The organism is Neoroseomonas terrae (assembly GCF_018129025.1).
Lineage (GTDB): Bacteria > Pseudomonadota > Alphaproteobacteria > Acetobacterales > Acetobacteraceae > Neoroseomonas > Neoroseomonas terrae.
Genome location: NZ_JAAEDI010000004.1, coordinates 57,672 through 170,110, shown reverse-complemented (window position 1 = coordinate 170,110; position 112,439 = coordinate 57,672). Strand labels below are relative to the sequence as shown.

107 protein-coding genes (2 of these 107 cut by a window edge) are annotated in these 112,439 nt (G+C 69.7%); 59 read left to right on the top strand and 48 right to left on the bottom strand.

The features are described 5' to 3' along the window. On the bottom strand, positions 1 to 703 hold the 5' portion of the coding sequence (locus GXW78_RS04700; protein WP_211866477.1) for a dihydroorotase. 689 nt of this gene lie to the left of the window's left edge; 703 of the gene's 1,392 nt are visible here — the first part of the coding sequence; its start codon is at positions 701 to 703; its stop codon lies off the left edge, out of view. A 117-nt stretch (positions 704 to 820) separates the two neighbouring features. On the opposite strand from GXW78_RS04700, the gene GXW78_RS04695 reads away from it, so the two are divergent. Continuing rightward, positions 821 to 1,687 carry a phosphonopyruvate hydrolase gene (locus tag GXW78_RS04695; protein ID WP_246521870.1) on the top strand — a complete coding sequence of 289 codons (867 nt, stop codon included), beginning with the start codon at positions 821 to 823 and terminating at the stop codon, positions 1,685 to 1,687. A 30-nt stretch (positions 1,688 to 1,717) separates the two neighbouring features. On the opposite strand, the gene GXW78_RS04690 is transcribed toward GXW78_RS04695, so the two are convergent. Continuing rightward, positions 1,718 to 2,623: a LysR family transcriptional regulator gene (locus GXW78_RS04690; RefSeq protein ID WP_211866475.1), complete on the bottom strand. Its 906-nt coding sequence runs from the start codon at positions 2,621 to 2,623 to the stop codon at positions 1,718 to 1,720. Between the two features lie 106 nt (positions 2,624 to 2,729). On the opposite strand from GXW78_RS04690, the gene GXW78_RS04685 reads away from it, so the two are divergent. The 5 genes from GXW78_RS04685 to GXW78_RS04665 all read left to right on the top strand — a co-directional run bounded on the left by GXW78_RS04685 (position 2,730) and on the right by GXW78_RS04665 (position 9,240). After that, positions 2,730 to 4,256 carry an MmgE/PrpD family protein gene (locus GXW78_RS04685; protein WP_211866473.1) on the top strand — a complete coding sequence of 509 codons (1,527 nt, stop codon included), beginning with the start codon at positions 2,730 to 2,732 and terminating at the stop codon, positions 4,254 to 4,256. 61 nt (positions 4,257 to 4,317) lie between these two features. Continuing rightward, positions 4,318 to 5,451, top strand: a complete 1,134-nt coding sequence (locus GXW78_RS04680) for a bifunctional 2-methylcitrate synthase/citrate synthase (RefSeq protein ID WP_211866471.1) — start codon at positions 4,318 to 4,320, stop codon at positions 5,449 to 5,451. A gap of 693 nt (positions 5,452 to 6,144) precedes the next feature. Beyond that, positions 6,145 to 6,720: a histone H1-like repetitive region-containing protein gene (locus tag GXW78_RS04675; RefSeq protein WP_211866469.1), complete on the top strand. Its 576-nt coding sequence runs from the start codon at positions 6,145 to 6,147 to the stop codon at positions 6,718 to 6,720. Positions 6,721 to 6,793: 73 nt separating this feature from the next. Then, positions 6,794 to 7,252, top strand: a complete 459-nt coding sequence (locus tag GXW78_RS04670) for a GNAT family N-acetyltransferase (protein ID WP_211866467.1) — start codon at positions 6,794 to 6,796, stop codon at positions 7,250 to 7,252. Between the two features lie 275 nt (positions 7,253 to 7,527). Next, the gene (locus GXW78_RS04665) at positions 7,528 to 9,240 is read left to right on the top strand and encodes a DEAD/DEAH box helicase (RefSeq protein WP_408904166.1); all 1,713 of its coding nucleotides are present in this window, start codon (positions 7,528 to 7,530) and stop codon (positions 9,238 to 9,240) included. A gap of 234 nt (positions 9,241 to 9,474) precedes the next feature. On the opposite strand, the gene GXW78_RS04660 is transcribed toward GXW78_RS04665, so the two are convergent. The 4 genes from GXW78_RS04660 to GXW78_RS04645 all read right to left on the bottom strand — a co-directional run bounded on the left by GXW78_RS04660 (position 9,475) and on the right by GXW78_RS04645 (position 13,969). Beyond that, on the bottom strand, positions 9,475 to 10,353 hold the full coding sequence (locus GXW78_RS04660) for an MBL fold metallo-hydrolase (RefSeq protein ID WP_211866465.1): 879 nt from the start codon (positions 10,351 to 10,353) through the stop codon (positions 9,475 to 9,477). A gap of 161 nt (positions 10,354 to 10,514) precedes the next feature. Next, positions 10,515 to 11,423 (bottom strand): DMT family transporter, encoded by a 909-nt coding sequence (locus tag GXW78_RS04655; protein ID WP_211866463.1) that lies wholly within the window; start codon positions 11,421 to 11,423, stop codon positions 10,515 to 10,517. Then, positions 11,423 to 12,352: a DMT family transporter gene (locus GXW78_RS04650; protein WP_211866461.1), complete on the bottom strand. Its 930-nt coding sequence runs from the start codon at positions 12,350 to 12,352 to the stop codon at positions 11,423 to 11,425. The genes GXW78_RS04655 and GXW78_RS04650 overlap by 1 nt, the downstream gene beginning before the upstream one ends. Before the next feature lie 12 nt (positions 12,353 to 12,364). Then, complete coding sequence (locus GXW78_RS04645) at positions 12,365 to 13,969, bottom strand: hypothetical protein (protein WP_211866459.1); 1,605 nt, start codon at positions 13,967 to 13,969, stop codon at positions 12,365 to 12,367. Between the two features lie 113 nt (positions 13,970 to 14,082). Here GXW78_RS04645 and GXW78_RS04640 point away from each other — a divergent pair, with 113 nt between their 5' ends. Genes GXW78_RS04640 through GXW78_RS04625 form a run of 4 tightly spaced genes read left to right on the top strand, consistent with a single transcriptional unit; the run spans position 14,083 to position 16,545 of the window. Continuing rightward, positions 14,083 to 14,811 (top strand): class I SAM-dependent methyltransferase, encoded by a 729-nt coding sequence (locus tag GXW78_RS04640; RefSeq protein ID WP_211866457.1) that lies wholly within the window; start codon positions 14,083 to 14,085, stop codon positions 14,809 to 14,811. A 17-nt stretch (positions 14,812 to 14,828) separates the two neighbouring features. Then, on the top strand, positions 14,829 to 15,794 hold the full coding sequence (locus tag GXW78_RS04635) for a glycosyltransferase family 2 protein (protein WP_246521869.1): 966 nt from the start codon (positions 14,829 to 14,831) through the stop codon (positions 15,792 to 15,794). Beyond that, positions 15,791 to 16,141, top strand: a complete 351-nt coding sequence (locus tag GXW78_RS04630; RefSeq protein WP_211866453.1) for a DMT family transporter — start codon at positions 15,791 to 15,793, stop codon at positions 16,139 to 16,141. The genes GXW78_RS04635 and GXW78_RS04630 overlap by 4 nt, the downstream gene beginning before the upstream one ends. Further along, the gene (locus GXW78_RS04625) at positions 16,138 to 16,545 is read left to right on the top strand and encodes a DUF3574 domain-containing protein (protein ID WP_211866451.1); all 408 of its coding nucleotides are present in this window, start codon (positions 16,138 to 16,140) and stop codon (positions 16,543 to 16,545) included. Before GXW78_RS04630 ends, GXW78_RS04625 begins: the two co-directional genes overlap by 4 nt. A 10-nt stretch (positions 16,546 to 16,555) precedes the next feature. On the opposite strand, the gene GXW78_RS04620 is transcribed toward GXW78_RS04625, so the two are convergent. Beyond that, the gene (locus tag GXW78_RS04620) at positions 16,556 to 19,333 is read right to left on the bottom strand and encodes a phosphoenolpyruvate carboxylase (RefSeq protein ID WP_211866449.1); all 2,778 of its coding nucleotides are present in this window, start codon (positions 19,331 to 19,333) and stop codon (positions 16,556 to 16,558) included. Positions 19,334 to 19,447: 114 nt separating this feature from the next. Between GXW78_RS04620 and GXW78_RS04615 the strand changes: the two genes are divergently transcribed. Both GXW78_RS04615 and GXW78_RS04610 read left to right on the top strand, forming a co-directional pair. Beyond that, positions 19,448 to 20,425, top strand: coding sequence for a Bug family tripartite tricarboxylate transporter substrate binding protein (locus GXW78_RS04615; protein WP_211866447.1), 978 nt, complete (start codon positions 19,448 to 19,450; stop codon positions 20,423 to 20,425). 4 nt (positions 20,426 to 20,429) lie between these two features. Next, positions 20,430 to 21,407 carry a glycoside hydrolase family protein gene (locus GXW78_RS04610; protein ID WP_211866445.1) on the top strand — a complete coding sequence of 326 codons (978 nt, stop codon included), beginning with the start codon at positions 20,430 to 20,432 and terminating at the stop codon, positions 21,405 to 21,407. 336 nt (positions 21,408 to 21,743) lie between these two features. Here GXW78_RS04610 and GXW78_RS04605 read toward each other — a convergent pair whose 3' ends face one another. Next, the gene (locus GXW78_RS04605) at positions 21,744 to 23,471 is read right to left on the bottom strand and encodes a carbamoyltransferase C-terminal domain-containing protein (RefSeq protein WP_211866444.1); all 1,728 of its coding nucleotides are present in this window, start codon (positions 23,469 to 23,471) and stop codon (positions 21,744 to 21,746) included. A 248-nt stretch (positions 23,472 to 23,719) separates the two neighbouring features. Between GXW78_RS04605 and GXW78_RS04600 the strand changes: the two genes are divergently transcribed. The 3 genes from GXW78_RS04600 to GXW78_RS04590 all read left to right on the top strand — a co-directional run bounded on the left by GXW78_RS04600 (position 23,720) and on the right by GXW78_RS04590 (position 26,757). Continuing rightward, positions 23,720 to 24,688 carry a serine hydrolase gene (locus GXW78_RS04600; RefSeq protein WP_211866443.1) on the top strand — a complete coding sequence of 323 codons (969 nt, stop codon included), beginning with the start codon at positions 23,720 to 23,722 and terminating at the stop codon, positions 24,686 to 24,688. 73 nt (positions 24,689 to 24,761) lie between these two features. Beyond that, positions 24,762 to 25,760 (top strand): NAD(P)H-dependent flavin oxidoreductase, encoded by a 999-nt coding sequence (locus GXW78_RS04595; protein ID WP_211866442.1) that lies wholly within the window; start codon positions 24,762 to 24,764, stop codon positions 25,758 to 25,760. A gap of 295 nt (positions 25,761 to 26,055) precedes the next feature. Continuing rightward, positions 26,056 to 26,757 carry a hypothetical protein gene (locus tag GXW78_RS04590; RefSeq protein ID WP_211866441.1) on the top strand — a complete coding sequence of 234 codons (702 nt, stop codon included), beginning with the start codon at positions 26,056 to 26,058 and terminating at the stop codon, positions 26,755 to 26,757. Between the two features lie 16 nt (positions 26,758 to 26,773). Here GXW78_RS04590 and GXW78_RS04585 read toward each other — a convergent pair whose 3' ends face one another. The 5 genes from GXW78_RS04585 to GXW78_RS04565 form a co-directional block, all read right to left on the bottom strand. Beyond that, complete coding sequence (locus GXW78_RS04585; RefSeq protein ID WP_211866440.1) at positions 26,774 to 27,661, bottom strand: GNAT family N-acetyltransferase; 888 nt, start codon at positions 27,659 to 27,661, stop codon at positions 26,774 to 26,776. Between the two features lie 118 nt (positions 27,662 to 27,779). Continuing rightward, entirely contained in the window at positions 27,780 to 28,919 is a 1,140-nt protein-coding gene (locus GXW78_RS04580; RefSeq protein ID WP_211866439.1) for a DegT/DnrJ/EryC1/StrS family aminotransferase, read from the bottom strand. Between the two features lie 13 nt (positions 28,920 to 28,932). Then, a complete protein-coding gene (locus tag GXW78_RS04575) occupies positions 28,933 to 29,925 on the bottom strand; it encodes an NAD-dependent epimerase/dehydratase family protein (protein ID WP_211866437.1) in 993 nt (330 codons plus the stop codon). Beyond that, the gene (locus GXW78_RS04570; protein WP_211866435.1) at positions 29,922 to 30,242 is read right to left on the bottom strand and encodes a hypothetical protein; all 321 of its coding nucleotides are present in this window, start codon (positions 30,240 to 30,242) and stop codon (positions 29,922 to 29,924) included. Before GXW78_RS04570 ends, GXW78_RS04575 begins: the two co-directional genes overlap by 4 nt. Positions 30,243 to 30,300: 58 nt before the next feature. Beyond that, positions 30,301 to 30,654, bottom strand: coding sequence for a RidA family protein (locus GXW78_RS04565; protein WP_211866433.1), 354 nt, complete (start codon positions 30,652 to 30,654; stop codon positions 30,301 to 30,303). Positions 30,655 to 30,970: 316 nt separating this feature from the next. Here GXW78_RS04565 and GXW78_RS04560 point away from each other — a divergent pair, with 316 nt between their 5' ends. Beyond that, the gene (locus GXW78_RS04560) at positions 30,971 to 31,615 is read left to right on the top strand and encodes a hypothetical protein (RefSeq protein WP_338147686.1); all 645 of its coding nucleotides are present in this window, start codon (positions 30,971 to 30,973) and stop codon (positions 31,613 to 31,615) included. Here the strand turns inward: GXW78_RS04560 and GXW78_RS04555 are convergent. Then, a complete protein-coding gene (locus tag GXW78_RS04555; protein WP_211866431.1) occupies positions 31,599 to 31,979 on the bottom strand; it encodes a SpoIIAA family protein in 381 nt (126 codons plus the stop codon). The genes GXW78_RS04560 and GXW78_RS04555 overlap by 17 nt on opposite strands. Before the next feature lie 179 nt (positions 31,980 to 32,158). Between GXW78_RS04555 and GXW78_RS04550 the strand changes: the two genes are divergently transcribed. From GXW78_RS04550 to GXW78_RS04510, 9 genes are all read left to right on the top strand, one after another. After that, entirely contained in the window at positions 32,159 to 33,181 is a 1,023-nt protein-coding gene (locus GXW78_RS04550) for an ABC transporter substrate-binding protein (protein ID WP_211866429.1), read from the top strand. A gap of 289 nt (positions 33,182 to 33,470) precedes the next feature. Continuing rightward, positions 33,471 to 34,277, top strand: coding sequence for an ABC transporter ATP-binding protein (locus GXW78_RS04545; RefSeq protein ID WP_211866427.1), 807 nt, complete (start codon positions 33,471 to 33,473; stop codon positions 34,275 to 34,277). After that, on the top strand, positions 34,267 to 35,100 hold the full coding sequence (locus GXW78_RS04540) for an ABC transporter permease (RefSeq protein WP_211866425.1): 834 nt from the start codon (positions 34,267 to 34,269) through the stop codon (positions 35,098 to 35,100). The genes GXW78_RS04545 and GXW78_RS04540 overlap by 11 nt, the downstream gene beginning before the upstream one ends. Further along, positions 35,100 to 35,816, top strand: a complete 717-nt coding sequence (locus GXW78_RS04535; protein ID WP_211866423.1) for a maleate cis-trans isomerase family protein — start codon at positions 35,100 to 35,102, stop codon at positions 35,814 to 35,816. Before GXW78_RS04540 ends, GXW78_RS04535 begins: the two co-directional genes overlap by 1 nt. Positions 35,817 to 35,958: 142 nt before the next feature. Then, positions 35,959 to 36,837: a 2-dehydro-3-deoxygalactonokinase gene (locus GXW78_RS04530; RefSeq protein ID WP_211866421.1), complete on the top strand. Its 879-nt coding sequence runs from the start codon at positions 35,959 to 35,961 to the stop codon at positions 36,835 to 36,837. After that, on the top strand, positions 36,834 to 37,454 hold the full coding sequence (locus tag GXW78_RS04525; protein WP_211866419.1) for a 2-dehydro-3-deoxy-6-phosphogalactonate aldolase: 621 nt from the start codon (positions 36,834 to 36,836) through the stop codon (positions 37,452 to 37,454). The genes GXW78_RS04530 and GXW78_RS04525 overlap by 4 nt, the downstream gene beginning before the upstream one ends. A gap of 74 nt (positions 37,455 to 37,528) precedes the next feature. After that, the gene (locus GXW78_RS04520) at positions 37,529 to 38,578 is read left to right on the top strand and encodes a TRAP transporter substrate-binding protein (RefSeq protein WP_211866417.1); all 1,050 of its coding nucleotides are present in this window, start codon (positions 37,529 to 37,531) and stop codon (positions 38,576 to 38,578) included. Positions 38,579 to 38,622: 44 nt separating this feature from the next. Then, positions 38,623 to 39,060, top strand: a complete 438-nt coding sequence (locus tag GXW78_RS04515) for a TRAP transporter small permease (protein WP_338147685.1) — start codon at positions 38,623 to 38,625, stop codon at positions 39,058 to 39,060. A 1-nt stretch (position 39,061) separates the two neighbouring features. Next, entirely contained in the window at positions 39,062 to 40,384 is a 1,323-nt protein-coding gene (locus tag GXW78_RS04510; protein ID WP_211866415.1) for a TRAP transporter large permease, read from the top strand. Positions 40,385 to 40,387: 3 nt separating this feature from the next. On the opposite strand, the gene GXW78_RS04505 is transcribed toward GXW78_RS04510, so the two are convergent. Beyond that, the gene (locus tag GXW78_RS04505; RefSeq protein WP_246521868.1) at positions 40,388 to 40,867 is read right to left on the bottom strand and encodes a cupin domain-containing protein; all 480 of its coding nucleotides are present in this window, start codon (positions 40,865 to 40,867) and stop codon (positions 40,388 to 40,390) included. A 149-nt stretch (positions 40,868 to 41,016) separates the two neighbouring features. On the opposite strand from GXW78_RS04505, the gene GXW78_RS04500 reads away from it, so the two are divergent. Both GXW78_RS04500 and pcaB read left to right on the top strand, forming a co-directional pair. Then, positions 41,017 to 42,129 carry an S-(hydroxymethyl)glutathione dehydrogenase/class III alcohol dehydrogenase gene (locus tag GXW78_RS04500; protein WP_211866413.1) on the top strand — a complete coding sequence of 371 codons (1,113 nt, stop codon included), beginning with the start codon at positions 41,017 to 41,019 and terminating at the stop codon, positions 42,127 to 42,129. A 65-nt stretch (positions 42,130 to 42,194) separates the two neighbouring features. Then, positions 42,195 to 43,580 (top strand): 3-carboxy-cis,cis-muconate cycloisomerase, encoded by a 1,386-nt coding sequence (gene pcaB / locus GXW78_RS04495; RefSeq protein WP_246521867.1) that lies wholly within the window; start codon positions 42,195 to 42,197, stop codon positions 43,578 to 43,580. 332 nt (positions 43,581 to 43,912) lie between these two features. On the opposite strand, the gene GXW78_RS04490 is transcribed toward pcaB, so the two are convergent. Next, positions 43,913 to 44,563 (bottom strand): transglycosylase SLT domain-containing protein, encoded by a 651-nt coding sequence (locus GXW78_RS04490; RefSeq protein WP_246521866.1) that lies wholly within the window; start codon positions 44,561 to 44,563, stop codon positions 43,913 to 43,915. 323 nt (positions 44,564 to 44,886) lie between these two features. Then, complete coding sequence (locus GXW78_RS04485) at positions 44,887 to 46,515, bottom strand: thiamine pyrophosphate-binding protein (RefSeq protein ID WP_211866411.1); 1,629 nt, start codon at positions 46,513 to 46,515, stop codon at positions 44,887 to 44,889. Positions 46,516 to 46,606: 91 nt separating this feature from the next. On the opposite strand from GXW78_RS04485, the gene GXW78_RS04480 reads away from it, so the two are divergent. The 12 genes from GXW78_RS04480 to GXW78_RS04430 all read left to right on the top strand — a co-directional run bounded on the left by GXW78_RS04480 (position 46,607) and on the right by GXW78_RS04430 (position 56,566). Further along, entirely contained in the window at positions 46,607 to 47,344 is a 738-nt protein-coding gene (locus GXW78_RS04480; RefSeq protein ID WP_211866409.1) for a succinate dehydrogenase/fumarate reductase iron-sulfur subunit, read from the top strand. Then, positions 47,341 to 47,709: a succinate dehydrogenase gene (locus GXW78_RS04475; RefSeq protein WP_211866407.1), complete on the top strand. Its 369-nt coding sequence runs from the start codon at positions 47,341 to 47,343 to the stop codon at positions 47,707 to 47,709. Before GXW78_RS04480 ends, GXW78_RS04475 begins: the two co-directional genes overlap by 4 nt. Beyond that, positions 47,709 to 48,050: a succinate dehydrogenase, cytochrome b556 subunit gene (sdhC, locus tag GXW78_RS04470; RefSeq protein ID WP_211866405.1), complete on the top strand. Its 342-nt coding sequence runs from the start codon at positions 47,709 to 47,711 to the stop codon at positions 48,048 to 48,050. Before GXW78_RS04475 ends, sdhC begins: the two co-directional genes overlap by 1 nt. Positions 48,051 to 48,060: 10 nt before the next feature. Continuing rightward, the gene (locus tag GXW78_RS04465) at positions 48,061 to 48,771 is read left to right on the top strand and encodes a sulfite exporter TauE/SafE family protein (protein WP_211866404.1); all 711 of its coding nucleotides are present in this window, start codon (positions 48,061 to 48,063) and stop codon (positions 48,769 to 48,771) included. 21 nt (positions 48,772 to 48,792) lie between these two features. Then, on the top strand, positions 48,793 to 49,701 hold the full coding sequence (locus tag GXW78_RS04460; protein ID WP_246521865.1) for a fumarate hydratase: 909 nt from the start codon (positions 48,793 to 48,795) through the stop codon (positions 49,699 to 49,701). Beyond that, positions 49,701 to 50,210 carry a GNAT family N-acetyltransferase gene (locus tag GXW78_RS04455; RefSeq protein WP_211866402.1) on the top strand — a complete coding sequence of 170 codons (510 nt, stop codon included), beginning with the start codon at positions 49,701 to 49,703 and terminating at the stop codon, positions 50,208 to 50,210. Before GXW78_RS04460 ends, GXW78_RS04455 begins: the two co-directional genes overlap by 1 nt. Next, complete coding sequence (locus GXW78_RS04450; RefSeq protein ID WP_211866400.1) at positions 50,207 to 50,815, top strand: fumarate hydratase C-terminal domain-containing protein; 609 nt, start codon at positions 50,207 to 50,209, stop codon at positions 50,813 to 50,815. Before GXW78_RS04455 ends, GXW78_RS04450 begins: the two co-directional genes overlap by 4 nt. Continuing rightward, positions 50,812 to 50,976 (top strand): hypothetical protein, encoded by a 165-nt coding sequence (locus GXW78_RS27810; protein WP_246521864.1) that lies wholly within the window; start codon positions 50,812 to 50,814, stop codon positions 50,974 to 50,976. Before GXW78_RS04450 ends, GXW78_RS27810 begins: the two co-directional genes overlap by 4 nt. Beyond that, entirely contained in the window at positions 50,973 to 52,700 is a 1,728-nt protein-coding gene (locus GXW78_RS04445; RefSeq protein WP_338147684.1) for an L-aspartate oxidase, read from the top strand. Before GXW78_RS27810 ends, GXW78_RS04445 begins: the two co-directional genes overlap by 4 nt. Before the next feature lie 101 nt (positions 52,701 to 52,801). After that, a complete protein-coding gene (locus GXW78_RS04440) occupies positions 52,802 to 53,614 on the top strand; it encodes a chromate resistance protein ChrB domain-containing protein (RefSeq protein WP_246521863.1) in 813 nt (270 codons plus the stop codon). After that, positions 53,611 to 54,936: a chromate efflux transporter gene (gene chrA, locus GXW78_RS04435; RefSeq protein WP_211866396.1), complete on the top strand. Its 1,326-nt coding sequence runs from the start codon at positions 53,611 to 53,613 to the stop codon at positions 54,934 to 54,936. The genes GXW78_RS04440 and chrA overlap by 4 nt, the downstream gene beginning before the upstream one ends. Before the next feature lie 64 nt (positions 54,937 to 55,000). Beyond that, the gene (locus GXW78_RS04430) at positions 55,001 to 56,566 is read left to right on the top strand and encodes an ABC transporter substrate-binding protein (protein WP_211866394.1); all 1,566 of its coding nucleotides are present in this window, start codon (positions 55,001 to 55,003) and stop codon (positions 56,564 to 56,566) included. Between the two features lie 146 nt (positions 56,567 to 56,712). Here GXW78_RS04430 and GXW78_RS04425 read toward each other — a convergent pair whose 3' ends face one another. The 5 genes from GXW78_RS04425 to GXW78_RS04405 form a co-directional block, all read right to left on the bottom strand. Then, positions 56,713 to 58,119: an NAD(P)(+) transhydrogenase (Re/Si-specific) subunit beta gene (locus GXW78_RS04425; protein WP_211866392.1), complete on the bottom strand. Its 1,407-nt coding sequence runs from the start codon at positions 58,117 to 58,119 to the stop codon at positions 56,713 to 56,715. Positions 58,120 to 58,123: 4 nt separating this feature from the next. Further along, a complete protein-coding gene (locus tag GXW78_RS04420; RefSeq protein WP_211866390.1) occupies positions 58,124 to 58,519 on the bottom strand; it encodes an NAD(P) transhydrogenase subunit alpha in 396 nt (131 codons plus the stop codon). 13 nt (positions 58,520 to 58,532) lie between these two features. After that, the gene (locus tag GXW78_RS04415) at positions 58,533 to 59,678 is read right to left on the bottom strand and encodes a Re/Si-specific NAD(P)(+) transhydrogenase subunit alpha (protein WP_211866388.1); all 1,146 of its coding nucleotides are present in this window, start codon (positions 59,676 to 59,678) and stop codon (positions 58,533 to 58,535) included. A gap of 115 nt (positions 59,679 to 59,793) precedes the next feature. After that, positions 59,794 to 61,155 (bottom strand): ABC1 kinase family protein, encoded by a 1,362-nt coding sequence (locus GXW78_RS04410; RefSeq protein WP_211866386.1) that lies wholly within the window; start codon positions 61,153 to 61,155, stop codon positions 59,794 to 59,796. Then, positions 61,148 to 62,971: a M3 family oligoendopeptidase gene (locus tag GXW78_RS04405; RefSeq protein WP_211866661.1), complete on the bottom strand. Its 1,824-nt coding sequence runs from the start codon at positions 62,969 to 62,971 to the stop codon at positions 61,148 to 61,150. The genes GXW78_RS04410 and GXW78_RS04405 overlap by 8 nt, the downstream gene beginning before the upstream one ends. A 467-nt stretch (positions 62,972 to 63,438) precedes the next feature. Here GXW78_RS04405 and GXW78_RS04400 point away from each other — a divergent pair, with 467 nt between their 5' ends. Further along, positions 63,439 to 65,163, top strand: coding sequence for an AMP-dependent synthetase/ligase (locus tag GXW78_RS04400; RefSeq protein ID WP_211866384.1), 1,725 nt, complete (start codon positions 63,439 to 63,441; stop codon positions 65,161 to 65,163). A gap of 113 nt (positions 65,164 to 65,276) precedes the next feature. Beyond that, a complete protein-coding gene (locus GXW78_RS04395) occupies positions 65,277 to 66,662 on the top strand; it encodes a CoA transferase (protein ID WP_211866382.1) in 1,386 nt (461 codons plus the stop codon). A 76-nt stretch (positions 66,663 to 66,738) separates the two neighbouring features. On the opposite strand, the gene GXW78_RS04390 is transcribed toward GXW78_RS04395, so the two are convergent. The 4 genes from GXW78_RS04390 to hutI form a co-directional block, all read right to left on the bottom strand. Then, entirely contained in the window at positions 66,739 to 67,092 is a 354-nt protein-coding gene (locus GXW78_RS04390; protein ID WP_211866380.1) for a DOPA 4,5-dioxygenase family protein, read from the bottom strand. Positions 67,093 to 67,095: 3 nt separating this feature from the next. Continuing rightward, a complete protein-coding gene (gene hutU / locus GXW78_RS04385; RefSeq protein ID WP_211866378.1) occupies positions 67,096 to 68,772 on the bottom strand; it encodes a urocanate hydratase in 1,677 nt (558 codons plus the stop codon). 414 nt (positions 68,773 to 69,186) lie between these two features. Further along, entirely contained in the window at positions 69,187 to 70,692 is a 1,506-nt protein-coding gene (gene hutH / locus GXW78_RS04380; protein WP_211866376.1) for a histidine ammonia-lyase, read from the bottom strand. Beyond that, a complete protein-coding gene (gene hutI, locus GXW78_RS04375; protein WP_408904165.1) occupies positions 70,689 to 71,900 on the bottom strand; it encodes an imidazolonepropionase in 1,212 nt (403 codons plus the stop codon). The genes hutH and hutI overlap by 4 nt, the downstream gene beginning before the upstream one ends. 85 nt (positions 71,901 to 71,985) lie before the next feature. Here hutI and GXW78_RS04370 point away from each other — a divergent pair, with 85 nt between their 5' ends. The 3 genes from GXW78_RS04370 to clcA are packed head-to-tail and all read left to right on the top strand — an operon-like array spanning position 71,986 to position 75,471. After that, positions 71,986 to 73,335, top strand: a complete 1,350-nt coding sequence (locus GXW78_RS04370) for a formimidoylglutamate deiminase (RefSeq protein ID WP_211866373.1) — start codon at positions 71,986 to 71,988, stop codon at positions 73,333 to 73,335. Beyond that, a complete protein-coding gene (locus tag GXW78_RS04365; RefSeq protein WP_211866372.1) occupies positions 73,332 to 74,066 on the top strand; it encodes a UTRA domain-containing protein in 735 nt (244 codons plus the stop codon). Before GXW78_RS04370 ends, GXW78_RS04365 begins: the two co-directional genes overlap by 4 nt. Before the next feature lie 55 nt (positions 74,067 to 74,121). Beyond that, positions 74,122 to 75,471, top strand: coding sequence for a H(+)/Cl(-) exchange transporter ClcA (gene clcA, locus GXW78_RS04360; RefSeq protein ID WP_211866371.1), 1,350 nt, complete (start codon positions 74,122 to 74,124; stop codon positions 75,469 to 75,471). 8 nt (positions 75,472 to 75,479) lie between these two features. Here the strand turns inward: clcA and GXW78_RS04355 are convergent, their stop codons facing one another. The 9 genes from GXW78_RS04355 to GXW78_RS04315 form a co-directional block, all read right to left on the bottom strand. Beyond that, positions 75,480 to 76,892 (bottom strand): FAD/NAD(P)-binding protein, encoded by a 1,413-nt coding sequence (locus GXW78_RS04355; protein WP_211866370.1) that lies wholly within the window; start codon positions 76,890 to 76,892, stop codon positions 75,480 to 75,482. Between the two features lie 105 nt (positions 76,893 to 76,997). Continuing rightward, positions 76,998 to 77,798, bottom strand: a complete 801-nt coding sequence (locus GXW78_RS04350) for a MetQ/NlpA family ABC transporter substrate-binding protein (protein WP_211866369.1) — start codon at positions 77,796 to 77,798, stop codon at positions 76,998 to 77,000. Between the two features lie 13 nt (positions 77,799 to 77,811). After that, the gene (locus GXW78_RS04345) at positions 77,812 to 78,609 is read right to left on the bottom strand and encodes a MetQ/NlpA family ABC transporter substrate-binding protein (RefSeq protein ID WP_211866368.1); all 798 of its coding nucleotides are present in this window, start codon (positions 78,607 to 78,609) and stop codon (positions 77,812 to 77,814) included. 14 nt (positions 78,610 to 78,623) lie between these two features. Further along, the gene (locus GXW78_RS04340) at positions 78,624 to 79,286 is read right to left on the bottom strand and encodes a methionine ABC transporter permease (RefSeq protein WP_211866366.1); all 663 of its coding nucleotides are present in this window, start codon (positions 79,284 to 79,286) and stop codon (positions 78,624 to 78,626) included. After that, positions 79,283 to 80,329, bottom strand: coding sequence for a methionine ABC transporter ATP-binding protein (locus tag GXW78_RS04335; RefSeq protein WP_211866364.1), 1,047 nt, complete (start codon positions 80,327 to 80,329; stop codon positions 79,283 to 79,285). The genes GXW78_RS04340 and GXW78_RS04335 overlap by 4 nt, the downstream gene beginning before the upstream one ends. Positions 80,330 to 80,408: 79 nt before the next feature. Then, positions 80,409 to 81,509 carry an LLM class flavin-dependent oxidoreductase gene (locus GXW78_RS04330; protein WP_211866363.1) on the bottom strand — a complete coding sequence of 367 codons (1,101 nt, stop codon included), beginning with the start codon at positions 81,507 to 81,509 and terminating at the stop codon, positions 80,409 to 80,411. A 12-nt stretch (positions 81,510 to 81,521) separates the two neighbouring features. Then, positions 81,522 to 82,481: a Bug family tripartite tricarboxylate transporter substrate binding protein gene (locus GXW78_RS04325; RefSeq protein ID WP_211866362.1), complete on the bottom strand. Its 960-nt coding sequence runs from the start codon at positions 82,479 to 82,481 to the stop codon at positions 81,522 to 81,524. Continuing rightward, positions 82,478 to 83,605, bottom strand: a complete 1,128-nt coding sequence (locus tag GXW78_RS04320) for an acyl-CoA dehydrogenase family protein (RefSeq protein WP_338147683.1) — start codon at positions 83,603 to 83,605, stop codon at positions 82,478 to 82,480. The genes GXW78_RS04325 and GXW78_RS04320 overlap by 4 nt, the downstream gene beginning before the upstream one ends. A 561-nt stretch (positions 83,606 to 84,166) precedes the next feature. Beyond that, positions 84,167 to 84,616 (bottom strand): RrF2 family transcriptional regulator, encoded by a 450-nt coding sequence (locus tag GXW78_RS04315; protein WP_211866360.1) that lies wholly within the window; start codon positions 84,614 to 84,616, stop codon positions 84,167 to 84,169. 214 nt (positions 84,617 to 84,830) lie between these two features. On the opposite strand from GXW78_RS04315, the gene cysK reads away from it, so the two are divergent. Further along, a complete protein-coding gene (gene cysK / locus GXW78_RS04310; RefSeq protein ID WP_211866359.1) occupies positions 84,831 to 85,796 on the top strand; it encodes a cysteine synthase A in 966 nt (321 codons plus the stop codon). A 37-nt stretch (positions 85,797 to 85,833) separates the two neighbouring features. On the opposite strand, the gene GXW78_RS04305 is transcribed toward cysK, so the two are convergent. The 3 genes from GXW78_RS04305 to GXW78_RS04295 are packed head-to-tail and all read right to left on the bottom strand — an operon-like array spanning position 85,834 to position 89,898. Then, entirely contained in the window at positions 85,834 to 87,000 is a 1,167-nt protein-coding gene (locus tag GXW78_RS04305) for an acyl-CoA dehydrogenase family protein (RefSeq protein WP_211866358.1), read from the bottom strand. A gap of 20 nt (positions 87,001 to 87,020) precedes the next feature. Further along, positions 87,021 to 89,111 (bottom strand): acetate--CoA ligase family protein, encoded by a 2,091-nt coding sequence (locus GXW78_RS04300; protein ID WP_211866356.1) that lies wholly within the window; start codon positions 89,109 to 89,111, stop codon positions 87,021 to 87,023. 4 nt (positions 89,112 to 89,115) lie between these two features. Next, a complete protein-coding gene (locus GXW78_RS04295; RefSeq protein WP_211866354.1) occupies positions 89,116 to 89,898 on the bottom strand; it encodes an enoyl-CoA hydratase/isomerase family protein in 783 nt (260 codons plus the stop codon). A gap of 116 nt (positions 89,899 to 90,014) precedes the next feature. Between GXW78_RS04295 and GXW78_RS04290 the strand changes: the two genes are divergently transcribed. Beyond that, a complete protein-coding gene (locus tag GXW78_RS04290; RefSeq protein WP_211866352.1) occupies positions 90,015 to 91,433 on the top strand; it encodes an MmgE/PrpD family protein in 1,419 nt (472 codons plus the stop codon). A gap of 133 nt (positions 91,434 to 91,566) precedes the next feature. On the opposite strand, the gene GXW78_RS04285 is transcribed toward GXW78_RS04290, so the two are convergent. Then, positions 91,567 to 92,325: a GntR family transcriptional regulator gene (locus GXW78_RS04285; protein WP_211866350.1), complete on the bottom strand. Its 759-nt coding sequence runs from the start codon at positions 92,323 to 92,325 to the stop codon at positions 91,567 to 91,569. Between the two features lie 155 nt (positions 92,326 to 92,480). Between GXW78_RS04285 and GXW78_RS04280 the strand changes: the two genes are divergently transcribed. After that, positions 92,481 to 93,461: a Bug family tripartite tricarboxylate transporter substrate binding protein gene (locus GXW78_RS04280; protein ID WP_211866348.1), complete on the top strand. Its 981-nt coding sequence runs from the start codon at positions 92,481 to 92,483 to the stop codon at positions 93,459 to 93,461. A 101-nt stretch (positions 93,462 to 93,562) separates the two neighbouring features. Here GXW78_RS04280 and GXW78_RS04275 read toward each other — a convergent pair whose 3' ends face one another. Further along, positions 93,563 to 93,829 carry a DUF2312 domain-containing protein gene (locus GXW78_RS04275; RefSeq protein ID WP_211866659.1) on the bottom strand — a complete coding sequence of 89 codons (267 nt, stop codon included), beginning with the start codon at positions 93,827 to 93,829 and terminating at the stop codon, positions 93,563 to 93,565. Positions 93,830 to 93,895: 66 nt separating this feature from the next. Then, positions 93,896 to 94,207 carry a DUF1244 domain-containing protein gene (locus GXW78_RS04270; protein WP_246521860.1) on the bottom strand — a complete coding sequence of 104 codons (312 nt, stop codon included), beginning with the start codon at positions 94,205 to 94,207 and terminating at the stop codon, positions 93,896 to 93,898. Positions 94,208 to 94,356: 149 nt separating this feature from the next. Between GXW78_RS04270 and GXW78_RS04265 the strand changes: the two genes are divergently transcribed. The 3 genes from GXW78_RS04265 (at position 94,357) to pyk (ending at position 97,831) form a co-directional block, all read left to right on the top strand. Beyond that, positions 94,357 to 94,743 (top strand): nuclear transport factor 2 family protein, encoded by a 387-nt coding sequence (locus tag GXW78_RS04265; protein WP_246521859.1) that lies wholly within the window; start codon positions 94,357 to 94,359, stop codon positions 94,741 to 94,743. 83 nt (positions 94,744 to 94,826) lie between these two features. Further along, entirely contained in the window at positions 94,827 to 96,107 is a 1,281-nt protein-coding gene (locus GXW78_RS04260; protein WP_211866346.1) for a glycerate kinase type-2 family protein, read from the top strand. 290 nt (positions 96,108 to 96,397) lie between these two features. Next, positions 96,398 to 97,831, top strand: coding sequence for a pyruvate kinase (gene pyk, locus GXW78_RS04255; RefSeq protein ID WP_211866653.1), 1,434 nt, complete (start codon positions 96,398 to 96,400; stop codon positions 97,829 to 97,831). 125 nt (positions 97,832 to 97,956) lie between these two features. On the opposite strand, the gene GXW78_RS04250 is transcribed toward pyk, so the two are convergent. Continuing rightward, a complete protein-coding gene (locus GXW78_RS04250) occupies positions 97,957 to 98,430 on the bottom strand; it encodes a VOC family protein (RefSeq protein WP_211866344.1) in 474 nt (157 codons plus the stop codon). Positions 98,431 to 98,766: 336 nt separating this feature from the next. Here GXW78_RS04250 and GXW78_RS04245 point away from each other — a divergent pair, with 336 nt between their 5' ends. From GXW78_RS04245 to GXW78_RS04215, 7 genes are all read left to right on the top strand, one after another. Beyond that, on the top strand, positions 98,767 to 100,374 hold the full coding sequence (locus GXW78_RS04245) for a nucleotidyltransferase domain-containing protein (RefSeq protein WP_211866342.1): 1,608 nt from the start codon (positions 98,767 to 98,769) through the stop codon (positions 100,372 to 100,374). A gap of 128 nt (positions 100,375 to 100,502) precedes the next feature. After that, a complete protein-coding gene (locus GXW78_RS04240; protein WP_211866340.1) occupies positions 100,503 to 100,877 on the top strand; it encodes a transposase in 375 nt (124 codons plus the stop codon). 490 nt (positions 100,878 to 101,367) lie between these two features. After that, entirely contained in the window at positions 101,368 to 101,874 is a 507-nt protein-coding gene (locus GXW78_RS04235; RefSeq protein ID WP_211866338.1) for a YciE/YciF ferroxidase family protein, read from the top strand. A gap of 106 nt (positions 101,875 to 101,980) precedes the next feature. Further along, entirely contained in the window at positions 101,981 to 102,475 is a 495-nt protein-coding gene (locus GXW78_RS04230; protein WP_211866336.1) for a CinA family protein, read from the top strand. A gap of 165 nt (positions 102,476 to 102,640) precedes the next feature. Continuing rightward, positions 102,641 to 103,090, top strand: coding sequence for an MgtC/SapB family protein (locus GXW78_RS04225; RefSeq protein WP_211866334.1), 450 nt, complete (start codon positions 102,641 to 102,643; stop codon positions 103,088 to 103,090). Between the two features lie 16 nt (positions 103,091 to 103,106). Further along, a complete protein-coding gene (locus GXW78_RS04220; protein WP_211866332.1) occupies positions 103,107 to 103,970 on the top strand; it encodes a diacylglycerol/lipid kinase family protein in 864 nt (287 codons plus the stop codon). Next, positions 103,967 to 104,797: an inositol monophosphatase family protein gene (locus GXW78_RS04215; RefSeq protein WP_211866651.1), complete on the top strand. Its 831-nt coding sequence runs from the start codon at positions 103,967 to 103,969 to the stop codon at positions 104,795 to 104,797. Before GXW78_RS04220 ends, GXW78_RS04215 begins: the two co-directional genes overlap by 4 nt. A gap of 149 nt (positions 104,798 to 104,946) precedes the next feature. Here GXW78_RS04215 and ada read toward each other — a convergent pair whose 3' ends face one another. The 3 genes from ada to glcF form a co-directional block, all read right to left on the bottom strand. Beyond that, positions 104,947 to 106,023 (bottom strand): bifunctional DNA-binding transcriptional regulator/O6-methylguanine-DNA methyltransferase Ada, encoded by a 1,077-nt coding sequence (gene ada, locus GXW78_RS04210; RefSeq protein ID WP_211866330.1) that lies wholly within the window; start codon positions 106,021 to 106,023, stop codon positions 104,947 to 104,949. A 77-nt stretch (positions 106,024 to 106,100) separates the two neighbouring features. Next, entirely contained in the window at positions 106,101 to 106,676 is a 576-nt protein-coding gene (locus GXW78_RS04205; RefSeq protein WP_211866328.1) for a tetratricopeptide repeat protein, read from the bottom strand. After that, positions 106,673 to 108,013: a glycolate oxidase subunit GlcF gene (glcF, locus tag GXW78_RS04200; RefSeq protein WP_456307075.1), complete on the bottom strand. Its 1,341-nt coding sequence runs from the start codon at positions 108,011 to 108,013 to the stop codon at positions 106,673 to 106,675. The genes GXW78_RS04205 and glcF overlap by 4 nt, the downstream gene beginning before the upstream one ends. 80 nt (positions 108,014 to 108,093) lie before the next feature. On the opposite strand from glcF, the gene GXW78_RS04195 reads away from it, so the two are divergent. Next, positions 108,094 to 108,912, top strand: a complete 819-nt coding sequence (locus tag GXW78_RS04195; RefSeq protein ID WP_211866327.1) for a bestrophin-like domain — start codon at positions 108,094 to 108,096, stop codon at positions 108,910 to 108,912. Between the two features lie 64 nt (positions 108,913 to 108,976). Further along, positions 108,977 to 110,626, top strand: a complete 1,650-nt coding sequence (locus GXW78_RS04190) for an ABC transporter permease (protein ID WP_246521857.1) — start codon at positions 108,977 to 108,979, stop codon at positions 110,624 to 110,626. Between the two features lie 44 nt (positions 110,627 to 110,670). On the opposite strand, the gene bfr is transcribed toward GXW78_RS04190, so the two are convergent. From bfr to GXW78_RS04175, 3 genes are all read right to left on the bottom strand, one after another. Beyond that, entirely contained in the window at positions 110,671 to 111,159 is a 489-nt protein-coding gene (bfr, locus tag GXW78_RS04185) for a bacterioferritin (protein ID WP_211866323.1), read from the bottom strand. Between the two features lie 119 nt (positions 111,160 to 111,278). Further along, on the bottom strand, positions 111,279 to 111,458 hold the full coding sequence (locus tag GXW78_RS04180; protein ID WP_211866321.1) for a (2Fe-2S)-binding protein: 180 nt from the start codon (positions 111,456 to 111,458) through the stop codon (positions 111,279 to 111,281). A gap of 21 nt (positions 111,459 to 111,479) precedes the next feature. Further along, positions 111,480 to 112,439 carry the 3' portion of an extracellular solute-binding protein gene (locus GXW78_RS04175; RefSeq protein WP_211866319.1) on the bottom strand. Its footprint extends 60 nt past the window's final position, so only the last 960 of its 1,020 coding nucleotides appear in the window; its start codon lies beyond the right edge, outside the window; it ends in the stop codon at positions 111,480 to 111,482.

The window sequence follows — 112,439 nt, the reverse complement described above, 5'->3', positions numbered from 1 at the left end:
CGGTCTCGAGCCCGATCTCGAAGATCTCCAAATCGGCCATGCTCTCGCACAGCGGCGGGCGGGTGCGGCAGTGCCAGATCGGCGAGGTGTTGCCGGCGGCCTTCGCTTCCTCCGTCATGCGGACCACGATCTCCTGGTCCTCATTGTGGATGGCCACCATCAGGTTGGTCTTCGCGATCTCCCGGAAGGCGGCGACCATGGTCGGGTGGTCGATGCGCGGGAAACGGACCGGATCGTATTCGTAGGTCGAGAGCTTGAAGGAACAGACGCCCGCTTCCGCGAGGCCGGCGATGGCATCGATACCGCCGGTCTTCGTGATGGTGCCGTACAGCGCCATGTCGACATGGGAGGTCGCGTTCACCACCTCGATCTTCTCGGCGAGGATCGAGGCATCCGTTACCGGCCGCGGCACGTCATAGGGCATGTCGACGCAGGTGGTGACGCCACCCGCCGCTGCCGACTTCGACGCTCCGTCGATGCCGGGCCAGCCGCGGGAGGAGGAGGTGTGCATGTGCCCATCCACCAGCCCGGGCATCACGTACTTGCCGCCGTAGTCCACGATCTCCCTGGCGAGGGGGCTGATCCCTTCTCCGATCGCCGCGATCGTCCCGCCGCGGATGGCGACGTAGCCGTCGCGCAGGATGCGATCGGAGAGGACGATGTCGCCGCGGATCACGCGGTCGAAGGGGGTCGTGTCGGACATGCGGGCTCGCCTCCTGGTCACTCGCGCGGCGGAGGCTACCGCCGACGGCGCGCAATGCCCACCCCGGGCCGGGTTGTCCGTCTTGCTGCCGCTGCCAACGCGATGGAGCATCGCGGCATGGAAACGCCCAGCAGCCGGCTCCGCGCCCGCCTCGATACCGCCCGCCCCGCCATCGCCATGTCGGCGCACAACGCGCTGTCCGCCAAGCTTGCCGCCGAGGCCGGCTTCGACGCCGTCTGGGGCAGCGGCTTCGAACTTTCCGCCGCGCATGCGGTGCCTGACGCCTCGATCCTGTCCTGGGACACGCATCTCGCCGCGATGCGCGCGATGGTGGAGGTGCAGGACGCGCCGGTCGTCGCCGACATCGATACCGGCAGCGGCAATGCGGTGTCGGTCGCCTACCTGGTCCCGCGCTACGCCGCGGCCGGCGTCGCGGCGGTGGTGATGGAGGACAAGACCTTCCCGAAGGATTCCTCGCTGCGTGTCGGCGGCCGGCAGGAACTCGTCCCCGTCGAGGAGTTCCAGGGCAAGATCGAAGCCGCCCGCATCGACGGCGGCCCGCTGGTCATCGCGCGCACCGAGGCACTGATCGCAGGGTTGGGCCAGGAGGAGGCGCTGAAGCGCGGCGCGGCCTATGCCGAGGCCGGCGCCGATGCCGTGCTGATCCATTCGAAGCAGAAGACGCCTGACGAGATCGTCGCCTTCTGCCGCGCCTGGCCGGGCCGCGTGCCGCTGGTGCTGGTGCCGACCTCCTACCCTCAGCTCTCCTTCGCGGATGTCGCGGCGCTCAACAAGGTCGGTCTGATCATCTGCGGCAACCACGCGATCCGCGCGGCGGTGGGTGCGATGCGGGACACCTTCGCGCGCATCCTGGCCGAGGGCGGCATCGCCGGCGTCGAGGACGGCATCGCCTCGGTGCAGGACATCTTCGCCCTGCAGGGCGACGATGCGATGCGGGAGATCGAGAAGCGCTTCCTGCGCTGACAACGCGCACGCATATATATAGAGTGCGGTTCAGGCGCCGCCGCGGGGGAAGACGTCCTCCGCGATGCGCAGCGCCAGGCGCACCGCCTCGCTCTCCCGCTCCGCATTCCACGCCAGCGCGACACCGACGCCGCGGACCGGCCCGGCGAGCACGCGGAACTCGACGCCGGGCGGGTTCAGCGTCGCCATGCCCTCCGACACCAGCGCCACGCCGAACCCGGCCGCGACGAAGCCGAGCTGCGCCATTGCCGATCCCACTTCCCGCACCGCGACGGGCGCGAAGCCCGCCGCACGGCACGCCGCCGTCATCGCATCCGAATAGGCCGGGCTGATCGCGCGCGGCAGCACCAGCATCGGCGCCTCGGCCAGCAGCGCCAGCGGCAACGGATCGGGGCCATCCAGCATCGCGTGCCCGACGGGCAGCGCGGCCATCAGCCGATCCTCGCCGAGCGGGCGCAGACGGATCGGCGCGATCTCATGATCCGCGCGAAGCAGCGCCAGGTCAGCCTCGCCACGCCGCAGCGCCTCCATCGCAGGCGCGGTGTCCATCTCGCGCACGCTGACCGCGGCTTCCGGCCGCGCGGCCTGCATGACGCGTACCAGCGGCGGCAGGTAGTCGAACAACGCCGAGGTGACGCAGGCGATCGCGACCGGCGCCGACCGCCCCGCGCGCAATTCGCGTGCGAGCGCCTCCAGCTCCGCGGCATCGCCCGCGACACGGCGCGCGAGCGGTAGCAGCGCCTCGCCTTCCCGCGTCGGCCGCGCGCCCTTGCCCGTGCGTTCCAGCAGCCGCACGCCGAGCTCGCGTTCCAGCGCCTGGATCTGCGCGGTGAGCGGCGGCTGGGAAATCCCCAGCCGCGCGGCGGCGCGTCCGAAATGCCCTTCCTCCGCCACCGCGAGGAAGGCCCCGAGCCGGCGCACCAGACGAAAATCCATCGCGATACGGAAATGCTATCGCGCGCTCAGGTCAATCGGAATGGACGATCATGCAATCCCGGCGCACAACACGGGCCATCCTGTTCGTCGCTTAGGGAGAACGCCCGTGAAGCTCCACCCCGTGAAGGTCCACCCGTCCAAGTCGCTGCTGAAGCGCGAGGACCAACTCGCCTGGAAGATGGCCGGCGTCGCGACCGACAAGGTCGCGGTCGAGAAGGACGTCCAGGAGATGATCATCAACCGGGTCATCGACAACGCCTCGGTCGCCATCGCCGCCATCAACCGCCGCCCCGTCGTCTCGGCGCGCGGCATGGCGCTCGGCCATGCGAAGAAGGCCGGCGGCGCGCAGGTGTTCGGCGTGAAGTCTGGCACGACGGTCTCGCCGGAATGGGCGGCCTGGGCGAACGGCACCGCGGTGCGCGAGCTCGACATGCACGACACCTTCCTCGCCGCCGACTACTCCCACCCCGGCGACAACATCCCGCCCGTGCTCGCCGTCGCGCAGGCGATGGAGAAGTCCGGCCGCGACCTGATCCGCGGCCTCGCCACCGGGTATGAGCTGCAGATCGACCTGGTGCGCGCCATCTGCCTGCATGAACACAAGGTCGACCACATCGCCCATCTCGGGCCCTCGGCCGCCGCCGGCATCGGCACCCTGCTGAACCTGAAGCAGGAAGTGGTGTTCCAGGCGATCCAGCAGGCGCTGCACACCACCATCTCCTTCCGCCAGTCGCGCAAGGGTGAGATCTCCTCCTGGAAGGCCTATGCCCCGGCGCATGCCGGCAAGCTGGCGATCGAGGCGGTGGACCGCTGCATGCGCGGCGAGGGCGCGCCCTCCCCCATCTATGAGGGCGAGGATTCCGTCATCGCCTGGGTGCTGTCCGGCCGGTCGAACCGCCAGGACGTTTATGGGCCGGTCTACTACCACGTGCCGCTGCCCGAGGCCGGCGAAGCCAAGCGCGCCATCCTGTCGAGCTACACCAAGGAGCACTCGGCGGAGTACCAGTCGCAGGCACTGATCGACCTCGCCTTCCGGATGCGGGAGCAGATCAGCGACTTCGACGCGATCGAGAAGATCGTCATTCACACCTCCCACCACACCCACTACGTGATCGGGACCGGCGCCAACGACCCGCAGAAGATGGACCCGAAGGCGAGCCGTGAGACGCTCGACCACTCCATCATGTACATCTTCGCGATCGCCCTGCAGGACGGGCGCTGGCACCATGTGGACAGCTACGCGCCGAAGCGCGCCGGCCGCGCCGACACCGTCCGCCTGTGGCAGAAGGTCACGACGGTCGAGGACCCGGAATGGACCCGCAAGTACCATTCGAAGGACCCCGACGAGCTCGCCTTCGGCGGTCGCGTCGAGATCCTGTTCAAGGATGGCTCGACGCTGGTGGATGAGCTGGGCGTGGCGAATGCCCACCCGAACGGCGCGCGCCCCTTCGCCCGCGCGCAGTACATCAACAAGTTCCGCACGCTGACGGACGGCATCCTGTCCGCCCGCGAGGCCAACCGCTTCATCGAGGTGGTGCAGGACCTGCCCCGGCTGAAGGCCGGCGAGCTCGGCGCGCTGAACGTCGCCCTGCCGAAGGACGGCCTGGCCGATAGCAAGCCCGGCATCTTCTGAGCATGCGCCGGCGGGCGGCGACGCCCGCCGGCACGATCCCCACCAGCGACCGAGGAAACCCATGAACGACGCGCCTGACATCAAGAAGGGCCTGGTCGGCGTCCTGGCCGACGTCTCCTCCATCTCGAAGGTGATGCCGGAGACCAACTCCCTCACCTATCGCGGCTACGCCGTGCAGGACCTCTGCGAGCTCGCCTCCTTCGACGAGACCGCCTTCCTGCTGTGGAACGGGGAGCTGCCGACAAAGGCCGAGCTCGCCGCCTTCCAGGCCGAGGAGAAGGCGAACCGCGCCCTCACCCCCGCGCTGCTGCGGGTGATCGCCGAGTTCCCCAAGGACGCGCATCCGATGGATGCGATCCGCTCCGCCGTCTCCTTCATGGGCATGGAAGATGCGGAATCGGAGGACATCTCGGATGCCGCCCAGCGGCGCAAGGCGATGCGGCTGCTCGCCAAGATCCCGACCGCGGTTGCTGCCGCGCACCGGGCCTCGAAGGGGCAGGCGCCGATCGCGCCCGACCCCTCACTGTCCTTCTGCGAGAACTTCTTCCACATGGTGTTCGGGAAGGTGCCGCAGCCCGAGGTCATCCGCGCCTTCGACGTGTCGATGATCCTGTACGCCGAGCACACCTTCAACGCCTCGACCTTCACGGCGCGGACCATCTGCTCGACCATGGCGGACATGCATGGCGCCATCACCGGGGCGATCGCCGCGCTGAAGGGCCCGCTGCATGGCGGCGCCAACGAGGCGGTGATGCACATGCTGAAGGAGATCCCCTCCCCCGAGGCCGCCGCCGGCTGGCTGGAAGGCAAGTTCGACCACAAGGCGCTGGTGATGGGCTTCGGCCACCGCGTCTACAAGACCGGCGACAGCCGTGTGCCGACCATGAAGAAGTACGCCGAGATCATGGCCGAGGTGGTGGGCGACAAGCGCTGGATGAACACCTCCAACGTGCTCGCGAAGATCATGCTGGAGCGGAAGAACATCCACCCGAACCTCGATTTCCCGGCAGGGCCCGCCTACTACCTGATGGGCTTCGACATCCCGCTGTTCACGCCGATCTTCGTCTGCTCCCGCATCACCGGCTGGGCGGCGCATGTGCTGGAACAGGCCGCCGACAATCGCCTCATCCGCCCGCTGTCGGTCTACACCGGCGTCGAGCAGCGCCCTGTCGTGCCGCTGCCGCAGCGCGGCTGAACGACGCTTCCTCCCGCCGCGCGACGGCAACTCGGCGGGAGGAGAACGTGGCGCGCGACGATGCGTTGCGCGCCACCTTCGCGCCGCAGGCGCGACACCCACGCAACACAATCCGCATCGCGACGACGACGACGTGCGATTTGCGCGCGCGTACGCACGGATTCTGTTGACACGCAATATGCGCGTGCAGATAGCGTGATGTGCGCGCGAATCATCTTGCGCGATTCGTCGGACTCGCTCTCTCGCACATCGCTCCGCACGACAGGATCGGATCGCGGTGCACCGGGGACCAACGACGCATCGCAAGGGTGACCGCCGCAGCAGGGAAGGACGGTCGATGGACCGCAGACTCATGGGACGGACGGCGCGCTTCGCTTTCCAACCCGCATCGGCAGGACGCGCGACGCCGTCGCGCCGACCAGCCGGGAGAGAAGCCGGATGCGAGATGCGGCGGGGATATGCCGCCATCGCACCGCGCTGCGCCGCCCAGGACCCGACGATCGCCAAGCAGCCGACGGAGCGCGCAACGGGATCCGCGCGCCGAACGCCGGCTGGTTTCCACCTGCTGTCGCCTAAGGCGCCGCCGCACTTGGATGCGTCGCGCCTCATTCACCGGAACGCACGGAGACACCAGACGTCATGACGGACATCATCGAGACCACCGAGACCGAGGAAGGCCTGCGCGCGCAGCCCATGGCCATGGCCTCGGCGCGGAAGAAGGCACCGGCCAAGAAGGCGGCCGCCAAGAAGCCGGCCGCGAAGAAGGCCACTGCCAAGAAGGCCGCGCCCAAGAAGGCAGCCGCCAAGAAGCCGGCCGCGAAGAAGACCGCAGCCAAGAAGGCCGCACCCAAGAAGGCCGCGCCCAAGAAGGCAGCCGCGAAGAAGGGTGCGCCGAAGCGCGCTGCCGCGAAGAAGGCCGCTCCGAAGCGCGCCGCCGCGAAGAAGCCGACTGCCAGGAAGGCGGTCGCGAAGAAGCCCGCCGCGAAGAAGGCCACGGCCCGCAAGCCGGCAGCCCGGAAGGCGGCTGCGCCAAAGAAGGCGACCGCCCGCAAGCCCGTCGCGAAGAAGGCGACCGCTCGCAAGCCCGCCGCCAAGGCCGCGAAGACCACCAGGAAGGCCGCCGCGCCGAAGAAGGCCGTCGTGAAGTCCGCCGCCCGTGTCGAGGCGGCGCGCAAGGCTGCCGCCACCCGCGCGGCGAACAAGGCTGCGAAGGCCGCCGCCGCCGCCGCGGCGTCCGAGCCCTCGATGCCGGAAACCCCGGTCAGCTAAGGCTATCGCCGATCCCGGCGACGGGGCGCCGTCCGCATCGCGGGCGGCGCCCTTTTCGCGTGAGGAGTTCCGCTTGATCGCGCCACTGCCGCCTGCCGAGCGCCATCGCCTCGCTCCCCTTCTAGAATCCTACGCCGCCGAGATGCGCGACACGCTCACCGGTAGCCGCCCCGCGTCGGGTGCGGATGCCGCAGCGATGCTCGCCGCCGATCTGCGCACCGAGATCCTCGTCGCATCGGAAGGCGAGGAACTGCTCGCCTTCGCGATCTTCTTCGACCTGCCCGAAGCGGTCTTCGCCCGACGCTGCGGCGCGCTGGACGACCTGTTCGTGCGGCCCGACCGGCGCGGCCAGGGCCTCGCCCGCGCGCTGGTCGACGCGCTGTGCGCCATCGGGCGCGAACGCCGCTGGTCGCATCTGCGCTGGATCGTGCCTGAGGCGGATCGTGGCGCCATCGCGCTCTATGAACGCATCGCCGAGCAGGCGGATTGGCGATCCTATGTGATCCGACTGGATCGGGACGCATCGCTCTGACGGAGGGGCGCCGCCCCTCCGAACCACCCCGCCAGGGGGTTGGACCCCCTGGACCGCAATCTGTCAGTGCCGTGCATGACGGCGTTGTTATCCCCTCCAAATACGTTTCGCGCGCAAGAGCGCCCCTCGGCACCCTTCCCGCCCGTGTTGCGCGGCGCCAAACGGAGGTTTGCAAAGGCCTTTCGGCCTTTGCTGGGGTGGTCCGGAGGGGCAAGGCCCCTCCGTCAGCAACAGCGCAATCACCAAAGCCGCCGGGCATCCCAACCCGTCGCAACTTGACTGCACCGGCCACCCGGCCCACCAACCGCGCCGTCTATCGGAAGTACCCCCCTATGTCCTTCGCCGACCTTCCCGCACCGCTGCGCGATGCGCTTGCCGCCCGTGGCTATGCCGAACCCACCGCCGTGCAGTCCGCCGTCCTGACCCCCGATGCGGCAGGGCGCGACCTGCTCGTTTCCGCGCAGACGGGGTCGGGCAAGACCGTCGCCTATGGCCTGGCCCTCGCGCCCGAACTGATCGGCGACGCGCCGCGGCTCCCGCCCGCGGGCGCGCCTCTCGCGCTCGTCGTTGCACCCACGCGCGAGCTGGCGCTGCAGGTGAAGGCGGAACTCACCTGGCTCTACGCGCCGGCTGGCGGGCGCATCGTCTCCTGCGTCGGCGGCATGGACCCGGTCGCGGAACGCCGCCAGCTCGCCCAGGGTGCGCACATCGTCGTCGGCACACCGGGCCGGCTGCGCGACCACCTCGAACGCGGCAACCTGGCGCCGGCGTCACTGCGCGCCGTCGTGCTCGACGAAGCGGACGAGATGCTCGACCTCGGCTTCAAGGAGGAGCTGGAGGCGATCCTCGAGGAGACGCCGGCCGAACGCCGCACGCTGCTGTTCTCCGCGACCGTGCCGCGTGGCATCGCGGCGCTGGCGAAGGGCTACCAGCGCGACGCCCTGCGCATCGAGGCGACCAGCCAGGCCGAGCCGCATGGCGACATCGAGTATCGCGCCGCCCTCGTCGCGCCGCATGAGATCGAGCGCGCGGTCGTGAACGTGCTGCGGCTCGAGGATGCGCGCATCGCCATGGTGTTCTGCGCGACGCGAGCCACCGTAGCCCGGCTGCACGGCAATCTGGCGGAGCGCGGCTTCTCCACCGTCGCGCTGTCGGGTGAATTGTCCCAGGCGGAACGCAACCGCGCGCTGCAGAACCTGCGCGACGGCAGGGCGCGCGTCTGCGTCGCGACCGATGTGGCGGCGCGCGGAATCGACCTGCCGGATCTCGGCCTCGTCATCCATGCCGAGCTGCCGCGGGACCCGGAAACGCTGCTGCACCGTTCAGGCCGCACTGGGCGCGCGGGGCGCAAGGGCGTGTCCGTGCTGCTGGTGCCGCATACCCGCCGGCGGCTGGGCGAACGGCTGATCGCCGCGGCGCGCGTGAAAGCCGGATGGGCGCCAGCGCCATCGGTCGAGCTGGTGCGCGGCCGCGACGACCAGCGCCTCGGCGAACAGGCGCGCAGCCTGATGACGGAGGAGGGCAGCGAGGACGACCTCGCCCTCGCCCGGCAGTTGCTGGCCGAGGCCGCCCCGGCGCCGGAAGCCGCGGTCGCGGCGCTGCTGCGCGTGCTGCGCGCGCCGCTGCCTGCACCGGAGGAACTGACCGAGATCACCGACCGCGCGCCGGCGCGCGACGCTGCGCCGCGCCGCGAGGCGGCACCGGCAGGTGGCCAGGAGGGCGTGTGGTTCCGCATGGATGTCGGCCGCGACGGCCGCGCCGACCCGAAATGGCTGCTGCCCTTCCTGTGCCGTCGCGGCCATGTCACGCGGCAGGAGATCGGGCGCATCCGCATCCTGGCGCGCGAGACGCAGTTCGAGGTCGCACCCTACGCCGCCACGCGCTTCGCATCGGCGGTGCGGCGGTCGGGCAGCGAGGATGAGCATATCCACATCGTGCCGATGCAGCCGGTGAAGGGTCCGCCCCGCAAGCCGCGCGCGCGGCAGTGACGGTGTGCGTTGGAGAGGGGCGTCGCCCCTCTCCAAACCTCACCCCACCAGGATGCTGGGCATCCTGGACCGCAATCGTCTGGCGCCGGGCACGGCAGCCGGCCTGCACCCGCCCAGCGCGCACCGGCGCGTTTCGGCACCCATTCGGGCAGCCGCGCACCGCACCAGGTTGAGGTTTGCAAAGGCCCTTCGGCCTTTGCTGGGGTGGCTTGGAGGGGCAAAGCCCCTCCAATACTACCGCGGTGCCCAGGCCTCGCCGTCGCGAGCCGCCGCGCCTTCCGCCTGCAGCTTGATCAGATGCGCGAGCAGGCTGCGTGCCGCCGCCGGCAGCAGCCGTGCGTCGAGCGCTGGGCCATAGACCGGCGGCACCAGTTCCTGCGCCGTGGCGCGGCCGGCAACGCGCAGCGCTGACAGGACCATCTCCTCCCGTTCGCGCCGATGGGCGGCGAGCGCCGCGACGAAGGGCGCGGGCTCAGGCAGCGGCGGGCCGTGGCCGGGCAGGTACAGCCGGTCGTCGCGTGCGGCCAGCCGCGCGAGGGACCGCATATAGGCCGCCATGTCGCCGTCCGGCGGGCTGACGACGGTGGTGGACCACGACATGACATGGTCGGCACTGAACAGGATGCCGGTGCCTTCGAGCGCGAAGCAAAGATGGTTGGCGCAGTGCCCCGGCGTGTGCAGCGCCGTCAGCCGCCAGCCATCGCCCTCGACCGTGCCGCCGTCGGGCAGCGTCACATCCGGCCGGAAGCCGTGGTCGCCGCCTTCTCCGCCCTGATCCGGCGGCGTCATGTGGGGGCCGAAGCCGTAGGACCGCGCACCGGTCGCCGCCTGTAGCGCGGCGACGCCCGGGGAATGGTCGCGATGGGTGTGGGAGACGAGGATGTGGCTGATCCGCTCACCCTCCGTCGCGCGCAGGATGGCCGATAGCTGCGCCTCATCCACCGGGCCCGGATCGAGCACCGCGACCGAGCCGCCGCCGCCGATGATCCAGGTATTGGTGCCGCGATAGGTGAAGGGCCCGGGATTGCCGCAGAGCACGCGCCGCACGCCCGGCGCAACCTCCTGCACCTCTCCGGGCGGCAGGGTATCCTCCCGGATGAAGGGAATGCTCATACCGTCGGCCCTTTCAGCTCATCGTCGGCCTGGGGCAAGGCCCCGGTCCGAAAGCGCACAGCTCGACCGCGCCCAGACCATCCGGCCGCGTGCCGTGGAACGGCGCGGGGCGCGTAGCCAAGCAAGCTGATGCGTGCGCCGGCGCTCGAGGCGTACCCAACTCACTGGTTCCTCCGCATCGCCGCGCGCTTCAGCTCCCGGTGCAGGATGTACAGCCCCGACGCGACGATCACCGCCGCGCCGGCGACCGTACTCCAGGACGGCACGTCGGAGAACACAACCCAGCCGATCGCCACCGACCACAGGATCGAGGTGTAGGAATACGGCCCGAGCGCGGAAACCTGCGCCGACGCATAGGCTTCCGTCAGCAGCACCTGCGCCACGCCGCCGATCAGCCCGACCAGCACCAGCAGGATGAACTCCCACAGGCTCGGCGTGGTCCAGATGAAGGGCAGCGCGACCAGGGTGAACAGCGTCATCAGCAGGGACTGCCACAGCACGATCGTCGTCGAGGATTCGGTCGCGGACAGGCTGCGCACCAGCAGCGTCGTGATGGCCGACCAGGCGCCCTGGATCACCGCCACCGCCATGCCGACGGCGACGATGCCGGTCGGCATGGCGCCGGCCTGGAAGGCGCCATCCCCCAGCGCGATCACCATGATCCCGCCGAAGCCGAACAGCACGGCCGACCAGCGATGGATGCCGACCTTCTCGCCGAGGAACGGGATCGACAGGATCGTGACGAACAGCGGCGTCGTGTAGGTCAGAGCGGTCTGCTCGGCGAGCGGCAGCACGGTCAGCGCGAAGAAGGAACAGCCCTGCGCCATGGTGCCGGTGAAGGCGCGCAACACATGGCCGCCCGGCCGCTTCGTCCGCAACGCCGCCCAGTTCCGCCCGCGCGCGGCCATCGCGATCATCACCGGCAGGGCGAAGGCGGACCGGAAGAACATGATCTCGATGAAATGAATCTCGGAGGAGACGCCCTTGATGATCGCGGACATCACCGTGAACAGCGCGGTCGCCGCCAGCATCATCAGGGCACCGCGGCGGATGTCGTGGCGCAGCGGCATCAGCGGCCGCCGTCGCGTTTCTCGGCGGTCCGGCGCACCCGCTCCCGATGCAGGTTGTACAGCCCGGCGACGATGACGACGGCGGCGCCGGCGAGCGTGGTCCAGGCCGGCACCTCCGCCCAGATCAGGAAGCCGAGCACGCCACCCAGCAGCAGCGGCGAGTATTCGTAGGGCGCGAGGACCGAGACGGGCGCCAGGGCGAAGGCCCGTGCGAACAGGATATGGGCGATGGCGTTGGCCACGCCGAAGAACAGCAGCGCGACCAGGACGCCCGGCCCCGGCATCGTGGCCGGCGCCGGGAAGGCGGGCAGCAGCAGCAGCCCGGCCGGGATATGCGCGACCATCAGCCAGAAGGCGATGCCCGCCGGCTCGTCGGTCGCCGTCAGCACCCGCGTCCAGATCCGCGTCAGCGCCATGATGCAGACCGCGACCATCAGGAAGGGCGTCTCGAAGCGCCACAGGTCGCCATCGGGCTGCAGCATGAACAGCACGCCGAGGAAGCCGACCAGCGTCGAGGTCCAGCGCCGCCAGCCGACCTTCTCGCCCAGGATCGGGATGGCGAGGATCGTCATCAGCAGCGGCGCGGCGGCGGAGATGGCATAGGAATCGACCAGCGCCATGCCGCGCACCCACGCCCAATACCACACCGCCGAGACCGTGCAGTGCAGCAGCCCGCGCGCCGTCAGCAGCTTCACGTTGTGCGGCCGCAGCCCCCGCCCGCGCACGAAGATGAAGACGGCAATCGACCCCACCACGCCGCGCGCCAGCATCGAGACGGCGACACCGACCTCCGGCAGCACCCATTTCACCGAGGCATCGGCCCCGGTGATCACGACGTAGGCGAGCAGGATCAGCAGGATGCCGCGAACCGTCTCGGCCCCCGTCGGGATGCTGAGCCCGCCGCGGCGCGCAGGTGCAGAATCAGCCATCGTGCCGCGTCATCAGTACTGCCGGAGGTAGAAGCGGTGGCCGTCGATCTCGGCGGCCAGGTGGAAGTGCCGGAAGGCATGGGCGAAGGCGGGATCGCCGAGGAAATACTCCAGCAGGTCGAAGCGGCCGCCGCAGGCCGGGATGCGGGCATCGCGCGTCACCACCAGCACGCGCGGCGGCTGCGCGGCGAAGTCGTCGGCGGTGCGGCGGAAGAAGAGCGCCTCGGCGCGGCCCATTTCCTCGGGCGGACGATAGGGCTCGTCGCCCGCCGGGCAGTGGCGATAGGCGCCCTGGAGCGGCCAGGTGCTCATCGCATGCAGGCGCTGCCGCGCCTCGGCATAGGTCAGGGCGGGCTGCAGCGGATAGATGTCGGGGCTCAGCGCCAGCACGTCGGCGCCATGCGCATTCTGCCGCAGCCAGGCGGCGATCTGCCCGCCGGGTTCCTGCTGGTAGGCGGCTTCCCGCCAGGGCGCCTCCCCGCCGCGAACGGCGTAGAGCAGCACGGCGAAGGCGGCGACGGCGGCAAGCGCCGGCGCGGCGGCGCGGGCGCGGACCTCCGGCAGGGCGCCATCAGCCCAGCGCGCCGCGGCGACGGCGGCGGCGCCGCAGCCGAGGATGGTCACCGGCATCACGTGGTAGGGCCAGCCCTTGTGCTGCATCCATGCGCTCGCGAAGGCACCGCAGGCGGCGACGGCCATCGCCTGCACGAAGGCCCCGGCGTCGCGCCGCAGCGCCAGCGGCAGGGCAAGCAGCAGCAGGAAGGCCGCCGCGCCCAGCATGTCCGTGACCAGCACGCCCCACGGCCCGGGCCCGTGGATGTCGCCATAGACCGCCCAGGCGAAGGGCAGCACCTGCCGCCCATAGGCCGGGAACCACGCCAGCACGGCAAGCAGGTAGGCCAGCCAGATGCCCGCCATCAGCCAGGGCACCGGGTCCCGAAGCGCGCGGGCCGGGCCGCGGCGCAGCAGCACCAGCGCCTCGACCGCCAGCGGCACGACGAGGAAATAGGGCTTGAGCGCGAAGGCGAGCGCCGCCACCGCGACGGTCGCCATTGCCAGCCGGCCGGGCGCCGGCGGCCCCTCAATTCGCCGCGCGGCAAGCAGGCAGTACGGGATGGCCGCCATGCCCATCAGCACGTCGCGCTGCCCGAAATCGGACCCGGCCATGACCAGCAGCAGCGGCAGGCAGGCGGTCGTCACCGCGGCCTCGACCGGCCCTTCGGCATCCCGCCGCCGCAGCCCGTCCGCCATCCGCCAGACCAGCGCGGCGAAGCCGAGCAGGCAGAGCAGCATCGCCTGGGCGGGTGCCAGCGGCGTCCATCGCGCCAGCGCCGCCGGCACCAGGTTCAGGATGAAGGTCAGTGGCGGATTCACGTCGACGAGGTCGACATAGAGCCGTTCCCCCGCGAGCCAGCGCCGCGAGAAATCCAGCACCGCCGCGACGTCATGGTTCAGCGGCGGCAGCAGGATGGCGACCAGGAAGACGAAGGCCGGCACGAAGCCGACCCCGCGCAAAACCCGCGCGCGCAGCGCCGAGGCAGGTGCCGGGGCAGCCGCACCGATCGCGGCGTAGGGGTCGGCCTGGCCGGACTCGGGATGGCGTTGGGTCGGTGTCATGGAGGACGACCCATCCTTTATGAATCGAAATTGCCGGATGCAACTGGAATAGAGGCGCACCGGACGAGGTCCTGCCATGTTGCGGCCTTGCTGCGGTGCGACGAAAAGAAGCTGTGGAACCCGCCGAATACGACCTGATGGACGCGGCCGAGGAGCGCATGTGGTGGTATCGCGCCCTGCATGCCCGCGTCACCGATGCGCTGCGCCGCCGCCCGGGGCCGGACGGCGCGGTGCTCGATGCCGGCTGCGGCACGGGCGGGCTGCTGCGGCGGCTGTCGGCGCTTGGCCGCCCGCTGGCCGGGCTCGACTACCACCCGGCCGCCGCCGCGCGCGCCGCGGCCAAGTCCGGCGTGGTCGCCGCAGCGGGCGATGCCAACCGCCTGCCCTTTGCCGATGGCGCCTTCGCGGCGCTGACCTCCTGCGACGTGCTGTGCCACCGGGCTGTCGATCCGGCGACAGCGCTGACGGAGTTCCGCCGCGTGCTGGTCCCGGGCGGGACGCTGGTGCTGAACCTGCCGGCCTATCAATGGCTGCGCTCCGCGCATGACGTGCGGGTCCACAATGATCGCCGCTTCACGGCCCGCCAGGGCCGCGCGCTGCTGGCCGCGGCCGGCTTCGCGGCCGTCGAGGCGCGGTACTGGAACGCACTGCTGCTGCCGCTGATGGTCCTGCAGCGCAAGATCCTGCGCTCGGACGAGGCGGCGAAGAGCGACGTCGCCCCCTTCCCGCCCTGGCTCGATGCCACGCTGCACGCCACCACCGCGATCGAGCGGGCGGCGGGGCGCGCCGGCCTGCGCTATCCTGCCGGCGGATCGATCCTTCTGGTCGCGACGCGGCCCTGATGTCGGAGACGGAGTTCATGACCACCATTTCGGCCGGGGCGATGCAGCCGGTCGGGCTTTCCATCGTCGTGCCGGTCTATCGGGGTGCCGCGACCGTCGGCACGCTGGTCGCCGAGCTGTCCAGGCTGAGGCCCGAGGGCGGCATCGAGATCGTGCTGGTCAACGACGGCAGCCCGGACAATTCCGGCGATGTCTGCCGCGAGTTGGCCCGCACCGCGACGGTGCCGCTGACCTTCATCGAGCACGCCCGCAACTTCGGGGAGCACAACGCGGTCATGACCGGGCTGCGCCATGCCCGCGGCGCCTATGTCATCACCATGGACGACGACCTCCAGAACCCGCCGGAGGAGGTGCTGAAGCTGTATGACCACGCCCGCCTCGGCGGCTTCGACGTGGTCTACACGCGCTACGCGGTGAAGGAGCATGAGGGCTGGCGCAACATCGGCTCCCGCTTCGCGAACTGGGTCGCCGACCAGCTCATGGACAAGCCGAGGGGGCTGTACCTCTCTTCCTTCCGCTGCATGTCGGCGCTCGCGGTGCGGGAAGTGGTGAAGTACCGCGGCCCCTACCCCTACATCGACGGGCTGCTGATGCAGATCACGCAGCGGCTGGACAGCATCGAGGTCAAGCACTTCGCGCGCGTCGAGGGCCGGTCCAACTACACGATGCGGCGCCTGGTGCGACTCTGGCTGAACCTCGCGACCAATTTCTCGGTCCTGCCACTGCGGCTCGCCATCTTCGCCGGCGTCGGCATGGGCATCCTCGGCCTGGTCGCCGCCCTCTGGACCATCGTCGAGGCGATGCTCGGGGAGACGCCCTCCGGCTGGGCATCCCTGATGACCGTCACGCTGCTGATCGCCGGGGTGCAGTTCCTCGTGCTCGGCGTGATGGGCGAGTATGTCGGCCGCGCCTTCATGTCGGCGAACGGCAAGCCCCAGGGTGTGGTGCGGGAGATCATCCCGGCCCGGGACCAGACCCCATGACCATGTACTGGCTGGCGCTGGGCGCGGCGATCTGCACCTCCCTGCTCGGGCAGGTGCTGCTGAAGTCGGGCGCCTCCGGCTCGGTCGCGGCCGAGGCGGGCTTCATCGACCAGCTGTTCCGCATTCCGACCATGGTCGGGCTGGTGTTCTACGGCGGGGCGGCGCTGCTCTACATCATCGCCCTGCGGAAGATCCCGATGAGCGTCGCGCTGCCCTGCACCGCGGCGTCCTACGTCGTCATCGCCGTCATCGGCTGGGCGGCCTTCGGGGAATCGCTGGGGGTGCAGAAGATCGGCGCGATCGCGCTGATCTCGGCCGGCGTCGCCTGGCTGGCGACGACGGCGTGAGGGCTGGCGCGGCGCTGCTGCTTGCCGGCCTGACCGCCGACTGCGTCGCGTCCGCGCCGGGCTGCCCCGCCGGCACCACGGCAGCCACCGTCGCGGAGGCCTATTTCGGCCAGAACGTCCGCGGCCGCGACCCGGTCAGCGAAGCGGAATGGCGCGGCTTCCTCGCCGACACCGTCACGCCGGCCTTCCCCGATGGGCTGACGGCGCTCGAGGGCCGGGGCCAGTGGCGCGGCACCGATGGACGCCTCGTCCAGGAGCCCAGCCGCGTCCTGGTGCTGGTCCTCCCCGGCAGCGATGCGGCCGCGGCGCGGGACCGGCTGCGCCCGGTCGGGGATGCGTGGAAGGCGCGCTTCCGCCAGCAATCGGTGCTGACCGTCTACCGGCAGGCCTGCGTCGGGTTCTGATCGGCCGGCCTCAGCCGAAGGCGCCGACCTCATGGCTGATCACCGCCGAGCATTCCCGCACCAGCGCAAAGATGCGCCCCATCGGCACGAAGATCGCGGCATGCTCGGCGGCGTAGGACGCCCCTTCGCGCGGCCCCGCCGGTTCGCCGAAATCGAGCCCGCTCGACGGATCGGGGACGGCGGGGAAGATCTCGCCGAGCAGGTCGAGCACCGGCGGGACGTCCAGTTGCAGCAGGCGGGCAATCAGGTTGTCCCGCGTCGCGCCGTGGCGCGGGCTGAACTCCGGCAGCGAGACGGCGAGCAGCCATAGCCGCTGCACGAGGCACAGCCGCAGCGCATGCACCAGCACCAGCCGGTCCGGCATCGCCGGCAGGTCCGGCCAGGCGGCGCGCAAGGCCTGGTGGTCCGCCTGCAGGCGCCGGTACATGCGGCGCGTGGCGGCCGACAGGCCGAGCCGTTCCAGCGCGGCGGAGACGGCCGTCAGGGCCTCCCGCCGCCCCGGCCGCTTCGTGAACCCGGCCCGGTCCAGCCAGGGCGACGGGTCGAGCATGTCGACCGCCGCCCGCAGCACCCCGAGGTCCGAGCACGCCGCCGCCCGCCGCGCCATCGCCAGCGCGCGCGCGAAGCGCGGCGACCGCTCGGCGAGGTCTGCGAAATTGTCGGGATGCGCGACGGCCGCGGCGCCGAGCCCGTGCAGCGTGTTCGCCAGGAAGCCGAGCTGATGCAGGATCGCGTTGTTCGGAATGGCGCGCAGCTGCGACGGATGCGTGATGCGGGCCGGCCCACCGGTGTCGGATTGCCGGGCCGCCGGGCGTGACCCGGTCTTGTCCAGCAGCCCCGGGCCGAAGGCACCGAGCAGCGCGGCATAGCCGGGGTCCTCGACCAGCGTCGCCATCTCGCGGCGGATCGTGGCGAAGAAATCCGTGCCCCAATCCGCTTCCTCATAGATCGGATCGTTGGTCTCGCCGGGCACGGCGAAGGCGTGCTCCGCGATCCGCGCCACCGTCGCGAGGGCGAGGCGGTCGGTCCCGAACAGCAGGTAGCCATCGAGGCCCTGGAAGGCCGTCTCCTCCCGCAGCGGCAGCTTTGCCGTAGCGAGCGCCGCGCGCGCCGCCGGCGGCGAGAGATAGGCGAAGCGATCCGCCAGGCTGTCCGGGTGTCCGCCGCGGCCGATGCTCTCGCCATGGGTGTCGAACAGCACGAGCTCGACGCCTTCCAGCCCGTGGCGACGCATCTGCTCGGCAAGCCGGATCTTCAGCCGTTCCGCCAGGTACGACGCCGCCAGCTGCCCGACATAGCGCCCTGAATCGGAGTAGCCGAACTGCAGGCAGAGCCGGCCATGGCGGCGGATGTAGTCGCGGAAATGCGGGCTCCGCAGCGCTTCCTCCAACACCCGCTCGCCCCGTTCCAGCGCATCCGCCGTCTCGAACAGTGGGGAGATCTCCACCCGGTCGGCGATGCCGAAGCGCTTCGCCAGCCACAGCGCGGCGAGCAGCGTGTAGCCCGTCTCGGTCTCGGCGATCAGGAAGCGGATCGGCTGGCTGCCGTCGACATGCTTGATGACCTGCGCGCAGGTCATCACCAGCCGGACCGCGGAAGCCTGTTCCGCCAGCAGCGAGCCGAAATCGAGCGGGACCGCCTCGACCTCCGCCAGCGCCGCGTTGACCTCGGCGAGCAGCCCGCGCCGCGCGGCGCGATCCTCCGGCGCCGCGGCGATGCCGAGCCGCTGGCGCAGCGCATTGTGCACCTGTGCCGCGTTCAGCCGGACATGTGTGTGCGCCAGCGCCAGCCCATGCGCGGCGAGCCCCGCGCGCTGCACCGCCAGCGCCAGGCGCGCCTCACCGTCCGGCGCCGCATCGACGGCGGCCGGGAACAGCGCAAGCAGCGGGTCGGGCGTCGTCAGCGCCGCTTCCCGGCTGTCGATCATCGCCAAGGCGAAGGCGCGGGTGGTTTCGGCATCGGGCTTCGCCGGCGCGGCGGCCTCCTGCGCGGCGACGGCCGCCTCCGCCTCCCGCGCCCGCGCGACGATCGGCGCGGCGCAGGCGCCGAGCGGCTCCAACCGCCCGGCGAGCCGCGCCAGTTGCAGCCGCTTCATGCGCAGCCGCAACCGGATCGTGTCGTGCCAGCCGATATCGGTGCGGCCGTCGGTGTCGTAGCCGACCCAGCTCGTCAGGATCACCGGCCGGGGGCGAAGCTGCAGCGCGCGCTCCCCCCAATTGGCGCGCGCCGCCTCGAACAGCGCGGCGGACAGGGCATCGAGCGCATCCCGCCCGCGCGCGATCGCCGACGCGGCCTGGGCGAATTCCTCCTCGAGCGTCACCGGCGCCGGCCGATGCGACAGGCCCTCCGGCAGCGCCTCGCCGCCGGCGGCCTCCGCCAGTGCCGTGCCGGTCGCGAGCGGCATGGAGAAGGTCGGGTGCGCGGTGAAGACCGCGGCGAAGCGGGTGCGCTCGACCGCATCGCGGAAGGCCGCGAAGGGAACCGGGCTGTCCTCGGGGTCGGGCCGCACCAGCCGCGCCGCGACGACCGCGAGCGCCGCCGCATCGTCGCCCATGCCGACATAGGCGGCCAGTCGCTGCGCCCGCGCCTGCGCGGCCTCCCGCGCCATGCGGCCGGCCAGTTCCGCCAGCGCCTCGATGCCGACGCGCCCTTCATCGATGGCGCGGCTGAGATCGAGCGCTACCAGCAGCACCGGATCGCCGAAGGGATCGGCCGCCGCGGCCTCCCGCGCCGCGCGCAGGCGGGCCATCAGGTCGGCGAGCAGGTCGGTCGGCGTCGCGTCATTCATCGACGCATGCTGCACCCGCGAAGGAGCCTCTGGCGAGTCTCAAACGCCGGAGGCCGCGTTGCCGGCCTGCGATCCCCATGCCAGCTTCCGCCGATACTGGTGGAGGAAACGCACATGGCCAGCGCATCGCGCCGCCTCGTCCTGGTGGGGGCGGCATCGCTCGCCGCGCCGCGCCTCGCCTTCGCCCAGGCGGGATGGCCGAGCAAGCCGGTGCGGTTGGTGGTGCCCTACGGGGCGGGCAACCTGGCCGACCATGTCGCCCGCGTGCTGGCCGAGGATCTCCAGCAGCGCTGGAACCAGCGTGTCGTCGCCGACAACCAGCCGGGCGCGGGCGGTGCGATCGGTGTCCAGCAGATCGCCCGCGCGGCGCCCGACGGCTACACGCTCGGTCTGGTCGCCATGGCGGCGCTGGTCATCACGCCGCATATGACGCGCGCACCCTACGACCCGTTGCGGGACCTGACGCCGGTTGCCGGCGTCACCGTCTCATCCGGTGCACTGACGTTGCGCAGCGATCTCGGCATCACGACGCTGCCCGATTTCGTCGCGGCGGCGCGGGCGCGGCCGGCGAACGACCCCTTCTTCTACTACTCCGCCGGCAACGGCACCGTGCCGCACCTGAACTTCGAGATCCTGCGGCGCGGGCTGGACTTCCCCGCGCAGCACGTCCCCTACCGCACCAGCCCTGCCGGCCTCGCAGACCTGCTGGCGGGCCGGGTGCAGGCGACGATGGACAGCTTCTCGGTGGTGCAGCCGGCGATCCAGACGGGAGAGCTGCGCGCCGTGGTCGCGACGCCGCGCCGACGCATGCCGGAACTGCCGGATGCGCCCTCGATCGCCGAGGTCGCGCCGCAGGTGGAATTCGCCCATGCCTGGCAGGCGGTACTCGGACCGGCCGGCCTGCCGCGGGAGATCACCGCGCGCATCGCTGCCGACACCAAGGCAGCCCTTGCCGTGCCTGCCTTCGCGACGCGCATGCCGGCCGGGGCAGGCCTGTTCGACCTGGGCCCCGAGGCGCTCGCCGAGCAGATGCGCCGCGACCATGCGCGATTCGGCGCGCTGGTTGCCGAACTCGGCCTGCGATCGGAGTGAAAGAATGACCCGCTACTCAGTCAGCCGCCTACCCGGCAACCCGGCGATCCGCCCGGGCATGGACGACCGCATGGGCGCGAACATCCAGGGCCCGTCGGTCATCCGCGTGCCGGATTGGGTGAAGGATCGCCTCGGCCGCTACTATTGCTACTTCGCCGACCACAAGGGCGACTACATCCGCCTCGCCTATGCCGATGCGCCGGAAGGGCCGTGGAAAGTGCATGCGCCGGGCAGCCTGGCGTTGCCGGACAGCCTGTTCCCGATGACGCCGCCGGCCATCCCGGCCGAGGTCGAGAGCGGCGACCGCCTGCCCGGCCGCGCGCCCGAGGGCACGACCGGCATCCCCGACCCGATGATCGACGCCACCTGCCCGCACATCGCCTCCCCCGACGTGCATGTCGATGAGGCGAACCGGCGGATCGTGATGTATTTCCACGGCCTCGCCGATTTCCGGACGCAGCGCAGCCGCGTCGCGCTGTCCGAGGACGGCATCCGCTTCAAGGCGCTGCCTGACCTGCTCGGCCCATCCTATTTCCGGGTCTTCCACCATGGCGGCTGGACCTATGCGCTTGCCATGCCGGGGATCATGTTCCGCTCCAAGGACGGGCTGACAGGCTTCGAACGCGGCCCGACCCTGTTCCCCGCTACCCAGCGCCACACCGCGCTGCGCCTGCGCGGCGACGCGCTGGAGGTGTTCTGGACGCGGGTCGGCGACACGCCGGAATCGATCCTGCTCTCCACCATCGACCTCACCGGCGACTGGATGTCCTGGCGCGCCGAGGGCGAGACGGTGCTGCTGCGTCCCGAGATGGCGTGGGAAGGCGCCGATCTTCCGCTTGAACGATCCTGGCGCGGGGCGATCAATCACCCGGTCAACCAGCTCCGCGATCCGTGCATCCTGGAGGATGGCGGACGGGTGTTTCTCTACTACGCGGTGCAGGGTGAGGCCGGGATCGGGGTGGCGGCGCTGACGCCCGGCTGATACGCGGCGCGCGACGCTTTTCACGCGAAGGCCAGGAGGGGCTCTGCCCCTCCCGGACCCACCCCGCCAAAGGCCCGAGGCCTTTGGAAACCGTTACTCGGCGCGGTGCACGAAAGGCAGCCGGACGATCGGAGGAAGCTCCTGCGCCCGACGCCTGAGGAGTCTTCCAGGCGCGCGCGCTACGGACGGCTTTCCGCTCGCAACTGACCGCAGGGCCCAACACCAGGTCATGGTTTGCGAAGGCCTCGGGCCTATGCGGACCCAACATGGATGGGCATCCGTGACGGGGTGAGGCTTGGCAAGGGGTTACGCCCGTCTCCAATTCACACGCTGCGCCTACCCCCGCACGAACACCCCGTCCTCCGTCACCACCCCGTCCACGCGATCATCGAGCAGCGCCCGCGCGCATTCCTGCGGCGTGTTGATGATCGGTTCCTCATGCGCGTTGAACGACGTGTTGATCAGCACCGGCACGCCGGTCAGCTTCGCGAATTCCGTGACGATGTCGTGGTACAGTGGGTTGGCGTCGCGGCCGATCACCTGCGGCCGCGCCGTGCCGTCCACATGGACCGAGGCGGCGATGCGGCCGCGCCAATCCGGCTTCACGTCGCAGGTCACGGTCATGAAGCGCGCCGCATAGGCCTTGGCGCGGCCGAGGTCGAAGATCGCATCCGCGTCCTCCTCCCGCACCACTGGCGCGAAGGGCATGAACTCGGACCGGTCCAAGCGGTCGTTCAGGGACTGGTTGATGCCGACGTCGAACGGCGCGGCCAGGATCGATCGCGCGCCGAGCGCGCGCGGGCCGTACTCCATGCCCTTGGTAAAGATCGCCACCGCCTCCCCCGCGGCGAGGCGCTGCGCCGTCGCCGCGGCGGGCGACAGGCCGTCGCTCTCCGCCCCGCGCAGGCCGGGCGTGTCGCCGAGGACGCGGCCGGCCTCCGCCCCCCAGTCGCGTCCGAGATAGAGGTGGTCGAGCCGGTGGCGTTGCCGTAGCCAGGTCGCCATCCCGTCGCGCTCGAGCAGGTATTGCAGCACGCCGCCATATGGCAGCCCCTGGTCGCTCATCGCCGGATAGACGAACATCTCGGCGAGCCCGAAATGATCCGCGAGCTTCTGGTTCAGCCGGACATTGCCGAACACGCCGCCCGACAGGCCGACGCGGCGCGTCCCGCCGGCACGGGCGAGCAGCCGTCCGACCGCCGCGATCGTCGCATCCTCCAGCACCTTCTGCACCGATGCGGCGACGACTTCGCGTGGCTGGCCCCTCGCCCAGTCGTGGACGAAGCCGCGCATCGCCGCGTTGTCGGCGAAGTCGGAGAGCACCTCCCCCACATCAGTCACTGTGAAGCGGGCGGCGAGCGCCGGGGCGATCGCAGGCTCGCCGAAGGCGGCGAGGCCCGTGAGCTTGCCTTCGTGCCGGTTGATGCGGAAGCCGAGCGCCTCCGTGGCATAACCATAGGCCAGGCCGAGGCTGTCGATCCGCATCGGCCGGGCGAGTTCGTCGTCCTCCCCGTACCAGGTGCTGAGGCGGCCCTCGCGGAATGCGCGCAGCGAGTACTGCACATTGTCGCCGCCGCCATCCGACGTGTAGATCAGCGCGTCTTCCCAGTCGGTGTGGAACAGCGTCGGCAGGGCATGGGCCAGGTGGTGGTTGAAGAACCGCACCGGGATGCCGGCGGGCAGGCCGAGATCGGCGAGGAAGCGGGCGGCGTCGAACATCGCCTCGCTGTCGAGGCGGCGGTAGCGGACGCATTCGCGTTCCATCGACTTCTGCTTCTCCCGCCCCGCTGCCGCGCGAGCGGCGCGTTCCACGCGGCGGTCGAACGGCAGGTGCATGTAGTAGCGCATGGGGAACGGACCGCGGCCGAGCACCACGGCACCGATCTCACGACGGTCGGTGCCGGCGATCCGCAGGCACTCCTCCATCGCCTCGATGGGCAGCCTTCCGCCATCGGCCTTGCGGCGCGTCATGCGTTCCTGGGCCACCGCCGCGACCAGGCGGTAGTCATCGCTGAGGCAGGCGGAGGCGTCGTGATAGCCCGAGAAGAGACCGAGTATGAGCATGACGGCGCGACGGTCCCTCCCTGGCCGCCCACGGCGACCGACCGGGCCTGGGGATAGAGCAGATCGCCCGACCGGGGAATGGTCCGCGGTCCGGGCGGGCCGCTCGACGGCGCGGCGCACGTAGCGGGGGTCGCCGGCCAGGATCGCATGCGACGAACCCGGCTTTCGGTGCGGTGCGCGGGATTGCGATTGCCCTCATCGACGCCGGTCGAGCATCGTAGCCGCCCGCCCTGCCCCGAGGTCCCGCCATGCAACGCCGCCGCCTTCCCCTGCTGCTCGCCGCCGGGCCGGTTGCGGGCGCCGTCGCTCAGCCGGCCACGGACGCCGCGCTTGATGAGGCGGTCCGCCGCTTCGCCGGCCTGCCCGGCGACACCGCCGCGCTGATCGACGCCACCGGCCCCAAGGGCCGCCTGCGCGCTGCGCACCGGGAGACGGCGCCCGTCTTCGTCGGAAGCTGCCTCAAGACCTTCATCCTCGGCGCCTGGCTGCAGGAGGTCGAGGCGGGACGGCTCTCGCTCGACGAGCCGCTGCCCGTCAACGACGAGGTCCGCTCCCTGGTCAGCCCGGTCCTCGGCGGCCTCACCGGCACCGCCTCCGCACGCACGGCGCTGGAGGCGATGATCAGCCACAGCGACAACACCGCGACCGACATGGCGCTGCGTCGCATCGGCGCGCCCCGGGTGCGCCGCCTGATTGCCGAGATGGGCCTGGCCGGCAGCACCCGGCTACCCGACAGCACGCGCATCATGTTCTCGACCCTTGCCGGAGCGCCGCCAGGCACCGACCTCGGCTGGGCGCGGGTGCAGGCGCTTGCCGAGGGGCAGGCGACGGGCCCGATGCTGCCGGTGATCAATCCGCACGAGACGATGGTGAGCACGGCACAGGATCTCTGCACCTGGTACGGCCGGGCTCTTGGCGGGGAGGTCTTTGCGCAGCCTTCCTCCCTTGCCGAGTTCAAGCGCATCAGTTCCTGGGCGGATGCCATGCCGCGCGTCGCCCCGGCGGACATCATGGCCTATGGCAAGGGCGGCAGTATCGACTGGAACGGGACGCAGGCCATCGCCGTCGCCGGGCAGATGATAGCCGGCCCCGTGCGGGCGACCTTCTTCTGGGGCGCCAACTGGCCAGGCGAGGCCGACAGCGCGCCGCCGGTGGCGGAGCGGCTCGCCGCCACGCTCCGCGCCGCGCTGGCGCGCACCATCGCCGCCCTCGCCTGACCGATCGGTTGGGCGGACCTCGACAAGCGTCGCCCAACCCGGCAAGGCTTGGCGCGACGTACGAGGAACCGCCATGACCCTGCTCGAAACCCTCAAGGGCCGCCTGCGGCTGCCGCTGATCGGCTCGCCGCTGTTCATCATCTCGGTGCCGGACCTCGTGGTGGCGCAATGCACCTCGGGTGTGATCGGATCCATGCCGTCGCTCAACGCCCGGCCGGTCGAGCAGCTCGACGAGTGGCTCGCCGAGATCAAGGAACGGCTGGCGGCGCATGACGCGGCGTATCCCGACCGCCCCGCCGCCCCCTTCGCCATCAACCTGATCGTGCACCGGTCAAACGATCGGCTGGAGCAGGACCTCGCGCTGTGCGTGAAGCACAAGGTGCCGCTGATCATCAGCAGCCTCGGCGCGCGGCCCGAGGTGAACGACGCCGTCCATTCCTATGGCGGCCACATCATCCACGACGTGATCAACCAGACCTTCGCTCACAAGGCGATCGAGAAAGGCGCCGATGGGCTGGTGCTCGTCGCTGCCGGCGCGGGCGGGCACGCCGGCGCGCAATCCCCCTTCGCGATGCTGCAGGAGACCCGCGCCTGGTTCGACGGGCCGATCGCGCTGTCGGGCGCCATGGCGCATGGCCGCTCAATCCTCGCCGCCGAGGCGATGGGCGCCGACTTCGCCTATATGGGCACGGCCTTCATCGCGACGCAGGAAGCCCGCGCGGTCGAGGATTACAAAGCGATGATCGTCGGCGCCGGCGCGGCGGACATCATCTACACCAACCTCATCACCGGGGTGCACGGCAACTACCTGAAGCCATCGCTGCGCGCCGCGGGCCTGGACCCCGAGAACCTCGCGGGTATCGAGGGATCGCAGATGAACTTCGGCACCGACCGCAAGCGCAAGTGGAAGGACATCTGGGGCGCCGGCCAGTCGGTGAGCGGGCTCAAGGAGATCGTGCCCGCCGCCGCGCTGGTCGACCGGCTGGCAGCGGAATACGCGACAGCGCGACAGCGGCTCGGCGCCGGCTCGCCTCTGGTGAATGCCGGCTGGGGACGGCGGAGCGCCGCCTGATACGACGCTAAGCAACGCCTCGGCCACGGATGCGATCCGCGCGTGGCCTTCGCGTACCGTGGGCAGGCTACGATCCGGCCGAGGCGGCTAATTACCGCTTCGCGCCGTGCTGCGGTATGCAATCGACGGGGAACCGCACGCCGAGTCGTCGTGCCAGGAACGTTTGCGCTCGATGAAGCGTTTCAGGCGCATCCCGCGCCTGTGACCTGGATCGCTATCGGTACGAACACCAGCGCCGTATGCCGCCGCATCGACATTCTACGGATCGAAGGCGACGATGTACGACATCCTCAACATGGCCCGCATTGCCAACGACATCTACACGCGCACGGCTGATTCCAGCATGCTGCGCGACTGGCACACCAGCCAGGTCCAGGACCTGTACGAGAACGACAATTTCTGCGCGCGCGTGTACTGGCGGGGGTCGGGCAACAAGATCGCCTGCGTCTGCTTCCGCGGCACGGCGAACCTGAAGGATGCCGTCGCAGCCGACCTCGGCGGCATCGGCATGGGGCTGAATGCGCTGGCCATGAAGCTGAACGACGCGCTGGAGTTCACCGCCGGCGTCTCGCGCCAGGCCGAGATCACTTGGCTGACCGGCCATTCCCTGGGCGGCGCCTTCGTGCAGATGGTGGGCGCCATCCTAGGCTTGCCGGGCATCACCTGGAACTCGCCGGGCGCGCTCGCGCTGGTCAACCAGCTTTCCTCCAACCCGATCCGCGCCGCGGTGGGTGGTGCGGGGTCGGCGGGCGTCAGCTTCCTCGCGAGCCTCGGCAGCCTCGGGCTGGGCGGCGCGCTGGTGACGGCGCTGAACCAGGCGGTGGCCGCGACCGGCTCCGACGCTTTCGTCCCCATCGCCAATTTCCGCGGGAACTGGGATCCGGTGAGCATGTTCGGCAGCCATGTCGGCATGCCGCTGCAGACCATCGCCTGCCCGACGCAGGCGCCGCACCCGCACAGCATGGAACCGATCATCCAGGCGCTGGAGGCGCGCTGAGCGGCGCGCCGGCCCGTCACATGTATCCCGGATCGGCCGGCACGTAGTTGTCCCAGATGCCGAATGGCCGCGCGGCGAGCAGCACGAAGGGCTCCTCGATCCGCAGGCCGGCTTCGGTCATCGCCGACAGGCCGGGGCCGCAGCGCCCCGGCACGAAGATCGATGCGCTCTTCGCGCCGCCAGAGAGTGCGACGCGGAGCGCCCGTCGCAGCACCCCCGCGACATCCTCGCCGGGCAGGATCGCCGCCGGGCCGACATGGCCTGTTATCGTCGAGACATAGGCATAGCCCACGATCCGGCCGCCGCGCGCGAAGCCGAGCGCGGTCTCGCCGCCGGCCAGCAGCATGGCGTGGTGCCGGTCGCGCCCGAAGCCGAGCACCGCTTCGTCGATCTGACGCATCCAGCTGCTTTCGGCCGGCACGGCATCGAGATCGGGGGCCGGCTCGGGCAACCCTACTGCGCCGGCTGGCGCGGCCATGAGGTAGATCGGCTCGCGCGGAAACATCCCGTGGCGGATGTAGAGTCCGGTCGAGACGCGGTTATAGGCGAAAGTGATGAGCGCAAGGTTTTCGGCACCCCGCCGCCGCGCCTGCTCCATCGTGCGCGACAGCAGCGTCCGGCCAAGGCCACTCCCCTGTTCGCCCGGTTCCACGAAAAGCTGCGCCAGGAACCAGAAGCGCTCGCACATCCAGCTGAAGCCGAAGCCGCGCACCGTGCCCTCGGCCTCGCCTACCCAAAGCCCCGATGGGTCCTCCTCGAGGCAGGGGCGCTGGAAATCGGGCGGGCCGAGCGCCAGCGGGAGGCCGACCCCATGGCGCGCACGTAGGTCGAGGATACCGCGCTCGACAAGGCGCTGGGCCGGGTCGAGATCCTCAGAGGTGGCCGGGCGGATCGCGATCGCCATCGCCGTTCCCTCCCGTGGCCCGCGGCCACGGAGGACGGCATGATCACGGCAAGCGCGACCTCATTTCAACACAAGAGTGACCGCGCGGCTGCCACCACGGGGCATCCGCCCGTTCCCTTCACCCCGCCAGGCCGCGCAGCGCCCCGCAGATCCGCTCCACCTGCGCATCCGACAGTTCCGGATACATCGGGACGCTGAGCACTTCCTCCGCCGCGCGCGCCGTCTCGGCGCAGCCGGCGGGGCCGAGCGGCGTGCGATCCTTGTAGGCCGCCTGGAGATGGACCGGCACCGGGTAGTGAATGCCGGTGCCGACGCCAAGCGCCTTGAAATGCGCCTGCGCCTCGGCCCGGTTCGGGCAGCGCAGGACGTATTGGTGGAAGACGTGGCCGGCGCCCGGCCGGCGCATCGGCGCCTCGATCGGCCCGCCGGCCAGCGCCTCGTCATACGCCGCGGCAATGGCCTGCCGGCGCGCATTGCCGGCATCGAGCGCCGTCAGCTTCACGCGCAGGATCGCCGCCTGCACCTCGTCCAGCCGGGAATTCACGCCGACCATCGCGCTGATGTAGCGCTCCTTCCACCCATACTGGCGGATGGCGGCGATGCGGTCGGCGAGATCGGCATCATCCGTCGCCAGCACCCCGCCATCGCCGAGCGCGCCGAGATTCTTGGTCGGGTACAGGCTGAACGCCGCTGCTGTGCCGAAGGTCCCGAGCTTCTGCCCGTCCAGCGTCGCGCCATGCGCCTGGGCGCAATCCTCGATCAGCGGAATGCCGGCGTCCCGGGTCGCCTCCAGCATGGGACGGAGATCGCAGGCCTGGCCGTACAGATGCACCGGGATCACCGCCTTGATGGGCGGCAGGCCCGGCGGCGGGTCATCGAGGACGGAGAGCAGCTCATCCGCGTCCATGGTGTAGGTGTCGGGGTCGATGTCGAGCAGCAATGGCGTCGCGCCGGTCATCTCGACCGCGGCGACCGTCGCGACCGCGGTGTGGGAGACCGTGGCGACCGTCATCCCCGGCCCGATGCCGAGGCCGCGCAGGATCAGCGCCAGCGCGTCGGTCCCGTTGGCGCAGCCGACGGCGCGGTTCAGGCCGAGCCAGTCGGCGAATTCCGTCTCGAAGGCGGTGCCTTCCTTGCCGAGGATGTACCAGCCGGATTCCAGCGCGCGCGCGACGGCGGCGTCGATCTCGGCCTTCTGCGCGCGGTAGCCGGCGCCGGGGTCGGCCTGCGGGATCGTGGCGAGGGTGGGCGCGTTCATGGGGCGGTCTGCCTTACAGGTAGTCGGCGAGGCGCGGACGATACCACGCGAGGGAGCGGCGCAACCCCTCATCGAGGTCGACCCGCGGCGCCCAGCCTGAAGCGTTTCGGAAGGCGCGGTCGTCCGCGGCATAGGAGCCGATGTCGATCGGCGCGCGGTCGGCGGGGAATTCCTTGGTGAGGTAATCGCCCTTGCCGTCATTCGCCGCGATCAGCCGCTCAGCCAAGTCGGTCAGCGAGGTCGGTGGGCTTCCGCCAAGGTTGAAGACCTGCCCGGAAAGCGCTGGTTCCGCTGCTTTTTCAGCCGCGATCAGGAAGGCGTCGGTCACATCCTCGACGTAGGTCAGGTCACGAAGCTGCGCGCCGCCCCACACCTCGAAGGGCTCCCCTTCCAGCACGCGGCGGATCCAGATGCCAAGGAAGGTCTGCCGCGCGTCGCGGATGCGCAGCCGCGGGCCGTAGCAGTTGGTCAGGCGCAGCGAGACCACCGGGCGGTCGTGCACCCGCTGTTCCAGCAGCCAGTACTGCTCGCCTGCCCATTTCGACACGCCATTGGCGTCGGGCGGGTTGACCGGGTGCAGTTCATCGACCGGCAGCGACCGCGGGCGGCCATAGAACTGGCGGGTGGAGGCATGGATGACGGCGGCCTTCGGCGCGACCTCCCGCATCACGCCGATGAGCCTCACCTGGGCCACGGCGTTAATGGCGATGTCGGCGACCGGGTCCTTCTGGCCGCCCATGTGGCTGGTCTGGGCGGCCATGTTGAACAGCACGTCCACGCCCTCGCAGAGCGAATGCAGCTCGGTGTCGCGGATGTCCCCGCGCACCAGCAACACCCCCGCGCCTTCCAGGTTGCGGGCGGAAGCGCCCCCGTCGGGCATCATGGCATCGAGCGCGGTCACCCGCGCGCCGTGGGCCGCCAGCGCGTGACACAGGTTCGAGCCGAGGAACCCGGCTCCGCCCGTCACCAGCACGCGCCGGCCGCGCCAGAATGTCGCATCGCTCATCGGTCAGCCTTCCAGGAGACGGCCGCATTCTGCGCCCGATTGCGGCGGAATGACGCCGGGACGGCGGCGGGGTTGCGTATGCCGGAAGCGGGCCGCCGCGAACAGGCGCGATGGGCGGCGGACGGGCCGGGCCGCTGCGCTGCGCCCGGCCGAGAACCGGCGAAAGAGACCGGGCAGCCCAGGTCGAGGCGCGGGATCTCGTCCCCGTCCATCGCGCCGCCGATGTCGGGGTCGTTCATCAGCGCCTGGACCTCGGCCATCGTCGACGGCGCGGCCGGGGCGCGCGACACGGACAGCGGGGCGGGCGGCGTGCGCATCGGACGCATCCGTTCATGGCGCCGTGGCGCCGCCGACCGGCCGCCCCGCCACCGCCTGCTACCGCGGCGCGAGCGCGACGCCGGTGATCTCGACCTTCCAGTCGGGATTGACCAGCGGCGCCTGGATCGTCATCCGCGCCGGCTTCTGCGCGGGGTCCAGCCAGGCATCCCAGGCCCGGTTCATCGCCGGCGCATCGCCGATATCCGCCAGCACGATCTGGATGCTGACCAGGGCGCGCTTGTCGGTCCCCGCGTCGGCCAGCAGGGCGTCGATCTGACGGAGGATGTCCGCGGTCTGTCCCTCGGTGTCGAGCGTCGCATCGTCGGCGACCTGGCCGGCCAGCCAGATCATGCCGCCCGCCACCACCGCGCCGGACAGGCGCTGCTCCTCGGCCAGCCTGCGGATTGCCATGGGTATCTCCTCTTCAGCGGTTGAATGCCGGCGCCGAGGTTCATCCCATGCGCCCGAGTCCCTCCAAATCCGCCATTCGCGGCGCTGGGGGGCGACGCGGCGGACCAGTCTCGAAATCGCGACTCTCTGGAATCTGTTAGGGACTCTACTTCAGATGTCATGTTAAATATCGGGGCTCATCGACGGCAATTTCTGGCGTTTCCTTCGCGTCAAAACGCGCCGAACCAACCAAATGGTTGATATTTTGTCTTGTTTCACTTCCTGTGATTGCTATTAACTCGCCTTTAAGTTGATAAACGGGGCGAACATTCCTGCTGTGAGCGAAGTACAGACCCTGCTGCGCCGTCCCCGCCGGCTCGACAACGTTGTCCGGGACCGGCTGAAGACCTGGCCCCAGCATCCGCCTGGCACCATCGGCGCCCAGGGTGCCTGGCTCCGCGGCCGACCCTGCGACGGCGAACCGGTCGCCCAGCCTTATCTGAAGATCCCCGGATCGGATCGAATGCGGACCATTCCCGACGGGCTCTGGCTGCATTTCGGCGGCACGCCGGCGGACCCCTATGCCGACATCCTTTGCATCGAGGCCTGTTCGACCTTCCAGAACCTGCTCGACAAGCGCTCACGCTTCGCGCCGTCGACCGTCTCCCTGCTCGCGCACTGTCCGCTGCCCTGGCTGCTCGCGCCGCTGCAGGCCAACGACCCCACGCCACGCTGGCGGATCATTCCGTTCCTGAAAGCCGAACCCGTTGCCGGCTTCAGCCTGCCGGTGCGTGACCTGCGCGTGCTCTATGGCCTCCAACGGGACCACTATGACGGCTTCGCCCGGCATCAGGTGCCGCATCCCCACGAGTATTTCTGCCCGATGGATGCGCTGACCGCCCATGAAGGTCACGCCAACCCGGCGATGCGCTCCCTGCTCGGGCGAGCCTGTGCCGCCTCGGCCTTCATGGTGCCGCCCTGACCTGCCGCGCCCAGGCCCAGGCCGCCTCCTGCTGGTCCGGTCCAAAATAGCGGATCTCGGCCCGCATCAGCGGCGCGACCAGCGACACCATCCACGCCACCCAGGGATGGTCGCCGAGCAGCGCCATGCGGCCGAGGTCGTTCCAGTGCCGCACGCCCGAGCGCATGTCATCGAGCAGCGCCCCGGGCCCCTCGAACCCCTCGAAGCCGCGCATGTCCACCAGCATGGCGGGCCGCGGGTTGCGCACGAGTTCCTCATCGAGCCACGGGTTGAGCCGCGCGTAGTCCTCCCGGCTCAGCCTTCCCCGCACCCGGATGGCCAACAGATCGGGGCCGGATTCCGGCAGCACCTCGAACATCGTCATACCTCGCGGTGGTTGCAGCGGTCCGATATAGCGCCAGCGGATGCCGGCTTCCCGGGCATAAGCGCCGCACCCGACCCGAAAACCGTGACGGAACCGCTTCGGGCGTCTTGCCGTCCGGCCATCGGATGCCGCAGAGAGCGACCCCCGCCGGCAGCCGCCGCGACAGAGGAGACTCAGACATGGTCCCTGGCCTCAACCGACGCGCCGCGCTGCTCGCCGCCGGCAGCCTGCTGGCCGCCCCCCGCCTGGCCCGCGCCCAGGCGACGCGGGTGCGCATGATCCTGGACTGGGCCTACCAGTCGCCCAACGCCTTCGCCCTGGTCGCGCGGGAGAAGGGATACTTCCGCGCCGCGGGCCTCGACGTCACCGTCGATCGCGGTCAGGGCTCGGGCAACGTGCCCGTCGCGCTGGCCGGCGGCGCCTACGACATCGGCTATGCCGACATCAACCCGGCGATCCGTTTCATGGCCGAGAACCCGGACCGCGGCATCGTCGCCTTCGCAATGCTGCACGACCGCAGCCCGCTCTGCGCCATCGTGCGCGCCGACGGGCCGATCCGCACGCCGAAGGATCTCGAAGGCAAGCGGCTCGCGGCGCCAGAGTTCGACGCCGGGCGGCAGCTGTTTCCCGCCTTCGCCAAGACGGCCGGGATCGACGCGTCTAAGGTCACCTTCCTCTCGGTCACGCCGGCCCTGCGGGAGCCGATGCTGGTGCGGCGCGAGGCGGATGGCGTGACGGGCTTCGTCACCACCTCGGCGCTGGCGCTGAAGGGCATCGGCCTCGGCCTCAACCAGCAGCGCATCATGATGTATTACGACCACGGGCTGAACCTGTACGGCGGTGCGCTGCTCACCACGCGGCGCTTCATGGAATCGAGCCCCGATGCCCTGCGTGCCGTGAATGCCGCGCTCATCAAGGCCTTCATCGAGACGATGCGGAACCAGCAGGAGATGCTCGACATCCTGAAGCGCGTCGAACCGCTGACCGACGTCGCGCTGGAGCGCGAGCGCAACGAGCTGAACGTCGAGCGGGTGGTGATGAGCGACAACGTCCGCGCGAACGGCCTGTCCTCGGTCGACCCCGCGCGGCTCCAGACGGGCATCCAGCAGGTGGAGGAGGCCTACGGGCTGACCCCGCGGCTGCAGGGCGCGCAGATCTACACGCCGGACTTCCTGCCGCCGGCGGCGGATCGGCGGATCTGAGGGGGACCTCTCAGAGAGGGGCTTTGCCCCTCTCCGAACCTCATCCCACCAAAGGCCGAAAGGCCGTTGGAAACCTCCTTCTGGTGCCGGGCACAGTGGTTGTGCCTGAAGATTGCGCCCAGCGTTCCAAATCGAATCCGACGCACCGGGCGCGATGCGAACACCGCCGGGGCAAGCAACCGCTCCGCCGGGCGCCAGGTATTGGTTTCCAAAGGCCCTTCGGCCTTTGGTGGGGGAAGCTCGAAGGGGGCAAAGCCCCCTTCGATCACACCGGGACCGCCAACGCATCATGACCGAACCCTTCGTCCACATCGACCGCGTCTCAATGCGCTATGGCGGCGTCGAGGGGACTCTCGCTCTGCGCGATGCCTCGCTGGCCGTGGGCGAAGGGGAATTCGTCGCCGTGGTCGGCCCCTCGGGCTGCGGCAAGTCCACGCTGATGCGCCTCGTCACCGGCCTGTGGCCGCCGACCGAGGGCACAGTCGTCGTGAATGGACGGGAGGTCACCGGCCCGCTCTCCATCGCCGGCATGGCCTTCCAGAACCCGACTTTGCTGCCCTGGCGCCGCATCCTGCCCAACGTGATGCTGCCGCTGGAGGTGGTGCGCCCGCATCGCGGCCAGCTTCGCGCCCAGCGCGCCCAGTATGAGCGCAAGGCGCGGGACCTGCTGAAGATGGTCGGCCTCGAAGGCTTCGAGGACCGCTATCCCTGGCAACTGTCGGGCGGGATGCAGCAGCGCGCCTCTCTGTGCCGCGCTCTGGTGCATGACCCGCGGCTGCTCATGCTGGACGAACCCTTCGGCGCGCTCGACGTCTTCACGCGCGAGGATCTGTGGGATGTCCTGCAGTCGGTGTGGATGGCGAAGAAACCCACGGTGATCCTGGTGACGCACGACCTGAAGGAAGCCGTCTACCTGGCCGACCGCGTGCTGATCATGTCGGCCCGCCCGGGGCGCATCATCGCCGAGCGCCGGGTCCCCTACCCTCGCCCACGCCGGCTGGACCAGACCTATGAGGCGGAGTTCCAGGCCATCGTCCACGAGCTCCGCGACCGCATCGCCGAGGCCCGCAAGGGGGAGACCGCCGATGCGCGGTAAGGCCGCCCGTTCCGCCCAGGCGCTCGCCGCCGCCGCGCGGCGCCGCCGCCGGCTGGAGGCCGCGCTTCCCTGGCTGGTGACTGCCTGGATGTTCCTCCTGTGGGAAGCCGCCGTCCGCCTGTTCGGCATCGAGCCCTTCATCCTGCCGGCGCCATCCGCCATCGCCGAGAGCATGATCAAGTGGTGGCAACCGCTGCTGACGAATTCCTGGGCCACGCTGCTGACCACTTTCGTCGGCTTCGCCATGGCCGTGGTGTTCGGCCTGCTGCTGGGGGTGGCGATCGGGTCCTCGGTGCTGGTCTATCGCGGGCTGTATCCGCTGCTGATCGCCTTCAACTCGGTGCCGAAGGTCGCGGTGGTGCCGATCCTGGTGATCTGGTTCGGCGCAGGCTTCTGGCCGGCGGCGCTGACCGCCTTCCTGATCTCCTTCTTTCCCATCGTGGTGAATGTCGCGACCGGCATCGCCACCGTGGAACCGGAACTGCGCGACGTGCTGCGTGCCCTCGGCGCCCGGCCGGTCGATATCGTCACCAAGGTTGGCCTGCCGCGGGCGATGCCGTATTTCTTCGCCTCGCTGAAGGTCGCGATCACGGTGGCCTTCGTCGGTTCGATCATCAGCGAGACGGTCGCGGCGAATGAAGGCATCGGGCATCTGATGCTGGTCGCGTCATCCCGCTTCGACGTGCCCCTCGTCTTCGCGGGGCTGATCGTGACGGGCATCATGGGGGTGCTGATGTACTGGGTGGCGGTGACCATCGAGGACCGCACGACCGGCTGGGCGACGCGCGGGCAGAACGACCCGCGCCTGGCGGCGGGCGGCTGATGGCCGGCGCGATCCGGCTGGGGATGCTGACCCCGTCCTCGAACACGGTGCTGGAGCCGGCGACAGCCTCGCTGCTCGCCGGCACGCCGCATATCACCGCGCATTTCCAGCGCCTTCGGGTGCTGTCGATCAGCCTGGAGGGCGGCTCGACCGGCCAGTTCGACGCCGCGCCGATGGTCGCAGCCGCGGAGATGCTGGCGGACGCCAAGGTCCATGCGCTGTGCTGGAACGGCACCTCCGGCGCCTGGCTCGGGCTCGATGCCGACCGCGCGGTATGTGCCGCGGTCACGACAGCGACCGGCATACCGTGCACCACCGCGACCCTCGCGCTGCACGAGGCGCTGCGTTTGCTCGGGGCGCGGCGCATCGGCCTGGTCACGCCCTACCTCGGCACCGTGCAGACGGCGATCCTCGCCAATCTGCGCGCCGAGGGCTTCGAGCCGGCCGCGGAGCGGCACCTCGAAGACCCCGGCAACTTCTCCTTCGCCGGGCACGCCCCGGCGCTGGTGACGCGGCTGGTGCGGGAGGTCGCGGCGGAAGGCTGCGACGCCATCGCCGTCCACTGCACCAACTTCCGCGGGCTGGACGCCGCGATTGCCGTGCCGGACGTCCCGGTGCTCGATTCGGTCGCGATCGCTTTGTGGGGCGCGCTGCGCCTTGCCGGCGTCGATCCATCTAAGGTTCCCACCCTCGGCCCGCTGGCCCGGATCGCCTGAGCGTGCCGGCTCAGCCTCCGTGCCGCGAACACGACCATGCCGAGGAATGAACCCTTTTGCGGTGATGCAGTAGAGTACGACGTATTCATTGCACCACCGCGAAGTCTTTGGCATGCGACGCGCAGACCTGCGAGAGGGTTGAATGATCGGTATCGACTGGGGCACGTCGAGCCTGCGTGCCTATCGTTTCGCGCGTGATGGCAAGGTGGCCGCACATCGCTACACGCCCCGCGGCATCCTGACCGTCCCGCCCGACGGCTTTCCCGGTACCCTGCGCGCCGTGGTCGGGGACTGGATCGCCGATGGCGAGGATCGCGTGCTGATGTGCGGCATGGTCGGCAGCCGCCAGGGCTGGCGCGAGGCGCCCTACCTCCCCTGCCCCGCCGGTCTCGACGGCCTGGCCGGCGCCGCGATCCCCATCCCCTTCGATGGCGCGACGGTGCAGGTGCTGCCCGGCCTGACCTGCCGCGACAGGCATGGCGTGCCCGAGGTCATGCGGGGCGAGGAAACCCAGATCCTGGGCGCCGCCCGCGACGGTGCCGAGATGACCGTCTGCCTGCCCGGCAGCCACTCCAAATGGGCACGGGTGAAGGATGGCAGCGTGCTGGGGTTCACCACCCATTTCACCGGAGAGGCCTTCGCCGTGCTGTCGTCGCACACCATCCTGGCCCGGATGATGGACACCGCAGCCCCGCACCATGCCGGCGGCTTCGCCCGCGGCCTCGCGCGCGCGCGCCAGGGTGGCGGGCTGCTGCACCATCTGTTCGGCCTGCGCGCCGCCGCCCTGTTCGACGAGATGCAGGAGGACGAAGCCGCCTCCACCCTGTCCGGTTTGCTGATCGGCCATGAGGTCGCCGCTGCGCTGGAGGACGGCGTCGCCCCGCCGGTGCTGCTGATCGGCGCGGACCACCTGGCCGCGCGCTATGCCGCAGCGCTCGACATCTTCGGCGTCCCGCACCGCCTCGCCGAGCCGGATGCGGCCGCCCGCGGGCTGTGGCGCGTGGCGGAGCACCTGCCATGAGCATGGCCCCCTGGCTCGACGCCTGCCCGATCGTCGCCATCCTGCGCGGCATCCGGCCGGAGGAGGTGGAGGCGATCGGTACCGCCCTGCTCGCCGAGGGGCTCGGCATCCTGGAAGTGCCGCTCAACTCGCCCAATGCGCTCGAGAGCATCCGCCGGCTGCACGCCGCCTTCGGCGACCGCGCGCTGGTCGGCGCCGGGACCGTCACGACCGAGGACGAGGTCGCCGCCGTCGTCCGCGCCGGGGCGAAGCTGATGGTCACGCCGCATTGCAGCCCGCCGCTGGTGCTGGCGGCGCGCGCCCGCGGGCTGATCGCCTGCCCCGGCTTCTTCACGCCGGGCGAAGCCTTCGCCCTGCTCGCCGCCGGGGCCGATGCGCTGAAGCTGTTCCCGGCCGAGGCGGCGAGCCCCGCCGTGCTCCGTGCCCTGCTCGCCGTGCTGCCGACGGGCACGGCGGTGCTGCCGGTCGGCGGCATCGGGGCGGAGAACGTCGCCGCCTGGAAGACGGCGGGAGCGGCCGGCGTCGGCGTCGGCTCCTCGCTCTACCGCCCGGGCGACACGCCCGCCGCCGTGCAGCAGAAGGCGCGCGCGCTGCGAGAGGCGCTCGGCGCAGCTTGAAAGTGCCGCCGGTTTCGACCGAATGTGCCGCCGAAGCCGGGGGCGATTCCGGCGGGCTGACGGGAGACGACCAGATGCTTGACCGACGCCGGCTGCTCACGGGGGCGGCGCTCGCCGCACCCGCCATGCTCGCCTCCCGCCGCGCCGCGGCGCAGGAGGTCACGCTGCGGCTGCACCACTTCCTGCCCGCCGTGTCCAACGTCCACCGCCACTTCCTGGTGCCCTGGACCAACAAGGTGCGGGAGGAATCGGGCGGCCGCCTGCGCATCCAGATCTTCCCCTCGATGCAGCTCGGCGGGGCGCCGCCGCAGTTGTACGACCAGGCGAAGGACGGTGTGGCCGACCTCGTCTGGACCCTGCCCGGCTATACCCCCGGCCGCTTCCCGCGCATCGAGGTCATCGAGCTGCCCTTCATCGCCCATCGCCGGGCCAGCGTGAATGCGCGCGTGACCTGGGCGCTGTTCGACCGCCACATGCGCACCACCGAATTCGCCGAAACGCACGTCGTCACCGCCTGGGCGCATGATGGTGGGCTGATCCACGCCAAGCGCGAGGTGAAGACGATGGAGGATCTGCGCGGCCTCAAGCTGCGCTTCCCCACGCGCCAGGCCGGCGAAGGCCTGAAGGCGCTCGGCGCGACCCCGATCGGGATGCCGGTGCCGCAGGTGCCCGAGGCGATGTCGCAGGGCGTCATCGATGGCGCCGTCGTGCCGTGGGAGGTCGTGCCCTCGATCCGCCTGCAGGAGATGGCGCGCTACCACGTCGGCATCCCGGGCAGCCCGACCTTCTACTCGGCGTCCATGATCCTCGCGATGAACCCGGCGCGGTATCAGTCGTTGCCCGACGACCTGAAGCGCGTGCTCGACGCCAATTCGGGCGAGGTGGCCGCGGTGATGGCCGCCAGGGTGTGGGACGAGGAAGGCCCGAAGGTCGAGGAGACCGCCCGCCGCCGTGGCAATTCCATCACCGAGATCAGCGAGGCCGAGAAGGCCCGCTGGATCGAGGCCACGGCCCCCGTGACCACCGCCTGGGTCGCCCAGATGCGCGAACGCAGCATCGACGGCGCCGCGCTGGTCGAGGAGACGAAGGGAATGGTCACCCGGCTCGGCCAGGGCGTGTCCTGACGCCGCCGCCGGGCCCCGTCTCGCGCCTCGCCGGCGTCCTCGCCGTGGCGGCGGGTCTGGTGCTGCTCGCGGTCGCGGCGATGGTCACCGCCTCGGTGCTGATGCGCTGGCTGCTCGGCACGCCCATCACCGGCGACGTGGAGATGGTGCAGGTCGGCGGCGGGCTCGCCGTGCTCGGCTTCCTCGCCTATGGCACGCTGATGCGCGCCAACATCTTCGTCGACAGCTTCACCACCCGCCTGCCGCGGCGCGCCAACGCCGCGATCGACGCCTTCTGGAACCTGGTGTGGGGCGTGGTGGCGCTGGTGCTCGCCGAACGCATGGCGGTCGGCGCGATGGAGGCTTTCGGCAACGGTTCCGTCACCATGGGCATGCTCGGCATCCCGATCTGGTGGGCGATCGGGATCGGCGCGGCCTGCTTTGCGGCGACGGGCCTCGTCGCGCTGCACTGGACCGGATGGCTCCTGCGCGGGCGCGGCTGACATGGCCGAGGAATTCATCGTCGCCGGCCTCGGCTTCGCCGCGCTGCTCGGCCTGCTGGTGCTACGCTGCCCGATCGGGCTCGCCATGCTGGCCGTGGGTTGCGCGGGCTATGCCTATATCGTCGATACGGCGCGGCTGCTCGCCTATCTGAAGACGACGCCCTTCTTCCTGTTCGCGAACTACACGCTGTCCGTCATTCCGCTGTTCATCCTGATGGGCGCGCTGGCGGAACGCGGCGGGCTGGCGCGCGACCTGTTCGCCGCGGCGAATGCGCTGGTCGGGCACCGCCGCGGCGGGCTCGCCATGGCGGTGATCGGCGCCTGCGCCGGGTTCGGCGCGGTGTGCGGTTCCTCCGTCGCGACCACCGCGACCTTCGGGCGGGCCGCTTTGCCGGAACTGCGCCGCTACGGCGCCGCGCCGGGCTTCGCGGCCGGGACGATCGCGGTGGGCGGCGTGCTCGGCATCCTGATCCCGCCCTCGGTGATCCTCGTCGTCTATGCCATCAGCACCGAGCAGAACATCGCCAAGCTGTTCATGGCGGCGCTGGTGCCGGGGCTGCTCGCCACCGTCCTCTACCTGCTGACCATCGCCGTGGTGGTGCGGCGGCGGCCCGCGCTCTGCCCCGCCGGCCCGCGCGTGCCGCCCGCCGACCGCCGCGCCGCGCTGCGCGCCGTCGTGCCGGTGCTGCTGATCGCGGTCGCCGTGGTCGGCGGCATCTATGGCGGCATCTTCACGCCGACCGAGAGCGCGGCCGTCGGCTGCGCCGCCACGCTGCTGGTCGGCCTCGCCCGCCGCAGCCTCGGCCCGCGCGAGCTGGTGGAGAGCCTGAAGGCCACCGCCGAGACCACCGCGATGATCTTCGCGATCCTGCTCGGCGCCGAGGTCTTCAACGCCTTCCTTGCGCTGTCCCAGGCACCGGACCTGCTCGCCGTTTGGGTGTCGGAGCAGGGCTTCCCGCCGCTCGGCGTGCTCTGCGCCTTCCTCGCCGTCTACATCGTGCTCGGCGCGGTGATGGACGAGCTCGCGATGATGCTGCTGACGCTGCCGGTGTTCTTCCCCGTCATCACCGCGCTGGACTTCGGCCTGACGACGGAGGAGACGGCGATCTGGTTTGGCATCCTCGTGCTGACCGTGGTCGGCATCGGGCTGACCGCGCCGCCGATCGGGCTGAACGTCTTCGTCGTGAGCGGCCTTGCGCGCGACGTGCCGATCGGCGCGATCTATCGCGGCGTGCTGCCCTATCTCGCGACGGATTTCATCCGGCTGGGGTTGTGCATCGCCTTTCCCTGGTTGTCGCTCGCGCTGGTGCGTCTGCTGAGCTGACGGTCAGGGTGCCGGCGCCGGTACGGTATCACCGGCCCGCTGCGGCGGCAGTTTGATCGCCAACGCGCGGAACCGCCCGGTCGTCGCGCGGGATCCGGCATGTGGCGTGCCGCGCGGGATGATGATCAGGTCGCCGGGCTTCACCTGCACCTCGCGGTCCCCGAGCCAGAACGAGCCTTCTCCCTGAAGGATGAGCTGAATCTCGTTCGCGTCGGCATGGTAATGCCGCGGCACATTGCCGCTCTGCACGGACACCGTCCCGTCGGGCGTCGCGGCGAGCAGCCGGCTGCGCAGATCGCTATTCGGCGCGAGGCTGCCGATCTCCTCATCCGTCATGCTGAACAGGTTGATGATCTGCGGCGCCAGCGGCGGCGGTCCGGACTGCGCGCCGGCCGCCGGAACCAGGTGGTGGGCGAGGAGCCCTGCCGTGAAGGCCGCCGCGAAGCCGGCGCCGAGCAGCGGAACGCGCATCCGATGGGCCATCGTCATCTCCTCCTGCTTCATTTCATTCCCGGCATCATGAGACGGCGGCGGGTCGAGATGCAAACGGGTTGCGGCCGGCCTGCCCGGCGGGGGTTGCGGCGCCGCCGCCTGCCACGCGAAGGTGCGGCCCGCCAATACGGAGTCCCGCCATGAAGACCCGCGCCGCCGTCGCTTGGAAAGCCGGAGCCCCGCTGACCATCGAGACGATCGACATCGGCGACCCGAAGCCAGGCGAGGTGCTGGTCGAGGTGATGGCCACCGGCATCTGCCACACCGACGCCTACACGCTGTCGGGCGCCGACCCCGAGGGGCTTTTCCCCGCCATCCTCGGCCATGAGGGTGCGGGCATCGTGCGCGAGGTCGGCGCCGGCGTCACCACGCTCAAGCCCGGCGACCACGTCATCCCGCTCTACACGCCGGAATGCCGGCAGTGCAAAACCTGCCTGTCGCAGCGGAGCAACCTCTGCACCGCCATCCGCGCGACGCAGGGCAAGGGCGTGATGCCCGACGGCACCTCCCGCTTCTCCTGCGATCAGGGGACCGTGTTCCACTACATGGGGTGCAGCACCTTCGCGAACTTCACCATCCTGCCGGAGATCGCGCTGGCGAAGGTCCGCCACGACGCGCCCTTCGACAAGATCTGCTACATCGGCTGCGGCGTGACCACGGGCATCGGGGCAGTCATCAACACCGCGAAGGTCTGGCCCGGCGCCAATGTCGCGGTGTTCGGCCTTGGCGGCATCGGGCTGAACGTCCTGCAGGCGGCGCGCATGGTCGGCGCGGACAGGATCATCGGCGTGGACCTGAACCCGGCGCGGGAGGAGATGGCGCGCAAGTTCGGCATGACGCATTTCGTCAACCCGAACGTCGTCGGCACGGACAAGGTCGTGCAGGCGATCCAGGACCTGACGGATGGCGGCGCCGATTTTTCCTTCGAATGTATCGGCAACGTGCATGTGATGCGCCAGGCGCTGGAATGCACGCATCGCGGCTGGGGCACTTCCATCATCATCGGCGTCGCGGCGTCGGGGCAGGAGATCAGCACCCGCCCCTTCCAGCTCGTCACGGGGCGCAACTGGCGCGGCACGGCTTTCGGCGGCGCGCGCGGCCGCACCGACGTGCCGAAGATCGTGGACTGGTACATGGACGGTAAGATCGAGATCGACAGCCTGATCACCCACACCATGCCGCTCGACGAGATCAACACCGCCTTCGACCTGATGCATGAAGGCAAGTCGATCCGTTCCGTCGTCGTCTACTGACGCGATGCGGCCGTCGCCTGGCTGACGCGCCGGCACCCCTTGCGCGGCGGCGCCGTCGCGGTTTCATGGCGCCGACCAAGACCAGCGAGGAAGCGCCAACCATGCCCGTGAACCCCGCCGACGGCGCCGTGCTCGGCGCGCTCTACGGCACCGATGCCATGCGCGCCGCCATGGGCGAGCACGCCTTCCTGCAACGCATGCTGGATGTCGAGGCCGCGCTGGCCCGCGCCCAGGCGCGGCTCGGCATCATCCCGGCCGAGGCCGCGCCGGTCATCACCGAGGCCGCCGACGCCTCGAAGCTCGACCTCGCGGCGATGGCCGGCGCCACGCGCAACACCGGGTACCCGGTGGTGGGCCTGGTGAAGCAGCTCTCCGAACTGGCCGGCCCGGAAGCCGGCCGCTGGACGCATTGGGGTGCGACCACGCAGGACATCATGGACACCGCGCTGGTGCTCCAGATCCGCGACGGCCTCGCGCTGGTCGAGACCGATCTCCGTGCGACCGTCGCCGCCCTCGCCGCGATGGCGGCGGCGCATCGCGACACGGTCATGGCGGGGCGCACGCATCTCCAGCACGCGCTGCCGGTGACCTTCGGCTACAAGGTCGCGGTCTGGCTCGCCCCGCTGCTGGCTTCGCTCGAGGACCTGCCGCGCATCCGCCGCCGCGCGCTGCGCCTGTCCTTCGGGGGCGCCGCCGGCACGCTGGCATCTCTCGGCGACAAGGGCCTGGCCGTGACGCGCGAACTGGCGAAGGAACTCGACCTCGCCGAGGCCGACGTCCCCTGGCATGTCGCCCGCGACGGGATCAACGAAGCCGGCTGCTGGCTCGGCATCCTCTGCGGCTCGCTCTCCAAACTGGCGACCGACGTCATGCTGATGATGCAGTCGGAGATCGCCGAGGTCTCCGAACCGCATGTCCGCGGCCGCGGCGGCTCCTCGACCATGCCGCAGAAGCGCAATCCGATCGCCTGCGAATACGTGCTGTCCCAGGCGCGCGGCGTGCACGCGCTGGTGCCGCAGATGCTGGCCTCCATGGCGCAGGATTTCGAACGGGGCACCGGCCCCTGGCAGACCGAGATGCTCGCCCTGCCCCAGGCCTTCCTCCTCGCCCACGGCGCGTTGTCCCAGGCGCGCTTCATCGCCGGCGGCCTGGTCGTCGATCCTGCGCGCATGCGCCGAAACCTGGATGCCACCGGCGGGCTGATCGTGTCGGAGGCGGTGATGATGGGCCTTGCCCCGGTATTCGGGCGCGGCGAATCCCACCACATCGTCAACGACGCCTGCGACCTTGCCATCGCCGAGGGGATCGGCCTGACCGCGGCGCTGATGCGCGACACGCGGGTCTCCGCCCGGCTGGACGAGGCGGCGATCGCCGCGATGACCGATCCGGCGGCCTATCTGGGGTCGGCGGGCGCGTTCGTGGATCGTGTGCTGGCGCGGGTGACGGCTTGACCGAGAGCCGAGGGGCCTTTCTGGCGACCTGGCTGCGGAGATCGGAGGGGCGCCGCCCCTCCGAGCCACCCCGCCAGGGGGTTGGACCCCCTGGACCGCAATCTGTTGGTGTCGAGCGCGGCAGGCTTTGCCGCCCGTTTCAGGCGCGGTTCGTGCGCAAGGGCGCGTTCCGGCATCAACTCTGCCAGCGGCGCAGCGCACCAAATTGAGGTTTGCAAAGGCCTTTCGGCCTTTGCTGGGGTGGCTTGGAGGGGCAAAGCCCCTCCAACGACGACAGCGGCAGGATCAGAGCCGCCCGCCCCGTGATCGCGGCCGCCGCCCTGAGCCTCGCGCTACTGCGCCTCCGCCAGTTCCAGCAGCGCCCGCCCATCCCGCCGGAACGCCGCCATCTGCGCCTGCGTTCCGCGGCAGCGTTCCGTAAACAGGCTGCTGTCCGGCGCCACGACATCGATCTTCGACCGGACGCGGCACACCAGCCGCGTGGTCATGCCGGGCGTCCCACCGTGCCAGCGGACCAGCGCCATGCTCCAGTCGCCATAGGTCTCGTAGTGCTGGAGCAGGTAGTTCGCCGCCCATTCCGCGGCCCTATACGGGTCGAGCGGCCAGTCCTGCCCGCCGCGCGCATGCACCGCGTAGTTCACCTGCAGGCAGCCGACCATCGCGCGGCCGCCGGCGGCGCGGATCAGGCGCAGGGCCTCTTCCTTCTTCTCGGGATAGAATGCGCGGCCGCCAATGCTCAGCGCATGGGCGTGCAGCCCGCTCTCGTTCAGCGCGATTCCGACCAGCAGCCCCTCGGGCAGGTTGTGCTCGCGCTCCGCCTCGCGGGCGGCGTCGAGGCAGGCGGCGCGCGGCGAGAGGTCCTCGCGCGGCGTCGCCGCGGGTTCGACCGCGGCGACCGGCTGTGGCGGCAACTCCGCCTGGGCACAGGCGGACATCGCCATCGTGCCGACCAGCGCGGTCGTCCAGAGCGGGGAAAGCAGCAAGCGGGTCCGGCGGGCGTTCCGCAGCCGGTGCAACCTGGTTCTGAGGTGATGGGCGCCCCGCGCCAGGAGGCACAGGGGGGCCGCTCGATGTCGCCGGCTGGGGGTGGCCGGCAATGCATTCGCGGTCGTCATGGTCGCCATCGACCACAAACCGACAGAAAGATCAAACCTCTGCCCACCCCCAGTGACAGTCAGGGCTAGAAGAACGCAATGTGGCGATATTAAGGCTCAGTCAAAATCAAATCCCTATACTGCGTCCTTCGACCGACCATCTGCGTAGTCGAGTATTATTTACTTCTGAATTCAGTATATTCCATGCCCGATCATCCCATGCGAACCGAGGGTGCTGCCTGCCCGGCGATGAGGACATTGACACAGGCCGGCTTGCCGCTGGCGAAGGCGCGCTCCACCGCCGGGGCGATGTCAGCGGCCTGCGTCACGAACTCCCCATGCCCACCGAGCGCCGAGACCGCGAGGTCGTAGCGCGTACCTGGGGCCAGCTCGCACCCGTGCGCCCGCGCCGCGCCGTAGGTGCGGAGCTGGATCTGGTGCTCCGCATTCCACCGCGCGTCGTTGCCGACCACGGCGACGAAGGGCAGGCCGTGGCGCACTGCTGTATCGAACTCGGCCATATGGAAGCCGAAGGTGCCGTCCCCCAGCACTGCCAGGATGCGGCCGGTGGGCCGCGCAGAGCGCGCCGCCAGGGCAAAGGGAATGGAGGGGCCGATCGCCCCAGCCACGCCGTTGATCAGCCGTGCCGGCGCCTGGAGGATTGCTTGCGCCCACTGCCCGATCTCGCCGCCATCGCTGACCAGCACGGCATCCGGCGCATCGAGGAAGGGGCGCAGCGCCTGGCACAGCGTCGCGGGATGGATCGGCCCGCCCGGCGCGTTGGCCATTGCGGCCCATTCGGCAGGGCGGAAGGCAAGGTGCCCGGCCAGGCGTTCAACCCACGTGCGGCCGGGATGCGGCGCGACGGCCTCCGTCAACGCCGCCACCGCTTCTGCCGGGCCTGCCAGCGCGGCGACGGCGATCCGGTCACCCAACGCGCTCGCGGCGCGCGCCAGCAGCGCCTCGTCCGGGTCCACCACCACGAAGCGGGCATCGGCCGCGATCGCCGGCGCGCGGCCGAAGCGCAGCGTGAAATCCAGCGCCTTGCCGAGCAGCACGACAAGATCGGCCTCCGCCAAAGCTTGCGCATAGGCCCCGAGCGACGGATCGCCGAGGCCCCGCGGACTTTCCATCGGCACGACCGGCAGGGCGGCGGCGGCCGAAAGCGCCGCAGTCGCCCGCCGCCCGGCTGGCGTGCACATGGCCGGCGGCACGACCATCACCGGCCGCTCGGCCCCGGCGATGAGGGCGGCGATCGAGGCCGCGGCCTCCGCCGACAGCGGCATGGACCGCGGCGCGAAGGCAGCGGCGTCCGGCAGGTCCGGCGCGGCCGAGGGGGCCTCCAGCACGTCCGTCGGCAGCGACAGATGCACGGGCCCCGGCCGTCCGGACCGGGCGATGTGCATGGCCCGCGCGACATCGCGCGCAATCGTGTCCGGCGAGGACGCCGTCAGCGACGCCTTGCACAGCGGCTCGGCCATGCGCGCCTGCTCCAGTTCCTGGAACGCGCCAAGCCCGAGCTCGCCGAGCGGCGCATGGCCCGACAGCAGAAGTACCGGCACCTCGCCGGCCTGCGCCGTCGGCAGGGCAGCGACGGCATTGGTGTGCCCCTGCCCGCCGGTGACGAGCACAACGCCGCATTCGCCGGTCAGCCGTGCCCAGGCATCGGCCATATGGACGGCGGCCGCCTCGTGCCTGGTATGGATGATCTCGATGCCAGAGCCGAATAGGGCATCATAGACCGGCATGATGTGGTTGCCGGACAGGCTGAAGATGCGGCTGACGCCTGCCTGCTTCAGGGCACGCACCAGCAGCTCCGCGCCGCGCATCGTTCCGTTCATCGTCATCCTCCCGTCTGGCTCGGCAGCACGCCACGGGCTGGACAGGCTGTCCAGCGAGGGTCAGTCTCGTCGCAACGGGAGGAACGAGCGCATGGCCTCAGCGGCCAGCCTGACGGTCAGCGTATGGCGCGGCGGCGAGCAGGGGCATTTCGCCCGCTTCGACGTGCCAGCGCGCGAGAACCAGACCGTGCTCGATGTCGTGACCTACATCCAGCGGGAGCTCGACCCTTCCCTCGCCTACCGCTTTGCCTGCCGTGTCGGCATGTGCGGGTCCTGCGCCATGACGGTGAACGGTCGCGCGCGCTGGACCTGCAGGACGCATGTGCGGAAGGTGGTGGGCGCGGGTGGCGCGCTGGAACTGCGGCCGCTCGGCAACCTGCCGGTGATCCGCGACCTCGTCGCCGACCTCGCACCCTTCTTCGACAAATGGTCGCGCGCCCGCGGCACCTTCCAGCCGAAGGAGGCGGAGGAAGGCGCCGTGCCCGATGATTTCGCCATCGTGCCGCCGGCCTCGAAGCAGCGCCGCCAGGCCGATGCCGGCATCGAATGCATCGGCTGCGCCGTCTGCTATTCAAGCTGCGACGTGGTCGCGTGGAATGGCGACTATCTCGGTCCCGCCGCGCTGAACCGCGCCTGGACGCTGGTGAACGACGTGCGCGACGGTGCGCGGCGGGACCGGCTGGACGCGGTCGCGGGCGATGCCGGCTGCCATTCCTGCCACTCGACGCAATCCTGCACGGAACGCTGCCCGAAGAACCTCGACCCGTCCTTGGCGATCGCCGGGCTGAAGCGGACGCTGTTCTGGGACACGCTGCTGGGGCGGCGATGAGCGCGGCTTCAGCAGGAGGCGCGGCGCGTGCTGCGCGCCAGCAGACGCATCTGTGGGTGGCACAGCGCGTAACCGCGATGGTGCTGGCCATCGCGGTCGTCGTGCATCTCGTGATGATCATCGGCGCTGTGCGCGGCGGGCTGTCGGCGGCAGAAATCCTGGGGCGCACGCGCGGCAACGAGGCCTGGCTAGCCTTCTACGTTGTATTCGCGCTCGCGGCCGGGCTGCATGGAGCGATCGGCCTGCGCAACATCGCTGCCGAGACGATCGGCCTGCGCGGCCGCGCCGCCGATCTCGCCTGGCTCGCGATCGGGCTTGCGACAGCCGTCTTCGGCATCCGCGCCGCGATCGGGCTCTATGCGTGATGGATCTCCGGCCGCGCTCCCACCCCACCTACCTCGCCTTCGTGGTGCACCGCGTCTCGGGCCTGCTGCTCGCGCTGTTCCTGCCAGTCCATTTCTGGGCCCTCGGCAGCGCCATCCAGGGCGAGGCGCGGCTGGAGGGGCTGCTGCGCTGGACGGACAACCCGCTTGCCAAGGCCGGCGAGACCGTGCTCGTCGTGCTGCTCGCCGCGCATCTCGCGGGCGGGCTGCGCGTGCTCGCGCTGGAATTCCTCGGCTGGCGGGCGCGGCAGAAGGACATGGTGGCGGCCTCGGCTGGCGTCGCCCTGCTGGTGGGGTTGGTATTCCTGTTCAATGTGGTTTGAAGCGAGTGTCGTGGCAGGCGCCTGTTTCGTCGCCGCCTTCTGCGCCGGCATGGCCGGCTTCGCCTTCGTCCTTGTCGCAGCCGGCATCCTGCTGCATGTCGTGCCGCCTTCCATCACGGCGCCGGTGCTGGTGCTCGGCAGCCTGATGGCGCAGTCAATGGCCCTGCCGCCGCTGTGGAAGCACATCGAATGGCCGCGGCTGCGCTTCTTTCTCGGCGTCGCGCTGCTCGGCCTGCCGGTCGGGCTGCTGGTGCTGGCGAAGGGGCCGGCACCGGCCATCGTCGCGGGTGTCGGGCTCCTGCTGGTGGTCTATGCGGGCTACATGCTCGCTCGCATAGCGCTGCGCCTGCCCCCGCCGCAGGTCGGCGGCGGTCGCGGCGCCGATGCCGCGGTCGGCTTCGCGAGCGGCATATTGGGCGGCATCGGCGGCTTCGTCGGCGCGTTGCCGGCCATGTGGGCGGACATCCAGGGCTGGCCGAAGGACCGCGCGCGGGCCTTCATGCAGCCCTTCATCGTCTTCATGCAAGCCATCACGGCCGTTGGCCTGGCCTTCGGCGGTTTCTTCACGGCCGACGCCCTTGTGCTGACCGCCGCCGCCGTCCCGGCGCTGGTGTTGGGTACCGTGCTCGGCCTGCGTGCCTATGTCAGACTGCCGGCGCAGGGCTTCCGCATCGTCCTGCTGGTGCTGCTGTTCGTGTCTGGAGTTTCGCTGCTGATCTGATCGGAAGGGAGGAACGGCGCCATGACGCTGATGACGAAGCCCGGTGTGGAACCACTGCGGGTCGAACCGGAGGCCATCGAGGAAGCGGCGAAGCTGCTCTACATCCGCGCCTGCAAGATCCTGCCCGACGACATCAAGGCCGGCTTCGCGCGCCTGGACGGTTCCGAGACCGACGCGACGGCCAAGACCATCCTCGCCACCATGATCGAGAACATCGGTGTCGCGGAACGGATGGATAATCTCCTATGCCAGGACACGGGCATCCCGATCTTCAACGTGTTCGTCGGCCGCAACGTGCAGGTGGATGGCTGGGCGCTGAAGCAGGCCATCGCTGCCGGCACGGCGCGGGCAACGCGCGAGCATCCGCTGCGTTCCTCGGTCGTGCATCCCATCACCCGCCAGAACGAGCACACCTCCTGCGGCGAGCGCGTGCCCGTCATCAACATCGACTTCACCGATGCGGAGCGCGAGCTCCGCATCGAGATGATTCCGAAGGGCAGCGGTTCGGAAAACGGATCCTTCCTGCAGATGCTGATCCCGGCGGATGGCGTCGCGGCGGTGAAGCGCTTCGTGGTGGACCGGGTGATCCAGGCCGGCGGGAAGGTCTGCCCGCCGACCATCGTCGGCGTGGGCGTGGGCGGGACCTCGGATCTCTGCATGCATCTCGCGAAGATCGCGGCGACGCGCCCGCTCGGGTCGCGCTGCGCGGACAAGGAAGGCGAACGGTTGGAACAGGAACTTTCGGATGCGGTGAATGCCCTCGGTATCGGGCCGCAGGGGCTGGGGGGCGATTCCACCGCCTTCGCCGTGCATGTCGAGACGGCGGCGACCCACATCACGATGAACCCCGTCGCTGTGAACATCCAGTGCCACTCCGCCCGTCGCGCGAGCGCGACCTTCACGCCCGACGGCATCCGGATCGGCTTCTGATGGGCGTGACCGTCGCCGAGGCCACCCCGGCCGACCGCATGGCGCTGATGACGCTGCTCTCCGAGATGGGCCGCTTCTATGCCGAACGCACCGCGGCCCCGCTGCTCGCCCAGGCCGCCGAGGCGCTGACCGACCCGGCGGGCCGCGCCGGCCCCTTCTGCCTGGTGGCGCGGCAGAACGACCTGCCGGCCGGCTTCGTCTCGCTCTCGGGCTTCTTCCCCGCCTTCGACTTCACCTGGGGCCTGCTGCTGAAGGACATCTACGTGGCGGAGGCCCACCGCGGCACCGGCGTCGCCCGGGCCCTGATGACCGGCGCCATGCGCTTCGCCGCCGAGCACAAATACACCCGTGTCGATTGGACCACCGACGGAACCAATGGCCGGGCGCAGGCCTTCTATGGGAAGCTCGGCATCGCGCCGGCGGGCAAGGTGTTCTACCGGCTGACCGGGGGCGCGCTGGCCGCAGCCGCGTGCGGGGACTGGCCCGCCGAGGAGGAGAAGGCGCCGTGACGCACCACGTCCTGCCCATGCCGATCACCGAGGCGCAGGTCCGCGAATTGCGCGCCGGTGATACGGTGACGCTCGAGGAGACGCTGTTCGGCATCCGCGACGCCACCCAGATCCACATGTTCGACCGCGGGCGTCGCACGAAGTTCGACCTGAACGGCCACGCGGTGGTGCACACGGCGCCAAACCTGCGCAAGGTCGAACGCTCCGGCACCAACCATTCGGGATACGAGGCGGTCTGCGTCGGCACCACGACCTCCGACCGCATGGAACGCTTCACGCGGCCGCTGATGGAACGCGAGGGCGTGCGGATCATCATCGGCAAGGGCGGGCTGCGGGAGGGATCGCTCGACGCCTTCCGCGACCTGGGCGGCGCCTATCTCGCTGTGGTGGGTGGCGCGGCGGCGCTGGAGACGACCTGGATCGAAGCGGTTGAGGATGTCGATCTCGACGACCTCAACCCTGAATCACTGTACAAGTTCCGCATCAAGGGCTTCGGCCCATTGCTGGTCGCGATGGATGCGCATGGCGGCAGCCTCTACGCCACGGTGAATGCCGAGGCCGCGCGCCGCCGCCAGGCCGTGCTGGAAAAGCTGGGGGCGGCATGACGGTGCTGCTGCCGCTCTACCTGATGATTGTCGCCATGCCGCCGCCGCTCGGTCAGTTTGTCTCCACGGTCATGCTCGGCACCCAGGGCGGCGCCATCGTCTACAATACGCTGGCCGATTGTGGCTGCGGCGTGCCGAGCAGCCCCCGCTGCCCGCGGTGATCGAACGTCGCCGCACCGATGTGCTGATCCTGGGCGCCGGCGGTGCCGGGCTTCTCGCCGCGCTGCATGCGAAGGACGCGGCGCCCGACCTCGATGTGACGATTGCCGTGAAAGGGCTGCTCGGCAAATGCGGCTGCACCCGCATGGTCCAGGGCGGCTACAACGTTGCCATCGCCGCAGGTGATTCCGCCGAGCGACACTTCATGGACACGCTCGACGGCGGGAAATGGCTCAACGACCAGGATCTCGCCTGGACGCTCGTCGTTGGTGCGCAGCGCCGCATCCGCGAACTTGAGAACCGCTGGGGCTGCTTCTTCGACCGCAACCCGGACGGCAGCATCCACCAGAAGGCCTTCGCCGGTCAGACCTTCGACCGCACGGTGCACAAGGGCGACCTGACGGGCATCGAGATCGTCAACCGCCTCGCCGAGCAGGTCTGGGCGCGCGGCATCAACCGGCTGGAGGAACATCGCGCCGTCGCACTGATCCGCAGCACGGACGGGTCGCGCTTGTCGGGCGTGCTGCTGATCGACATGCGCAGCGGCGGGCTGGTCTTCATGCAGGCGCGCGCGGTGCTGCTTGGCACCGGCGGCGGGCCGACCATGTACAAGTACCATACTCCCTCCGGCGACAAGGCCTGCGACGGCATGGCGATGGCGCTCCGCGCCGGCCTGCCGCTGCGCGACATGGAGATGGTGCAGTTCCACCCGACCGGCGTCCTCGCCGGCCCCGGCACGCGCATGACCGGCACGATCATCGAGGAAGGGCTGCGCGGTGCCGGTGGCTATCTGCTCGGCGGCGACGGCCAGCGCTTCATGCACAAATATGATCCACGCAACGAGCGCGCGACGCGCGACATCGTCAGCCGGTCCATGCAGCGGGAGATACTCGCCGGCAACGTCAACGATGCAGGCGGGCTGTGGATCGAGATGGCGCATCTCGGCCCCGACCGCGTCGCCCGCGAGTTCAAGGGCATGGTCGAACGCTGCGCCGACAACGGCTTCGACCTCGCCGGCGGCCGCGTGCCCGTGGTCCCGACTGCGCATTACATGATGGGCGGCGTAGTGTTCGCCGCCGACGGCTCAACGGACCTGCCCGGCCTGTTCGCGGCCGGCGAGGACACCGGCGGCGTGCATGGCGCGAACCGCCTCGGCGGCAATGGCGTCGCGAATTCCACCGTCTTCGGCGGCATCGCCGGCGACAGCATGGCGGCCTGGGTGCCGCGCCATGGCGAGTTCGCTGAACCCGACGCAACCGCACTGGATGAAGCGGCAGCTTTCATCCACGCGCCCTTCGTGCGCCCGGCCCGCAACCTGTCGCCCATCCGCGACGCGCTGCTCGACCTGATGTGGGACAAGGCCGGCATCCTGCGCGATGCCGCGAGCCTCGCCGCGGCGGTCGCGGGCCTCGACGCGCTGGAAGCCGAGACGGATGCAGCCGGCGTCGATGGCAGCGACCGCGCCTTCAACCTCACCTGGCATGACTGGCTGAACCTGAAGTCGCAGTTCCTCGTCAGCCGCGCCATCGTCGCCGCCGCGCAAGCGCGCGAGGAATCCCGCGGCGCCCATTGGCGCGAGGACTTCCCGCAGACCAACGACGATGCCACCGGGCTCGCCGCCACCCGCGTCACGCTCGACGGGACGCGCGTCGCGCTCGACTGGCAACCAGTCGCTTTCACGCGATTGAAACCCGGCGAGAGCCTGCTGCCCGCCGCCGCGGAATGACACGCCGCCGCGCTTGACAGCCGGCGGCACGCTCCCCACCCTTCGCGCCAAGGGGACTTCCGCGATCACCCCGTGAGGCTCCGGCCGAAGCATCGCGTCCCATGCTCCTGTTCGGAGAGGACGCCACCATGCCGGCACCGACCATCATCACTGCCCAGCAGCTCGCCCGCCGCATCGGCCTGCCCGATGCGCCCGTGCTGATCGACCTGCGCACGCCCGAGGACGCCGCCGCCGATCCGCGCTTCCTGCCCGCCGCCATCCGGCGCAGCCACCAGGATGTCGCGGATTGGGCCGCCGGCTTCGCGGGGCGCGAAGTCGTCGTCACCTGTCAGAAGGGTTTGAAGCTCAGCCAGGGCGCGGCCGAATCCCTTGAAGGCGGGTTCGAGGCGTGGCGCGACGCCGGCCTGTCGCTCGTCTCCCCCGCCCAAGTGCCGCCGCGCGATGCACAGGGCCGCACGCTGTGGGTCACCCGGGCTCGGCCCAAGGTGGACCGCATCGCCTGCCCCTGGCTGATCCGCCGGTTCGTCGATCCCGCCGCCGTCTTCCTGTTCGTCGCGCCCACGGAGGTCGCGGCCGTGGCCGACCGCTTCGGCGCCACGCCCTTCGATATCGAGGGCGTCTTCTGGTCGCATCGCGGCGATCTTTGCACTTTCGACGTCATGCTCGACGAATTCGCCCTGCACTCCGCCCCGCTGGATCGGCTCGCGATGATCGTGCGCGGCGCTGACACCGCCCGCCCGGACCTCGCGCCGGAGGCTGCCGGGCTGTTGGCCGCCTCCCTCGGCCTGTCGCGCATGTATCGCGACGATCTGGCGCAGCTCGACGCCGGCCTTGCGCTGTACGACGCCTTCTATCGCTGGGCGCGCGACGCGACCGACGAGACCCACAACTGGCCTGCCGCGAGACCAGCATGAAGCCCCAGCCTGTCTTCCCGACCTTCGCCGAGGCGCTGCGCGTCTGGCTCCGCGTCGGTCTGCTGTCCTTCGGCGGTCCGGCCGCGCAGATCGCGGTGATGCACCGGGAGGTGGTGGATGATCGCCACTGGGTCTCCGACGCGCGGTTCCTGCATGCGCTCAACTTCTGCATGTTGCTGCCGGGGCCCGAGGCGACGCAGCTCGCCACCTATCTCGGCTGGCTGATGCATGGGGTGAAGGGCGGCATCGCGGCGGGGGTGCTGTTCGTGCTGCCCGGCGCCGTGGTGATGCTCGCTTTGTCGATCATCTACGCGACGCTGGGCGAGGTGCCGATCGTCGCGGCCCTGTTCTTCGGCCTGAAATGCGCCGTGCTGGTGCTGGTGGTCGAGGCGCTGCTGCGCGTCGCGAAGCGCGCCCTGCATGGCGGCGCGGCCTGGGCGCTGGCGGCGGCGGCCTTCGTGGCGCTGGCCGCCTTCGCCGTGCCCTTCCCGATCGTGGTGCTGGCCGCGCTCGGCATCGGCTATCTCGCGCCCGAGGCCTTCGCCGCCGCCGCGCATGGCAAGGCGAAGGATGGCCCGCCCGCCCTGCTCGACGCGCTGCTGGCCGCCGAGCCGGGCCGCATCACGGCCATGACGCCCACCGCCCGGCGCGCCGGGCTCGTCACCATTGCGCTCTGGCTGTGGCCGGTCGTGCTGCTGATGGGCACGGGCGTCTATGGCGACGTCGCCTGGTTCTTCTCCAAGATGGCGGTCGTCACCTTCGGCGGCGCCTATGCCGTGCTTGCCTATGTCGCGCAGGAGGCCGTGCAGCATTACCGCTGGCTGACTGCGCCCGAGATGCTGGCCGGCCTCGGCCTCGCCGAGACCACGCCCGGCCCGCTCATCCTGGTGCTGCAATTCGTGGGCTTCCTCGCCGGCTACCGCGACAGCGGCATCCTGGGCGGCATCGGCGCGTCGCTGGTGACGCTTTGGGTGACCTTCGCGCCGTGCTTCGCCTTCATTTTCCTCGGCGCCCCCTATGTCGAGCGGATGCACGACCAGCCAAGGCTGCGCGGGGCGCTGGCGGGCGTCACGGCGGCGGTGGTGGGCGTGATCGCGAACCTCGCGCTGTGGTTCGGGCTGCGCGTGATCTTCGCCGAGGTGCGGCATCAGCCGATCGGCCCGGCCGCGATCGACCTGCCGGTGCTGTCCTCGATCCAGCCGGCGGCGCTCGGCCTCGGCCTGCTCGCTGCGGTGCTGCTGTTCGGACTGAAGCTCGGCCTCGCCCGCGTGCTGGCGATCTGCGCGGCGGCCGGGCTGGCGCTGTCTTTCCTGGGGGCGTGACGACTCTCGCCTGCGCCGCCGGCGCCGTGGCATGCTCGCTGCGACGCCGGACAGGAACGCCCCCATGCGCCGCACCAGCCTCGCCTTCCTCCTCGCCTCCTCGGTCGCGCTGCCCGCGGCGGCCCAGAACCTGACGATGGGCGCGGGCGCGCCCGCCACCTCGCTCGACCCGCATTTCTTCAACGCGGCGCCGAACAGCTCGGTAGCGGCGCACATCTTCTCCCGCCTGGTGGAGCGCGACGCGCAGGTGCGTCCGCAGCCGGGCCTTGCTGAATCCTGGCGGCCGATCTCGGAGACCGTCTGGGAATTCAAGCTGCGTCCCGGCGTGAAATGGCATGATGGCCGCGATTTCACCGCCGACGACGTCGTCTTCACCTTCGAACGCGCGCCGAATGTCCCCAACAGCCCCGGCGGCTTCGGCGGCTTCCTTCGCATGGTGAGCCGCGTCGAGGTTGTGGACCCGCTGACGCTGCGCATCCACACCCGCGCGCCGCATCCGCTGCTGCCGGTCGATCTGTCCTACGTCTTCATCATCTCCCGCCACGCCGGCCAGGGCGCGTCGACCGAGGACTACAACAGCGGCCGCGCGGCCATCGGCACCGGCCCCTATCGCCTGCGCAGCAATACGCCGGGCGAGCGCGTCGATTTCGAGCGCAATGATGCCTATTATGGCGGGCGCGAGCCCTGGGCCCGCGCGACCTATCGCGTCATCGCCAATGATTCCGCCCGCACCGCCGCGCTGATCGCGGGCGACGTGGATTTGATCGACCAGGTGCCGTCCTCGGACCTCGAGCGCCTGCGCCGCGAGACCCGCGTCGCCCTGCACCAGATCCAGGGGCTGCGGATGATCTACCTGCAGGCCGATTTCACCCGCACCGCCAACGTGCCGGGCGTGACGGACAATGCCGGGCAGCCGTTGCCGGCGAACCCGTTCCTCGATGTCCGCGTGCGGCGTGCGCTGTCGATCGGCGTCAACCGCGAGGCGCTGGCGGAGCGGGTGATGGAAGGCACCGCCGCCCCATCCGGCCAATGGCTGCCGCCGGGCGTCTATTCCTACAACCCCGACGTCCCGCCGCCGGCCTTCGACCCGGATGGCGCCCGCCGGCTGCTGGCCGAGGCGGGCTACCCGCAGGGCTTCCGCGTCGTGCTGACCACCCCCAACGACCGCTACCCCAACGATGCGCGCACCGCCCAGGCCGTCGCGCAGATGTGGACGCGCATCGGTGTGCGGACGGAAATTCAGGCCCTGCCCTGGACCTCCTTCTCCGCGCGCGCGGCCCGCCAGGAATTCGGCATCCGCCTCGCCGGCTGGGGCTCCTCGACCGGCGAGGCCTCCTACGCCGCCATCAACATCATTGGCACCTACAACCGCGAGCAGCGGCGCGGGGCGTCGAATTCCGGCCGCTATTCCAACCCGGCGATGGACGCGCTGGTGGACCGCGCGACGGCGACGCTGGACGACGAGGCGCGCGAGCGCGTGCTGCATGAGGTGATCAAGATGGCGATGGACGACCAGGCGGTCGTGCCGCTGTTCCACCTGATCAACACCTGGGCGACGCGCCGCGGCGTGGCCTATGAGGCGCGGATGGACGAGAGCACGCGGGCGATGGCGGCGCGGGCGGCGCAGTAAGGGCGGGGGAGGAGAACCTCCCCCGCACCCCCACCCTTTTTCTGTCTGTCACCAGGGCGAACCCGGCGCGGCAGAAGCGCCCATCCTTCCAAACGACAGCGGCCGGGACGATGCCCGGCCGCCACCAGTCCCGAAAGGCGCAACCACTACCGCTGCAACGCCTGCACGATCTCCTGCGTCACCTTCTTCGCGTCCCCGAACAGCATCATCGTGTTCGGCCGGAAGAACAGCTCGTTCTCCACCCCGGCATACCCGCTCGCCATGCCGCGCTTGATGAAGAACACGGTCTTGGCGCGTTCCACATCCAGGATCGGCATGCCGTAGATCGCGGACGACTTGTCCGTCTTCGCCGCCGGGTTGGTCACGTCATTCGCGCCGATCACGAAGGCGACGTCGGCATCCGCAAACTCGGGGTTGATCTCCTCGAGCTCGAACACCTCGTCATACGGCACGTTGGCTTCCGCCAGCAGCACGTTCATGTGCCCGGGCATGCGGCCGGCGACCGGGTGGATCGCGTATTTGATCTCCACCCCTTCCTTCTTCAGCAAATCGGCCATCTCGCGCAGCACCTGCTGCGCCTGCGCCACCGCCATGCCGTAGCCAGGCACGACGATGATCTTCTGCGCATTCTTCATCATGTAGGCCGCGTCTTCCGGGCTGCCCGCCTTCACCGGCGGCCGGTCCGCGTCGCCGCCGCCACCGGCCGCGGCACCACCTTCCGATCCGAACCCGCCCAGCAGCACGTTGATGATGCTGCGGTTCATGCCCTTGCACATGATGTAGGACAGGATCGCACCCGAGGCACCGACCAGTGCACCCGTGATGATAAGCAGCAAATTGCCGATGGTGAAGCCGATGCCCGCCGCCGCCCAGCCGGAATAGCTGTTCAGCATCGACACCACGACCGGCATGTCCGCCCCTCCGATCGGGATGATCAGCAGGAAGCCGAGCGCGAAGGACAGCAGCGCGATCAGCCAGAACAGCACGCCCGACCCGGTCGCGACGAAGGCGATGATCAGGATGACCAGCAGGATGCCGAGCGCGAGGTTCAGCCAATGCTGCCCCGCGAAGGTGATCGGCGCGCCCGACATCTTTCCCGCGAGCTTCGCGAAGGCGATGACGGAACCCGAGAAGGTAATCGCGCCGATCGCGACGCCAAGCGACATCTCGATCAGCGACTGCGCATGGATGTGCTCATGCGTCCCGATGCCGAAGGACATCGGCGCGTAGAACGCACCGGCGGCCACGAACACCGCCGCCATGCCGACCAGCGAGTGGAAGGCCGCGACCAGCTGCGGCAGCGCCGTCATCTGGATGCGCTGCGCGACGATGGTGCCGATCGTGCCGCCGATCGCGAGACCCGCAATCACCAGCGCGATGCCGCCGAAGCCCATGCCCTTGCTGAACATCGTCGCCAGGATGGCGATGCCCATCCCGACCATGCCGAACATGTTGCCCCGGCGGCTGGTTTCGGGGTGCGACAGCCCCCGCAGCGCCAGGATGAACAGGACGGAGGAAACGAGATAGGCGAGCGTGGAGAGCGTCTGACCCATGGCCTCAGCTCCCCTTCTTCTTGAACATGGCGAGCATCCGCCGCGTCACCATGAAGCCGCCGAAGATGTTCACCGCGGCGAGCGTGACGGCCAGGAAGCCGAAGATCCGCGCGATCGTGGTGTCAGCCGTCCCGGCCGCGAGGATCGCGCCGACCACGATCACCGAGGAGATCGCGTTGGTCACGCCCATCAGCGGCGAATGCAGCGCCGGCGTGACGTTCCACACCACGTGGTAGCCGACGAAGCAGGCCAGCAGGAAGATCGTCAGCAGATAGAGGAAGGGCTCGGCCGCCGCGGCAACCGGCGCGGCGTATTCGGCCGCGCGCCGCGCCGCCTCGGCAAGGTCCAGCGCCCGCAGCGCGGTCGCCTGCGCCTGGTTGGCGAGTTCCGTCGCGTTCATCGTCCCTGCCCCCTTACGCCTTCATCGAGGGATGCACGACGGCGCCCCCGCGGGTGAGTGTCACGCCCTTCACGATGTCATCCTCCTCGGGCAGCTTCGGCGCCTTGGCGTCCTTGTCCCAGAAGGTGGTCAGGAAGGTCAGCAGGTTGCGCGCATACAGCGCCGAAGCCGCCGCCGGCAGCCGACCCGCCCAGTTGGTGTAGCCGAGGATCTTCACGCCGTTGTCCGTGACGACCAGTTCGCCGGGCTTCGTCATGGCGCAATTCCCGCCGGCATCGGACGCGATGTCCACGATCACCGAGCCCGGCTTCATCGACGCGACCATCGCCGCCGTCACCAGCGTCGGTGCCTTGCGCCCCTGCACCAACGCCGTGCAGACGACGACATCCTGCTTGGCGATATGCGCGGCGACCACTTCGGCCTGCTTCGCGTAGAACTCGGCCGAAAGCTGCTTCGCGTAGCCGCCGGCCGTCTGCGCCGCCTTGCTCTCCTCGTCCTCGTAGCCGACGAAGCTCGCGCCGAGGGACTTGATCTCCTCCTTCGCCGCCGGCCGCACGTCGGTCGCGGAAACCCGCCCGCCGAGCCGCCTTGCCGTCGCGATCGCCTGGAGCCCGGCGACACCGGCCCCCATGATGAAGGCATTGGCGGCAGGTACCGTGCCGGCCGCCGTCATCATCATCGGGAAGCCCTTGTCATAGGCCGTCGCCCCCTCGATCACCGCGCGATACCCGGCGAGGTTCGCCTGGGAGGACAATACGTCCATCGACTGCGCGCGTGTGATGCGCGGCGCGAGTTCCATGGAGCAGGCCTCGATGCCGCGTTCGGCATAGGCACCGGCCAGCGCCGCATCGGCTCCGAGCGTGCCGATCAGCAGCGCCCCGCGCGGGATCAGCGCCAGCTCGTCCACCGCGCCCTCATCCGCGCCAAGCGGCGCCCGCACCTTCAGGACGATCTCAGCGCCGGACAGCGCCGCGGCAGCGTCGGCGGCGACCGTCGCCCCCGCCTCGGCATAGGCCGCATCCGGGAATCCGGAGGCCACGCCCGCGCCGGACTCGATCGCCACATCCAGCCCCAGGCCGACGTATTTCTTGACCGTCTCGGGCGTCGCCGCGACCCGGGTCTCCCCGTTTCGCCGTTCCGTCAGAACCGCAAGTTTCATGCGGGAGCCCTCCCTGCGCCGAAATACGTGGCATCGCACCTACAGGGGGCGCGGCAGGGTGTCCAGCGCGCGCCGATGACGGCCGGGCGCGCTTAACAAAGCTCAGCGCGGCCGGTCAGCCGGTCGGTACCTGCGCCTCGGCCAGCGCCGCCGCCTGCCGTTCTGCGAGCTTCGCCTCGTCGAACCCCTCGATCAGCTCGTGGAACAGGTCGTGCCAGTTCTGCTGCGCGCCGAGCCTGACGAAGACCGACCCCAGCCCGATCGCCGCGCGATCCATCAGCGGGAATTCGCGCGGCACGCGCACGCCGCCGGTGCGCTTGAGGCCAGCATGGACCTCCTCCGCCACCTTGCGGCCGAACATCGGGTCGTCGGAGGGCTGGATCGGCCGCACCCGGTCGTCCAGCAGCGGCTCGTAGAGGAAGCGCGCCCACATGTTGAGCACTTCCATCGTCTCGCGCTTCAGGTTCTTGAAGCCCCAGATATCGTAAGCCGCGGCCGCCTTGTCGAAATCATCGTCGCGGATCGCCTCGTACAGCATGATCACGCCGCCGATGAAGCTCGGCGGGAACACCCGCACCACGCCGAAATCGAGCAGGTTGATGCCCCAGTCATCCGGCCCCGACCCGCGCACCTGGTAATTGCCCAGATGCGGGTCGCCATGGATCACGCCGTACCGGTACAGCGGCACGTACCAGGCGCGGAACAGCGCGCGGGCATAGGCGTTGCGCTCTTCCTCCGGCGGCTTCTCGTCGATCCGCGCCTGGATGGCGCGGCCATCCAGCCAAGTCATGGTCAGCAGCCGGCGGGTGCAGCGATCCTCAATCGGCACCGGCACCTGAACGCTGGACTCATCCTTCAGCATCAGCCCGTACAGGCGCTGCTGCGATGCCTCCCGCCGGTAGTCCAGCTCCTCGCGCAGCCGCTCGGACAGTTCCGCGTAGGCGTCCTCATTCTCCAGCGTCGGGTCCATGCGGCGGTACAGCGCCATGGCGATCTTCAACTGGCGAAGATCCGCCTCCACGACCGACGCCATGTCCGGGTATTGCAGCTTGCACGCGACGCGCGTGCCGTCATGCAGCACCGCGCGATGGACCTGCCCGAGCGACGCCGCCGCCGCCGCCTCGCGCTCGAAACTCGCGAACTTGGTCTCCCAATCGGGTCCAAGCTCGCTCGCCATCCGCCGCCGCACGAAGGGCCAGCCCATCGGCGGCGCATTGGCCTGCAGCGTGGCCAATTCCTTCGCGTATTCCGGCGGCAAGGCATCCGGCACGGTGGACAGGAACTGCGCCACCTTCATCATCGGGCCCTTCAGCCCGCCGAGGATGGCCTTCAGATCCTCCGCATGCGCGGCCTTGTCGCCCTTCATGCCGAGGAAGCGCTGCCCGGCATAGCGCGCCGCGATCCCCCCGACCGCCCCGGAGGTGCGCAGCATCCGCCGCGCCTCTCCGAAGATCGTGCTGCCCTCGCGGTCAGGCATCCGTCTTCTCGAGTTCGTCGATGAAGCCGGAGATGACGTCGAGCCCCTTCATCCAGAAGGCCGGGTCCGCCGCGTTCAGCCCGAAGGGCGCCAGCAATTCCTTGTGCCGCTTGGTGCCCCCGGCGCGCAGCATGTCCAGGTATTTCGCCTGGAAGCCCTTCACCCCACCATCGCGATAGACGCCATACAGCGCATTCACCAGGCAATCCCCGAAGGCATAGGCATAGACGTAGAAGGGCGAGTGGATGAAGTGCGGGATGTAGGACCAGTACACGCCATAATCCGGCGTGAACTCGAAGGCCGGCCCCAGGCTCTCCACCTGCACCTGCATCCACAGTTCCGCGATCCGGTCGGAGGAGATCTCCCCCTTCCGCCGCTCGTCATGCAGCAGTGTCTCGAACCGGTAGAAGGCGATCTGCCGAACAACGGTGTTCAGCATGTCCTCGACCTTGCCGGCGAGCATGGCGCGCCGCCGCTTCGGGTCCGTCTCCGCATCCAGCACAGCGCGGAAGGTCAGCATCTCCCCGAACACGCTCGCCGTCTCCGCGAGCGTCAGGGGCGTGGACGACAACAGGTATCCCTGCGCCCCGGCCAGGATCTGGTGCACGCCATGCCCCAGCTCATGCGCCAGCGTCATCACGTCCCGCGGCTTGCCGTGATAGTTCAGCAGCAGATAGGGATGCGCCGAGGGCACCGTCGGATGCGCGAAAGCGCCTGACGCCTTGCCCGGCCGCAGCGCCGCATCGATCCACGGCTTGTCGAAGAACCGCTTCCCGACCGCCGCGAGGTCGGGGCTGAACGCCCCGTAAGACGTCAGCACCCGCTCGACCGCTTCCGGCCAGGGCACCAGCCGGTCGTCCTCATCCGGCAGCGGCGCGTTGCGGTCCCAGTGCTGCAGCTTCTCCAGCCCGAGCCACTTCGCCTTCATTTGGTAGTAGCGGTGCGACAGCCGCGGATAGGATTGTCGGACGGCGGTGACGAGCGCGTCCACCACCTCGTCCTCGACCATGTTGGACCGGTTTCGATAGGACCCGGGGCGCGGATAGTGGCGCCACTTGTCCTCGATCTCCTTGTCCTTCGCGAGGGTGTTGGTGATCAGGGTGAACAGCCGCACCCGCTCACCGAACGCCGCGGAAACCCCCTTCGCCGAGGCCTCCCGCTTCGCCCGGTCGCGGTCCGACAGCCCGTTCAGCGCGGCGGACACGGTCATCTCCTCCCCGCCGACCGTCACCTTCATATTCGCGATGGTCTCGTCGAACAGCCGGTTCCAGGCGGCCGCACCCGCGACCTCCTTCTCATGCAGCAGCTTCTCGACCTCGTCGGAGAGCTGGTGCGGGCGGAACACACGCAGGTCGCGTAGCCAGGGCCGCCAATGTTCCAGCGCGGCAGAGCCCGCAACCTTCTGCTCGAGCACCGCCTCCTCCAGCCGGTTGATCTCCAGCGTGAAGAACAACAGGTGGGAGGAGATGGTCGTCACCCTCTCCTGCGTCGTGCCGTAAAAGCGGCCATTCTCCGGGTTCTGCGCATCGCCGGCGAACAGCAACCCGGCAAAGGACGTCACACGGCCGAGCCGCTCCCACAGCGCCTCATACTCCCCGATCGCCTGCGCCAGCGCATCGCCGGGCAGCGTCGCCAATCGCCCGGCCAGCCGGCCTTCGAAGGCGCGGGCATCCGCCTCCGCACGGTCGAGATCCGCGGCGAGCGCCGGATCGTCCGGCCCCCCATAGAGATCGGAAAGGTCCCAGACCGGCAGCGCGGCATCGCCGGCAGCGGCATCGAGGGGGGCGAAGGCAGGGGTGGGCAGCAGGGTGCGCATGATCACGGTCCCATATAGGTCCATCTGCGGGGCCGCAGAAGGATGCGGACGGATGCCTTTGTCGTGGCCGTGGGACATCGGGGTCGCAAACATCGGGCGAACCGGGCCCGGCCGGGATCGAAGGAGGGCTCCGCCCTCCTCCGAGCCTCCTCCCGCCAGGTGGCTGGGCCACCTGGACCGCAATCTGCTGGCGCCCGGCGCGTCGGTCGCCCGCCCCCTCGAAACCCGCTTCGGGCGGGCAGGCGGGTTCCGGATAGGCGCACGGTGCCGAATGGAGGGTCGCGGCGGTCCTTTGCGGCGCGAGGCACCTCTTCCAGATCGGAGGGGAAAAGCCTCCCTGTCGTCCGGGAGCGGAACACCGGAATAGCGCCGGCAAGCAACACCCGCCCCGCAGAGCAATCCACGGCACCGCTGTTATAAGCAGGCCGAAGCCGCACCGAATCGCCGCCGCCGAGGAACACCGCCCCATGCCCTATTCCGCCGGAGACTGGCCCACGCTGCCCGCCATGATGCTGGCCCGCGCCGCGCAATGGGCCGACCGGCCGCTGTTCCGGCATTGGCGCCACGGCGGCTGGCAAAGCCTCCGCTGGGGCGATTTCGCGCTGGAGGTCGCCGCCGTCGCCGCCTTCCTCCGCGCCCGCGGTATCAACCCGGGCGACCGCGTCCTGCTGGTCAGCGAGAACCGCCCGGAATTCCCCATCGCCGACACCGCCATCATGGCGATCGGCGCCATCACCGTCCCCACCTACACGACCAACCTCGCCACCGATCACGCTCACATCCTGCGGGATTCCGGCGCCCGCGCCGCCGTCGTCTCGACCCGCAAGCTGGCCGAGAAGGTGCTTGAAGGCGCGGCACTGGCGAACGGCCTCGACCTGCTGATCTGCACAGAGGATCCACCCGCCGCCCCCGGCCTCGAGACCCATCGCTGGCAGGAGGCGCTGGCGACGCCTGGCGACGTCGCTGCCCTGGCTGCCGAGGCGGCGATCGCCCCGGCCGACAGCCTGGCATGCCTGATCTACACCTCCGGCACCGGCGGGCTTCCCAAGGGCGTGATGCTTCCCCACCGTGCCCTGCTGGCGAACCGCGCCGGGGTTCTGCCACTGGCGAAGCGGCTGGAGCTGGACGGCAAGTGCTACCTGTCCTTCCTGCCGCTCTCACATTCCTATGAGCACACCGTCGGCGGCTTCCTGCTCCCCTCCGTCGGCCTGGAAGTGGTCTATTCGCGCGGCGCCGACCGGCTGAGCCACGAACTCGCTGAGATCAAGCCAGCCGTCATCACTGCCGTGCCCCGCCTGTTCGAGGTGCTGCGCGGCCGCATCCTCGGCGGTCTCGAGAAGGAGACCCCGTTCAAGCGCAAGCTGTTCGACAAGGCCGTCGAACTCGGCCTGCGCAGGATGGACGGCCCGCCCCTCGGCATCTTCGAGCGGCTTCAGGACCTGGTCCTCGACAAACTCGTCCGCGACAAGACCCGCGCCCGCTTCGGCGGACAGCTCCAGGCCATGGTATCGGGCGGCGCGCGGCTCGATCCGGACCTGTCCGGCTTCTTCATCGCGCTCGGCCTGCCGGTCATCCAGGGCTACGGCCAGACCGAGGCCGGCCCGGTCATCAGCGTCAATCTGCCCTGGGCCAATCGCCGCCACACCGTCGGCCCGCCGCTGAAGGGCGTCGAATGCCGCATCGCCGAGGATGGCGAGTTGCTGGTCCGCGGCGACCTTGTCATGACCGGCTACTGGAACAACCCCGAAGCCACCGCCGCCGCCCTGCAAACCCCGCCCGGCGAGGACCGCCCCTGGCTGCACACGGGCGATGTCGGCGTGATCGAGGACGGCAACCTCCGCATCACCGACCGCAAGAAGGACTTCATCAAGACCCTCGGCGGCGACATGGTCAGCCCCGCCAAGGTCGAAAGCCTGCTGATGGCGGAACCTGAGATTCACCAGGCGATCGTCGCCGGCGAGGGCAAGCCGGCGCTGGTGGCGTTGGTCGTCCCGGCCGACGGCATGGCGGACAGGGTCGCCGAGGCCATCCGGCGCGTGAACGGCAAGCTCGCCACCATCGAACGAATCCGCCACTTCACCCCGACTGAACCCTTCACCATCGAGAACGGCCTGCTGACCCCGACGATGAAGGTGAAGCGGCGAGCCGTGATAGAGGCGCGGCAGGGGGAGGTGGAGGGGTTGTATCGCTAAGGGCGCAGCCGGGAGCGCGGCGCCCCTCCCTATGCACGCCCCCGAGGCTGAAGCCGGTGCGGCAGGGCTAGACGGTATCTGGACGGCGGCTCCCGCCGGCGCGACGCTGTGCGATGCCTAACATCCCTGCCGCAACTCTGGCTGACCTTCTCGCCCTCGCCGGCCTCCCGCCCGCCGAGGCGACGCTAACCGGCGCCGACCCGATCCAGCCTTCGACCTTTGCGGTCGGCACCGCGGCGGTCGCGTCGATCGCTGCCTCCGCCATTGCGGCGGCGGCCATCCACGAGGCGCGCGGCGGCCCGGCGCAAACCGTCTCGGCCGACATGGCCCACGCGCTCGCCGAGTTTCATTCCGAGCGCCACATGCACGTCCCCGGCTTCGACGCCCATGAATGGGATGCCATCGCCGGCCTGTATCGCTGCGGCGACGGACGCTGGATCAGGCTGCACACCAACCACGACCATCACCGCAACGCCGTGCTGGCCGTGCTGGGCTGCCCGTGTGATCGAGATGCCGTGGCTGGCGCTCTCGCCGGTTGGCAGGCCGAAGCCGCCGAGACCGCGATCTACGATGCCGGCGGCGTCGCCACGATGACGCGCAGCCTGGCCGAATGGGCCGCCCATCCGCAGGGCGAGGCGATCGCCACCCTGCCGGCGCTGGTCATCGAACGCATCGGCGACGCGCCGCCGACGCCGCTGCCCCCGCTCGGCGCGCGCCCGCTCGACGGTATCCGCGTGCTGGACCTCACGAAGGTCATCGCCGGCCCCGTCGCGGGGCGGACGCTCGCCGCGCATGGCGCGGAGGTTCTGCACATCGCCGCCGCCCACCTGCAGCCGCTGCCGGCGCTGTCGATGGATACCGGCCGCGGCAAGCGCACTGCCTTCCTCGACCTGCGCCACGCAACACAGCGCGCGACGATGCGGGACCTCGTCGGCAGCGCCGACATCTTCCTCCAGGGCTACCGGCCCGGCGCCATCGCCGGCCACGGCTTCGCGCCGGAGGCCCTTGCGGCCATGAAGCCCGGCATCGTCTGCGTCTCGCTCTCCGCCTGGGGCCATGTCGGTCCGTGGTCCGGCCGCCGCGGCTTCGACTCCCTCGTGCAGAACGCCAACGGCATCAACGACGCGGAGCAGCAGGCCGGCGGCGAGGCGAAGCCGCGACCCCTGCCCTGCCAGGCGCTCGACCACGCCTCAGGGTATCTCCTTGCCCTCGGTGCCATGGCCGCGCTGCTGCGCCGGTCCCAGGAAGGCGGGTCGTGGCTGGTGCGCGTCGCCCTCGCCGGCACCGGCGAGTGGCTGAAACGCCTCGGCCGGGTCGAGGGTGGCCTCGCCGCCCCGGGCATCGGCGACGTCGCGCGCTTCCAGGAGCAGACCGACAGCGGCTTCGGCCCGATGACCGCCCTGCGCCACACCGCGCAGCTTTCCGCGACGCCCGCGCATTGGGCGCTGCCCTCCATGCCGCTCGGCAGCCACAAGCCGGCCTGGGCGGGATCACCGTAGCCACCGGCGCAGCGGGCATTGATGGGGTCGGCGAGGCACGGGGCCCGCGCCGTCAAGGCACGATTGCCGACGGCGTTCAGGCTCGCTCCGGCAGCATCGCGGTCTTCAGCGGCAGCACCGCACCGAGCCACAGCGCGTGACGCTCATGATCCGCGCGCGGATGACCGGTATCGGGATGCACCAGCACCGTCAGCCCCTCCCTGTTCAGCGCGATGAACGGCACCAGCGCCGGGAACAGCGCCGGCGGGAAGGCCACTTGGTACATCGCGCCCGGATGCGGCCCGACCGGCACGTCATGCCAGCGCCCCAGCATCGCATCCGGAAACGCCGCACCGATGCCGTCCCGCAACCGCTGCGCCGCGTCGCGTGAGCCCTCCTCATAGTACACATGGGCATGCCAGCCCGTGATGCTGTCGGGTGCGGCAAACATCGATCAGACTCCAATCCCAAGCGCCGGCAGTTTCATCCCCATCCGCCTCGCATGCTCGATGGCGATGTCATACCCCGCATCCGCATGCCGCATCACGCCGGTGCCGGGATCGTTCCACAGCACCCGCGCCAACCGCTTCGCCGCCGCCTCGGTGCCGTCCGCCACGATCACCACGCCGGCATGCTGCGAGAACCCGATCCCCACGCCACCGCCATGATGCAGCGACACCCAGGTCGCCCCGGATGCCGTGTTCAGCAGCGCATTCAACAGCGGCCAGTCCGACACCGCATCCGATCCATCCTTCATCGCCTCCGTCTCCCGGTTCGGCGAGGCGACCGACCCTGAATCGAGGTGATCCCGACCGATGACGATCGGCGCCTTCAGCTCGCCCTTCGCCACCATCTCGTTAAACGCCAGGCCGAGCCGATGCCGATCCCCCAGCCCCACCCAGCAGATCCTCGCCGGCAGCCCCTGATACGCAATCCGCCTGCCCGCCATGTCGAGCCAATTGTGCAGATGCGCGTCATCCGGCAGCAGCTCCCGCACCTTCGCATCCGTCTTCGCGATATCCTCCGGGTCGCCGGACAGCGCGGCCCAGCGGAACGGGCCCACGCCGCGGCAGAACAGCGGCCGGATATAGGCCGGCACGAAGCCCGGGAAATCGAAGGCGTCAGCGACCCCCATCTCCTTCGCCATCTGTCGGATGTTGTTGCCGTAATCGAGCACCGGAATGCCGAGCCGATGGAACCCGAGCATCGCCTCGACATGCGTCGCCATCGACTTCTTCGCGGCCAGCGTCGTGCCCGCCGGATCGCGCTCCCGCCGCTCCTCCCACTCCGCGATGGTCCATCCCGCCGGCAGGTACCCGTTCAGCGGATCATGCGCGCTGGTCTGGTCCGTCACCGCATCCGGCCGGATGCCGCGGCGCAGGATCTCCGGAAACACCTCCGCCGCATTGCCCAGCAGCCCGACCGAAACGGCGCGCCCCTCTAGCTTCGCCGCCTCGACCATCGCCAGCGCCTCATCGAGCGTCGCCGCCTGCGCATCGAGGTACCGCGTCCGCAACCGCATCTCGATCCGCGACGCCTGGCATTCCACCGCGATCATCGAGGCCCCGGCCATCGTCGCCGCCAGCGGCTGTGCCCCACCCATCCCGCCGAGCCCGCCCGTCAGGATCCACCGCGCCTTGAGACTGCCGCCATAGTGCTGCCGCCCGACCTCGGCGAAGGTCTCGTACGTCCCCTGCACGATCCCCTGGCTGCCGATGTAGATCCAGGACCCCGCCGTCATCTGGCCGTACATCATCAGCCCGCGGCGATCGAGCTCGTTGAACTTCTCCCAGGTCGCCCAATGCGGCACGAGATTCGAATTCGCGATCAGCACCCGCGGCGCATCCGCCGTGGTGCGGAAGATGCCCACCGGCTTGCCCGACTGCACCAGCAGCGTGTCCTCCGGATCGAGCGCCTTCAACGACGCCACGATCCGGTCGAACGACTCCCAATCCCGCGCCGCCCTCCCGATGCCGCCATAGACGACAAGCTCATCCGGCTTCTCGGCAACCTCCGGATCGAGATTGTTCATCAACATCCGCATCGCCGCCTCGGCACCCCAGGACCGACAGACAGGCGTGCCACCGCGAGGCGCAGTGACGATGCGGGAGTTGGCGATGCGGGGTGTCATGGCGGTGGTCCTTCGCTGTTCAGGACAGGACCGAGGAGGGGCGTCGCCCCTCCCCGGACCCCACCCCACCAAAGGCCGAAAGGCCTTTGGAAACCTTGACTTGGTGCTGGGCGGTCATCGTGTTCCGCGTCCATGCAGGTCGCATGCAGGATCGTTCGGGCGCCGCGCACAAGGCACGCCGCGTCGCCGCAGCAACGCCGTCGGGCACGGTGCCAAGTGAAGATCGTGGATGGTATCGTGACCGTTGGCACGAAGACGGACCCAGCCCCCGCGTCGTTCTCCAGCACGGATCGCCATCAGGCCGCCGGATCGAACCGCCGCGCCCAGCGCCAAATCGAGGTTTCCAAAGGCCCTTCGGCCTTTGGCGGGGAGAGGCTTGGAGAGGGGCGGCGCCCCTCTCCAACACGCCCGTCGTCACCGCGCCACCCCCGGCAGTTCCAGCGCTCCGACCAGCCCACCGCCGCGAACCAGCTCCGTCGCCGCCGCGATATCCGGCGCCAGGAACCGATCCGACACCAGCGGCGCGATATGCGCCCGCACTGTGGCGTGCACGACTTCCAGCGGTGGCGACGACGTCAACGGCCTCCGATGCTCCAGCGCCTCGGCCGCCGCCAGCGCCTCGATCCCGATGATCGACGCAGCATTCGCCGCCATGTCGAGCAGCCGATACGCCGCATGCGTCGCCATCGACACGTGGTCTTCCTGGTTCGCGGAGGTCGGCAGCGAATCAACGCTCGCCGGCATCGCCCGCTGCTTGTTTTCGGACGCCAGCGCAGCGGCCGTCACCTGCGCGATCATCAGCCCCGAATTCAGCCCGGCATCGCGCGCGAGGAAGGCGGGCAGCCCGCTCATCACCGGATCGACCAACAACGCGATGCGACGCTCCGAAAGACTGCCGATCTCCGCCAGCGCAATCGCGATCTGGTCGGCCGCGAACGCCACCGGCTCCGCATGGAAATTGCCGCCGGAGACGATGCTGCCATCGTCCAGCACCAGCGGGTTGTCGGTCACCGCATTCGCCTCGACCTCCAGCGTGCGGGCCACGAAGCGCAGCATGTCCAGCACCGCACCCATCACCTGCGGCTGGCAGCGCAGCGAGTACGGGTCCTGCACGCGATCGTCGCCATTCCGATGGCTCTCGCGGATGGCGCTTCCTGCGAGCAGCCCCCGCAGCGCGTCCGCGACCTCCGCCTGCCCGGCATGACCGCGCAGCGCGTGGATGCGCGGATCGAAGGGTGTGTCGGACCCGCGCAGCGCATCCACGGTTATCGCGCCCGCGACCAGCGCGGCCTGGAACACGCGCTCCGCCGCGAACAGCCCCGCCAGCGCGATCGCCGTCGAGACCTGCGTGCCGTTGATCAACCCGAGTCCTTCCTTCGGCCCCAGCACGACCGGCGCCAACCCTGCCGCGCGCAACGCGTCCTGCGCCGGCACGCCCGGCAGCACGTCCCCTTCGCCGATCATCGCCGCCGTCAGATGCGCAAGCGGCGCCAGGTCGCCCGACGCGCCCACCGATCCCTTCGCCGGGATCACCGGCAGCACGCCTTCCGCGCGCATGGCCTCGATCAGCGCGATCACCTCCCACCGCACGCCGGAGGCGCCGCGCGCGAGGCTCGCCGCCTTCATCGCCATGATCAGCCGAACGATAGACGGGGGCAGCGGCGCACCGACGCCGCAGGCATGCGACAGGATCAGGTTCCGCTGCAGCGTTTCGAGGTCGCCATCCCCGATCCGCACAGAAGCCAGCTTTCCGAAGCCGGTGTTGACGCCATAGACGGTCTCGCCCGCCTCGATCACGCGCGTCACCGCCGCCGCGCCACGATCCACCGCCGCGCGCGCCGCGGGATCGAGCGGCATCGCCGCCCCGGACAGGATATCCTGCCACGCGGCGAGCGACACGTCACCCGGCATCAGCATCATGCCCGCACCCCCTGATGAAATCGCGCGAAGAGCGGCGACGGCCCGATCTGCGCGACGAGTTGGGACAGCGTCTCGACCGACCACACGGCAAGGTCCGCATCCTTCCCGGCCTCGACGCTGCCGATGCGGTCGGCGCGCCCGAGCGCATGCGCCGCCTCGATGGTGATGCCGCGCAGCACCTCCTCCACCGTCATGCGGAACAGCACGCAGGCCAGCGTTCCGCAGACACGCAGCGATGCGATGGGCGACGATCCCGGATTGAGGTCCGTCGCCACCGCCATGCGCGTACCCGCCGCGCGGAAGGCATCGACCGGCGGATGCCGCTCCTCCTTCAGCATCAGCGTCGCGCCCGGCAGCAGCACCGCGACCGTGCCGGCGCGCACCATCGCGGCCGCGCCCTCGGCATTGGTGTATTCGAGATGATCCGCCGACAGCGCCCGATGCGCCGCCGCCAGCGCCGCGCCGCCGCCATCGCTCAACTGGTCGGCATGCGACTTCACGCGCAGCCCGGCCGTGCCCGCGGCGGCGAAGACGCGCGCGCATTCCTCGGCGCTGAAGGCGATCCCCTCCTGAAAGACATCCACCGCATCGGCGAGACCTTCCGCCGCGATGCGCGGGATCATCCGCTCGCACACCAGGTCGAGATACGCCGCGCGATCACCGCCCGGCGGCACCGCATGCGCCCCGAGATACGTCGCTGCGACCGACACCGCCCGCCGCGCCGCAAGCTGCCGCGCCACGCGAAGCTGCCGCAGCTCCGTCGCCTCATCGAGCCCATAGCCCGACTTGATCTCGACGGTCGTCACGCCTTCCGCCAGCAGCGCGTCGAGCCGCATCAAGGACGCCGCGATCAGCGCATCCTCATCCGCCGCGCGCGTTGCCCGCACCGTCGCCGCGATCCCGCCGCCCGACCGCGCGATGTCGGCATAGGATTCACCGGCCAACCGCCGCGCGAACTCATCCGCACGATTGCCGGCGAAGACCAGATGCGTGTGGCAATCGACTAGCCCTGGCGTGATCCACCGCCCCGCGCAATCGAAGCGCTCGGCGGCATCGACCGGCGGCGCCTCGCCCCGCGCCCCGGCCCAGGCGATCCGCCCATCCGCCACCGCGACGACGGCATCCTCGACCACGCCCAGGCCCGCGCGGCCCGCCATGGTCGCAAGCCGCGCCCCGGTGAACAGCAGATCGGCCTTGAGGGCTGCCACGTGCCGGTTCTCCCGCATTCGGCGCTGGCCTCAGCCACTCGGCGCCGATAATGTATATACATTATCCTGCTCCGGAGCCCCGCCGATGCGCAAGCTCGTTTTTTCGGAAGCCCTGCTGCCCGACGGCTGGCGCCGCGACGTGCGCATCGAGATCCAGGCGGATGGCCGCATCGCGAGCGTCACGCCCGACGCCGAACCCGGCCGCCTGGTCGCCCTTCCCGGCCTGCCCAACCTCCATTCCCACGCCTTCCAGCGCGGCATGGCCGGCCTGACGGAGCATGCCGGCGACAGCGAGGATTCCTTCTGGACCTGGCGCGAGTTGATGTACCGCTTCCTCGCCCATCTCACCCCGGACGATGTCGAGGCGATCGCCACCCTCGCCTATGCCGAGATGCTGGAGGCCGGCTTCACCCGGGTCGGCGAGTTCCACTACCTGCACCACGCGCCGGACGGCTCGCGCTACGCCGACCATGCCGAGATGGCCGCCCGCATCGCCGCCGCGGCGGCAACCACCGGCATCAACCTCACCCTCCTGCCCTGCTTCTATGCGCATGGCGAAATCGGCGGCGCGCCACCCGTTCCCGGTCAGCGCCGCTTCCTCAACGACCTCGACAGCTTCGCCGCGCTGGCCGAGGGCAGCCGCCGCGCCATCGCCGCCCTGCCGGGCGCGACCTTCGGCCTCGCCCCGCATTCGCTGCGCGCCGCGACGATCGAGGAAATCCGCGCCGTCCGCGCCATGGCACACCGGGACGAACCCCTGCACATCCACGCCGCCGAGCAGGTGAAGGAAGTCGAGGCCGCGCAGCGCATCCTCGGCCAGCCGCCGATCGCGGCCCTGCTCGATGCCGGCCTGGTCGACGCCCGCACCTGCTTGATCCACGCGACCCATGGCACCGCGGCCGAACTCGCCCGCGTAGCTGACGCTCGCGCCGTCATCGGCCTCTGCCCCGTCACCGAGAGCAACCTCGGCGACGGCACCTTCCCCGCGATTTCCTATCGCGCAGCGAGCGGCCGCTTCGGCGTCGGCACGGATTCCAACGTGCTGATCTCCGCGCCCGCTGAACTCCGCACGCTGGAGTATTCCCAGCGCCTCGCCCATCGCACGCGCAACGCCCTCGCCCCGCGTGGCGGCTCCACCGCGGTCGCACTTTGGCAGGCCGCGCTGACAGGCGGTGCTCAGGCCCTCGCCGCCGCGCCCGCCGGCATTGCACCCGGCGCTTTCGCTGATCTCGTCCTGCTCGACCCCGCCGCCCCCGCCCTCGCGGCACGCCACGGCGACCGTATCCTCGACAGCCTCGTCTTCGCCGCCCGCGACGGCGCCATCAGCGAGGTCTGGGTCCGCGGCGCCCGCGTGGTCGAAGCCGGCGCCCATCCCGCCCGCGCCGCCGCCGAACGCCGCGTCGCCGCCGTGCTCACCCGCATCCTCGCCGCATGACCGCGCTCACCCTCGACGGCGACGGCCCGCTGCACGCCCAGATCCGCCGCGCCCTGGGCAGCGCAATCCTCACAGGGCGTATTCCCCCCGGCGGCCGTATCCCGCCCGAGAACGAACTGATGGCGCTGTTCGGTGCCTCCCGTATGACGGTCCATCGCGCCGTCGCGGCGCTGGCCGCCGAGGGCCTCGTCCGCCGCAACCGCCGCGCCGGCACGGTCGCGAGCCCCGAAGCCCGCGGCCGCGCCGTCTTCGAGATCTGGGACATCGGCGCCGAGATCGCCGCCGCCGGCCAGCAGCACCGCTTCGACATCCTGTCCCGCACCATCCGCCCCGCAACGGGCGAGGAAATGGACCTCGCCGCGGGCACGCCGTTGCTCGACATCACGACGCGCCATCTCGCCGACGCGACGCCGATGCAGGTGGAGGAACGGCTGATCAACCTCGACGCCGCCCCGGACGCAGCGGCCGCGCCCTTCTCCACCACCCCGCCCGGCCGCTGGCTGCTCGATCACGTCCCCTGGACCGAGGCCGAGCATGCCATCCACGCCACTGCGGCACCGGCGCGCGTCGCGACGCTGCTTGGCATGACGCGCGGGGCGGCCGCGCTGGTGGTGGAACGCCGGACCTGGAACGGCGCCACGCCCGTCACCTTCGCGCGCCTTTGGCACGCCGGCGACCGACACCGCCTGGTGGGCCGATTCGCCGCCGGCGCATCGCCCGCCCGAGGTTGACCCCCGCAAAGCGCCCGACGCATGGTCGCCGCGGCACCGAGGCGTCGCGAGGCTGATGGACGAGGAACTTCTGGCCCAGGGCCAACCGGGCGATGCGCGGGGAGAGGCGCGCTACGCGGCGCTCACCATCCTAGCTGGCGCGCTCGCCGGCGTGATCGGCTCCTTCTTCCACCTCGCCATCAATCACCTGATGGTCTGGCCGCGTTGGCTGGAGCAGGTGGTCCAGGGCTGGCACCTGGTCGGCGCGGCGGCGCTGGTGACCATGCTGTGCACGCTGCTCGCCGTGTTCATCGTCCGCCGCTTCGCCCCCGAAGCCGGCGGCAGCGGCGTGCAGGAAATCGAAGGCGCGATGGAAGGCCTGCGCCCGGTGCGCTGGCGCCGCGTGCTGCCGGTGAAGTTCGTCGCCGGCGTGACCGCGATCTCCTCGGGCCTCGTGCTCGGCCGCGAAGGGCCGACGATCCATATCGGCGCCTCGGCAGCCGCGGCCGTGGCCGAGTTCTTCCGGGTCAGCGAGCTGGAGCGCCGCGGCCTGCTGGCCTCCGGCGCGGCGGCAGGCCTCGCCTGCGCCTTCAACGCACCGCTCGCCGCGGTGCTGTTCGTCGTCGAGGAAACCCACCGCGAATTTCCCTACACCTTCCGCACCTATCTCGGTGTCGTCTTCGCGGCGGTGACCTCCACGGTGGTCACGCAGGCAATAATCGGCACCGGCGCCGACCTGCCGCTACTGGTCGAGAGCGTACCGCTGAGTCTGCTGCCGGCCTTCCTGCTGCTCGGCGCAGTGCTGGGCGTGGCCGGCGTGGCGCTCAACGCCGCCATCCTCGGGGCCGTCGAGTTCAGCGCGCGCTGCCAGCGTCATGCCCCCTACCTGTATCCGGCGGTGATCGGGCTCGCCGTCGGCGCGCTGGTCATCCTGCTGCCGCAATCCGTGACAGGCGGCGACGGCGTCATCCTCCAGCTCGCCGCCGCCCATCCCGGGCTGTCGGCGCTGCTCCTGCTCGCCGGGATCCGCTTCCTCACCACCATCGGCAGCTATTCGAGCGGCGTGCCCGGCGGCATCTTCGCGCCGATGCTCACCCTCGCCGTCTGCATCGGCTTCGCCTTCGGGGAAGCCGCGCGGATGCTGCTGCCGGATGCCGGCATCGTGCCGCTCGCCTTCGCCATCGTGGCGATGGGCGGGCTGTTCTCCGCCTCGATCCGCGCGCCGATCGTCGGCGTCGCGCTGGCGCTGGAGCTCACCGGCTCCTACGCGCTGGTGGTGCCGCTGCTGATCACCTGCGGCGTCGCCGACCTCGCCGCGCAATGGGCCGGCGGCCGGCCGATCTACAGCCAGTTGCTGGAACGCACGCTGCGCCAGGCCGGCATCAGGCGGCCGGCAGCGTCGCCGGAGCCGACCGGGCTCGGTTGATAGGGCCGTCAGACCGCCGGCACCGCGAGCGGCGGGGACACCGCGACCACCGCCGCCAGGTGTTCCGCCAGTGCCTCGCACTGGCGCCGGATGTCCGGCACGGCGGTCATCTCCCAGAACGCCGCCTTGGTCACTGGCCCGACCGCGAAGATGCGCCGAGAGATCGCTCCATCCGCAGCCCGCACCGCGCAGGCGCCGGTGATGTCGAGGCCGAGGCGGAACGGGTCCGGCCGCGCATGGCCCGTGGCCAGCAGGTCGCGCACCAGCGGATCGCGGATGCGGTCATAGTCGCAGCCCGGACCCGCGCAGTTGACGATGCGCGCGACCGTCAGCGTCTCCTCCTGGCCATCCGCACGGCGGCGGAAGTCCACGGCGGCGCCGTCGCCTTCGTCGCGGATCTGCCGGATGCGCCCGACATGGATGCGGAACTGGCCCGATGCCAGCGCCGCCTCGATGCGCTCCGCGACCGGCACGGCCATGCGATGGCGGTGCACGTCCCACCAGGGGCGGAGGTGGCGCAGGAAGCGCGCCTTCTCGTCGTGCGCCATCGCCTGCCACAGCTCCTGCGTGAAGGGCCGCAGCGCATCCACGACCGCGTGCCACGACCCGCCCTGCGTGACGCGGCGGCGCGCCTGGTCGCGCACCAGCCGCGTCAGGGCGGACAGTGCGGTCGGCAGCGGCGGCACCTGGGATGGCAGAATCACGTCGGCCCGCCGTGCGTGGGAGCGCGGCAGCAGGCCCCGGCGCGACAGCGCATGGATCGGCCCGCGATGGCCGGCATCGAGCAGCGAGACGACGCCATCCACCGTGCTAAGCCCGGTGCCGATCAGCAGCACCGGCGCGTCGGCGTCGAGCTCTGAAAAAGTGTCGGGCGCCCAGGGGTCTGGCCGATACCAGGGGCGGTCGACGGCGCCCGGGTCGGCGCCCGGCGGCAGTTCCGGCGGGAAGTTGCCGACCGCGAGCACGGCGAGGCCCGCCGGCACCTCCCGCCCATCCGCCATCAGCAGCGCCAAGCTGCCGGGATGCTTGCGCAGCCCGACGACGTCGCCCTGCAGCAGCAGCAGGCGCTCGCCACGCCCGGGCGCCTGCCGCTCCACCTCCAGAAGGTGCCGGACATAATTCCCGAACAGACCGCGTGAAATGAAGGCGCCCGGTGCCGGGGCGGCGGTGCCGTCGGCGCCAGCCTGGCGTTGCAGCCAGGCCACGAAGTCATCCGGGCGGTCGCGGAAGGCGCTCATACGCCCGGCCGGGACGTTCAGCAGGTGGTTGGCGTTGCCCGTAGCATAGGCTTGGCCCCGGCCAAAGCCGCTGTTCCGCTCGATCAGCACGACACTGGTCGTCGGCGGGCACCGGCGCAGCAGATGGAGGGCAAGCAGGGTCCCGCTGAAGCCGGCCCCGATCACCGCAATGGTTTGCTGCACGATTTCCCGCTCCGATGCTGTGGCATCGGAGCGATAGCACGATCGCGGTGCGATCATTCAACAAAAGGGCCGCCACCTCTCGGAAGCGTGAGGCGGCCCCGCGCCTCAGGCGCCGGAGATCACCGCGCCGCCGAAGGTCGCCTCGACGAAGGCGCGGACCTCGGGATGCCCATAGCCGGCGGCGAGCCGCCGCGCCCAGGGCTGCTCCTGGTCCGCGCGGCGGACCACGACGAGCACGGTGTAGACGCTTTGCTCCGTCTCCCGCGCCAGCGCGTCGCGCAGCGGGTTCAGCCCCGCCGGCACTGCGTAGTTCCCGGTGATCGCGCCGGCATCGACATCCTGCAGCGACCGGACGATCGAGGCCGCCTCCAGCTCGAGGATTCGCAAGCGCTTCGGATTCTCGGCGATGTCGGCGACCGTCGCGCGGTGGTCCGCCCCGTCGCGCAGCCTGAACGCACCGTTCTGCGCGAGCAGCAGCAGCGCGCGGCCGCCATTCGTCGGGTCGTTCGGGATGGCGATGCGCCCGCCCTGCGGCAGCGCGGCGAGGGTCGCATGCCGGCGCGAGAAGACGCCCATCAGCGTCAGTACGGTCTTTCCCACCGGCACGAAGTCGTAGCCGCGCTGCACCCGCTGCGCCTCCAGGAACGGCAGGTGCTGATAGGCGTTGGCATCGAGATCCCCGGCGGCGAGCGCGGCATTGGGCTGGATGAAGTCGCCGAACTCGACCGCCCGCGTGACGAAGCGGTCGCGCGCGAGGACCTCGCTCACCTTCTCGAAGACCTGGGCATGGACGCCGTTGGTCACGCCGACGCGCAAGGGGCGCGCCGCCGTGCCGGGCTCGGCACCCTGCGCGAGGGCGAGGCCCGGCAGCAGTGCGGGAATGGCGAGGATCGACCGTCGCAACATGGGGCGCATCTCCTCAGAAGGCCGGAACCACGGCGCCCTGGAAGGTCGCCTGCACGAAATCCTTCACCTCCTGGTTCTGGTAGGCGGCGAGGAGGCGCGGCACCCACGGCGCATTGCGGTCCTGCTCGCGCACCGCGATCAGGTTGGCATAGGGGCTGTCGGCGGCTTCCAGCGCGATGGAATCGCGCACCGGGTTCAGCCCGGCCGGGATCGCGAAATTGGTGTTGATCGCCGCGGCCTCCAGTTCCTCCAGCGCGCGGGGGATCTGCGCGGCTTCCAGCTCGATGACCCGCAGGCGGCGTGGGTTGGCGGTGATGTCGGCGACGGAGGCGGAGAAATCCGCCCCTTCCCGCAGGCTGAAGGCGCCGTTCTTCGCCAGCAGCACCAGCGCGCGCCCGCCATTGGTCGGATCGTTCGGGATGGCGATGCGCCCGCCTGCCGGCACGGCATCCAGAGCACGATGCCGGCGCGAATAGATGCCCATCGGGAAGACGAGGGTCTTGCCCACGCTGACGATGCGCAGCCCCCGGTCGCGCACCTGCTGGTCGAGGAAGGGCTGGTGCTGGTAGCTGTTGGCGTCGAGGTCGCCGGCTGCCAGCGCCGCGTTCGGCTGGATGTAGTCCCGGAACTCGATGACGCGCATGTTCAGGCCGTCGCGCGCCGCGATCTCCTTCACCTTGTCGAGCACCTCGGAATGCGGACCGGCCGTGCCGGCGATACGGATTGGCCGCTGCGCGGAGCCCATCTCCTGCGCCTGCGCGACGGCGGGCGCGGCGAGCGCCGCGAGGGTGAGCAGACGACGGGACAACATGACAGGCAGCTCCATCAGCGATGCGAGGTGCGGCGGACCAGCCAATCCCCGAAGGATTGCAGCCCCTGCACCAGGAAGATGAGGATGAGGACGACGGTTGCCATGACTTCCGGCATGAAGCGCTGGTAGCCGAAGCGGATGCCGAGATCGCCGAGCCCGCCGCCGCCGACCGCGCCCGCCATGGCCGAGAAACCGACCAGCGAGACGAGTGCGACGGTCGTCGCCGCGATCAGGGACGGCAGTGCCTCCGGCACCAAGACCTTCAGCAGGATCTGCAGCCGCGATGCCCCCATGGCGCGCGCCGCCTCGATCACGCCCTTGTCCACTTCGCGCAGCGCGTTCTCGAACAACCGCGCGAGGAAGGCCGTCGCCGCCATGGCCAGCGGCACGATCGCCGCCGTCGTACCGATCGAGGTACCGGCCACCAGCCGGGTGAAGGGAATGATCGCCACCATCAGGATGATGAAGGGCGTCGAGCGCGCCGCATTCACCAGCAGCCCGACCGGACGGTTGATCCAGGGCGCCGGGCGCAGCCCGTCCGGCCCCGTGGCATAGAGCAGCAGCGCGATTGGCAGGCCGATCACGACGGCGATGGCGGCACTGGCGCCGACCATCAGGGCCGTCTGCCACAACGCCTCCAGCAATAGGTCCTGCATGGCGGGGGTCAGCCAGCTCATGGGGCGATCTCCGTGACGTCCAGGCCGAGGCCGCGCATCCAGTCGAGCGCGGCACCGACGCGGCCCGGCGGGCCATAGGCCGCGAGCGCCATCACCCCGAACGGCTCGCCCGCGATCTCGTCCACCCGGCCCGAGATGATGTTGATGTCGATGCCGAAATCGCGGCTCGCTTCGCTGACCACGGCGCGGGTGCTGTTCGGCCCGGCGAAGACCACCTGCACCAGGCGGCGCTCCTGCCCCTCCCCCGGGGCGGGAAGCCGCGCGAGCGTGCCCGCCGGCACCGCATGGCCAATGACCTCCGCGACGAAGCGCCGCGTCGTGGCGTGCGCGGGGCGGGTGAAGACGTCGAAGACGCGCCCCTGCTCGATGATCCGCCCGGCCTCCATGACCGCAACCTGGTCGCAGATCGCCTTCACCACGCCCATCTCATGCGTGATCAGCAGCACCGTCAGGTCCAGCCGGTCGCGCAGCGCCCGTAGCAGGGCCAGGATCTCCTGCGTCGTCTCGGGGTCGAGCGCGCTCGTCGCCTCGTCCGACAGCAGGATGCGCGGCCGCGAGGCCAGCGCGCGCGCAATGCCCACGCGCTGCTTCTGCCCGCCGGAAAGCTGCGCGGGATAGTTGTCCCGCTTCGCCTCGAGCCCGACCAGCGGCAGGATCTCGGCCACGCGCGCCGCGCGCTCTGCCCGCGGCAGGCCGGCGACCTCCAGCGGGAAGGCGACGTTCTCCGCCACCGTCCGGCGCGCATGCAGGTTGAAATGCTGGAACACCATGCCGATGCCGCGCCGGGCCGCCAGCAACGCGCTCTCGCCCAGCGCCAGCATATCCGCGCCCAGCACCTCGACGCGCCCGGCATCCGGCCGCTCCAGCAGATTCACCGACCGGATCAGCGTGGACTTGCCGGCGCCGGACCGGCCGACAATGCCGAAGATGCCGCCCTGGGCGACCTCGAGCGACACATCGTCCAGCGCCACCGTGCCGCCGGCCGCGAAACGCTTGCGCAACCCGGTCAGCCGGATCGCGGGGGGAGTATCCAATTCACGCATGATCGGCGCGATATGTGGAATTATCGCACCCGCGTGAACCCCCCCATCCTGCAGGTCAGCCATCGGCGCGGCGTGGCCGTCAGGCCGCCGCGGCCCTGCGCCGGGCCGCGACGATCGCGCGCGTCGCCGGCAGAAGTTCCCGCCCATAGGCGATGGCGTCCTCCAGCGGATCGAAGCCGCGGATCAGGAAGGTCGTGACGCCGAGCGCGTGATATTCGGCCAGCGCCTCCCCGACCTGCTCCGGCGTGCCGACCAGCGCCGTGGTGTTCGCCCCCGCCCCGACGGCGGCCGCGACCTCGGTCCATAGCCGGCGGTCGCGCACCCTTCCGCCCCTCGCCGCCTCGAGCAGCCGGCGCGAGCCCTCGCTCTCCGGCTTGGGGTTGGCCATGCCGAAGCGGTCGCCTCGCAGCGCGCGAATGCGCTCCAGGATGTCATTCGCCCGCGTCCAGGCCTGTTCCTCGGTCGCGCCCAGCACCGGCCGCACCGACAGGCTGAAGCGGATCGAGGCCGGGTCGCGCCCCGCCCGCGCCGCGCTCGCCCGTACCCGGGCGATGGTCTCGCGCGCCTGCTCCAGCGTCTCCCCCCAGAAGGCGTAGACATCCGCGTGGCGCCCCGCCGCCTCGACCGCGGCGTGAGAGGAGCCGCCGAAAAAGATCGGGATATGCGGCTTCCGGACCGGCTTGATCTCCGAGAAGGCGCCCTTCACCCGGTAATACGCGCCCTCATGGTCGAACGGCGCATCGCTGGTCCAGACGCGGCGCAGCAGCCCGACATACTCGTCGCTGCGCGCATACCGCTGGTCGTGGTCGAGAAAATCCCCGTCCTGCTGCTGCTCGGCCGGGTTGCCGCCTGTGATGATATGGATAGCCGCGCGCCCGCCGGAGAACTGGTCGAAGGTCGCGAACTGCCTGGCCGCGACCGTCGGCGCGATGAAGCCTGGCCGGTGCGCGACCATGAAGCCGATCCGCGTCGTATTTGCAGACGCGTGGCTCGCCACCAGCAGCGCGTCGGGATGACTGGAATGCCAGGCGACGAGGACACGGTCGAAGCCGCCCTCCTCATGTACCCGCGCGAAACGCGCCACGTAAGCCGGGTCGAGCACCGGGCCGGTGGGCGGATGGATCTCCGATTGCGCGCGGTGGGAGATCATGCCGATGAACTCGATGTCGTGGGCGGACATGGCGATTGCTCCTCAGACGATGGACAGGCGGCGCAGCGCTTCGCCGGTCACGGCGTGGTCCGCCGCGACGCGGGCGCCGAGCTGCTCGGGGGTCAGGGCCTCGGGCCGCAGGCCGAAGCGGCGCAGCGTGGCGGCGACCTCTGGGTCCGCCAGGCCCTCGTTGAATGCGGCGTTCAGGCGCTCGACGATGTCCGGCGGCGTACCGGCCGGCGCGAACAGCCCGAACCAACCGCCCGACGGCCAGTTTCGCCCGACGCCCTGCTCCAGCGCCGTCGGTAGCTCGGGGAAGGCATCCCAGCGGTCCTCACCCAGCGAGGCGATGGCGCGCAGCCGCCCGCCCACGACATGCGGCGCCGTGATGGGGTCCAGCATCATGTGGCAATCGCCCGCGACGACGCTGTTCGCCGCCGGCGCACTGCCCGGATAGGGCACGTGGACGGCCTCGAAGCCGCCCTCGTCGGCGAGCAGCGCGCCGCGCAGATGGCCGCCCGACCCGATGCCCGCGGAGGCGTAGTTCAGCTTGCCCGGATGGGCACGGCCATAGGCGATGAGTTCCGCCAGGTTGTTCACCGGCAGGGACGGATGCACCGCCACGATGCTGTAGCTCTCCCCGGCCGAGGCGACCGGCGCGAAGGAGCGCAGCGGGTCGTAGCCCACCGCCGAGAGGTGCGGCGCGATTGTCAGGTTGCCCGCCGAGGCATTCAGCAGCGTCGTCCCGTCCGGCCTGCTTTCCGCGACGAAGCGTGCGCCGACCGCACCGCCGGCACCGGCGCGGTTCTCGACCACCACCGGCACGCCGAGCCGCGCCTGCAACGCCCGCGACATGGTGCGGGAGACGTTGTCGTTCGTGGCCCCCGGCGGGAACGGGCAGACATAGCGAATGGGGCGGGACGGGAAGGCCTCATTGGCCTGGGCGATGGCCGGCAGGGCGAGCACGCCCGTCAGCAGGGCGCGGCGGCGGATGATGGTCACTGCAGTGTCTCCAGGGGCTTGCTGGCAGCGAGCGCGGCACGGCCCCCTGCGGTATGGGCGGCGTCGGCGGTCGGCGCATGGACGCGCGCGCATTGCACGTCGCGCCAATGCCGTTCCAAGGCATGCGCGCGGTCATGCGCGTGGTTGCCGGCGAGCGAGACCGCGAGTTCCACGGCCCGCACCGCATTCTCAGTCTGCGTCACCTTGAGCAGGCCGTTTTCCGCCGCGGCCGGCGGGAAGCCCGCATCCGTGGCGGAAGCGATGGCCTCCGTGATGCGGGCATTGGCCGCGATGGCGCCCTCGATCGCGCCGACCGTCTCGATGACGCGCGGCAGGGTCGCGAGCGGCGCGCCAAGGTTCGACGGCACGCGCGTCTTCACGAAGCGGACGACCCAGTCCCGCGCCGCGCGGGCCACCCCGCTGTAGACGGCCGAGACGAGCAGGGTGTTCCAGGCGGCCTGCACCGGGTCGGGCCGCCCCCATTCGCCGGCGGGCACGAGACCGATACCGTGGTCCAGCGGCACCGCGACCTCGCTGAACACGACGTCGTGGCTGCCCGAACCACGCAGGCCGAGATGGTCCCAGGTTTCGACGATCTCGATGCCGGCGGCATCCGCGGACACCAGGAAGCTGCCGATGCGCGGGGTCTCCTCCTCGGTGCGGGCCAGCACCTCCATCCAGCGCAGCCCCGGCGCGCCGGTCGCGTAGCGCTTGCGTCCACTGATCGACCAATGCCCCGCGCGCAGCCGCGCGACCGTGTCCGGCAGGCCGCCGCGCGTCGGGGAACCGAGTTCCGGTTCGACGCGGAGCGAATTGATCAGCGCACCGTCGGTCACGGCCTCACGCCCCACGCGCTGGCGCAGATGCGCCGGCCAAGCGGGGTTGCGTGCGATGGCGGCCTGGCGCGTGAGCTGCATCGCCAGCACCAGCGCCGTCGCCGGGCAGGCGCTGCCGACCTGCTGTACGGCCTCCGCCGCCAGGACCAGACCAGCCCCGCCGCCACCGAGCGCCGTCGGCACGGTCAGGGCGAGGACGCCGGCGTCGCGCAGGCGGGCCAGGCTGTCGACGGGAAAGCTACCGTCCCGGTCATGCCCGGCCGCGGCAGTCGCAATGGCCTGAAGCACGGGGCTGAGGGCAGCAGCCGCCGGCTGCACGGCATCGTCCGCGCGCCGCGGGGCGGCAGTCCGGCCAATGGGGCGCAGGACAGCATCGTGCGGCCGGCCGGCCTGGCGGGTGCCAGGCTCGGGGTTCGCAGGGGTCATCGGTTGAAGCCCTTCGGAATGTGAGGTGTCGCGTGGCCGCTAAGGCATCGGCGGGGTGGCGATGGCGGCCGGATCAGGATGCCGGCCGGAGCAGGACGGCTCCGGTCAGCCGGCGCGCCGACAGCCGCCGCGACAGCGCCCCATCCCCGCGGGCGGGGCCGCGGCGGAAAGCCTCATCATCCGGAGCGATGCGCTGCGCGTGTCCATGGACGAATAACAAGCGATTCACGAGCGTGAAGTCAACCAATAAACGATTTCGATTAGTTTTTTATGAACAAAGCTATCCGCGCGCCAATGATGACCCTCATCGGCCTCTGGCGTGCCACATTCATGCTGCCGGCGAGGCTCCGGCCGCCCTCCGCCGTCGGCGCCCGCGATTTATCCGAATGCCGCTCGTGATTCCGTGGCGCGTGCCGCGCCGGTTCAGATGGCGAAGTTCAGCGGCTCGACCGCGGCGCGGCGCAGGCCGGCGGCCTGTGCTCGCTTCAACAGATCCTCGATGGTGACGCCGGCGAGTCGGTTCCGCAGCTCGGCATCCATCTCCCGCCACAGCGGCATCACCACCGCCGCCTGCAGCCGGCCGGTCAGTTCGGCTGAGGGTTCGGCATCCTCCCGCACGCAGGCCACAATGTCCGACAGGCGCAATTCGCGCGGACGCCGGCCGAGCCGATAGCCCCCGCGCGGCCCGCGCACGCTGTCGAGCAGCCCGGCGCGGGAAAGCGCCTGGAACACGGGCTCGACGCCCCGGCGGGCGGCGCCCATGCGCTCGGCGACGTCGGCGCCGCTAACCAGTTCCCCGGTCCGCCCCGCATGGAAAGCGATGTCGAGCATGATGGCGACGGCCGTCAGCGCGCGATCCCGGCGCAGCAGCATGGCGAATCCCTCCCGAAGTGTTCTCGCGTTTTATTTACGCCACCGAAGCGTGAATTGCGAGGGGCGCCGGGCGCCGCGCGAAGGAAAATTCCACGAAGTGGCTTGGCGACAGTGATCGTTCCCCCCTGAACGGCGCGGCGCAGCCGTGATACGTCCCTTCCCCATGGCCAAAGGAAACGTCCCACCAAGCCGCGCCCGGCGGACCACCGCAGCCATGGAGGCGACGCCAACCGCCGCCCCGCGCGGCCGCCTCTATGGCAGCATCCTCGAAACGGTGGGCGGCACGCCGCTCGTGCTGCTGCCGCGGCTGGCCGCAGCCGAGGGACTGGCGGCGCGCGTCGCCCTGAAGCTCGAATTCTTCAACCCGCTGGGCTCGGTGAAGGACCGCATCGGCCTCGCGATGGTCGAGGCCGCGGAACGGGGCGGTCTGATCGCGCCCGACCGCTCCGTGCTGGTGGAACCCACCTCCGGCAACACCGGCATCGCCCTCGCCTTCGCCGCCGCGGCCAAGGGCTACCGCCTGATCGTCGTGATGCCGGACGGCGCGAGCATCGAACGCCGCCGAATGATGCGGCTGATGGGCGCGGAGCTGGAGTTGACGCCCGCGAAGCGTGGCATGGCCGGCGCCATAGCCCGCGCCGAGGCGATCCTCGCCTCCACTCCCGGCGCCTGGATGCCGCGGCAATTCGACAACCCGGCGAACCCCGACATCCACGCTGCGACCACGGCCGAGGAGATCTGGGCCGACACCGGCGGCGAGGTCGATGCGGTCGTCGGCGGCATCGGCACCGGCGGCACGCTGACCGGCATCGCCCGGCTACTGAAGCCGCGCCGCAACGGTTTGCGCGTGATCGGCGTGGAACCCGCCGAATCCGCCGTGCTGTCGGGTGAAGAGCCCGGTCCGCACGACATCCAGGGCATCGGCGCTGGCTTCAAGCCGGCCGTGCTGGAACTGGACCTGCTCGACGCCGTCATGCGTGTCGGCGAGCAGGATGCCATCGACATGGCGCGCCGCTGCGCGCGGGAGGAAGGACTGCCGATCGGCATCTCCTCCGGCGCTGCCCTCGCCGCCGCGCTCGTCGTGGCGCGCGAGAGGCCGATGGAGGGGCGCCTCGTCGTCGCCATCGCCCCCTCCTTCGCGGAACGCTACCTCTCGACGCGCCTTTTCGCCGGGCTCTGACCGGCGTCCCCGACCGGTCTGCGGAAGCCGGCCGGCGTCAGAACGCCGAACCGCGCCGCAGCACGCGCTTCGCGATCGCCATGCGATGCACCTCGGTCGGGCCTTCGTAGATGCGCATCAGCCGCGCCTGCTGCGCGAACAGCTGCAGCGGCATTTCCTTCGTCATGCCCATGGCGCCGAAGGTCTGCATGGCCTGGTCCAGCACGTCGCGCGCCATCTCGGTCGAGAAGACCTTGATCATCGACGCCTCGTCCTTGACGTCCTCGCCGCGATCCATCTTCTCAGCGGCGGACAGCACCATCAGCCGCGTCGCATGGATCTTGATGGCGGCATCCGCGATCCACCACTGGATGGCCTGGCGCTCGGCGAGCGGCACGCCGAAGGTCACGCGCTGCTTCGCCTGCTCGGTCATCATCTCGATGGCGCGGCGGCACATCCCGACGCAGCGAGCGCCCATCTGCAGGCGGCGCACGTTCAGCCGCAGCTGCATCGGCTCATAGCCCTGCCCGAGCGCGCCCAGCACCTGGCTTTCCGGCACGCGGCATTCGTCGAAGACCAGCTCATAGGTCAGCCGGCCGCCGATCATCTTGATCTCGCGCTCGATGATGAAGCCCGGCGTGTCCTTCTCGACGATGAAGGCGGTCATGCCCTCGGCGCGCTTGCCCTCGCCGGTGCGCGCCATGACGATGATGAAGTCCGCGGCCGGCACGCGGCTGACCCAGATCTTGCGGCCGTTGATGACCCAGTCGGTGCCGTCCTTGCGCGCCCGGGTGATCATGCCCGCCGGGTCGCCGCCGGCGCCGGGCTCGGAGATCGCGATGCCCGACTTCGCCGTGCCGTCGGCATAGGGCTGGAGATACCGCTCGCGCTGATACTCGTTCACCACCGACAGCATCATGTGCAGGTTCGGGCTGTCGGGCGGGAACTCGAAGGGCGTGATGGTGCGGGAGACTTCCTCCTCCACCAGCATGCGCGTGACGTTGTCGAGGTTCGCGCCGCCCATCTCCTCCGGCACGTCCAGGCCCCAAAGGCCGAGTTCCTTGCACTTCGCCATGACCGCGGATTCCTCCGCCTCGGTCATCGCCCATTTCTGGCCCGATGCCTCGCGCGCCAGCACGGCCGGCTCCAGCGGGATCAGCTCGCGTTCCACGAATTTGGCGACGAGGTCCTGCAGCATGCGGGCCTCTTCGGTGATGATCGTCATCGCTACGCGTCCTGTCGTGGTCAGCCGAGGGCGATGAGACCGTCGACCGCGACGGCCCCCTGCCCTTCGGCACGGATGATGAGGGGGTTGATCTCGGCTTCCTGCACGGCCGCGCCATCGAGGCAGGCGAGCAGCGAGATCGAACGGATGGCGCGCGCCAGCGCCGCGACATCGCCACGCGGCAGGTTGCGGAACCCCTGGATCAGCTTCAGCTCCGGCAGCGCCGCGATCATCTCCATCGCGGTCGCCTCGGTCACGGGCGCCAGCCGCACGCAGTAGCTGCGCTTCAGCTCCGCCAGCACGCCACCCATGCCGAGCATCACCACCGGCCCGACCTCGGGATCGCGCCGATAACCGAGGATGACTTCCGCGAGGCCGCGATGCATCGGCGCGACCAGCACGCCCTTCACCTCGGCCTTCGGGAAGTTCTCCGCCGCGATCTTCAGCAGCTCGGCAACGGTCGCACCGATCGCGGCATCGCCCTCGACATTCAACCGCACCAGCCCGGCATCGGTCTTGTGGAGGATGTCGGGCGACAGCAGCTTCACCGCGACCGGCCCGGTGAAGCCCGCCGCTTCGGCCGGGGTCGCCACGATGCGGCTGCCGGGGCCTTCGATGCCGAGTGCTTCGAACACCCCGCAGGCCTGCGCCTCATCGAGCCGCGGCGCGCCGACGGCGTAGAGCTTCTCCGCCGCGCCGCGCCAGGCGGCAGCCGGCACGTTCTCCACCGGCTTCGGCGCGCGCCAGTTCAGGAAGGTGTGCAGCGCATCCGCACAGGTCTCCGGCGTGCGGAAAGCCGCGATGCCGGCCTCGTCGCAGATGCGGATCGCCTCATCCGCCTGGGGTGCGGCAAACACGGCGATCGGCTTCGACCCGTCATAGACGTCGAGCACGTTATCGTTCACCTGCGTCGGCCGCAGGCGGGCCGTGGAACCCAGCACCGCGACCACCGCGTCGCAATGGTCAGATGCGACAAGCTCCTTCAGCACCGTCGTGTACTGGCCCTTGCCACCGCCCATCGGCAGGTCGATGAGCGGGGAGTCGCTCACCTCGACGCCCTGGGCCGCCAGTCGCGCCCGCATCTCCGGCGTCGGTCCGACCACGCCATCCCCGCGCAGCCCGACACCATCCACCACCATCGCGGCCCCGCCGCCCGTGCCGGTCAGCACCGCGACGCGATTGCCCTTGGGCGGCGTGCGCCCCAGCACCAGTCGCGGCAGTTCCACCAGCGCTTCCAGGGTCTCGACACGCAGGATGCCGTTCTCCCGGAAGAAGGTCGCGGCGAGTTCATCCGCGCCCACCATCGCGCCGGTATGCGACACGGCGATCTGCCGCCCGACATCCGACCGGCCGAGCTTGTAGACGATGATGGGCTTGCCCAGCGCATGGGCGCGCCGCGCCGCCGCCGCCAGCTTCGGCGCATCGCGCAGCGTTTCGAGGAACATCAGCACGCAACGCGTCGCCGCGTCCTCGACCATCAGCTCGGCCATCTCGCCGGCGCCGATGTCGCTCTCATTGCCGACGCTGACCAGCTTCGCGAAGGTGAAGTTGCGGGCCATGGCGCGCGACAGCAGCGCGCCCATGATCGACCCGCTCTGCGACACCACCGAGAGCCAGCCCGGCTTCAGCGCCTCGGCCTCGACCGCCGCGTTGTTGGTGATCGGCACGCCATCGGTGACGTTGACCAGACCGAGGCAGTTCGGCCCGATCAGCCGCAGCCCGCCTTCGCGTGCCATCGCGACGATGCGGTCCTGCGCCGCGCGCCCCTCGGCGCCCAGCTCCGCGAAGCCTGCGCTGTACAGCGTCGCGACCTTCACGCCCTTCTCGACACAGCCGGCGATCGCGTCCGGCACCGCGGCCGCGGGCACCATGATGAAGGCATGGTCGACCGGCCCGGGGGCCGCGCGGATATCGGGATACGCCGTATCCCCCATGATCTCCGCCGCCTTCGGGTTGATCGGCAGGATGCGGCCGCCATAGCCGTTCTTCTTCAGCACGCGCTGGGCGCGCGCATTGTTCTTCGTCTGGTCGGCGGTCGCGCCGATCAGCGCGATGGCGCGCGGGCGGAAGATCGCATCGGCCAGCACCGCGCGGTCGGAGATCGCGTTCATCCCCTCAGCGGCCCTTGAAGTTCGGCTCGCGGCGCTCGCTCATCGCGGCGCGCCCCTCGGCGAAATCCTCCATCTGGCGCTGCCAGCTCTGCTGGTGGAACTCGCGCTCCGTCGCGCGCTCGAACTCCACCGCCATGTCGCGGCGCATCGACGCCCGCATGCTTTGCACCGCGGCCGGCGAGGACACCGCCACCTCCTTCGCGAGCGCCTGCGCCGCGGGCAGGACCTCCGCCTGCGGCACCAGCATGTCGGCCAGGCCGATGCGTTCCGCCTCCGTCCCATCGATGCGGCGACCGGTGTAGAACATCAGCGCGGCCTTCTGTTCCCCGATCAGCCGCGGCAACGTGTAGGACAGCCCGAAGCCGGCATGGAAACCGAGCCGGGCGAAATTCGCCGAATACCGCGCCTCCGCACAGGTCACGCGGAAATCGCCCACCACCGCCAGGCCGAGCCCCGCCCCGATCGCCGCCCCCTGCACCGCCGCGACGATGGGCTTCCGCGTGCGGAACAGCCGCGTCGCCTCGACATACAGGATGCGCCCGGGCTTGCCCTCCGGCGAGGCCAGCCCGCCCGAATCACCCTTCGAGAAATCTGCCCCCGCGCAGAAGTGCTTGCCCGCGCCGGTCAGCACGATGGCGCGGCAGCCCTCATCCTCATCCAGCGCCTCCAGCCGTTCGGCGAGGCGGACGATCAGGTCCCGGTTGATGTGGTTGTTGGGCGGCCGGTTGATCGACAGCGTGACGACGAACCCGTCCTGCGCTTCGAGAAGGGTGTCGGGCTCGGTCATGCTCTCGTTTCCTCGTGTCGCCGCCAGCTTGCGTTCAGATGGCCGCGGTCATAATCTTGTCCGCACAAGATGACAACAAGCCGCCCGCCGGGGCTTAGGCAGAAGGAAACGCAGCCATGGACATGCCCATCCCAGACGCCCGCGCCACGACGACCGGCCCCACGCGCGTCCTCTCGGAGTTCGTGGCGGGCCTCGACCTCGCGCAGGTCGACGATTTCGCACGGCATGCCGCGCGGCGCCACACCATCGACACGCTCGGCGCGATGATCGCCGGCGCCACGCAGGATGCGACAGCATCGGTGGAGAAGGCCTTCGCTGCCGCCGGCATCGGCGCTGGCACGGTCCCGATGGCCGGCGTGCAGCAGCGCTACGACGTGCTCTCCGCCGCCTATGTCGGCGGCACCTGCGGCCATGGGCTGGAACTCGACGACGGCTATCGGGCCGGTTCCGTCCATCCCGGCGGCGTCGTCGTCCCGGCTGCGCTGGCGCTCGGCGCGCAGCGCCACGTGGACGGCGAGACCTTCCTCGCCTCCGTTGTCGCCGGTTACGAGGTCGCCTGCCGCATCTCGGCGGCCAGCCATCCCCGCGCACGCTGGCGGGGCTTTCACAACACCGGCACCGCGGGCGTTTTCGCCGCCGGCTGCACCGCCGCCGTGCTGCTCAACTATGATGCCGACCAAGTGGAGAATGTCATCGGCACCGCCGCCTCCTCGGCCGCGGGCCTCTTCACCTTCCTCGCAGGCGGCGACGTGAAGCGGACCCACCCGGGGCATGCCACGCGCGAGGGCGTGCTCGCCGCCCTGCTGACCGAAGCTGGCCTGCCCGCACCTCGCGGCGCGCTGGAGTTCAAGGACGGCTACTTCAACGCCTATGCCGGCGGGGATACCGGCCAGTTCGACTATTCGACGCTCGACATCCTCGCGGCCGGCGACAATCACCCGAAGTCCCGCTTCGCTGTCGCGAACTGCTACATGAAGCCCTACGCTTCCTGCCGGCACATCCACGCCATGGTGGATGCGGTACTCGAAATGGCAGCGGATGACGGCCTCACCGCCGACCAGGTGAAGGCCGTGGACATCGGCAGCTACGCCGTCGCTGCGGCCCACGGCAAGGTCGGCTGGTCCGAGATGACCACCGCGCAGATGAGCATCCCCTTCGTTGTCGCCACCGCCCTCGTGCGCGGCCGCGTGACGCTCGCCGATTTCGGGGAGGCGGAGCGCGCCGACGAAGCGATCCTGGGCCTCGCCCCGCGCATCCTCACCGAGGTCGAGGCCGAGTGCGACGATATCTACCCGCGCAAGCGCGGCGCGAAAGTGGCCGTGACGACCACGGATGGCCGCGTCCTGCGGCGCACCGTGATGGAGCCCTACGGCTCCGCGACCAAGCCACTGAGCGACGAGGCGGTGATCGAGAAGTTCCTCGGCCTCGCCGCGCCGCGGCTGGGCGAGGCGCGTGCGAAGCAGGCGCTGGAGATGCTGTGGCGGGTGGACGAGTTGGCCGACGTCGCGCCGCTCGCCGAGGCGCTGGCCGGCTGAAGGTCGGGGGAGGAGAACCTCCCCCGAACCCCCACCCTTTTTCTGGCTATTGGCGCCGACCTCGGCTGTCAGTCTCCAACTGATAGAAAAAGGAGGGGGATTCGGGGGAGTTCACTCCCCCGCTCTTCTTTTCTTACGCGTCCTCCGGCGCCCCGAGCCTCAGCGAATAGACGAAGTGCTCCGCCGCCGCGTGGATGTTCGTCGTCGCTTCGATCAGCTTGCCCGCCGCGGCGAAGAACTGCCGGCGGATATGCAGGCCCGGCGATCCCTCCGCGACGCCGAGCGCCGCCGCCTGCGCCGTGTCGAGCGCGATCGCGCCGATGTCCTGTTCCACCGCCTCCACGGCGATGCCGCGCCGGCGCGCGATGAGCCGATAGGCCGGCGTCGCCGCGAGCTCGTCGGACATGGCGAGCTCCGCGAACTCATCGGCGATGTACAGATCGCAGATCGAGATGATGCCGCGCCCTTCCGCTGGACGCCGCAGGCCCGAGACATGGACCCAGCGCGACCCCGGCTGGCAGCCGATGCGGTCGGCCAGCAGCGCGTCGGCGGTGACCGTTTCCCGCCCGCCGATCTCCAGCCGGGCACGCGCCGCATAGCCCATGACATCCGTCACGGACTGCACGGCAAGCACGTATTGCCCGCGCGGCTGGTCGGCGACGACGCGCGTGCCGACCCCCTGCGCACCCGCGACCAGGCCGAGTTCCCCGAGTCGGCGGAGCGCCTGCCGCACGGTCGACCGGCTGACGCCGAAGCTTTGGCACAGCTCCTGTTCCGTCGGCAGCAGCGTGCCCACGGGGCGCCGGCCGTCGAGGATCTCCGCCGCGAGTGCCGTCGCCACTGATGCGTAAAGCGGCTGGCTGCCGGCCAGGAGCTGAGCAGCATCCGTCACCGCCGCCGGTGCCGCGAGAGAGGGTGCGGGCCGACCGCGTCGCGCGCGGTTCATTGATTCATGCGCCAGAAGGTCATAATCATGTCCGTACAACAATATCAATTCATCAAGCGTCGATAGCACCATGCCTTGGCGGTGCTGAAGGAGGAAACGCCGTGTCCGTCCGACTGAATCGCCGCAGCCTGCTCACCGTGACTGCAGGGCTGTCCGCGCCCGGGCTCGCCCTCGCGAACCCGACGCCGGGCTGGCCGAGCCAGAACCTCCGCCTTGTGGTGCCGTTCACCCCCGGCGGCAGCAACGACAACTTCGCCCGGCCGGTCGCCGAGATGCTGCACGGCTCGTTGGGCCGGCCGGTGGTGGTGGAGAACCGCCCCGGCGCCGCCGGGTCGATCGGCGCCGCCTTCGTCGCAAGCGCGCCGGCCGATGGCCATACGCTGCTGCTGGCGTCGAGTTCCTTCGCGACCAGCTCGACCATTCGCCGCACCTCCTTCGATGCGTTGGACAGCTTCGACGCGATCCAGCGCCTGTGCACGGCGCCGATGGTGGTCGTCACCAAGCCGAACAGCCCGTTCCGCACCATGGGGCAGCTCGTGAACTATGCCCGGGCAAACCCCGGCGCGCTGCTCTACGGCATGGCCGGCCTCGGCGGCGTCGGCCATTTCGCGAAGGAGGCGTTCAATCTGGCCAGCCGCCTCCGGATGGAGGCGGTGCCCTATGCGGGCATCGCCCCGGCGCAGGCCGACCTCGTCGCCGGGCGTATCGACTTCCTGATGACGACGATCGCCTCGGTGCGCGGATTGCTGGAGGCCGGCACCGTGCCGATGATCGCCGTCAGCACCGCCGAACGCGACGTGGACCTGCCGAACGTGCCAACCATCCGCGAATCCACCGGCATCGATTTCGAAGTGACGGTGTGGTGGGGCATCCTCGCCCCGCGCGGCGTCCCTGCCCCGGTGCAGCAGCGGCTGAACGAGGAAATCGGAAAGGCCGTGCGGGTGCCGTCCTATCTCCGCTTCCTGGAAGCCGAAGGCGCGCGCCCCGCGCCGCTCGGCCTGCCGCAGTTCCGCGAGGCCCTACGCGAGGACGTCCTGCGCTGGCGCAGCGTCGCGACGGAGGCGCGCATCACGGTGAACTGACGGAGGCGCGCACTACCGTGAACTGACGGAGGCGCGCGCATCACCTTGGACGGATGTCGCACAGGCGGGCCTGACGCCGTCGCGGCCCGCCTGTCGCTCCGTCACATGCCCAGCGCGCGGCGGTACAGGTCGAGCAGCGTCTCCTGCTCCTCCACATCCGCCGGCTCCTGCTTGCGGATGCGGATGATCGCGCGGATCACCTTCACATCGAAGCCCGCCGACTTCGCCTCGGCCATGATGTCCTTGATGTCCGAGGAAAGGGCCTTCTTTTCCTCCTCGAGCCGCTCGACCCGCTCGATGATCGAGCGCAGCCGATCGGCCGCAATACCGCCGACCTCGGTGTCTTCCTGTTTCGCCGCTGCTGACATGTTCCGCGCCTCCGTCTGAAGGGCGGCGGGTTTAGCCTTGGGGCGGCGCGCCATCAACCTTGCCTCTCAATGCCGCGGATTCCCGGCGGCGAATTTCGCCTTCTGCTCAGGCGTCGCCTCCGTCTGGTGCTGCGCCTGCCACTCGGCATAGGGCATGCCATAGACGATCTCCCGCGCATCGGGGTCGGCCAGGGCGATGCCCTGCGCCACAGCCGCCTCCCGATACCAGCGCGACAGGCAGTTCCGGCAGAAGCCGGCCAGGTTCATCATGTCGATGTTCTGCACATCGTTGCGCTCGCGCAGATGCTGCACCAATCTGCGGAAGGCCGCGGCTTCGAGCGCGGTGCGCGTGGCGTCGTCCATCTCGGGAACTGGCATGGCAGAACCTCCTTGCTGCCCCGCAATCTGGGGCAGGCCGGCCCTTCCGCCAACCTCCCTGCATCTTCGGAAATCCGGCCAAGCGGCGACGGCCGGGCTATAGTCGCCGGCGCGACGGCACCATGGCCGTCGCGCAGGGAGGATCGGCCATGATTGACAGCGCCGGGGCCGGCACGGCCCGCTTCGACCTCGCAGCCATGAAGCAGGCCCTGGAACGGAGCGATGTCGATACGCTCATCGGACTTTACGCCGATGATGCGGAGATGGAGATCGTCGACCGCGATCGCCCACCGAGCGCCCCCATGCGCCTGGTCGGCCGCCCCGCGATCGAGGCCTTCTGGCGCGACGTCTGCGCGCGCGAGATGACCCATGCGGTCGGAGAGGAAGTCGTCGGCGGCGGTCGCGCCGCCTTCGTGGAGCGCTGCGCCTATCCGGATGGCTGCCACGTGGTCTCGGCGATGACGCTCGAACTGCGCGACGGCCGCATCCGGCGTCACCTGACCGTGCAGGCCTGGGACGAGATGAGCTGCAGCTAGCCGCCAGCCTGCCGGCGAGCCCGGGATTGCTCTCCGGCCAGGACCGGGGATGATGCCGCGCTACACCGGACGGGATGACGCGCATGGCATTTGACGACGCAGCCGCGAGGCGGGCGCTACGCAGCCTGTTCGATGCGGCGGTAGCCAGCGCCGATCCACGCAAGGTGCTGGCCCACCACCTGCCCGAGAAGCCCGCCGGCCGCGTCCTGGTCCTCGGCGCCGGCAAATCCGCCGCCGTCATGGCTGCCGCCGTCGAGGCCGCCTGGCCCGACGTCCCGATGCACGGCCTCGTCACCACCCGCTACGGCCACGGCTACCCGACCACCCGCATCGAGGTCGCCGAATCCGCCCACCCCGTCCCGGACGAGGCCGGCGCCACCGCCGCCCAACGCATGCTCGACCTCGCCGCCCAGGCCGGCCCGGACGACCTCGTCCTCTTCCTCGTCTCCGGCGGCGGCTCCTCGCTCACCACCCTCCCCGCGCCCGGCCTGACGCTCCCGGACCTCATCGCCGTCAACAAGGCCCTCCTGGCCTCGGGTGCGACCATCCACGAGATGAACTGCATCCGCCGCCACCTCTCCGCCTTCTCCGGCGGCCGGCTCGCGGCAGCGGCCCACCCCGCCTGCCTCATCACCCTCGCCATCTCCGACGTGCCCGGCGACGACCCCACCGTCATCGCCTCCGGCCCCACCGTCCCCGACCCATCGACCTTCGAGCACGCCCGCGCCCTCGTCGCCCATTACGGCATGACGCTGCCGGCCGCCGTCATCGCCCACTTGGCCGCCGCCACCGAGGAATCCCCCAAGCCCGGCGACCCCCGCCTCGCCACCACCGACTACCGCTTCATCGCCACACCGCTCATGGCTCTCGACGCCGCCGCCTCGGCCGCTCGTACCCTCGGCCTCACCCCGCTCATCCTCGGCGACGCTCTCGAAGGCGAGGCCCGCGAACTCGGCACCGCCCTTGCCGGCGTTGCCCTTTCCGCCCGCGCCCACGGCCACCCACTGCCGGCCCCTTGCGTCCTGCTCTCCGGCGGCGAGACCACTGTCACCATCCGTTCCCCCACGCCGGGCCGCGGCGGCCGCAACGGCGAGTGTCTCCTCGGCGCCACGCTCGCTCTCGCCGGGAACCCCGGCATCTGGATCCTGATGGCCGATACCGACGGCATCGACGGCTCCGAGGACAACGCCGGCGCCCTCGCCACGCCCGACACCCTCGCCCGCGCCCGCCGAGCCGACCTCGACCCCCGCGCCCTCCTCGCCGGCCACGACAGCCACCGCCTGTTCTCCACGGTCGGCGACCTGCTCGTCACGGGCCCGACCCTCACCAACGTCAACGACTTCCGCGCCATCCTCATCGGATGAAGCCCCTTAACTTAAGTATCGTAAGAAAAACTTGATACTCGGCACCGCCGACTTATCCCGTATAAGATAATCCCATGCGCGACCCGACCCTCGAAGACCTCTTCGCCCGCCGCGGCGCCATCACCCGCATCGCAACCGAGCTCGGCATCTCCACCGCCGCCGTCTCCCAATGGCGTCGCGTTCCCGACGACCGCGTCATCGACGTCGCGCGCATCCTCGGCGTCGAAACCAAGCTTCTCCGCCCCGACCTAGACGACCCGCCCGCCTCGAAGCCGGAAGGATATGTCCGCATGGCCACCCGCCCGGCCCTTCGCCGCCGCCGCCGCACCAAGATCCTCGCCACCCTTGGTCCCGCCTCATCCACTCCGGAGATGATCGAACGCATCCACCGTGCCGGCGTCGACGTCTTCCGCCTCAACTTCTCCCATGGCTCCCACGAAGACCATGCCGCCCGCATCGCCATGATCCGCGACGTCGAACACAAGGTCGGGCGGCCCATCGGCATTCTCGTGGACGTCCAAGGCCCCAAGCTCCGCGTCGGCAAGTTCCAAGCCGGTCGCGTCCAGCTCCAGACCGGCCAGTCCTTCCGCCTGGACCTCAACCCCACCCCCGGCGACGTCCGCCGCGTGAACCTGCCGCACACCGAGATCATCGAGGCCGCCCAGATCGGCACCACGCTCCTGCTCGATGACGGCAAGCTACGCCTCCGCGTCACCCGCGCGCGCCCCGATCACCTCGAAACCGAAGTCGTCGTCGGCGGCCCCCTTTCCGACCGCAAGGGCGTCAACGTCCCCGACGTCGCCCTTCCCATCCCCGCGCTGACCGAGAAGGACCGCGCCGACCTCGACTTCGTGCTCCCGCTGGGCGTCGAGTACATCGGCCTGTCCTTCGTGCAGCGCGCCGAGGACGTCGCCGAATGCAAGCGCATCGTCGACGGGCGCGCCTGGGTGATGGTGAAGATGGAGAAGCCGCAGGCAGTCGAGAACCTCGACGCCATCCTGGCCCTGACGGACTGCGTCATGGTCGCCCGCGGCGACCTCGGCGTCGAACTCCCACCCGAGGAAGTCCCCCTCGTCCAGAAGCGCATCGTCCGCACCGCCCGCGCCCTCGGCAAGCCCGTCGTTGTCGCCACCCAGATGCTGGAATCGATGATCACGGCGCCATCGCCGACCCGCGCCGAGGTGTCCGATGTCGGGACGGCAGTCTTCGATGGCGCGGACGCCGTCATGCTCTCCGCCGAAACCGCCGCCGGCCAATACCCCTATGAGGCGGTGAACATGATGGACCGCATCGTCGCCCGCGTGGAACAGGACATAGACTGGCGGCGCCTGATGGACTCATCCCGCCCCACCCCCGAGCGCAGCAGCGCCGGCGCCATCGCCACCGCCGCCCGCCAGGTGGCCGAAACGATCGAGGCGGAGGTGATCGCCACCTTCTCCTCCACCGGCTCCACCACCCTGCGCGTCGCGCGCGAACGCCCGAACTGCCCCATCCTGGGCCTGACCCCAAGCGAAACCACCGCCCGCCGCATGGCAGTGGTGTGGGGTGTGCACCCGGTGGAAGTCAGCGAAATCCACTCCATGACCGAGATGGTCGCCCGCGCCGTCCGCGCAGCACAGGCAGAAGGCTTCGCCAAGCACGGGGACGAGGTGGTGGTGACGGCCGGCGTGCCCTTCGGAACGCCAGGGACGACGAACGCGCTGCGGGTCGCGACCGTGAAGTGACGCGGCGGTGAGACGCAGGGGCTCTGCCCCTGCACCCCGGCAGGAAACTCAGTTTCCTGCACCTTCGGGCTGTCAGTCTGTTGCGCGGGTGGCGAGTGCGGGAGCCATCCGGCGCAGCGCGCGCGTCAGCCGCGGCGGGCAGCCTTGATCGCGGCGACGTCGATCTTCTTCATCAGCATCATCGCCTCGAACGCACGCTTGGCCTCATCGCCGCCCGCCGCCATCGCCTCCGTCAGCACCCGCGGCGTGATCTGCCACGAAATGCCCCAGCGATCCTTGCACCAGCCGCACTGGCTCTCCTGCCCGCCATTGCCGACGATGGCATTCCAGTAGCGGTCAGTCTCCTCCTGATCCTCCGTCGCGATCTGGAAGGAAAACGCCTCACTGTGCTTGAAGGCCGTGCCGCCATTCAGCCCGATGCAGGGAATGCCGAACACGGTGAACTCCACCGTCAACACATCGCCCTTCGTGCCCGACGGATAGTCGCTCGGCGCCCGCTGCACGGCCTGCACCGCACTGTCCGGGAACACCCCGGCATAGAAGCGCGCGGCTTGCTCAGCGTCCTTGTCGTACCAGAGGCAGATCATGTTCTTTGGCATGGTGTTTCCTCTCGATGAGCACCGGATGTACCAGGCTGTTGACCTGGACATGACGCAAACGCCGCACACCCAGCACGAGACTCCGTATGTGATCACGCGCGACGTGTGTCTTGCTCAACCCGAAGGCCCAGTAAGTGGCGATGGGCTGGTAGTCGACGACGAACGGGAAGCGGGACGTTCAGGAGCCCCTCGGCCTGAGAAATATCTCGTCGGAAGCGATCCGGAAACGTAGGATTGTTATGATTTCGTCACGGAAGCTCTCACAGTGGAGAGCCGATGTTGCACCGGCCGTGGATCTGTGCCTTAATTTCTCAATTAGTCTTGAGGACTTTACGTATGTCGAATGTAGATATCGATAAAATCAAAAAAGAACTAGATGACTGGTCGAAATTAATTATAAAAGAACGTGGCGCAGAAAAAGTATTCTTATTTGGTAGTTTGGTCTATCGCAACGGCGCGCAGTTCACGCCGCTAAGCGACATAGATATTGTCATAAAATTCGGAACATCGATGAATGCACTGCAGCGCGCTATTTGGCTCGAGCAGTTCCTGCCTTACAAGAAACAACTTGAGCTTACTCTTCTACAAACATTAGAGCGCCGTGTCGTTGAACCGTTTGCAAGCGTGGTGGCGGTCACTCAAATTGAGATTGACTTAGACATACAGAAGGAGAATCAGCCCTCCTTCTATTCCAGCAATATTTTCATCGACCTTCCTAGTGGCACCTTGGTTGGCGGTTTACCGGGCGCGGCCTCGAGCGCGCCCTGTGATCGTCTGCTGGCGGGCAGCATAAGCGCTACGCAAAAAGTACGCCATCAGTTCCTCAGCGTAGCCGCAAACAATAGGGGTGGGCTTCCGCAGTTCGACGGCGACGACCGAGTTCCTAAGCCCATTATGCGCGCAGCCGCCATGGCACGTGCGTTAGCTGACGGCCTCGGAAAAGGAGCCGAGTACGATACTCGACTGGGGCTAGATCATCTCACGAAATTTCTTCTGAATCATGAGGCCGACAATGAACATCTAGGAAAGCTAAATCAGTTACTGTCCGAACGCGGAGGCGCACGCGGCGAAGGCGGCGCTATCAAGCCTTTCGATCAACTCCTGTTAGCCGAAATCGTACTTGACCTAGCCGTAGACGGCCGAAAGAAGCCGCCCGGCACGCTGCCTCAGCCGCCCGTGCCAATGCTTCCGCCCGTGCCGCCCGGCTCAGGCCCGCCAGTCGCCACGGCTGTGGTTAACCCGAAGTCGCTGCTACCACGTTTTGCGGGAGGGACGTCCCTGTCTTTCTTTTTCGACCGATTTCAGCAGGCATTTCCCGGCACTCGAAGCACGGCATGGTTCGAAGACACAACGGACGCGATCGATCGCCTTGGTCGTCTACTCCAAGCTCCGCTGAGATTTAGCGACGCGGCTCCGATCTGGTGGTGGCGCGACGGGAACCTTGATATTCAGAACTTCGACAAAATTGATACATCTGTCGTACTAATTAATCACGATGAACTCAGCATTCGACGAATAGCTGCGGTTCCCGGCCCCACTTATAAATGGAATTTTGTTTACGTCGAGGCAGACCCCATGGTGCCCACCGGCCTCTATGATATTGATCCAGATCGACTAAAAGAGCGCGTTGAACGAAACGGCTACGCTTCAGAGGAGTATGGCCTGTATGCTGGGTCACACTCTTTCAGCAGGTCTGAATATGACGACGGTGGAACATATATTGACGGAAAATATGTAGACACGACTGGACGCAGCGCCCTCCGCATAAGATATTTGACATCGTATAATTTTATTATTGCACCAAAAGATTCTCCTATAAATAATGTTGATTTCGATAGGGTTTTGGCTGAATATTTGAATCGGATGCTGAAGGATGATTCAAAGAATATTATAGAAGAACTGTCGCGCGAGGTAGCACAATTACCTTTGCGTCGCTTCGGATAGTCTGATGGTGAATTCCGATGTAGATTTCTATGCGGTAGGTACATGCCTGGGTTACCGATCGTTGACTGTCCAGGCCCACGGTGGGAATTTATTGCTTTTTTGACGCGGCGCACGTAACAGCTCCGTCCATGAACCCCTCCGTCCTCACCCCCCTCCAATTCCACGCCCTCCTCCCCTTCATCCTCCCCCGCTCCCCCGCCGGTCGTCAGATCGGCGACCTCCGCGCCCGCATGAACGCCATATTCCACCTCGCCTGCACCACCGACCCCTGGCGAGCCCTCCCCCCGGAACACGGCAAGCCCGACACCGTCTCCCGCTACTTCCGCCGCCTCACCCATGCCGGCCTCTGGGAACGCCTCCTCGAAGCCATCAAGGACCACTTTCCCAACCACCCCCTGAACGAGATCGCCCCCTCATCTTCCGCGCCTGCCGCCGAGCCATCCGTCTCCGAGGCCTCAGATTCATCGTCCTTATCCGTCGCCTCGGCTTCCTCACCGCCCTGAACGGTCCCCCGAATAAGCTCCCCAACCCCGATTTGTCCGAAAAGCTGAAGGCCACGCGCCTCCCCGCCCCGCCGCGGTCGGCAAGCAGTTCACCGCCTGACTGGCCGATCTGAAGGCCCTCAAACACCTCGGCCGCCTGGCCGGCGGCAGCGAGTTGCGCGCCTTCGTCAAGCTCACGAGATTCGTCATCCGCAGCGGTCCATTTTTTCGTTGCCGCAGGGTGGCGGGCGAAACTTCGCGGCCCGCTAGGCGGTTCTGCCTTTGTCGCCTAACGGCGAGATCATGGCACACCTCAATCGCGTCCCCCCGCTTCGGCATCTCTTGCCGGCCTCAAGGCCCCTTTGACGCCGGCGGCAGAGAAGCCAGTCGCCGAATGGTCGGCGAAGCTTCGGGCACTCGCCGAGGCGACAGCTTTCTCGCGGCAAGCCTCGTGCCGGGCATGCCGTCCTGATTCATCTGCCGCTGACCCGCACACGAAGGAATCCGAGCCATGGCCAAGGACAAGACCCTTGAAGACCTGTTCCACGACACGCTGAAGGACATCTACTACGCGGAGCGTCGCATTTTGCGCGCACTGCCAAAGATGGCCCGCGCAGCGCAGGCGCCGGAGCTGAAGGAAGCCTTCCTCAAACACCGTGACGAGACACAGGGCCAGGTCGAGCGCCTCACGCAGGTATTCGAAGTCTTCGGCAAGGCGGCGCGCGGCAAGACCTGCGATGCCATCGAGGGAATCATCGCCGAGGGCGAGGAGATCATGGAAGAGTTCGCGGGCACGCCGGCGCTCGACGCGGGCCTGATCTCCGCCGCCCAGGCTGTGGAGCACTATGAAATCACCCGCTACGGCACGCTCAAGAGCTGGGCCATGGAGCTGGGACAGCCTGACGCGGCAGCGCTTCTGGACGCGACGCTGCAGGAGGAAACGAAGACCGATAAGGACCTTAGCTCTCTTGCGAAGGCGGGAGCCAACCAGCGGGCCAAGAACATGAAGAGGGCGTGATCGGCACGGCGCGGCGGCGCACCGCCGCCGCGCCGTGGTGATTGGATGTTCTACGAGTGATGCGCCCAAAACGATCTCGCCAGCCATTCCTCGCGATGTCGCGGACATGGCGTTCGAGGTGTTGAAGGCCGCGTGCGATCGGGAGCTGCGCGTGGCAACCGCCGAAAGTTGCACCCGTGGTCTTCTCGCAGCGCTGCTCACTGACATCGAAGGCTGCTCCCACGCCTTCGAGCGCGGATTCGTCTGCTACGCGGATGAGGCGAAGATCGAGATGCTGGGCGTGGATGCCGACCTGCTGGCGCGGTTGGGGGCGGTGTCGCACGATGTTGCCGAGGCAATGGCGGCGGGTGCTCTGGCCAGGTCACGGGCGGACATAGCCTTGTCTATCACGGGCTACACCGACGATTCGGGTGAAGGGGAAGCCGGCCTGGTGTTCTTCGGCCTGGCCTGCCGTGGCCTCCCGGTATGCGTCGAGGAGCGCCGCTTTGGAGATATCGGCCGCGGAGCAGCGCGGATCGCGTGCCTGTCGACGGGGCTGATGCTCACCCATAGGCCGCTGACCGAGAGCAGCGTCGAGGGCCGTAGGCCACTTCCTCAATGAAGTTCCGCCGTGAAGCGGGATTCTCGTGACGCGTGCCGGATGCTTGGCGAGGCGCGGCGGACGCTATGGGCAGATCGCACCATCCCGGCAAATTGCGTCGGCCCGCAGGCAGTTGCCCGGGCGCCGGGCCCGAAACCGCTACCGGCAGCACAACGTTCCGCTTCTATGAATCCCACGGATCTCCTGCCGGACGTTAGGCAGCTGGCCTTCTTCCCGCATGTCAGGGACCTGGCCGTTGCCTACGCGTTGGCGCTGGTCATTGGCTGGAATCGCGAACGCGAAGCGAGAAGCGCCGGCCTTCGGACATTCCCACTGGTTGCTGCGGCATCGTGCGCGTTCATCCAAGCGACTGAGCGCATAACGGCCGACCATCCCGAAGCTCTCGCCCGCGTCATCGAAGGCATCATTACCGGGATGGGATTCATCGGCGGTGGGGCCATCCTGAAAAATGGTGGCGAAGTACACGGGACAGCGACAGCGGCCGCGCTCTGGGCCACCGGCGCGATCGGCGTTTCAGCGGCACTCGCTGCGTATGACGTCGCGGTCGTGATTACGGCCTTCACCGCCGTCACGCTCTACGCGCTCGGGCCGCTGAAGCGTGAGAATCGAGATTGAAAACGGTGGACCGCAAATGGACCTGACGATCTTCCACAACGCAGAGGCCGGAGAGCAGGAATGGCCGCGCGACCGCGTGCTCTCCCTGTGCCGGGATCTGAAGCTGAATGCCACTTACCTCGACGCGAAGGATCCGGCCTCGCTTCGCGCGCTCGCCACAGTGACCGGGCCCGTTGCGGTCGTCGGTGGCGACGGCACCATCTCCAAGGCGGTCTCCCGGCTCGATCGGACGGCTGCGAAGATGCTCATCGTCCCGACGGGCGGGGCAAACAATGTCGCACGGTCACTGGGCGTCTTCACCGACCCCGCCAGCGCATTTCGCAGCTTCGGCGGCGCCGATTGCGTCTCCCTTCATGTGGGCAAGCTGGCAGCGGAGAACCTCACCCGTCAGTTCGTCGAAGGAGTCGGGCTTGGCGCGCTCGTCAGCCTGGTAAGCGCGAAAGGACAACATGAAGACAGTCAGACCAAAAGGAAGGCTGGGCAACAGCGCGTCATTGAGGCGCTGGCCGAGGCAAAGGCGCTTCGTTCCCGGATCGTGATCGATGGTGAGATGCTGGACCAGCCCGTGCTCGCGTTCGAGGCGTCGAACATCGCGATGATTGGTCCAAACCTGCCTCTGGCGCTCCACGTGGCCAAGCCTCCGCGGCACATGGTTGCCTGCTGGCTTCTCGAGGAGCACCGGGCGGCCATGCACAAATGGCTACAGGATCCTGATCCAGAACATTCCCCAATGAAGGCGATAGCCGCCAGGCGGATCGAGATCGAGATCGAAGGTCATTCCCTGCGAGTCGACGACAAGCTTTGCGAGGCCTCCGGCACGATCCGGATGCGACTTCGCCGCCGTCCGCTCGATGTCCTCGTACCAAAGGTATTGCCATGAATGAGCATGACGCCTGGCCCGACCCGGCCGTCCTTGTCGAATGGGAGCAGACGGCCGTTGCGATGGCTCGGCTTGCCGGTGCGGAAATCGTCAACGCGTTGGGGCGAACGCTGACGGTCCGCTACAAGACCTTTGTGGGGGAGGATGCCCCGCCCCGCTACCGAGACCCGGTGTCGGAAGTCGATCACAATGTGGAATCGCTGATCCGCAAGCGTGTCGCCGATCAGTTTCCAAGCCATGACATCCTCGGCGAGGAGATGGACGAGCCGTCGCGCGAGGCCGCCACCGTATGGGCGATCGACCCCGTCGACGGCACTTCAAACTTCATCAACGGCTTTCCGCTCTTCGCCGCGTCGATCGCGGTGCTGCATCAAGGCGTGCCGGTCGTTGGCGCCATCTGGTGCTCCGCGACGCACGCCCTGCGCGCCGGCATCTACCATGCGCACGCGGGCAGTCCGCTGAAATTTGAAGGCGAAGCGATGGCGATGCGCGAGAACCCCTCGATACGACGCAGGCTCGCCGGGACGCCCTATCTGGCGGGCATCCACGAAGCTGGCTGGGATTTCCGCAAGACTGGTTCGGCTGCCATCGAATGCGCCTTCGTTGCCGCAGGGCTGCTCGAGGTGGCGAACTTCGCGCGCCCCAACGTCTGGGATGTGGCAGCGGGCGTGTGCCTGGTGCAGGCATCGGGCTTGGCCGCGTCGGTTCGCGACGGGGATGCCTGGAACGACTTCCGCGGCTTCGGAAGCCCGCCGCCGCGCGTTTGGGGACGCCCGCTTATCCTCGGTAGTGCGAAGGCCATCCAGACGCTGCGACAGGGCCTTTGAGCGGGTGCTTCCCCGCACGCTTTCGCCCCAGCTCTCGCGAGCGACGACACTATCGAGGCGGCGAGCCTATGCAGCCGATCAGGAAATCCGGCTTCCTGAGCCTGCGGGGGCGCGGGCCAGCGATGACAAACCACTGCCCGCCCTGCGCATCATCCGCCCCGCCGCCCGGCCTTCTCTCCGGCGAGCAGTGCGCGCTTGCGCTCCACCCCCCAGCGATACCCGGTCAGGTCGCCATCCTTGCCCACCACTCGGTGGCACGGCACAGCAAGCGACACCTTGTTCTGCGCACAAGCCCGCGCCACCGCCCGCGTCGCGCGCGGCATCCCCATCTCGGCGGCGAGACCGGCATAGCTGCGCGTCTCGCCCAGAGGGATTGCCCGCAGTGCTTCCCACACCTGTCGCTGGAACGCCGTCCCACGCAGATCGAGCGGGAGGTCCAGCGCCGCCTTCGGCTCGGCGATGAATGCGACAACCTGCCGCACCGCGTCGGCCAGCGCCTCCGGCGCATCTGTGACCCGCGCCCTCGGAAAGCGATGCATCACGTCTCCCCGTAGGCCGGCCTCATCCTCGCCGAACCCGATGAAGCAGATCCCGGCCTCCGTGGCGCCGACCATCAGCAGCCCGAGCGCACTGTCAGCCAGCGCCACCCGGATCACCTCGCCATCGCCCCCGCGCCTGGCGGCCCCCGGCGTCATGCCAAGCACGCGTCCGCTATCTTCGTAGACCCGGCTCTCGCTGCCGAACCCCGCTTCCGCCACGGCATCCACCACCCGCGCCCCACCGGCGAGCGCCGCCGCCAGCCGCCGCGCGCGCACGCTCTCCGCATATGACCGGGGCGTCACCCCGGTGATGTCGCGGAACAACCGCAGGAAATGGTGGCGCGCATAGCCAGCCCGGTCCGCCAGTGTCGCCAGAGAGGGGATGGTCTCGCTCTCCTCGATCAGCGCGCACGCCGCCCGGATAGCTGCGGCATGGATCGCCGCCCTCTCCCCCTTCGGGTCGCACCGCTTGCACGCCCGGAACCCCTCGGCCTCCGCGGCGGGCGCATCGGCGAAGAATCGCGTATTCCGCCGCAACGGCGCCCGGGACGGGCACCCCGGCCGGCAGAACACCCCCTGCGTCGTCACCGCATACAGGAAGGGTCCGGCCGGAGGGGCGGGATCGCGAGCCAGCACGGCCGCCCAGCGGGCGTCGTCAGCGGAAGGGATGCGGAGATCGTCTGGCATGGCCGGAGAATGACACGGGGCATCCGTCCCCTGCCATCCGCGGGTTGCTCCGGTGCACGACGACCCCGCTTCACTTGTCAGGTCGCGTCGCCCTCCGCCTTGCGGCGCAGTTCGCGTACGCGTTCGGCCCCGCCGTGCAGCTTCGGATGCAGCGCCAGCGCGGCCTCCATGCTGCGCAGCGCAGCCCGGGCGTCCCCGCGCTCCTCCTGGAGCATCGACAGGGTCAGCAACGCCCCGAAATGCCGCGGCTCCAGCCGGAGCGCTTCCTGCAGGTCGCGCGCCGCAGCCGTAGCGTCCCCCATGGCGGCATAGGCCTGGGCCCGCTGGTGCCACGCCTCGGCGCTGTCCGGGCTGAGGATGATGGCTGCATCGTAGTCCTCCAGCGCCTCGCCATGCGTGCGGGCGGCGAGGTTGCGCGCGCCGCGACGCAGCAGCAGCACGGCTGCCGGTGAGGCGGATTCGATCCAAAGCGTGCGGATGCGCGCCTCGATCATCACGGCGCTCGCCTCGTCCGGCGCGGTGCGCAGGCTTTCGAACAGGGTGTCGAGCTCGGCGCGCCTATTCTCCTGACGGCTCGGCGGTGGCTGCGCCGCGACGGAGCCAGGCAGCATCAGCAGTGAAAGAGCGAGCAGGGCCGGGCGCAATCCGGTCACGCTGCGACCCCCACGAGTGCGACGGCCGCCGGCATCGGCCCGCCCGCCATCCAGTCGAGCAGCTCGACCGTGTGCACGGCGGGAATGGTTCCGTCCCCGAGTTGCGTCAGGCAGCCGATGTTGCCCGAGGCAACCAACGCCGCGCCGGTGCGGGCGATGTTGGCCTGCTTGCGCTCCTTCAACTGGCTGGCGATCTCGGGCTGCAGCAAGTTGTAGGTGCCGGCCGATCCGCAGCAGATATGCCCTTCGGCGGGTTCCTTCACGGTGAAACCCGCGGTCTTCAGCAGCGCCTTGGGCTCGGCGGTGATCTTCTGACCGTGCTGCAGGGAGCACGCGGCGTGGTAGGCGACGGTCAGCCCCGGCGCCTCGCGGGTCGGCGCGTAGCCGAAGCGCGTCAGCACCTCGCTGATGTCGGCCGCCAGTGCGGCAACCTTCGCGGCGGCCTCGCGCTCCGGCTCCTCACGAAACATGAACCCGTAGTCCTTCACCGTCGTGCCGCATCCCGATGCGTTGATGACGATCGCATCCAGCCCCTCCCGTGCCATCTCCCGGCTCCAGGTGGCGATGTTCGCGCGGGCGAGGCGCATCGCTGAGTCATGATGGCCCATATGGTGGTCGAGCGCGCCGCAACAGCCCTGGTCCCGCGTGACAACGACCTCGATGCCCATGCGGGTCAGGAGGCGGATCGTCGCCTCGTTGATGGATGGCGCGAGGACCTGCTGCGCGCAGCCGGTCAGCAGCCCGACGCGCGCGCGGCGCCGCCCGATGGCCGCATGCCGTTGCGGCTTCGCGGTGTTCGATGCGGGCGGCACCGCCCGGGGAGCGAGCGACAGCATCGCCCGCACACGCTGCGCGGTCGCGGACCGGCCGGCGACGAGCCCCGCGAAGGGCCGCGCCAGCCGTGCTCCGCTGAGGGCCAGGCGGAAGCGGCCCGGATAGGGCAACACGGCGGAGAGAAGGCGCCGCAACGCCCGTTCTGGCCACGGCCGGCGGTAGGTTTGCTGGATGTAGGCGCGCGCGTGATCGACGAGGTGCATGTAGTGCACGCCCGAGGGGCAGGTCGTCATACAGGATAGGCAGGACAGGCAGCGGTCCACATGGCGCACCACCTGCTCGGTCGCGGGCTCGCCGCGCTCCAGCATCTCCTTGATCAGGTAGATGCGGCCGCGCGGGGAATCGAGCTCATCGCCGAGCAGCAGGAAGGTCGGGCAGGTCGCCGTGCACATCCCGCAATGGACGCAGCTGCGCAGGATGCGGTTGCTCTCCGCCGTGTCGGGATCGGCCAGCTGGGCCGGCGAGAAGGTCGTCTGCATCGCGCCGATCTTAGGATCGCCCACGGCCCGCCGCCAGCACGGCGCGGCATGGACCAACGCCGAGTGGCAGTCCTATCGTGGCGGCCGGTCCGTGGGTCTGCGTCATGCTCAACGACGTAATCATTCACCTCGCTGCCCAGGGTGTAGGGTACTTCGCCCTGCTGCTGGTGGCGATCCAGCTCGTCGCCAAGGAAGCCGGATACTTCGTCGGCTTCCGCATCGCGCAGCGCCAGGAGAGCCTCGGCGACGGCGTGGGCGTCGTGGTGGGCGGCATGCTCGGCCTGCTGGCCTTCGTGCTGGCCCTAACCCTGTCTTTCTCCTCCGGCCGATACCAGGAGCGGCGCAACGACATGCTGGCCGAGGCCAACGCGATCGGCACCGCGTGGCTGCAAGCGGGGGCGATTGGCGACCCGCGCGGTGCGGAGATCGCGCGGCTTCTCGAATCCTATGCCCAGCAGCGGCGGGACTTCATGCGCGCCGATCTCGGCTCCCCACTGGTGGCGGAGACGACGGCACAGACCAATGCCCTGCAATCGGCGATCTGGGGCCATGTCGCGGCAATCGTGCGGGAGCAGCCGGGCCCTGCCGCCGTCTCGCTGATGAATGCGGTCAACGCGACGTTCGACATGTCGACGGCCTCCCGCTTCGCCTTCTCGACGACGCTCCCGCCGCAGCTGTTCTGGCTGCTCGTGGGGATGACCGCCATCTCGATGGCGGCACTCGGCTTTCAGCTCGGACTGCGGCAGCGGCCCCTGCGGCTGCTGTCGTTGCTGCTGCTGGGCATGTGGACGGTGACGACGGTCGTCATCCTCGATCTGGGGTCGGCACGTCTGGGCTCGGTGCGAATCGGTACCGACGCGCTCGACTGGACAATCCAGGGATTCGCGGGCGGCATAACCATACCGCCGCCGCCGGCCCGCTGAGCCACCCTCCCGCCATCTGTCGAGGCATGCTATCGGCAGCCTGAGAATGCCTCGCACTCTGACAATGGATCAGCCGGCGGCCGTGCCGCGGCGGCGCGGTGTCCCGGCCTGGGCCTGGGGCTCCCTCGTGATCGCCGGTGCCATCACCGCGCCGATGCTGGCCGTGGTGCTGACCGCCGCCACCTGGCCCGATGCCAGCTTCATCCACATCGCGACCACGACGCTGCCGGAGATGCTCGCCAACTCGGCGCTGCTGGTCCTGCTGGTCGCGCTGATGGCGGGGTCGGCAGGCGCGGTATCGGCATGGATCGTGTCGACCTGCGACTTCCGGGGACGACGATTCCTCGAAGTCGCGCTGCTACTGCCGCTGGCGATCCCGGCCTACCTGAACGGCTATGTGTACACGTGGCTACTCGACGTTGCCGGGCCGATGCAGACGAGTTTCCGCGAGCTGACGGGGTTGCGGTACGGGCAGTACTGGATGCCGGAGATCCGGTCCCTCCCCGGCGCGGCGGTGATGCTGGCGATGGTGCTCTACCCCTATGTGTACCTGCTCTGCCGCGCCGCCTTCCTGCAACAGAGCGTATGCCTGGTGGAAGCGTCGCGAACGCTAGGGCACGGGCTGCCGCGCACCTTCGTTCATGTGGCGGTGCCACTGGCGCGGCCGGCGATCGTGGCGGGGGTCGGCCTCGTCCTGATGGAGACACTGTCGGATTTCGGGACAGTCCAGCATTTCGGCGTGCGCACCTTCACGACCGGCATCTACGAGGCCTGGTTCGGCATGGGCGACCGAGGGGCGGCGGCGCAGCTCTCCGTGGCGTTGCTCGCCTGCGTCTTCCTGGCTCTGGCGCTGGAATACGTATCGCGGGGCGGGCGGCGCTTCCACCCGACGACGACGCGCCAACCACCGCTTCGGCCCGTAGTGCTGCACGGCTGGAAGGCGCTGGCCGCCATCGTTGCCTGCGGTATGCCGGTGGCGCTCGGCTTCGTGGTGCCGGCCGGCAGCCTGGCGTGGCTGGCGGCGACGGCCGGCGATCCGCTACCCTCCCACCAGTTTCTGCCCTTCGCGCGGAATTCGCTGGTCTTGGCAAGCCTTACTGCAGTGCTGGCCGTCGCGCTGGCCGCGATGATGGCCTGGGCGGCGCGGTTGCACCCGTCCCCGGTGCGTCGGACGGCGAACCGGATCGCTGCGCTTGGATATGCGCTGCCCGGATCGGTGATCGCGGTCGGCACGCTGGTGCCCTTCGGCGTGTTCGACAACGCACTGGACGCCTGGATGCGGCAGCGCTTCGACGTCTCGACCGGACTGTTGCTGTCCGGGACGATCATTGCGCTGGTTTTCGCCTATCTGGTGCGATTCCTCGGCGTGGCGCTGTCCTCGGTGGAATCGGGACTGGCGCGGCTGAAGCCGTCCCTGTTCGCGGCGGCGCGGGTGCTGGGCCGGTCGCCGGGCCAGGCGGTGCGGGCGGTGGAGTTGCCGCTCGCCCGCGGTGCCCTGTTGACCGGAGCCGTGCTCGTCTTCGTCGATACGATGAAGGAACTGCCAGCGACGTTAATCGTGCGGCCGTTCGACTTCGATACGCTGGCGGTACGTGTCTACAACCTGGCATCGGACGAAAAGCTGGCCGAAGCATCTACCGCGGCGCTGCTGATCGTCGTCGTCGGCCTGTTGCCGGTGGCGGTGCTGACGCGGGCGATGCGGCGGCGGGACTGACCGCCGCCGGCGCAGAGGGGAGCGCCCTTCCGGGCGCCCGGCGATCAGTGTCCCTGGTCGGGCGCGGCGTCGGAATTCAGCAGCGTGTAGCGCTCGATGCCGATCTTCTCGATGAGGTCGAACTGCGTGTCGACGAAGTCGGCGTGCTTCTCCTCGTCCTTCAGGATGCTCAGGAAAAGGTCGCGCGAGACGAAGTCGCGGGCCTGTTCGCAATAGGCGATGGCCTCACGCAGGTCGGCGATCGCCTTCTCCTCAAGCTTCTGGTCGCATTCCAGAACCTCGCGCACACCCTCCCCGATCAGCACCGAGTTCAGGCGCTGCACGTTGGGATGGCCGCCGAGGAACAGGATGCGTTCGATGAGCGCGTCGGCGTGGCGCATCTCCTCGATCGATTCCTCGTACTCGTGCTTGCCGAGCTTGGTCACGCCCCAGTGGCGAAGCATCCGCGCATGCAGGAAGTACTGGTTGATGGCCGTCAGCTCATTGGTGAGCTGGGTGTTCAGGTGCTCGATCACCTTCGGGTCGCGGAGCATGGCAGCCTCCATCCAACGCGACGCATCCCGGTGCGTCGCTCCTCTCCAATAGAGGAACGATGCGCCGGGATGTCAAGCAAGCCATTGAAATTGCTGAATAATGCGCTTGATGCGCATTCTCAGTTGGACTTGCAACCCTCCGGGCCCGCGCGCAGCAGACCGAGGATCGTCTGGCAGCAGCACCCACATTGGGCGCCGCAGCCGCAGCCGGCATAGACCTCCGCCGGGCGCGACGCGCCCGCGGCGATGACCGCGGCGATCTGGGCCGCGGTCAGGCGATTGCAGTGGCAAACGACCATGGAGCGTGCTGGCCCTCGTCCTCAGCGCCAGCCGGCGCGCTGCATGATCTGCAGCGCTTCCGCGGCCCGGTTCGCATCCAGCAGCGGAGTGATCGGCTCGGCGCGGAACTCGCCCAAGCTCCGAAGGATCGGGCTGACCGGAGCGCCCGGCACCGATGGGTATTCCATGTTGCCCTGGGCGAGGGCAGCCTGCGCTTCATCGGACACCAGGAACTGCAGCAGGCGCCGCGCATTGGCCGCGTTCGGTGAGGTCTTCACAAGCGCCGCGCCGGAGACGTTCACATGCGTGCCACGGTCGCCCGATGCCTGGTTCGGGAAGATCACGCCGATGCGTTCGAACACCGCGCGGTCCTCGGGGCGCTGCGAGGCGCCGACATGGCCAAGATAGTAGGTGTTGGAGATGGCAAGGCGGCACTGGCCGGCGGGGATGGCGCGGAACTGGTCGCGGTCGCCACCTTGCGGCGGGCGGGCCAGATTCGCAGCGACGCCGCGAGCCCACGCCTCGGTCTCGGCCACGCCGTCGGCGGCGAGGATCGAGGTAGCGAGCGCCACGTTGTAGGGATGGTTCGAGGCGCGGACACAGATCTGGCCGCGGAAGCGCTCGTTCGCGAGATCCTCGTAGCGGTTCAGGCCTTCGGGACGGCCGGCCTGCTTGTCGTACATGATGACGCGGCCGCGCATGGTGATGGCGAACCACATCCCGTTCGGGTCGCGGCGTCCTTCGGGAACGCGGGCATCGACCTCCGGCATCGCATAGGGCTGGAGGATGCCGGCCTGGGCGGCACGGGCCAGACGCGTCGCATCGACCGTGATGAAGACATCGGCGGGGCTGTTCGCGCCTTCCGATTGGATGCGGGCCATGAGCTGGTCGGCATCGCCCTGGATAATGCGGACGCGGATGCCGGTTTCGCGCGTGAAGGCCTCATAAATCGCGGCGTCACTGTCATAGTGGCGCGCGTTGTAGAGGTTCACCTCACCCTG

Coding starts and splice junctions, on each gene's coding strand:
- GXW78_RS04695 (WP_246521870.1), top strand. CDS start 821: ATGGAAACGCCCAGCAGCCGGCTCCGCGCCCGCCTCGATACCGCCCGC.
- GXW78_RS04690 (WP_211866475.1), bottom strand. CDS start 2,623: ATGGATTTTCGTCTGGTGCGCCGGCTCGGGGCCTTCCTCGCGGTGGCG.
- GXW78_RS04680 (WP_211866471.1), top strand. CDS start 4,318: ATGAACGACGCGCCTGACATCAAGAAGGGCCTGGTCGGCGTCCTGGCC.
- GXW78_RS04675 (WP_211866469.1), top strand. CDS start 6,145: ATGGCCATGGCCTCGGCGCGGAAGAAGGCACCGGCCAAGAAGGCGGCC.
- GXW78_RS04660 (WP_211866465.1), bottom strand. CDS start 10,353: ATGAGCATTCCCTTCATCCGGGAGGATACCCTGCCGCCCGGAGAGGTG.
- GXW78_RS04655 (WP_211866463.1), bottom strand. CDS start 11,423: ATGCCGCTGCGCCACGACATCCGCCGCGGTGCCCTGATGATGCTGGCG.
- GXW78_RS04650 (WP_211866461.1), bottom strand. CDS start 12,352: ATGGCTGATTCTGCACCTGCGCGCCGCGGCGGGCTCAGCATCCCGACG.
- GXW78_RS04645 (WP_211866459.1), bottom strand. CDS start 13,969: ATGACACCGACCCAACGCCATCCCGAGTCCGGCCAGGCCGACCCCTAC.
- GXW78_RS04635 (WP_246521869.1), top strand. CDS start 14,829: ATGACCACCATTTCGGCCGGGGCGATGCAGCCGGTCGGGCTTTCCATC.
- GXW78_RS04630 (WP_211866453.1), top strand. CDS start 15,791: ATGACCATGTACTGGCTGGCGCTGGGCGCGGCGATCTGCACCTCCCTG.
- GXW78_RS04620 (WP_211866449.1), bottom strand. CDS start 19,333: ATGAATGACGCGACGCCGACCGACCTGCTCGCCGACCTGATGGCCCGC.
- GXW78_RS04615 (WP_211866447.1), top strand. CDS start 19,448: ATGGCCAGCGCATCGCGCCGCCTCGTCCTGGTGGGGGCGGCATCGCTC.
- GXW78_RS04610 (WP_211866445.1), top strand. CDS start 20,430: ATGACCCGCTACTCAGTCAGCCGCCTACCCGGCAACCCGGCGATCCGC.
- GXW78_RS04605 (WP_211866444.1), bottom strand. CDS start 23,471: ATGCTCATACTCGGTCTCTTCTCGGGCTATCACGACGCCTCCGCCTGC.
- GXW78_RS04600 (WP_211866443.1), top strand. CDS start 23,720: ATGCAACGCCGCCGCCTTCCCCTGCTGCTCGCCGCCGGGCCGGTTGCG.
- GXW78_RS04595 (WP_211866442.1), top strand. CDS start 24,762: ATGACCCTGCTCGAAACCCTCAAGGGCCGCCTGCGGCTGCCGCTGATC.
- GXW78_RS04590 (WP_211866441.1), top strand. CDS start 26,056: ATGGCCCGCATTGCCAACGACATCTACACGCGCACGGCTGATTCCAGC.
- GXW78_RS04585 (WP_211866440.1), bottom strand. CDS start 27,661: ATGGCGATCGCGATCCGCCCGGCCACCTCTGAGGATCTCGACCCGGCC.
- GXW78_RS04580 (WP_211866439.1), bottom strand. CDS start 28,919: ATGAACGCGCCCACCCTCGCCACGATCCCGCAGGCCGACCCCGGCGCC.
- GXW78_RS04575 (WP_211866437.1), bottom strand. CDS start 29,925: ATGAGCGATGCGACATTCTGGCGCGGCCGGCGCGTGCTGGTGACGGGC.
- GXW78_RS04570 (WP_211866435.1), bottom strand. CDS start 30,242: ATGCGCACGCCGCCCGCCCCGCTGTCCGTGTCGCGCGCCCCGGCCGCG.
- GXW78_RS04565 (WP_211866433.1), bottom strand. CDS start 30,654: ATGGCAATCCGCAGGCTGGCCGAGGAGCAGCGCCTGTCCGGCGCGGTG.
- GXW78_RS04555 (WP_211866431.1), bottom strand. CDS start 31,979: ATGACGATGTTCGAGGTGCTGCCGGAATCCGGCCCCGATCTGTTGGCC.
- GXW78_RS04550 (WP_211866429.1), top strand. CDS start 32,159: ATGGTCCCTGGCCTCAACCGACGCGCCGCGCTGCTCGCCGCCGGCAGC.
- GXW78_RS04545 (WP_211866427.1), top strand. CDS start 33,471: ATGACCGAACCCTTCGTCCACATCGACCGCGTCTCAATGCGCTATGGC.
- GXW78_RS04540 (WP_211866425.1), top strand. CDS start 34,267: ATGCGCGGTAAGGCCGCCCGTTCCGCCCAGGCGCTCGCCGCCGCCGCG.
- GXW78_RS04535 (WP_211866423.1), top strand. CDS start 35,100: ATGGCCGGCGCGATCCGGCTGGGGATGCTGACCCCGTCCTCGAACACG.
- GXW78_RS04530 (WP_211866421.1), top strand. CDS start 35,959: ATGATCGGTATCGACTGGGGCACGTCGAGCCTGCGTGCCTATCGTTTC.
- GXW78_RS04525 (WP_211866419.1), top strand. CDS start 36,834: ATGAGCATGGCCCCCTGGCTCGACGCCTGCCCGATCGTCGCCATCCTG.
- GXW78_RS04520 (WP_211866417.1), top strand. CDS start 37,529: ATGCTTGACCGACGCCGGCTGCTCACGGGGGCGGCGCTCGCCGCACCC.
- GXW78_RS04510 (WP_211866415.1), top strand. CDS start 39,062: ATGGCCGAGGAATTCATCGTCGCCGGCCTCGGCTTCGCCGCGCTGCTC.
- GXW78_RS04505 (WP_246521868.1), bottom strand. CDS start 40,867: ATGGCCCATCGGATGCGCGTTCCGCTGCTCGGCGCCGGCTTCGCGGCG.
- GXW78_RS04500 (WP_211866413.1), top strand. CDS start 41,017: ATGAAGACCCGCGCCGCCGTCGCTTGGAAAGCCGGAGCCCCGCTGACC.
- pcaB (WP_246521867.1), top strand. CDS start 42,195: ATGGCGCCGACCAAGACCAGCGAGGAAGCGCCAACCATGCCCGTGAAC.
- GXW78_RS04485 (WP_211866411.1), bottom strand. CDS start 46,515: ATGAACGGAACGATGCGCGGCGCGGAGCTGCTGGTGCGTGCCCTGAAG.
- GXW78_RS04480 (WP_211866409.1), top strand. CDS start 46,607: ATGGCCTCAGCGGCCAGCCTGACGGTCAGCGTATGGCGCGGCGGCGAG.
- GXW78_RS04475 (WP_211866407.1), top strand. CDS start 47,341: ATGAGCGCGGCTTCAGCAGGAGGCGCGGCGCGTGCTGCGCGCCAGCAG.
- sdhC (WP_211866405.1), top strand. CDS start 47,709: ATGGATCTCCGGCCGCGCTCCCACCCCACCTACCTCGCCTTCGTGGTG.
- GXW78_RS04460 (WP_246521865.1), top strand. CDS start 48,793: ATGACGCTGATGACGAAGCCCGGTGTGGAACCACTGCGGGTCGAACCG.
- GXW78_RS04455 (WP_211866402.1), top strand. CDS start 49,701: ATGGGCGTGACCGTCGCCGAGGCCACCCCGGCCGACCGCATGGCGCTG.
- GXW78_RS27810 (WP_246521864.1), top strand. CDS start 50,812: ATGACGGTGCTGCTGCCGCTCTACCTGATGATTGTCGCCATGCCGCCG.
- GXW78_RS04440 (WP_246521863.1), top strand. CDS start 52,802: ATGCTCCTGTTCGGAGAGGACGCCACCATGCCGGCACCGACCATCATC.
- chrA (WP_211866396.1), top strand. CDS start 53,611: ATGAAGCCCCAGCCTGTCTTCCCGACCTTCGCCGAGGCGCTGCGCGTC.
- GXW78_RS04430 (WP_211866394.1), top strand. CDS start 55,001: ATGCGCCGCACCAGCCTCGCCTTCCTCCTCGCCTCCTCGGTCGCGCTG.
- GXW78_RS04425 (WP_211866392.1), bottom strand. CDS start 58,119: ATGGGTCAGACGCTCTCCACGCTCGCCTATCTCGTTTCCTCCGTCCTG.
- GXW78_RS04420 (WP_211866390.1), bottom strand. CDS start 58,519: ATGAACGCGACGGAACTCGCCAACCAGGCGCAGGCGACCGCGCTGCGG.
- GXW78_RS04415 (WP_211866388.1), bottom strand. CDS start 59,678: ATGAAACTTGCGGTTCTGACGGAACGGCGAAACGGGGAGACCCGGGTC.
- GXW78_RS04410 (WP_211866386.1), bottom strand. CDS start 61,155: ATGCCTGACCGCGAGGGCAGCACGATCTTCGGAGAGGCGCGGCGGATG.
- GXW78_RS04405 (WP_211866661.1), bottom strand. CDS start 62,971: ATGCGCACCCTGCTGCCCACCCCTGCCTTCGCCCCCCTCGATGCCGCT.
- GXW78_RS04400 (WP_211866384.1), top strand. CDS start 63,439: ATGCCCTATTCCGCCGGAGACTGGCCCACGCTGCCCGCCATGATGCTG.
- GXW78_RS04395 (WP_211866382.1), top strand. CDS start 65,277: ATGCCTAACATCCCTGCCGCAACTCTGGCTGACCTTCTCGCCCTCGCC.
- GXW78_RS04390 (WP_211866380.1), bottom strand. CDS start 67,092: ATGTTTGCCGCACCCGACAGCATCACGGGCTGGCATGCCCATGTGTAC.
- hutU (WP_211866378.1), bottom strand. CDS start 68,772: ATGACACCCCGCATCGCCAACTCCCGCATCGTCACTGCGCCTCGCGGT.
- hutH (WP_211866376.1), bottom strand. CDS start 70,692: ATGATGCTGATGCCGGGTGACGTGTCGCTCGCCGCGTGGCAGGATATC.
- GXW78_RS04370 (WP_211866373.1), top strand. CDS start 71,986: ATGCGCAAGCTCGTTTTTTCGGAAGCCCTGCTGCCCGACGGCTGGCGC.
- GXW78_RS04365 (WP_211866372.1), top strand. CDS start 73,332: ATGACCGCGCTCACCCTCGACGGCGACGGCCCGCTGCACGCCCAGATC.
- clcA (WP_211866371.1), top strand. CDS start 74,122: ATGGACGAGGAACTTCTGGCCCAGGGCCAACCGGGCGATGCGCGGGGA.
- GXW78_RS04350 (WP_211866369.1), bottom strand. CDS start 77,798: ATGTTGCGACGGTCGATCCTCGCCATTCCCGCACTGCTGCCGGGCCTC.
- GXW78_RS04345 (WP_211866368.1), bottom strand. CDS start 78,609: ATGTTGTCCCGTCGTCTGCTCACCCTCGCGGCGCTCGCCGCGCCCGCC.
- GXW78_RS04340 (WP_211866366.1), bottom strand. CDS start 79,286: ATGAGCTGGCTGACCCCCGCCATGCAGGACCTATTGCTGGAGGCGTTG.
- GXW78_RS04335 (WP_211866364.1), bottom strand. CDS start 80,329: ATGCGTGAATTGGATACTCCCCCCGCGATCCGGCTGACCGGGTTGCGC.
- GXW78_RS04330 (WP_211866363.1), bottom strand. CDS start 81,509: ATGTCCGCCCACGACATCGAGTTCATCGGCATGATCTCCCACCGCGCG.
- GXW78_RS04315 (WP_211866360.1), bottom strand. CDS start 84,616: ATGCTGCTGCGCCGGGATCGCGCGCTGACGGCCGTCGCCATCATGCTC.
- cysK (WP_211866359.1), top strand. CDS start 84,831: ATGGAGGCGACGCCAACCGCCGCCCCGCGCGGCCGCCTCTATGGCAGC.
- GXW78_RS04305 (WP_211866358.1), bottom strand. CDS start 87,000: ATGACGATCATCACCGAAGAGGCCCGCATGCTGCAGGACCTCGTCGCC.
- GXW78_RS04300 (WP_211866356.1), bottom strand. CDS start 89,111: ATGAACGCGATCTCCGACCGCGCGGTGCTGGCCGATGCGATCTTCCGC.
- GXW78_RS04295 (WP_211866354.1), bottom strand. CDS start 89,898: ATGACCGAGCCCGACACCCTTCTCGAAGCGCAGGACGGGTTCGTCGTC.
- GXW78_RS04290 (WP_211866352.1), top strand. CDS start 90,015: ATGGACATGCCCATCCCAGACGCCCGCGCCACGACGACCGGCCCCACG.
- GXW78_RS04275 (WP_211866659.1), bottom strand. CDS start 93,829: ATGTCAGCAGCGGCGAAACAGGAAGACACCGAGGTCGGCGGTATTGCG.
- GXW78_RS04270 (WP_246521860.1), bottom strand. CDS start 94,207: ATGCCAGTTCCCGAGATGGACGACGCCACGCGCACCGCGCTCGAAGCC.
- GXW78_RS04265 (WP_246521859.1), top strand. CDS start 94,357: ATGATTGACAGCGCCGGGGCCGGCACGGCCCGCTTCGACCTCGCAGCC.
- GXW78_RS04260 (WP_211866346.1), top strand. CDS start 94,827: ATGGCATTTGACGACGCAGCCGCGAGGCGGGCGCTACGCAGCCTGTTC.
- pyk (WP_211866653.1), top strand. CDS start 96,398: ATGGCCACCCGCCCGGCCCTTCGCCGCCGCCGCCGCACCAAGATCCTC.
- GXW78_RS04250 (WP_211866344.1), bottom strand. CDS start 98,430: ATGCCAAAGAACATGATCTGCCTCTGGTACGACAAGGACGCTGAGCAA.
- GXW78_RS04245 (WP_211866342.1), top strand. CDS start 98,767: ATGTCGAATGTAGATATCGATAAAATCAAAAAAGAACTAGATGACTGG.
- GXW78_RS04240 (WP_211866340.1), top strand. CDS start 100,503: ATGAACCCCTCCGTCCTCACCCCCCTCCAATTCCACGCCCTCCTCCCC.
- GXW78_RS04235 (WP_211866338.1), top strand. CDS start 101,368: ATGGCCAAGGACAAGACCCTTGAAGACCTGTTCCACGACACGCTGAAG.
- GXW78_RS04230 (WP_211866336.1), top strand. CDS start 101,981: ATGGCGTTCGAGGTGTTGAAGGCCGCGTGCGATCGGGAGCTGCGCGTG.
- GXW78_RS04225 (WP_211866334.1), top strand. CDS start 102,641: ATGAATCCCACGGATCTCCTGCCGGACGTTAGGCAGCTGGCCTTCTTC.
- GXW78_RS04220 (WP_211866332.1), top strand. CDS start 103,107: ATGGACCTGACGATCTTCCACAACGCAGAGGCCGGAGAGCAGGAATGG.
- GXW78_RS04215 (WP_211866651.1), top strand. CDS start 103,967: ATGAATGAGCATGACGCCTGGCCCGACCCGGCCGTCCTTGTCGAATGG.
- ada (WP_211866330.1), bottom strand. CDS start 106,023: ATGCCAGACGATCTCCGCATCCCTTCCGCTGACGACGCCCGCTGGGCG.
- GXW78_RS04195 (WP_211866327.1), top strand. CDS start 108,094: ATGCTCAACGACGTAATCATTCACCTCGCTGCCCAGGGTGTAGGGTAC.
- GXW78_RS04190 (WP_246521857.1), top strand. CDS start 108,977: ATGGATCAGCCGGCGGCCGTGCCGCGGCGGCGCGGTGTCCCGGCCTGG.
- bfr (WP_211866323.1), bottom strand. CDS start 111,159: ATGCTCCGCGACCCGAAGGTGATCGAGCACCTGAACACCCAGCTCACC.
- GXW78_RS04180 (WP_211866321.1), bottom strand. CDS start 111,458: ATGGTCGTTTGCCACTGCAATCGCCTGACCGCGGCCCAGATCGCCGCG.